General features: G+C 64.0%; 91 protein-coding genes and 1 pseudogene. 38 read left to right on the top strand and 54 right to left on the bottom strand.

Features of this window, described 5'->3' with window-relative positions; all coding sequences use genetic code 11:
- Window positions 1–131 precede the first annotated feature (131 nt).
- Window positions 132–1,742, bottom strand: coding sequence for an acyl-CoA synthetase (locus tag AC5ZG1_RS31020; RefSeq protein ID WP_496135072.1), 1,611 nt, complete (start codon window positions 1,740–1,742; stop codon window positions 132–134).
- Window positions 1,743–2,289: 547 nt separating this feature from the next.
- Between AC5ZG1_RS31020 and AC5ZG1_RS31025 the strand changes: the two genes are divergently transcribed.
- Complete coding sequence (locus tag AC5ZG1_RS31025) at window positions 2,290–2,580, top strand: hypothetical protein (protein ID WP_028163803.1); 291 nt, start codon at window positions 2,290–2,292, stop codon at window positions 2,578–2,580.
- A 65-nt stretch (window positions 2,581–2,645) separates the two neighbouring features.
- Here AC5ZG1_RS31025 and AC5ZG1_RS31030 read toward each other — a convergent pair whose 3' ends face one another.
- Window positions 2,646–3,173 carry a DUF4112 domain-containing protein gene (locus AC5ZG1_RS31030; RefSeq protein WP_496135073.1) on the bottom strand — a complete coding sequence of 176 codons (528 nt, stop codon included), beginning with the start codon at window positions 3,171–3,173 and terminating at the stop codon, window positions 2,646–2,648.
- A gap of 128 nt (window positions 3,174–3,301) precedes the next feature.
- Between AC5ZG1_RS31030 and AC5ZG1_RS31035 the strand changes: the two genes are divergently transcribed.
- The gene (locus tag AC5ZG1_RS31035) at window positions 3,302–3,598 is read left to right on the top strand and encodes a hypothetical protein (RefSeq protein WP_496135074.1); all 297 of its coding nucleotides are present in this window, start codon (window positions 3,302–3,304) and stop codon (window positions 3,596–3,598) included.
- A gap of 346 nt (window positions 3,599–3,944) precedes the next feature.
- Here the strand turns inward: AC5ZG1_RS31035 and AC5ZG1_RS31040 are convergent, their stop codons facing one another.
- A complete protein-coding gene (locus AC5ZG1_RS31040; protein ID WP_496135075.1) occupies window positions 3,945–5,147 on the bottom strand; it encodes a helix-turn-helix domain-containing protein in 1,203 nt (400 codons plus the stop codon).
- A gap of 123 nt (window positions 5,148–5,270) precedes the next feature.
- On the opposite strand from AC5ZG1_RS31040, the gene AC5ZG1_RS31045 reads away from it, so the two are divergent.
- Together AC5ZG1_RS31045 and AC5ZG1_RS31050 are read left to right on the top strand one after the other, a co-directional pair.
- A complete protein-coding gene (locus tag AC5ZG1_RS31045; RefSeq protein ID WP_496135076.1) occupies window positions 5,271–9,113 on the top strand; it encodes an autotransporter outer membrane beta-barrel domain-containing protein in 3,843 nt (1,280 codons plus the stop codon).
- Between the two features lie 144 nt (window positions 9,114–9,257).
- Window positions 9,258–9,530 carry a hypothetical protein gene (locus AC5ZG1_RS31050; protein ID WP_456643864.1) on the top strand — a complete coding sequence of 91 codons (273 nt, stop codon included), beginning with the start codon at window positions 9,258–9,260 and terminating at the stop codon, window positions 9,528–9,530.
- Window positions 9,531–9,813: 283 nt separating this feature from the next.
- Here AC5ZG1_RS31050 and AC5ZG1_RS31055 read toward each other — a convergent pair whose 3' ends face one another.
- The 3 genes from AC5ZG1_RS31055 to AC5ZG1_RS31065 form a co-directional block, all read right to left on the bottom strand.
- Window positions 9,814–10,233, bottom strand: coding sequence for a DUF5413 family protein (locus tag AC5ZG1_RS31055; protein WP_130230904.1), 420 nt, complete (start codon window positions 10,231–10,233; stop codon window positions 9,814–9,816).
- Between the two features lie 325 nt (window positions 10,234–10,558).
- Window positions 10,559–11,056, bottom strand: coding sequence for a lipocalin-like domain-containing protein (locus tag AC5ZG1_RS31060; protein WP_496135077.1), 498 nt, complete (start codon window positions 11,054–11,056; stop codon window positions 10,559–10,561).
- Window positions 11,057–11,153: 97 nt separating this feature from the next.
- Window positions 11,154–11,987: an SDR family oxidoreductase gene (locus tag AC5ZG1_RS31065; protein ID WP_496135078.1), complete on the bottom strand. Its 834-nt coding sequence runs from the start codon at window positions 11,985–11,987 to the stop codon at window positions 11,154–11,156.
- A gap of 97 nt (window positions 11,988–12,084) precedes the next feature.
- Here AC5ZG1_RS31065 and AC5ZG1_RS31070 point away from each other — a divergent pair, with 97 nt between their 5' ends.
- Entirely contained in the window at window positions 12,085–12,978 is an 894-nt protein-coding gene (locus tag AC5ZG1_RS31070; RefSeq protein WP_496135079.1) for a LysR family transcriptional regulator, read from the top strand.
- A gap of 213 nt (window positions 12,979–13,191) precedes the next feature.
- On the opposite strand, the gene AC5ZG1_RS31075 is transcribed toward AC5ZG1_RS31070, so the two are convergent.
- Together AC5ZG1_RS31075 and AC5ZG1_RS31080 are read right to left on the bottom strand one after the other, a co-directional pair.
- Entirely contained in the window at window positions 13,192–14,778 is a 1,587-nt protein-coding gene (locus AC5ZG1_RS31075; RefSeq protein WP_496135080.1) for a hypothetical protein, read from the bottom strand.
- A 36-nt stretch (window positions 14,779–14,814) separates the two neighbouring features.
- Window positions 14,815–16,107 carry an adenylosuccinate synthase gene (locus tag AC5ZG1_RS31080; RefSeq protein ID WP_496135081.1) on the bottom strand — a complete coding sequence of 431 codons (1,293 nt, stop codon included), beginning with the start codon at window positions 16,105–16,107 and terminating at the stop codon, window positions 14,815–14,817.
- Window positions 16,108–16,394: 287 nt separating this feature from the next.
- Between AC5ZG1_RS31080 and ybaK the strand changes: the two genes are divergently transcribed.
- The gene (gene ybaK, locus AC5ZG1_RS31085; protein WP_456643870.1) at window positions 16,395–16,868 is read left to right on the top strand and encodes a Cys-tRNA(Pro) deacylase; all 474 of its coding nucleotides are present in this window, start codon (window positions 16,395–16,397) and stop codon (window positions 16,866–16,868) included.
- Between the two features lie 213 nt (window positions 16,869–17,081).
- Here the strand turns inward: ybaK and AC5ZG1_RS31090 are convergent, their stop codons facing one another.
- The 4 genes from AC5ZG1_RS31090 to AC5ZG1_RS31105 are packed head-to-tail and all read right to left on the bottom strand — an operon-like array spanning window position 17,082 to window position 20,304.
- Window positions 17,082–18,263 carry an MFS transporter gene (locus AC5ZG1_RS31090; protein ID WP_496135082.1) on the bottom strand — a complete coding sequence of 394 codons (1,182 nt, stop codon included), beginning with the start codon at window positions 18,261–18,263 and terminating at the stop codon, window positions 17,082–17,084.
- A 13-nt stretch (window positions 18,264–18,276) separates the two neighbouring features.
- Window positions 18,277–18,471 (bottom strand): hypothetical protein, encoded by a 195-nt coding sequence (locus tag AC5ZG1_RS31095; protein ID WP_496135083.1) that lies wholly within the window; start codon window positions 18,469–18,471, stop codon window positions 18,277–18,279.
- Between the two features lie 16 nt (window positions 18,472–18,487).
- On the bottom strand, window positions 18,488–19,081 hold the full coding sequence (locus AC5ZG1_RS31100) for a cysteine hydrolase family protein (RefSeq protein ID WP_051396697.1): 594 nt from the start codon (window positions 19,079–19,081) through the stop codon (window positions 18,488–18,490).
- Between the two features lie 5 nt (window positions 19,082–19,086).
- Window positions 19,087–20,304, bottom strand: a complete 1,218-nt coding sequence (locus AC5ZG1_RS31105) for a GNAT family N-acetyltransferase (protein ID WP_245287274.1) — start codon at window positions 20,302–20,304, stop codon at window positions 19,087–19,089.
- Between the two features lie 94 nt (window positions 20,305–20,398).
- Here AC5ZG1_RS31105 and AC5ZG1_RS31110 point away from each other — a divergent pair, with 94 nt between their 5' ends.
- The 3 genes from AC5ZG1_RS31110 (at window position 20,399) to AC5ZG1_RS31120 (ending at window position 23,006) form a co-directional block, all read left to right on the top strand.
- Window positions 20,399–21,448: a LysR family transcriptional regulator gene (locus AC5ZG1_RS31110; protein WP_028163817.1), complete on the top strand. Its 1,050-nt coding sequence runs from the start codon at window positions 20,399–20,401 to the stop codon at window positions 21,446–21,448.
- 8 nt (window positions 21,449–21,456) lie between these two features.
- The gene (locus tag AC5ZG1_RS31115; protein WP_130227391.1) at window positions 21,457–21,861 is read left to right on the top strand and encodes a helix-turn-helix domain-containing protein; all 405 of its coding nucleotides are present in this window, start codon (window positions 21,457–21,459) and stop codon (window positions 21,859–21,861) included.
- A 215-nt stretch (window positions 21,862–22,076) separates the two neighbouring features.
- Entirely contained in the window at window positions 22,077–23,006 is a 930-nt protein-coding gene (locus AC5ZG1_RS31120) for a DMT family transporter (RefSeq protein ID WP_496135084.1), read from the top strand.
- Between the two features lie 119 nt (window positions 23,007–23,125).
- Here AC5ZG1_RS31120 and AC5ZG1_RS31125 read toward each other — a convergent pair whose 3' ends face one another.
- The 4 genes from AC5ZG1_RS31125 to AC5ZG1_RS31140 all read right to left on the bottom strand — a co-directional run bounded on the left by AC5ZG1_RS31125 (window position 23,126) and on the right by AC5ZG1_RS31140 (window position 26,982).
- Window positions 23,126–24,214, bottom strand: coding sequence for a TRAP transporter substrate-binding protein (locus tag AC5ZG1_RS31125; protein WP_496135085.1), 1,089 nt, complete (start codon window positions 24,212–24,214; stop codon window positions 23,126–23,128).
- Between the two features lie 172 nt (window positions 24,215–24,386).
- Window positions 24,387–25,256 (bottom strand): GNAT family N-acetyltransferase, encoded by an 870-nt coding sequence (locus tag AC5ZG1_RS31130; protein WP_496135086.1) that lies wholly within the window; start codon window positions 25,254–25,256, stop codon window positions 24,387–24,389.
- A 296-nt stretch (window positions 25,257–25,552) separates the two neighbouring features.
- Window positions 25,553–25,894 carry a hypothetical protein gene (locus tag AC5ZG1_RS31135; protein ID WP_496135087.1) on the bottom strand — a complete coding sequence of 114 codons (342 nt, stop codon included), beginning with the start codon at window positions 25,892–25,894 and terminating at the stop codon, window positions 25,553–25,555.
- An 818-nt stretch (window positions 25,895–26,712) separates the two neighbouring features.
- Entirely contained in the window at window positions 26,713–26,982 is a 270-nt protein-coding gene (locus AC5ZG1_RS31140) for a hypothetical protein (RefSeq protein ID WP_496135088.1), read from the bottom strand.
- Between the two features lie 965 nt (window positions 26,983–27,947).
- Between AC5ZG1_RS31140 and AC5ZG1_RS31145 the strand changes: the two genes are divergently transcribed.
- The 3 genes from AC5ZG1_RS31145 (at window position 27,948) to AC5ZG1_RS31155 (ending at window position 32,711) form a co-directional block, all read left to right on the top strand.
- Complete coding sequence (locus AC5ZG1_RS31145) at window positions 27,948–28,094, top strand: hypothetical protein (RefSeq protein WP_155255165.1); 147 nt, start codon at window positions 27,948–27,950, stop codon at window positions 28,092–28,094.
- A 92-nt stretch (window positions 28,095–28,186) separates the two neighbouring features.
- Window positions 28,187–29,020 carry a DUF2066 domain-containing protein gene (locus AC5ZG1_RS31150; protein ID WP_456643875.1) on the top strand — a complete coding sequence of 278 codons (834 nt, stop codon included), beginning with the start codon at window positions 28,187–28,189 and terminating at the stop codon, window positions 29,018–29,020.
- Window positions 29,021–29,342: 322 nt separating this feature from the next.
- Window positions 29,343–32,711 (top strand): adenylate/guanylate cyclase domain-containing protein, encoded by a 3,369-nt coding sequence (locus AC5ZG1_RS31155; protein WP_496135089.1) that lies wholly within the window; start codon window positions 29,343–29,345, stop codon window positions 32,709–32,711.
- A 64-nt stretch (window positions 32,712–32,775) separates the two neighbouring features.
- On the opposite strand, the gene AC5ZG1_RS31160 is transcribed toward AC5ZG1_RS31155, so the two are convergent.
- On the bottom strand, window positions 32,776–34,137 hold the full coding sequence (locus tag AC5ZG1_RS31160; RefSeq protein WP_456643877.1) for an FAD-dependent monooxygenase: 1,362 nt from the start codon (window positions 34,135–34,137) through the stop codon (window positions 32,776–32,778).
- Window positions 34,138–34,289: 152 nt separating this feature from the next.
- Window positions 34,290–35,954: a GMC family oxidoreductase gene (locus AC5ZG1_RS31165; RefSeq protein ID WP_496135090.1), complete on the bottom strand. Its 1,665-nt coding sequence runs from the start codon at window positions 35,952–35,954 to the stop codon at window positions 34,290–34,292.
- Window positions 35,955–36,144: 190 nt separating this feature from the next.
- Here AC5ZG1_RS31165 and AC5ZG1_RS31170 point away from each other — a divergent pair, with 190 nt between their 5' ends.
- Both AC5ZG1_RS31170 and AC5ZG1_RS31175 read left to right on the top strand, forming a co-directional pair.
- Window positions 36,145–36,954 carry an MlaD family protein gene (locus AC5ZG1_RS31170; RefSeq protein WP_496135091.1) on the top strand — a complete coding sequence of 270 codons (810 nt, stop codon included), beginning with the start codon at window positions 36,145–36,147 and terminating at the stop codon, window positions 36,952–36,954.
- A gap of 99 nt (window positions 36,955–37,053) precedes the next feature.
- Window positions 37,054–38,208 (top strand): alpha-hydroxy acid oxidase, encoded by a 1,155-nt coding sequence (locus AC5ZG1_RS31175; protein ID WP_456643920.1) that lies wholly within the window; start codon window positions 37,054–37,056, stop codon window positions 38,206–38,208.
- Between the two features lie 177 nt (window positions 38,209–38,385).
- Here the strand turns inward: AC5ZG1_RS31175 and AC5ZG1_RS31180 are convergent, their stop codons facing one another.
- Entirely contained in the window at window positions 38,386–38,787 is a 402-nt protein-coding gene (locus tag AC5ZG1_RS31180) for a DUF1330 domain-containing protein (protein WP_456643880.1), read from the bottom strand.
- Between the two features lie 137 nt (window positions 38,788–38,924).
- Between AC5ZG1_RS31180 and AC5ZG1_RS31185 the strand changes: the two genes are divergently transcribed.
- Both AC5ZG1_RS31185 and AC5ZG1_RS31190 read left to right on the top strand, forming a co-directional pair.
- On the top strand, window positions 38,925–39,875 hold the full coding sequence (locus AC5ZG1_RS31185) for a DMT family transporter (protein WP_456643881.1): 951 nt from the start codon (window positions 38,925–38,927) through the stop codon (window positions 39,873–39,875).
- Window positions 39,876–39,966: 91 nt separating this feature from the next.
- Window positions 39,967–40,950, top strand: coding sequence for a Bug family tripartite tricarboxylate transporter substrate binding protein (locus AC5ZG1_RS31190; protein ID WP_130227400.1), 984 nt, complete (start codon window positions 39,967–39,969; stop codon window positions 40,948–40,950).
- Window positions 40,951–41,072: 122 nt separating this feature from the next.
- Here AC5ZG1_RS31190 and AC5ZG1_RS31195 read toward each other — a convergent pair whose 3' ends face one another.
- Window positions 41,073–42,758 carry a methyl-accepting chemotaxis protein gene (locus tag AC5ZG1_RS31195; protein ID WP_456643882.1) on the bottom strand — a complete coding sequence of 562 codons (1,686 nt, stop codon included), beginning with the start codon at window positions 42,756–42,758 and terminating at the stop codon, window positions 41,073–41,075.
- A 239-nt stretch (window positions 42,759–42,997) separates the two neighbouring features.
- Here AC5ZG1_RS31195 and AC5ZG1_RS31200 point away from each other — a divergent pair, with 239 nt between their 5' ends.
- The 4 genes from AC5ZG1_RS31200 (at window position 42,998) to AC5ZG1_RS31215 (ending at window position 47,558) form a co-directional block, all read left to right on the top strand.
- A complete protein-coding gene (locus AC5ZG1_RS31200; protein WP_456643883.1) occupies window positions 42,998–44,041 on the top strand; it encodes a C-terminal binding protein in 1,044 nt (347 codons plus the stop codon).
- 200 nt (window positions 44,042–44,241) lie between these two features.
- Window positions 44,242–45,582 (top strand): ABC transporter substrate-binding protein, encoded by a 1,341-nt coding sequence (locus tag AC5ZG1_RS31205; RefSeq protein WP_456643884.1) that lies wholly within the window; start codon window positions 44,242–44,244, stop codon window positions 45,580–45,582.
- Window positions 45,583–45,712: 130 nt separating this feature from the next.
- Window positions 45,713–46,669 carry a carbohydrate ABC transporter permease gene (locus AC5ZG1_RS31210; RefSeq protein WP_130227404.1) on the top strand — a complete coding sequence of 319 codons (957 nt, stop codon included), beginning with the start codon at window positions 45,713–45,715 and terminating at the stop codon, window positions 46,667–46,669.
- Complete coding sequence (locus tag AC5ZG1_RS31215; protein WP_130227405.1) at window positions 46,662–47,558, top strand: carbohydrate ABC transporter permease; 897 nt, start codon at window positions 46,662–46,664, stop codon at window positions 47,556–47,558. The genes AC5ZG1_RS31210 and AC5ZG1_RS31215 overlap by 8 nt, the downstream gene beginning before the upstream one ends.
- Window positions 47,559–47,561: 3 nt before the next feature.
- Here the strand turns inward: AC5ZG1_RS31215 and AC5ZG1_RS31220 are convergent, their stop codons facing one another.
- From AC5ZG1_RS31220 to AC5ZG1_RS31245, 6 genes and pseudogenes are all read right to left on the bottom strand, one after another.
- Window positions 47,562–48,398, bottom strand: a complete 837-nt coding sequence (locus AC5ZG1_RS31220) for a TonB family protein (RefSeq protein ID WP_496135114.1) — start codon at window positions 48,396–48,398, stop codon at window positions 47,562–47,564.
- A complete protein-coding gene (exbD, locus tag AC5ZG1_RS31225; protein WP_028163837.1) occupies window positions 48,398–48,844 on the bottom strand; it encodes a TonB system transport protein ExbD in 447 nt (148 codons plus the stop codon). The genes AC5ZG1_RS31220 and exbD overlap by 1 nt, the downstream gene beginning before the upstream one ends.
- A 3-nt stretch (window positions 48,845–48,847) precedes the next feature.
- On the bottom strand, window positions 48,848–49,603 hold the full coding sequence (gene exbB / locus AC5ZG1_RS31230) for a tonB-system energizer ExbB (RefSeq protein ID WP_456643922.1): 756 nt from the start codon (window positions 49,601–49,603) through the stop codon (window positions 48,848–48,850).
- A gap of 183 nt (window positions 49,604–49,786) precedes the next feature.
- Window positions 49,787–50,284 (bottom strand): annotated as a pseudogene (hutX, locus tag AC5ZG1_RS31235) (heme utilization cystosolic carrier protein HutX); the annotation flags it as partial.
- A gap of 10 nt (window positions 50,285–50,294) precedes the next feature.
- Window positions 50,295–50,630, bottom strand: coding sequence for a heme-degrading protein HmuQ (gene hmuQ, locus AC5ZG1_RS31240; RefSeq protein ID WP_130227408.1), 336 nt, complete (start codon window positions 50,628–50,630; stop codon window positions 50,295–50,297).
- 168 nt (window positions 50,631–50,798) lie between these two features.
- Window positions 50,799–53,192: a TonB-dependent hemoglobin/transferrin/lactoferrin family receptor gene (locus AC5ZG1_RS31245; protein ID WP_496135092.1), complete on the bottom strand. Its 2,394-nt coding sequence runs from the start codon at window positions 53,190–53,192 to the stop codon at window positions 50,799–50,801.
- A 262-nt stretch (window positions 53,193–53,454) separates the two neighbouring features.
- Here AC5ZG1_RS31245 and hemP point away from each other — a divergent pair, with 262 nt between their 5' ends.
- The 5 genes from hemP (at window position 53,455) to AC5ZG1_RS31270 (ending at window position 57,967) form a co-directional block, all read left to right on the top strand.
- Entirely contained in the window at window positions 53,455–53,661 is a 207-nt protein-coding gene (hemP, locus tag AC5ZG1_RS31250) for a hemin uptake protein HemP (RefSeq protein ID WP_496135115.1), read from the top strand.
- A 7-nt stretch (window positions 53,662–53,668) separates the two neighbouring features.
- Window positions 53,669–54,619 carry a heme/hemin ABC transporter substrate-binding protein gene (locus AC5ZG1_RS31255; protein ID WP_496135093.1) on the top strand — a complete coding sequence of 317 codons (951 nt, stop codon included), beginning with the start codon at window positions 53,669–53,671 and terminating at the stop codon, window positions 54,617–54,619.
- Window positions 54,616–55,713 (top strand): FecCD family ABC transporter permease, encoded by a 1,098-nt coding sequence (locus AC5ZG1_RS31260; protein WP_496135094.1) that lies wholly within the window; start codon window positions 54,616–54,618, stop codon window positions 55,711–55,713. The genes AC5ZG1_RS31255 and AC5ZG1_RS31260 overlap by 4 nt, the downstream gene beginning before the upstream one ends.
- Window positions 55,710–56,504 (top strand): heme ABC transporter ATP-binding protein, encoded by a 795-nt coding sequence (locus tag AC5ZG1_RS31265; RefSeq protein WP_464345605.1) that lies wholly within the window; start codon window positions 55,710–55,712, stop codon window positions 56,502–56,504. The genes AC5ZG1_RS31260 and AC5ZG1_RS31265 overlap by 4 nt, the downstream gene beginning before the upstream one ends.
- 107 nt (window positions 56,505–56,611) lie before the next feature.
- Complete coding sequence (locus AC5ZG1_RS31270; protein WP_496135095.1) at window positions 56,612–57,967, top strand: esterase-like activity of phytase family protein; 1,356 nt, start codon at window positions 56,612–56,614, stop codon at window positions 57,965–57,967.
- Between the two features lie 155 nt (window positions 57,968–58,122).
- Here AC5ZG1_RS31270 and AC5ZG1_RS31275 read toward each other — a convergent pair whose 3' ends face one another.
- From AC5ZG1_RS31275 to AC5ZG1_RS31330, 12 genes are all read right to left on the bottom strand, one after another.
- Window positions 58,123–59,796 (bottom strand): mucoidy inhibitor MuiA family protein, encoded by a 1,674-nt coding sequence (locus AC5ZG1_RS31275; RefSeq protein WP_496135096.1) that lies wholly within the window; start codon window positions 59,794–59,796, stop codon window positions 58,123–58,125.
- A gap of 343 nt (window positions 59,797–60,139) precedes the next feature.
- Window positions 60,140–61,312, bottom strand: coding sequence for a thiolase family protein (locus tag AC5ZG1_RS31280; protein ID WP_496135097.1), 1,173 nt, complete (start codon window positions 61,310–61,312; stop codon window positions 60,140–60,142).
- 336 nt (window positions 61,313–61,648) lie between these two features.
- On the bottom strand, window positions 61,649–63,238 hold the full coding sequence (serA, locus tag AC5ZG1_RS31285) for a phosphoglycerate dehydrogenase (protein ID WP_496135098.1): 1,590 nt from the start codon (window positions 63,236–63,238) through the stop codon (window positions 61,649–61,651).
- A 126-nt stretch (window positions 63,239–63,364) separates the two neighbouring features.
- Entirely contained in the window at window positions 63,365–64,537 is a 1,173-nt protein-coding gene (locus AC5ZG1_RS31290) for a phosphoserine transaminase (RefSeq protein WP_456643894.1), read from the bottom strand.
- A gap of 78 nt (window positions 64,538–64,615) precedes the next feature.
- A complete protein-coding gene (locus AC5ZG1_RS31295; RefSeq protein ID WP_028163851.1) occupies window positions 64,616–64,804 on the bottom strand; it encodes a hypothetical protein in 189 nt (62 codons plus the stop codon).
- Window positions 64,805–65,041: 237 nt separating this feature from the next.
- The gene (locus tag AC5ZG1_RS31300) at window positions 65,042–65,512 is read right to left on the bottom strand and encodes a GNAT family N-acetyltransferase (protein WP_028163852.1); all 471 of its coding nucleotides are present in this window, start codon (window positions 65,510–65,512) and stop codon (window positions 65,042–65,044) included.
- A gap of 17 nt (window positions 65,513–65,529) precedes the next feature.
- Window positions 65,530–66,120 carry a glutathione S-transferase family protein gene (locus AC5ZG1_RS31305; RefSeq protein WP_496135099.1) on the bottom strand — a complete coding sequence of 197 codons (591 nt, stop codon included), beginning with the start codon at window positions 66,118–66,120 and terminating at the stop codon, window positions 65,530–65,532.
- A 78-nt stretch (window positions 66,121–66,198) separates the two neighbouring features.
- Complete coding sequence (locus AC5ZG1_RS31310) at window positions 66,199–67,023, bottom strand: outer membrane protein (RefSeq protein WP_496135100.1); 825 nt, start codon at window positions 67,021–67,023, stop codon at window positions 66,199–66,201.
- Between the two features lie 187 nt (window positions 67,024–67,210).
- Window positions 67,211–68,065: an outer membrane protein gene (locus AC5ZG1_RS31315; protein WP_130227924.1), complete on the bottom strand. Its 855-nt coding sequence runs from the start codon at window positions 68,063–68,065 to the stop codon at window positions 67,211–67,213.
- Between the two features lie 304 nt (window positions 68,066–68,369).
- A complete protein-coding gene (locus AC5ZG1_RS31320; protein WP_496135101.1) occupies window positions 68,370–69,629 on the bottom strand; it encodes an MFS transporter in 1,260 nt (419 codons plus the stop codon).
- Between the two features lie 316 nt (window positions 69,630–69,945).
- Window positions 69,946–71,298 carry a phosphoglucosamine mutase gene (gene glmM, locus AC5ZG1_RS31325; protein WP_028163857.1) on the bottom strand — a complete coding sequence of 451 codons (1,353 nt, stop codon included), beginning with the start codon at window positions 71,296–71,298 and terminating at the stop codon, window positions 69,946–69,948.
- 216 nt (window positions 71,299–71,514) lie between these two features.
- Window positions 71,515–71,679 carry a hypothetical protein gene (locus tag AC5ZG1_RS31330; protein WP_165435371.1) on the bottom strand — a complete coding sequence of 55 codons (165 nt, stop codon included), beginning with the start codon at window positions 71,677–71,679 and terminating at the stop codon, window positions 71,515–71,517.
- 104 nt (window positions 71,680–71,783) lie between these two features.
- Between AC5ZG1_RS31330 and AC5ZG1_RS31335 the strand changes: the two genes are divergently transcribed.
- A complete protein-coding gene (locus AC5ZG1_RS31335; protein WP_028163858.1) occupies window positions 71,784–72,920 on the top strand; it encodes an alpha-hydroxy acid oxidase in 1,137 nt (378 codons plus the stop codon).
- Between the two features lie 192 nt (window positions 72,921–73,112).
- Here the strand turns inward: AC5ZG1_RS31335 and AC5ZG1_RS31340 are convergent, their stop codons facing one another.
- The 7 genes from AC5ZG1_RS31340 to AC5ZG1_RS31370 all read right to left on the bottom strand — a co-directional run bounded on the left by AC5ZG1_RS31340 (window position 73,113) and on the right by AC5ZG1_RS31370 (window position 80,818).
- Window positions 73,113–73,691 carry a hypothetical protein gene (locus AC5ZG1_RS31340; RefSeq protein ID WP_496135116.1) on the bottom strand — a complete coding sequence of 193 codons (579 nt, stop codon included), beginning with the start codon at window positions 73,689–73,691 and terminating at the stop codon, window positions 73,113–73,115.
- A 111-nt stretch (window positions 73,692–73,802) separates the two neighbouring features.
- Window positions 73,803–74,645 carry a shikimate dehydrogenase gene (locus tag AC5ZG1_RS31345; protein WP_496135102.1) on the bottom strand — a complete coding sequence of 281 codons (843 nt, stop codon included), beginning with the start codon at window positions 74,643–74,645 and terminating at the stop codon, window positions 73,803–73,805.
- Between the two features lie 38 nt (window positions 74,646–74,683).
- Window positions 74,684–75,316: a YoaK family protein gene (locus tag AC5ZG1_RS31350; RefSeq protein WP_028163861.1), complete on the bottom strand. Its 633-nt coding sequence runs from the start codon at window positions 75,314–75,316 to the stop codon at window positions 74,684–74,686.
- A gap of 3 nt (window positions 75,317–75,319) precedes the next feature.
- Window positions 75,320–76,108, bottom strand: coding sequence for a GNAT family N-acetyltransferase (locus AC5ZG1_RS31355; protein ID WP_496135103.1), 789 nt, complete (start codon window positions 76,106–76,108; stop codon window positions 75,320–75,322).
- A 51-nt stretch (window positions 76,109–76,159) separates the two neighbouring features.
- The gene (locus AC5ZG1_RS31360) at window positions 76,160–78,208 is read right to left on the bottom strand and encodes an elongation factor G (protein ID WP_496135104.1); all 2,049 of its coding nucleotides are present in this window, start codon (window positions 78,206–78,208) and stop codon (window positions 76,160–76,162) included.
- A gap of 366 nt (window positions 78,209–78,574) precedes the next feature.
- Window positions 78,575–79,057, bottom strand: coding sequence for a DUF992 domain-containing protein (locus AC5ZG1_RS31365; protein ID WP_496135105.1), 483 nt, complete (start codon window positions 79,055–79,057; stop codon window positions 78,575–78,577).
- Window positions 79,058–79,615: 558 nt separating this feature from the next.
- A complete protein-coding gene (locus tag AC5ZG1_RS31370) occupies window positions 79,616–80,818 on the bottom strand; it encodes a pyridoxal phosphate-dependent aminotransferase (protein ID WP_130227929.1) in 1,203 nt (400 codons plus the stop codon).
- Window positions 80,819–81,156: 338 nt separating this feature from the next.
- Between AC5ZG1_RS31370 and AC5ZG1_RS31375 the strand changes: the two genes are divergently transcribed.
- From AC5ZG1_RS31375 to AC5ZG1_RS31385, 3 genes are all read left to right on the top strand, one after another.
- On the top strand, window positions 81,157–81,813 hold the full coding sequence (locus tag AC5ZG1_RS31375) for a glutathione S-transferase family protein (RefSeq protein WP_496135117.1): 657 nt from the start codon (window positions 81,157–81,159) through the stop codon (window positions 81,811–81,813).
- Window positions 81,814–81,977: 164 nt separating this feature from the next.
- Window positions 81,978–82,127: a hypothetical protein gene (locus AC5ZG1_RS31380; RefSeq protein WP_165435373.1), complete on the top strand. Its 150-nt coding sequence runs from the start codon at window positions 81,978–81,980 to the stop codon at window positions 82,125–82,127.
- A 67-nt stretch (window positions 82,128–82,194) separates the two neighbouring features.
- A complete protein-coding gene (locus AC5ZG1_RS31385; protein WP_165435374.1) occupies window positions 82,195–82,335 on the top strand; it encodes a hypothetical protein in 141 nt (46 codons plus the stop codon).
- A gap of 64 nt (window positions 82,336–82,399) precedes the next feature.
- On the opposite strand, the gene AC5ZG1_RS31390 is transcribed toward AC5ZG1_RS31385, so the two are convergent.
- Complete coding sequence (locus tag AC5ZG1_RS31390) at window positions 82,400–82,753, bottom strand: DMT family protein (RefSeq protein WP_028163867.1); 354 nt, start codon at window positions 82,751–82,753, stop codon at window positions 82,400–82,402.
- Between the two features lie 226 nt (window positions 82,754–82,979).
- Between AC5ZG1_RS31390 and AC5ZG1_RS31395 the strand changes: the two genes are divergently transcribed.
- Window positions 82,980–83,792 (top strand): PAS-domain containing protein, encoded by an 813-nt coding sequence (locus AC5ZG1_RS31395; RefSeq protein WP_456643901.1) that lies wholly within the window; start codon window positions 82,980–82,982, stop codon window positions 83,790–83,792.
- Window positions 83,793–84,083: 291 nt separating this feature from the next.
- The gene (locus tag AC5ZG1_RS31400) at window positions 84,084–85,025 is read left to right on the top strand and encodes an aldo/keto reductase (protein WP_456643902.1); all 942 of its coding nucleotides are present in this window, start codon (window positions 84,084–84,086) and stop codon (window positions 85,023–85,025) included.
- Window positions 85,026–85,036: 11 nt separating this feature from the next.
- On the opposite strand, the gene AC5ZG1_RS31405 is transcribed toward AC5ZG1_RS31400, so the two are convergent.
- The 4 genes from AC5ZG1_RS31405 to AC5ZG1_RS31420 all read right to left on the bottom strand — a co-directional run bounded on the left by AC5ZG1_RS31405 (window position 85,037) and on the right by AC5ZG1_RS31420 (window position 88,286).
- Entirely contained in the window at window positions 85,037–85,162 is a 126-nt protein-coding gene (locus tag AC5ZG1_RS31405) for a PDDEXK family nuclease (protein WP_456643925.1), read from the bottom strand.
- Window positions 85,114–85,431: an endonuclease domain-containing protein gene (locus AC5ZG1_RS31410; RefSeq protein WP_456643903.1), complete on the bottom strand. Its 318-nt coding sequence runs from the start codon at window positions 85,429–85,431 to the stop codon at window positions 85,114–85,116. The genes AC5ZG1_RS31405 and AC5ZG1_RS31410 overlap by 49 nt, the downstream gene beginning before the upstream one ends.
- 72 nt (window positions 85,432–85,503) lie before the next feature.
- Window positions 85,504–86,733, bottom strand: a complete 1,230-nt coding sequence (locus AC5ZG1_RS31415; RefSeq protein ID WP_456643904.1) for a DUF1501 domain-containing protein — start codon at window positions 86,731–86,733, stop codon at window positions 85,504–85,506.
- Between the two features lie 2 nt (window positions 86,734–86,735).
- Complete coding sequence (locus AC5ZG1_RS31420) at window positions 86,736–88,286, bottom strand: DUF1800 domain-containing protein (protein WP_496135106.1); 1,551 nt, start codon at window positions 88,284–88,286, stop codon at window positions 86,736–86,738.
- A 360-nt stretch (window positions 88,287–88,646) separates the two neighbouring features.
- Between AC5ZG1_RS31420 and AC5ZG1_RS31425 the strand changes: the two genes are divergently transcribed.
- On the top strand, window positions 88,647–89,321 hold the full coding sequence (locus tag AC5ZG1_RS31425) for an HAD family hydrolase (RefSeq protein WP_496135107.1): 675 nt from the start codon (window positions 88,647–88,649) through the stop codon (window positions 89,319–89,321).
- A 95-nt stretch (window positions 89,322–89,416) separates the two neighbouring features.
- Here the strand turns inward: AC5ZG1_RS31425 and AC5ZG1_RS31430 are convergent, their stop codons facing one another.
- On the bottom strand, window positions 89,417–90,112 hold the full coding sequence (locus tag AC5ZG1_RS31430) for a glutathione S-transferase family protein (RefSeq protein WP_496135108.1): 696 nt from the start codon (window positions 90,110–90,112) through the stop codon (window positions 89,417–89,419).
- 132 nt (window positions 90,113–90,244) lie between these two features.
- Window positions 90,245–90,952, bottom strand: coding sequence for a glutathione binding-like protein (locus AC5ZG1_RS31435; protein ID WP_496135109.1), 708 nt, complete (start codon window positions 90,950–90,952; stop codon window positions 90,245–90,247).
- A 208-nt stretch (window positions 90,953–91,160) separates the two neighbouring features.
- Here AC5ZG1_RS31435 and AC5ZG1_RS31440 point away from each other — a divergent pair, with 208 nt between their 5' ends.
- Together AC5ZG1_RS31440 and AC5ZG1_RS31445 are read left to right on the top strand one after the other, a co-directional pair.
- On the top strand, window positions 91,161–92,276 hold the full coding sequence (locus tag AC5ZG1_RS31440) for an MBL fold metallo-hydrolase (protein WP_496135110.1): 1,116 nt from the start codon (window positions 91,161–91,163) through the stop codon (window positions 92,274–92,276).
- On the top strand, window positions 92,273–92,878 hold the full coding sequence (locus AC5ZG1_RS31445) for an SCO family protein (protein WP_496135111.1): 606 nt from the start codon (window positions 92,273–92,275) through the stop codon (window positions 92,876–92,878). The genes AC5ZG1_RS31440 and AC5ZG1_RS31445 overlap by 4 nt, the downstream gene beginning before the upstream one ends.
- 39 nt (window positions 92,879–92,917) lie before the next feature.
- Here the strand turns inward: AC5ZG1_RS31445 and AC5ZG1_RS31450 are convergent, their stop codons facing one another.
- Window positions 92,918–93,151 carry a hypothetical protein gene (locus AC5ZG1_RS31450; protein WP_028163877.1) on the bottom strand — a complete coding sequence of 78 codons (234 nt, stop codon included), beginning with the start codon at window positions 93,149–93,151 and terminating at the stop codon, window positions 92,918–92,920.
- A gap of 13 nt (window positions 93,152–93,164) precedes the next feature.
- Entirely contained in the window at window positions 93,165–93,890 is a 726-nt protein-coding gene (locus tag AC5ZG1_RS31455) for a TSUP family transporter (protein WP_496135118.1), read from the bottom strand.
- A gap of 342 nt (window positions 93,891–94,232) precedes the next feature.
- On the opposite strand from AC5ZG1_RS31455, the gene AC5ZG1_RS31460 reads away from it, so the two are divergent.
- The 4 genes from AC5ZG1_RS31460 to uvrB all read left to right on the top strand — a co-directional run bounded on the left by AC5ZG1_RS31460 (window position 94,233) and on the right by uvrB (window position 99,256).
- Window positions 94,233–95,162, top strand: a complete 930-nt coding sequence (locus AC5ZG1_RS31460) for a LysR substrate-binding domain-containing protein (protein ID WP_496135112.1) — start codon at window positions 94,233–94,235, stop codon at window positions 95,160–95,162.
- Window positions 95,163–95,559: 397 nt separating this feature from the next.
- Window positions 95,560–95,799: a hypothetical protein gene (locus tag AC5ZG1_RS31465; RefSeq protein WP_035690096.1), complete on the top strand. Its 240-nt coding sequence runs from the start codon at window positions 95,560–95,562 to the stop codon at window positions 95,797–95,799.
- Window positions 95,800–95,810: 11 nt separating this feature from the next.
- Entirely contained in the window at window positions 95,811–96,011 is a 201-nt protein-coding gene (locus AC5ZG1_RS31470; protein WP_456643913.1) for a hypothetical protein, read from the top strand.
- Window positions 96,012–96,331: 320 nt separating this feature from the next.
- Window positions 96,332–99,256, top strand: a complete 2,925-nt coding sequence (gene uvrB, locus AC5ZG1_RS31475; protein WP_496135113.1) for an excinuclease ABC subunit UvrB — start codon at window positions 96,332–96,334, stop codon at window positions 99,254–99,256.
- Window positions 99,257–99,562: the final 306 nt, after the last annotated feature.

Raw genomic sequence — 99,562 nt, forward strand, 5'->3', positions numbered from 1 at the left:
CATCAACCCGCCCTGCCGCCTCAAGCGGCGGGCACCTGTCCCTGATTATCGTGTCTCACGATAAGGGTGCACTTCAGTAGACGCTGGCACAGGTGTCCCGGGTTGCGCTTCGCTCCACCCGGGCTACGACGTCACCCCCTCGCCCTTAACTCACGCCTCAGCACCTTGCCGGTCGCGGTCATCGGCAACGACTCCGCGAACTCGACGAAGCGCGGATATTCGTGGGCGGCGAGTTGTACTTTGACAAAGTCCTGGATCTCGCGGGCGAGCGTGTCGCTCGGGGCATAGCCGGGGCGGAGCACGATCCAGGCCTTGATGGATTCGGTCCTGATCGGATCGGGAATGCCGACCACGGCCGACATCGCCACCGCCGGATGCTTCATCAGCGTATGCTCGATCTCCGACGGGCCGACGCGATAGCCGGCGGTGGTGATGACGTCATCCTCGCGGCTGACGTACCAGAAATAGCCATCCTCATCCTGCACGCCGAGATCGCCGGTAAGTAAGAACTCGCCGGCATATTTTTTCGCGGTCGCTTCCGGATTGCGCCAATATTCGATCATGGTGCAGGGGCACGGCTGCCGCACACCGATGATGCCGCGCGTCCCCCGCGGCAGCTCCTCGCCTCTGTCGTTGACGATGCGCACGTCGAAGCCGGGTGTCGCTTTGCCCATCGAGCCCGGTCGGATCGGAAACAGATTCGAATTGCTGCCGATCACGAGGTTGCACTCGGTCTGGCCGAACACCTCATGGGCGTCGATGCCGAAGGTGTCGCGCACCCAGCCCAATAATTCGCCGCCGAGCGACTCTCCGCCGGTGAAGATGCTGCGCAGCTTCACGCCGGAATTCTTCACGCCCGCCTGCCGCATCAGCTTCAATGCGGTCGGCGGCAGGAACACGTTGCGGATTCCGAGGTCCGCCATCATCTGCATCGCCGCCTGCGGCCCGAACTTGCGCGCGCGATGGCCGACGATGGGAATGCCGTGGTACCAGAACGCGAACAGGCCGTTGATCAGGCCGCCGATCCAGGCCCAATCCGCCGGCGTCCACATCAGGTCGCCGGGCCGCGGCAGGAAGTTGTGGCACATCTCGACATTCGGCAGATGGCCGAGCACGACGCGATGCGCGTGCAGCGCGCCCTTTGGATTTCCTGTGGTGCCCGACGTATAGATGATGAGCGCGGGATCGTCGGCCGAGGTGTCGACGCTGGTAAACTCCGCCGAGGCCGCACGCAGTGAGGGCCAGAACGGCCTGGTGCCTGCGGGCGCTTCGTCACCGACCACATAGATGTCCTTCAACTCAGGCAGGCGGTCGCGGATCTTGGCGAGCTTCTCCCAGCCGGCCGCGTCGGTCACGATCGCCTTCGCCTGCGAATTCGACAGCCTGAATTCCAGCGCATCCTCGCCAAACAGCGCGAACAGCGGGATCGAGATCATCGCGGAGCGGAAGGCGGCAAAATGCGCGATCGGCAATTCCAGCGATTGCGACAGGAACACCGCGACGCGGTCGCCGCGCTCAAGACCGTCGGCCTTCAGCACATTGGCGAAGCGGCGCGACATCTCCGCGACCTCGTCGAAGGTGGTGCGCGTCTGGGCGCCGTCCTCGTCGACATAGACAAGCGCGAGCCGTCCGGAGCCATCGGCATGGCGGTCGCAGCAGGCGGTCGCCATGTTGAAGCGCGCCGGCACGTCCCAGCGGAAGTTGCGGTAGAGCTCGTCGTAGGTTGCGGCTTCCTTGAGCATGATCCTCGGCGTTCCCAGCGTTTCCTCGCGGACCGGCGTCGCGATGACCGGTCGCTCTATTGTTGTCGTCAGTTTTAAAGCGCCGCGCGCCCCGCACAAGCCTTGGTCCCCTGCACGTCGCGCCTTATGCGCTGCCGCTGAGAGCATTGCTGATCGACCCGAGCGGGAAGCGAGGCGGCGCAAGCCGCGTCAACGCGTCGCGATGCGTGCAATCCTTCCGGGTCGTCATTCCGTCGCCGACTTCGCCGCGCCGCGGAATAATGCGCGGACGGGACACCGGGCGATCACCTCGGATTCTCCCCCTTCCGGTGGACGCAGGCGGCCCGGAACTCACGCAACTAATTGATTTAATTTAGCTTATCCTGATTTCCTTACTGTCATGCGCGGATTCATCATGAGGTCTGTCGGCACCGTTCAGGGGTCGCAATTTTGTCAAATAAGCCTATATTAGGGGACGAAATGACATGTGCGGCGCGCCGCCGGTTGTGGCCCGCCGTCCTCAACCCCCAATCGCGCTATCGCTAAGAAGAGTAAGAGGTCGTCGACCATGCGTCCTATGCGTCCGTTCAACTTTAACACCTCCGCCGAGCTGTTTCCTGCCGCCATTCGCAAGAAGAAGCGGGCCGGATTCGCCTATCGGCGCTTTGGCACCGCGGCGGAAGCCGTGCAGTATGCCATGGAAGAGCTGCCGGCGGATTCGCTGAACGGCGCCTACCTGCAGGTCGAGGAAGCCCGTTTCGACCAGAACGGCATCCGTTCGCTCTATGAGAGCGAGGCGTTCCCGCTGCCGCGTCGTCCGCGCCCGGTGCAGGCCAATACCGACGCCGACGCCGCTTAAACCGATCCGTCCCTACCCAAGCGAAAAGCCCTCGGGATGCTCCGGGGGCTTTCTCTTTTTCGGACCTACAACCGTGGCTGCTTGTCCAGCCAGCGCTTGAGCAGGCGCACGTTCCGGACATTGGCGCGGAACATGACGTCGAATGCGTCGCCCGCGAGCGGCACTAGGCCGACCGCGCCGTCGAGCGCGACATTGGCGAGCATCCGCGCGGTGATATGCCAGGGCGCGCCCAGCGCACGCGCTTCGCGCACCAGCCACAGCGAGATCGCAGTCGTGATGATGTCGCCGACCACCGGGATCAGGCCGATCAGGCCGTCGATGCCGTAGCGGATCTTGGTGCCGGGCACGATGAAGGCGACATCAAGCAGCTTTGCGATCGCCTCAAGCCGCGCCAGCCGCTGCTCGCGGGTGAGATTGCCGAACGGATCGGCGGTCTCGAAGTCGAGCCGGAACGCCTCGAACTGCGGATGCAGCGCGGCCTCCGGAATCTCGCGTCCGTCCTGGTCGATGACTTTCCCCCGCGGCCGCGTGTCGCGGAACGGGCCCTGCGAGCGGGCGCGGTTGGGCGTAAAGATGTCGTCGGGCATGAGCATTGAGATGGTAACGCACGCGCGCGGTACAAGTTGCGTCACATTACCGCTCTGTCACCTCGCGGCAGAGCCGCACACTCGCCGTTATTGCGTCGTTAGCAGCGCCTCATTCGCGATACCAGTCAAAAGCATTGCCGCGATTTAACTGGCGGATCTTATCGGCTCAGGCCAACACCGGCCGCTTTAATCCCGCGAAAACTTTCATCAAAGCGATGCCGAATATCGAGATCACCGAGGAGTGCCGCGCCCTGATTGAGAGCGCCGTTGAGCCCCCGACCGGACGGCGCTTGCCAAACGGCAACTGGGTCATCCCGGTCAACGAGGCAACATGGGAGCGGCTGCAGCAACTGCGGCTGCAAGGCGAAACGATCTCGGACTGCATCATTCGCCTCATGATCGTCACCTTGCATAAGTACGGTTTGCAATAAAGCGTTGCAGCCGTCCCGTGGGATGGGTAGAGCGCAGCGAAACCCATCGCGATGGAGCAAGCGGCACCAATGATGGGTTTCGCTTCGCTCTACCCATCCTACCGCCCCCGCGAAAGCAGACCCATAACCACAGGGAAGCGTTTGTGGCGCGAGCAACCGGTTGTAGAGTTGTAGGGTGGGCAAAGGCGCACTTGCGCCGTGCCCACCATCCAGCGCCGTGCTCGTGATGGTGGGCACGCTTCGCTTTGCCTACCCTACAGCATGGCCGCGAGTGCTGATTCAAATGTCAAACAGCGTGAGGGATGCGAGTCCGCATTCTCGCGGCGCTTTGCGTCCGAGCTTTGCGTTACTTTCCACCCTCTTCGATATCAGAGGGCGCAGGAAAAACCTTGGTTACAACGGGCTGCCCAGCTTGTAGAGCCGCTCGCGCCTGGCGAGGCGTCATTCCATAGACACGCTTGAATAAACGGGTGAAGTCGGCGGCCTGCATATCCAATCCGCAGGTCCAGGCAAGGCGGCCGATTCCGGACGCGTCCGTCGTCCTCAAGGCATCGACGAAACGGCGCAGCCGAACGTCGCGCAGATAGCCTGCCACGGTCAGGCTATTCTCCGAGAACAGCTTGTAGAGCTGGGTCCGCGATACGTTGATGCCCCGCCAGATATCGTCCGGCGTTAGCTCGGGGCGATGATAGTTCTCCTCGATGTAGGCAATCGCCCGCATGAATTCCTTGCTTGGTCGTGCCTGAAACTGCTCGCCCCGCGACAATTCGCCCCGCAGCAGATGAATGAGGAGTTCGGCTGTCGCCTCGAGCACGATCTCGAAGTCCTGCGCGTCCATCCTCCCGTAGGACTCGAACAGCAACCGCATCTGGGCGCCGACAAAGGGCGCCAGCGGAGCTGAACTGAGGGAGCGAAGGATGAAGGGCTCGCCGGAGAGGTCAGTCTCGAGTGCAGCAGCGAGGCGTGTTCGCGGCAGGAAAATTGTCGCTATGCGAGCCAGGCGCGACCGCGCCGTCACCTCGACCGTGCTTTGCACCATCCCAAGGTCTCCGGCTCTTAGGCTGACGAAACCGGTTGCGGTCTCCTCGCTGTATTCTCCGGGCAGGACGTAGTCGAATACCACGCCGTCGATCTTGTCGGCTGCCGCATCCGCTTCGGTTCGCTTTGCCTCCACGCAGGAATTGGACGTCAGCTTGTAGAAAGCGACGTTGTTCCCAACGAACCATGCCACGGTGCTGTCGAGCGGCATCCCCTCCGATTCGCCGATGGTTCGGACATAGCTGCGACGAAACAGGTTGGCGTCCGCGAGATAGTCCGCGCTGTTCGCACGGGGATCGAGGCTGCTTCGTTCCCCGTAGAGGAAGCGCGCGGGGCGTTTTGGGGACGACGTTTCGGGAGAGATCCGAGTGGAGTCGCGCGGGTCCGGGCGATCGTCGGAATGATTAACCATAGACCATCCAGCCGCGTAGTGAATCCCATCGCTCCCGATGCGTGCGCTCGGATAGCACCCGTTGCTATCGAAAATTTTGCATTCCGTCCAAAACTTCATGTTTTCCGTACCACGGGGTAGCCGTCACGTTGCCGGTGTGTTTGCTGGACAATTCCACCTGACCGGCAAATCGCTGCATACATGAATCGCGCCTTTCGTCCTGCCCTCAATCGGATCCTTGGCATGGTCCGGGTCTCCGAACAGGTCAGTCTCCTCAACAAGGAAGATCGTCTCCGACACCGCCACCGGGTCGGCTCTGAGTGGAAGTGGAGCGTTTCGGTCGCCGCCCTGCTGCTGAGCATTGCGCCGTCGCTGGCGTGGGCGGATGCGGTCGGCGACGCGTCCAGCGCCCTGCAAGCGGCCATCGTGGCCTACGCTGCCGATCCCAGCACGGCCAACGGCGCTGCGATGCAGGCCGCGCTGACGGCCTACAACCAGGCCGTCGCCAGTAACGCCACCACCACCGTCAGCACGGCCACGTCGGTCTCGGCCTGGCAGACTGTATTTGGCGCGACAGCGATCTATGTAGGCGCCGGGGGCGCGCTGTCATACGCGGTGAGCGGCTCCGGACCGGTTGGCGGCGCGATCAATGTGGATCCTGGTGCCGCTCTCGCTATCGGCAGCGCCAGCGCCAATCTGAGCGATGCCGGAGCCCACTCGTCCGTGACCTTCTCCGGCAATTCGTCCAGCTTCGGCGGCGCGATCTTCAACACCAATACGGTGACGATCGCTGACAGCAGCTTCTCCAATAGCTCCGCCAGCTTCGCCGGCGCGATCTACAATTTTTCCGGCACGGCGACGATCGCAGACAGCAGCTTCTCCAGTAATACCGCCACTCAGGGCGGCGCGATCGCCAATGACGGCATGGCGACGATCGCTGGCAGCAGCTTCTCCGGCAATTCGGCCACCTATGAGGGCGGCGCGATCTACAATACCGGCACGGCGACGATCGCCGACAGCAACTTCTCCAACAATTCGGCCACTTATGGCGGCGGTGCAGTCCACAACTATCACGGCACGGTGACGATCGCCGGCAGCGGTTTCTCTGGCAACACGGCCACTACCACCGACGGCGGCGCGATCTACAATGACGGCACGGCGACGATCGCTGGCAGCAGCTTCTCCGACAATTCCGCCACCTCCTATGGCGGCGCGATCTACAGCGAGGCAGGCAGCACGACGACGATCGTCGCCGGCAGCTTCGCCAGCAATACCGCCGGCAGTCAGGGCGGCGCGATCTACAACACCGGCACGGCAACGATCGCCGACAGCGCCTTCGCCAGCAACGCGAACGGAGCGATCTACAACACTGGCACGGCGTCGATCAGCGGCAGCAGCTTCGCCGACAACTCCTCCACCACCTATGGTGGCGGCGCGATCTTCAACTTCGGCACGGCAACCATCGTCGACAGCCGCTTCTCGGATAATTCCGCCGGCGCCGGTGGCGCGATCTTCAATGAAGCGAACCGCACGGTATCGATCACCGACAGCAGTTTCTCCGGCAACTCGGCCACCTATGGCGGCGCCATGTTCATCAACGGCACCGCGACGATCACCGGCAGCAGCTTCTCCAACAATTTCGCCGCCCATGGTGGCGGCGCCATTTTCGACTCAAGCGGCACGATGACGATCGCCGACAGCAGCTTCTTCGGCAACACGACCGACACGCTGGGCGGTGCGGTCTACACCGACTACGGCACGATCAATCTGACGGTCAGCGGAGGCCAGACCTCCATTTTCTCCGGCAATACGGCCAGCGGACAAGCCTCGTCCATCTACTTGAATGGGCCCGCCACGCTCGATGTGAGCGTGGCGCCCGGAGGCGTGCTGGACATGCGCGATCCCATGGGCGGCAGGACCAACGGTCCCCTCGCTATCACCCAGACCGGCGCCGGCACCTGGAAGCTTGGCGGTAGCAATGTCTTTACCGACGAGGGCAGCCAGACCACCTTCAACGTGGCGGCCGGCACGCTCTATCTCTATGCCGCCGGCGAGGTGAGCAACGCCACCGCGACCAACAGCAGCGCCACAGTGGCCGCCGGCGCGATCCGGCTGGATGGCTCTTCTTCCAGCTTCATCCTGGGCGGCACCGCCACCCTGGTCGCCGCCGGCAGCAACAGCATCACCACCGAAGGCAGCATCGTGCTGCAAAGCGGCGCCACGCTCCGCGGCGGAACCGCAGCGGATAATGCTGATCTCGACGGCGGCGGAGCCCTGGCTGCCACCGGCGGCAACACCTCGCTGACCCTCGCCGCCACCGGCGGTGTCACCCTGCGGGGCAACCTCAACGTAGAAGCGGTCGCCACAGCCGATACCTTCTCCCTGAACGCCGAGCTCGCCGACGCTGCGGGGTCGGCCGGCAGCCTGACCAAGCATGGGGCGGGCACAGTGGTCCTGACCGGCGACAACAGCTACACGGGGACCACGACGGTTGCAGCCGGCACCCTGGCCGTGGATGGCTCCATCGCCTCGAGTGCGCTGACCATCGTCAATGCCGGCGCCACCCTCGCCGGCACCGGCACCGTGGGCACCACGACGATCAACAGCGGTGGCATTCTCGCCCCCGGCAGGGCCGGCACGACCGGCAGCTTGGCTGTCAACGGCAACCTCACCTTCGAGAACGGCGCGATCTATGCGGTGGATATCGCCGGGTCCGGCAGCGACCTGACCACGGTGTCGGGCAGAGCCACCCTTAAAGGCGGCACCGTGGTGGTCTCCACACTTGATCCCTTGGTCAGCTACCAAAAAGGCCAGACCGCCACGATCCTGAGGGCCGGCACTGGCGTGAGCGGCACCTTCGCCGGCTCCACCATCTCCTCCGCCTTCCTCGCGACCAGCCTCAGCTACGATGCCGACAACGCCTATCTCACCGTTGCCCCGATCCCCTCCAACACAGATGGCTCGGGCAACCCGGCCATTTTCGAGACGGTTGCCCACACCGCGAATCAGTACCGCACCGCGGTTGCACTCGACACGCTGGCGCAATCCGGCTCGTCGCTTGCACTCTACAACAAGCTGCTGTTGCTTGACGCCGGCGAAGCCCGCGGCGCCTACAACGTTCTCGATGGCGAGATCCACGCCAGTCTGAAGAGCGGCCTGATCGAGGACAGCCATTTTGCCCGCTACGCCGTCACCGGCCGGCTGCTCGCCGCCTTCGGGGAGCCGGGCGGATCATCCGCCGACAATGTCCGAAAGCTCAGCGACGGCCTTGCCGTCTGGGGTTCCGGCTATGGCAGCTGGGCCCGGCTCGGCGGCGGAGGCCATAACGCCGCAAGCCTCGACCGCACCGCGGGCGGTTTCTTCGTCGGCGCCGACAAGCTCATCGACAACGGCTGGCGGATCGGCGTGATGGGCGGCTATGGCCGCTCATTCTACAGCGTCGATGGCCGCGCCTCGTCGGCCGACGTCGACCAGTCCACGATCGGCGCGTATGCCGGCGCCCGGATCAACGATCTCGGCCTGCATCTCGGCGTGGCCAACACCTGGCATGCGATCGATACCAGCCGCAACGTCGCCTTCCCCGGTTTCGCCGAAATCGACAGGATCTCCTACAATGCCCGCACCACGCAGATCTTTGGCGATGCCGGCTACACCTTCCATGCCGGCGGGGCCGCCCTTGAACCGTTTGCCGGCTTTGCCTGGGTCAATCTGCACACGAACGGCTATGACGAGAACGGCATCGCCGGCCTGCACGGCGGCGATGAGACCCAAAACGTCACCTACTCCACGATCGGCCTGCGTGGCGCATTCCCCGTCAGTCTGGGATCGGTCAGCGGCAATCTCTACGGCACGCTGGGCTGGCAGCATGCGTTCGGCGATGTCACGCCGTGGACCACCCACGCCTTGACCAGCTCCGATGCCTTTACGGTGACAGGCGTGCCGATCGCCCGCGATGCCGCGCTCATCCAGACCGGGCTCGATATCCCCCTCAGCAAGGACGCCACGCTGGGTTTTTCCTATACGGGTCGGCTCGGCGCTCACACCGAGGAAAACGGGCTGTCCGCCCGGTTCCGCTTAGCGTTCTGAACATGAACCGCGCCGGGATCGCCACCATCCTCCCCGAGACGGGGGCGTCCGAAGGACGAGCCCGGAACCCATCCAACAGCAGAGCATGCGGTGAAATGGATTCTCTGATGTGCAGTAGCCGGGGCGCGCGCAGCGCGAGCTATGATGTTGGCTCAGGCCAACACCGGCGGCTTTAATCCCGCGAGGACTCCGATCAAAGCGATGCCGAATATTGAGATCACTGAGGAGTGCCGCGCCTTGATAGAGAGTGCGGCTGGGGCCCCGACCGGACGGCGCCTGCCAAACGGCAATTGGCTCATACCGGTCAACGAGGCGACGTTGGCGGGGCTGCAGCAACTGCGCCTGCGAGGCGAAACGATCTCGGACTGCATCATTCGCCTCTTGCTCGTCGCGTTGCATAAGTACGGCCTGCAATAAAGCATCGCAGCCTTCCCGTAGGATGGGTAGAGCGAAGCGAAACCCATCGCGATGAGCAAGCGGCACCCATGATGGGTTTCGCTTTCGCTCTACCCATCCTACGATTCGGTTGAACCTCGCACCGTTATCGTCGCTGCGAAAAGGGAAAGCCGGGTTTGCCCGTCGGGTTGTTTGTCGCACCCAAACCAACCACATCGTCATTGCGAGCGGAGCGAAGCAATCCATAGCGCCGCTTGTGGAAACATGGATTGGTTCGCTTCGCTCGCAATGACGGCGAAAGCGGTTAAGTCGTCACCGGCTGCGGCTCTTCCGCGTATTTGTGCGCCAGCCAGGACGACAGCGTTGCCGGCACCAGGCCGACGAGCCCATAGAGAATGAACTGCACCGCGCCGGAGTCCGGGCCGCGCGAGCCGTAGAGCAATTCGGCCGCGATGAATCCGATTACGCCAACGATCAGCATGCGCGCGAACGGATTGATCTTCCGCACATGCATAAGAATGTCGTCGATCGCCGCTAGCATCAGCGACGGCACGATGCCGAACAGATACGCGTATTGCAGCGTCTTGACGAACGCCAGGAAGAACTTTCCGACCTCGTGCGCGCCTGTCTCGGTCCAATAGCCGGACTGGTAGGAGGTCGCGAACAGCAGAATGAGACCGCCGATGAACGGGCCGATAGCGGCGAAGATCAGGTAGCGTTTCATTGCGTCCCACTCACTGCACTAGATCATGATCCGATTAGACGGAATCGGATCATAATCTCATCTCTTTGTCTGAGCATGACCTTCCTACGCAAACGCTTCGCATTTGTCGCGAGGGAAAACCGGTTTCCACTTTGCCGCATCATGCTCTAGCTGTGGTCTTTCAGGAGGTTGTCCATCTGGTCCGAACCGAGGAAGCCGAGGTTGCGAAGCTTCAGTGTTCCAGAGAGAGACCGGATGAACAGCCACAAGAATGCGCGTTTGACGCGCAAAGGTCGAGAGGCAATGGTGCGAAGTGGGGGGGAAGGAGGGGCAAGCCAGAAGCTACTTACCTTACCCGCTGCCATTCGATGACGATCCTCGTTCCGTCCGGGCGTTGGAAACGCTCTGTCATCTGATCGCCAGAAACCTTCAGGGTCAGCTCCCTCCGAGTGCGGGTATCCCCAACCCAGTTTGGAAAAGTGGCCCCTTCGACGCGGTTGCCGCTGAACTCACCTGTCTCATCCACAGTGTAAGTCCCGAAAAAACCGATGCTTCGAGACATCGCGGTTCGATTTTCGGCATCCGTGCCCCCACCACGCACATTCGACGCAAAACGTGGCGTATCTGCATCCGTCAAAACTTCGATAAAATGCATATCTGGCGTGAAGACCAGCATGCCGTTTGGCCGCTGACCGTAAGCAGGAAGGTTTCTTCCTTCTGGATCAATCTGCGCCGATACCATACGCCAAGTACCCACCACCTGGTTTGCAGAAGCTGCTTGGGCATGAGAACCGACAACAGAGGCTCCAAGTATGATGGCCAAAAAAATTGAACGAATTGGCATTTTTCCTGCCTATGTTTGTACCTGCCTGCGTCATAAGTAACTAGCGGCCAACCTTGCACTCACGTCGCGGGTGTGAGGGCAACCGCCGCATCAGATGTCAAACGTCTTCGCGATCGGCCGAGAACGCGACCTCGCGCTGCGCTTCGATCCTGACGAGTCGCTGCGTCAAAGCCTTCGAAATCGAATCGTAAGCGGTGCTGCCCAGCGCAAGACGCAGTGGAGGATTAGTGCTGTCGGCGGCGGCGATTATCGCTGCCGCAGTCCGTCCCGCATCACCTTTCAGCGCGAAGCTCCCGCTGTCGATCGCCCGGCGCACGGCGCCGGCGGGAGTGTCCTCGTAGACGTCCATCGGCGCGGGACGCACCAGACCGGCTCCGAAATTCGTGGCCGTCGGGCCGGGTTCGGCGATGATAAAGTCAATGCCGAAGGGCGCGACCTCCTGCGCCACGGCCTCGACGAATCCCTCGATGCCCCACTTGGTCGCGTGATAGAGGCTGAAATTCGGATAGGCGATCTGCCCGCCTTCCGACGAAACCTGGATGATGCGCCCGCCTCCCTGACGACGCAGATGCGGCACTGCCGCGCGGATGAGCTGGATCGAGCCGGTCAAATTGGTAGCGATCTGATGGTTTATCTGCGGGTCGGTAAGTTCCTCGGCCGCTCCAAACAGCCCGTAGCCGGCATTGCTGACGACGACATCGATCCGCCCCATACGCTCGAATGCGTCGTCTATGGCCGCCTGGAGCCCGGCGGTATCCGTCACATCAAGTATCGTCGTACTGAGGTTCTCGCCGTGTGCTTGCTGAAGATCGGCCAGAGCGCTTTCCCGTCGCACCGTCCCGACGACGCGGTCGCCACGGGCAAGAAGGCGTTGCGCCATTTCGCGGCCGAGGCCTGACGACGCGCCGGTGATGAACCAGGTCTTGCTCATGAGATATTCCCTCTGAAATTACTCCGATGATGTAGAGGGGACCAATTGGTGCTATAAGACGTCCATTATTGGATAAGTAAGTGAAACAAATTCACCAGTGCCGCGCCCGAGCCTGAACGATCTGGCGGCTTTCGTCTCAGTCGCCAACCTTCGCAGCTTCCGTAGAGCGGCCGAGACGATAGGCGTATCGCGTTCGGCCCTGAGCCACGCAATGATTGGGCTCGAGAGGAATCTCGGCATCCGCCTGCTCAATCGAACCACCCGAAGTGTTTCGCTCACCGAGGCTGGCGCCCGGCTGCTCGCGCACCTGGGTCCGGTGCTACAAGACCTCGACACGGCTCTCGACTCGCTCGCCGAAGTGCGCGGAACGCCCAGCGGAACTCTGCGGATCAACGCCAACAAGAGCGGAGCTGCAATCTTGCTGCGTGATGTCATTCCGCACTTCCTCGCTCATCATCCGGAGGTCGAGATCGATCTTGTCTCCGAGGGGCGGCTCGTCGACATCGTCGAGCAGGGTTTCGATGCCGGTGTCCGGCTTGCCGAAGCAGTGCCGCAGGACATGGTTGCGGTCCGGTTCGGCGGCGATGCCCGCTTCATTGCAGTCGCCTCGCCAGCCTATCTGGAGGGTCGAGATCCCCCGATCACGCCGGACGATTTGCACGCCCACCGGTGCATCCGCCAGCGCCTGCCAAGCGGAAAGCGCTATCGCTGGGAATTCTCAAGACACGGCGCGGAGGTGGTGGTCGACGTTCCGGGCGTTCTGACCCTGGACGACAATGACCTGATCGTCGAAGCAGCAGCGGATGGGCTCGGCATTGCCTATGTGCCGGAAAGCTTCGCCCGAACGCTTCTGGATTCGGGGCACCTTGTCGCCGTTCTGGAGGATTGGTGCCCTCCGATTCCGGGTCTCGCCCTCTATTACCCCCGCAATCGCCACGTTCCTTCCACGCTACGGGCGTTCATCGATACTCTGAAGGCGGCGGAGGTCTGAAGGTCGACTACCGGACGGTGTGGGACTTCGTCGACGCCGAGAAGCTCAGTTATAAAAAAGACGCTGAGTGCCGCCGAGCAGGACTGTCCAGATGTTGCGCGTCGGCGGCCGCAATAGATCAAATATCGGGAGCGGATCGCTCCGGTCTCGTCTGGTGTTCATCGACGAGACCTGGACGACCGGCGACATTATCCGACGCGAAGAGAACTCCCCTCACTCCCCCCACGCCGCAAACGCGTCGTTGAACGCGCGCTCGCCCGGCGCGCCCTTCTCGATCGCGATGATGGCGCGGCGCTGGTTGGAGTAGACGAGCGGCACGTCGAACCAGGAGCGCTCCTTGAGGAGCTGCAGGTTGCGCGAGCGGTCGGCATCGACGTTGGAGAGGCCGACCAGGAAGAAGCCGTCGGTGACCTTCACCGCCAGGCCTGCGAGCGGGGTGCCGCGGGCCTGCTCGTTGGACTTCATCAGGATGCCCGGCACATTGCCGACGCCGCCGTTCGGGAAATCCTGCGGCAGGATGAAAGTGAGCTCGGCGGTGTGGCTCGCGGGCAAGGACGAGTCGGTGTTGCGGCGGAACGACATCGTCATCTTGAACTTGCGGTCGGGGATCTCGATGTCGGCGCGCACGGCGATGTCGGGTGCCGCGTTGCCCGAAGCCTTGATCGGTTCGGTGCGCCAGATCACCGAGCCCACATATTGCTTGCCCTTGGGATCGCTGGGGTCCTCGTCATAGAGCACGACGCGCTGCGCCACCGGTGCAACCGGCTCGCTGGACGACGGCTGGCCGACGCGGTCCGGAATCTTCGGCTTGGTCGCGGGCGTCGCGACATCCTTCGGCGCCTCCACGGAGGGGGACGACTTGAGCAGGCCGCTCACCACCGTGACCGCCTGCTTGCCCCAGAGGATGCCGGCGCCGACCAGAATCAGAATGATGCCGACCGCAATCGCGCTCTTGAACGGGAATGCCGAGCCGAGCCGCGCGCCCTTCTTGGCGTCGCGATCACCGCCATTGCCGATCCGCGACCGCGGCTGCGATCCCTGCGGCCCGTAGCGCTCGGCCTCCTCGCTCGACTCGTCATAGGAATAGGGCGCGTCCGGATCGGCGCCGCGATTCTCCATGTTCGGCTCGAGCCGGTCGAACTCCGGCGAGGGCGACGGCACGTTGGCGTAGGTCTTGCGCGCATTGCGGTTCGCCTGCGCGGCGGCGCGGCCGAGATCGTCGGCGTCGGCGGCGAGATCGCGGAAACCACGCAGAGCCGGCGGCTGCGGCGCCGGCGGCGCGCCATTGTTCGCGGCACCGTTGTTATCCGGCCCGCGGCGCGCACCGGGGGGTCGCTGCTGCGGATCGGGCGTTGGTGGCGCGGGCGGGCGCGGGGTGACCGGCGGCGCCTCGCCACGGAGATTGCGCGGCGGACGATCCTCGCCACCGGGCGGACGCGGCGGCGGTGGAGTGCGCGGGCGCGGCGGGGTGGTTGCTGCAACCGGAGCGCCTTCCGGCGGGCGGGTCGTGGCGGCGGTGGCAGTGGCGCGGCGGAAGGCATCGCCGCTGCGGGAACCGGTGGCAGGACGGGTGGTCTCGCGGGCGCGCTGGGCGGCCTCCGATTCGACCTTGCGCACGGCCTCTTCGAGCGACAGGCGCTCGCGGGTGATCTCGGACTCGGAAAGCGGCGGCTGCACGCTGCGGAGCTGCTGGATCAGCGCAGCCCGCGCGCGCTCATAAAGCGCGCGGCGGCTCTCACCGGGAGCATTGGGGTCCAATCCGGCGATGGCGCGGGCAATCAGCGGGTAGTAATCAGCCATTTCCAGTCAAATTGGTGGGATATAGGTAATATCCCGTTAAGCTTCGAACGGATTTTGTACCAGAATAGTATCCTCGCGTTCCGGGCTGGTGGAAAGAAGCGCGATCGGGCAGCCGACCAATTCTTCCACCCGGCGGACATATTTGATGGCCTGTGCCGGCAGGTCGGCCCAGGACCGGGCGTTCGCCGTCGGCTGCTTCCAACCCTCGATGGTCTCATAGATCGGCACCACGCGGGCCTGTGCACCCTCGCCCGCCGGCAGATGGTCGATTTCCTTGCCGTCGAGCTTATAGCCGGTGCAGACCTGTATGGTATCGAATCCATCAAGAATATCGAGCTTTGTCAGCGCCAGCCCCGTGATGCCGCAGGTGCGCACCGTCTGCCGCACCAGCACCGCATCGAACCAGCCGGTGCGGCGCTTGCGGCCGGTGTTGACGCCGAATTCCTTGCCGCGGCGGCCGATTTCCTCGCCGATCTCGTTCGTCAGCTCGGTCGGGAACGGACCCTGGCCGACACGGGTGGTGTAGGCCTTGCAGATCCCCAGGACATAACCGACTGCGCCGGGGCCGAGGCCGGCGCCGGTTGCCGCCTGCGCCGCCACCGTGTTGGAGGAGGTGACGTAGGGATAGGTGCCGTGGTCGACGTCCAGCAGCGCACCTTGCGCGCCCTCGAACAGGATGCGCTTGCCCTCGCGGCGCTTGATGTCGAGCAGCCGCCAGACCGTTTCGGCGTAGGGCAGGATTTTCGGCGCCAGCGCCGTCAGCTCGCGCAGGATGCCCTTGCCGTCGACCTCCTCGAGATTGAGGCCGCGGCGCAGCGCATTGTGGTGCGCCAGCAGGCGGTCGATCTTGTGCGGCAAGGTGTCGAGATCGGCGAGGTCCATCAGTCGAATGGCGCGGCGGCCGACCTTGTCCTCATAGGCCGGGCCGATGCCGCGGCGAGTGGTGCCGATCGCGGTCACCGCATTGGATGATTCGCGCAGCGCATCGAGATCGCGGTGCAGCGGCAGGATCAGCGTGACGTTCTCGGCGATGCGCAGATTGTCCGGGCTGACCGCGACGCCCTGCCCCTTCAGCCGCTCGACCTCGTCGAGGAAGGCCTGCGGATCGAACACGACGCCATTGCCGATCACGGCCAGCTTCGACGGCCGCAGCACGCCCGACGGCAGCAGCGCGAGCTTGTAGGTCTCGCCATTGATGACAAGGGTATGACCGGCATTGTGGCCGCCCTGGAAGCGCACGACGATGTCGGCCTGCTCCGACAACCAGTCGACGATCTTGCCCTTCCCTTCGTCACCCCATTGGGCGCCGACCACGACAACATTGGCCATTTCGCAAGCGTTCCCTGCAACACTTCAAGGTTCGATCATGATCGACGCGGAAAAGCGGTGCCGAACTTTCCGGATCATGGTTTAAGCTGCCCAGCCGAAATCACGGCGTTAGCCGTTCGCACGCGGGACGCTAACCCCGATAAAGGAAGCGCTACGCTTAAGCAAGCAAGAAGGGTAGTTTTTGCGCCAATTGGACAATCTCCAAGCCTTTGATATCCCCCGAAAATTTGTGGCCGCCGCAAGGCAGGCCTCGATCATGGACAAGGTTTAAGGGAACAGCCAGCCAGATGTCCAAGAGTACCCGCGCCACCGAGACACTGGCAAAGCTCGGCGTGACATTCACCGTGCACGCTTATGACTATGATCCTAACGCCGACAGCATCGGCCTGCAGGCCGCCGAGGCGCTGGAGGTGGCGCCCAAACGGATGCTGAAGACGCTGATGGCGGAGGTCGACGGCAAGCCGGTCTGCGCCGTGGTGCCGTCGGACTGCGAGGTCAGCATGAAGAAGCTCGCGAGCGCCTTCGGCGGCAAGACCGCGAAGATGATGCGGCCGGCCGATGCCGAGCGGCTGACCGGGTACCATGTCGGCGGTATCAGCCCGTTCGGGCAGAAGAAGCGCGTGCCAATCGCGATCGAGCAGGCGGCGCTCACCGAGGAAAGCGTGTTCGTCAACGGCGGCCAGCGTGGTTTGCAGATCGAGCTGGCGCCCGGTGATGCCGTGAAGGCGACGGCTGCGATCGTGCGGCCACTCGTGGCGTAGGGCTATAGCTTGATGAGATGAGGTCGAATTGTGTCCGCGATGTGCGCCGCGTCTCTTCACCTCTCCCGTAGGGAGAGGTCGGCGTGTAACGCCGGGTGAGGGGATTTGCTGTATCGAGGGACCGCAACCCCTCACCCGCGCCTTCGGCGCGACCTCTCCCTATGGGAGAGGTGAACTTGCGGCGAGGCCGGTTTAACCAAATAGCATCGCGTACTAGGCCGTCGCGGGCTTGAGCGTCAGCACCTCACCGCGCTTCGAGAGCAGCGAGAACAGCAGCGACAGCGGCGCCATCGCGGCCAGCAGCGCGGCGCCCGCGATCAGCGCGGCCGCTGGGTTGCCGAAGGAATCCTGCAGCCGGCCGGCGGCGGAGGGCCCGATCGCCATCAGGAGATAGAAACAGGTGAAGAACAGGCCGAAGCCAAGCGAGCGGTCGCGCGGCTCGAGTACGCGCGTCGGCAGTGACAGGATCGCGCCGGACAATGGACCGATGGCGACGCCGAAGACGAGGCAGGCGATCGCTGGATGGATGTTTGCGACGAACAGCGCCAGCGCCAGGGCCGCTACAAGCCCGCAAGCAATGATCGCTGCGACCGGCCGCCCCGACCGCTCCACCAGATAGCCGCCGACGGGAATGGCCACGATGGTGAACCAGATCGCGAGGCTGACCAGCGAGGCCGCGCCCGTCGGGCTCGATCCCTGCGCCACCATCAATGGCGGCGCATAGCTGAAGAACAGCACGCAGGCGAGATTCATCGCGCCCCAGATGACGCCCGCGACCAGGACCGGGACCAGGATCCTGACCGGCAGGCCGGTGCGCGCGGCCGCCGCAGTCTCGGCCTGAACGGGACTCCGTGGCAGCAATGCGAAGGCGCCGAGCACGATCAGGGCCAACATCGCGCTCGACGCCATCACCGCCGGCCACCCCAGCGATTGTGCCAGATAAGTCTGGGCCGGCAGCGCGACCATCGCACCGAACGGCCAGCTCATCTGCAACAGCGACATCGCCAGCACGATCTCGCGGCCGGCAAACCAGTCGGTTGTCATCTTGGTGGCGACCAGGATCACGATGGTGGCGCCGACGCCACCGATCACGCGCGCGACCAGCGCGGCGGCAAAGCTGTCGCAATGGGACAGAGCGACGCCCGACACCACCATCAGCGCCAGCCCGCCGAGCCCGAGCGTCGTCTCGCGCACCCGCTGGCCGATCAAGCCGGCCGGAAAGGCGACGACTATACCGGGCAACAGATAAGCGCCGAGCAGCATGCCGAGCTGGACGTAGCTGAGCGCCAGATCGTGCATCAGGACGTTGGTCGTGGATCCGACCGACTGGAACTGAAACCCGGTCGCCGCGCGCGCCGCGAACAGCACGGCAAGCACGATCCATCTGCGGGGCATCCCTGCCTCCCGATCAATCCTGGACGTCGCCGCTGGCGAGATTGAGGCTGACCGCGTCTGAGAATTCGGACAGTTCGTCTTCGGAAATCTCATGCAGCGAGAGCTGGAGCTGCATGATCGCGAGATCGACAAGGTGGCCCGCAAAGGACAGCCCGCCGGAAACCAGAATGTTACGCTGTTCGGTCAGTACCGGAATCACGTTACGCAAGCGACGGGCCCTCAATTCATCCATAGCGATGCCCTCTCAGAGGCCGCTGCGCAGTCGCGACCAGCCAGTGGGCGGTGGTGGCGACGTCGGCGAACAATTCGATCGCCTTCGTCGCGACAAGGTGCACTGAACCAGGATCGGCATCGCGCCGCTGCCGGCTCGCGGCGGCATCGGTCAGGAAGGTGACGCGATGGCCGCGATGTGATGCGTCGATGGCGGTGGCAAGGCAGACCTCTTCCGCGGCCAGACCGCCGATCGCAAAGCTGCCGATCCGCGAGACGACGTCCTCGAACAGCGGATTGGCGTAGCAGGAAGGCTGCCTGCGCTCGAACACCATGTCCGCGCGCTTCGGCTCCAGGCCCATGATCCAGGGCGACTGCGCCTTCCTGTCGACGAGATCCAAGCCTTCAGCCCGCCGCGTGAAAGCGATCGGCATCCCGGCATTGCGGGCGTGCTGGATCGCGGCCCTGCAGCTTTCCAGCGAACGCTCGATATCGTCAGCGCAACCCGCCGCCCCGCGGAAATAAGCCTCCTCCTGCAGGTCGACCATGACCAACAGACGGCTGCTGGAAGCGCCAACATAGGGTTTGAGGTCGATCACCGGGGCCATGGCGGTCACATCGTGGCCGGCTGCGCGGCCGCGCCGCGGCCGGCGGACATTTCCAGGATGCCAGGAACGTCCCACTGTCCCTCGGGACGGATCAGGACGTAAGGATCCTCGCCAAGGGTGATGCGCTGCGGATGCCGCTCGGCCTGAAGCTTGACCTCGACATAATCGAAATCGGAGAACACGAATTCGCGCGAGCCAGACATGCGCTCGAAGCCGCGCTGCTCCCAGAAGCCGAGCAATCGCTTCTGCGCATGCGCATAGAGGACGTTGTAACCCTTCTTGCGGCAGAGCTCGATCGCGGCATCGACGATGCGCCCCGCAATGCCGCCGCTGCGGCTTTCGCTGCGCACGGCCAGCCGCTCCAGCTTGGCGAAATCGGCGAAGTAGCGGATCCGCAGGCAGCCGACCGGCTCGCGGCCCTGATGGCAGATCAGATGCGTCGCGGAGAAATCATTGCCGTCGAATTCCTCCTCGAACGGACAATGCTGCTCGCCCATGTAGACGGCGCTGCGGATCGCCATCACGCGCGCCATCTCGTCCATCGAGCGCACCACCCGCACCGAGATCGGATCCGGCGGCACCGGCTTCGGCGGCGGCATCTCGTGCGAGCGATCGAGCATCTGCAGATGCGGCGCGAACAATCCATCATAGCGGGCGCCCGGGGTGAACCCGAGCGGCTCGAGCACGCGCAGCCCTTCCTTGGTGATCGGGCGCGAATAGATGTTGACGCCCTGGTAGAGCGGGCTCGAGAATTTCTGCAGCACCAGCGGGATCGCGGCGACCGTCGGCCCCTTGGCGTGGATGCACCAGACATAGATGCCCGCCGGGCGCTCCGACTGCCGCGTGACGAAGGCGAGATCCGGATTCTTGGTATCGAGCCGTCCGTCGATCAGGCGGCGCGTGCCTTCATGCGTCAATGGCAGCACCGCGAGGAAACCTTCGCCCTTCGGCGCGGCAATGTCGAACTGATCTCGCCGCGCGATCGCCCAGAACGCATCCGGATTATGGTTGGCGACGGTCTGAACGATGCGGTTGGTGGTCAGTCCCGGAATATCTTCCCTCGCCGCATCCATCAGCGCCGCGATCCCGGCGGCATCGACGGTGAAAATCACCGTGCGTTTCGCCAATTGCAGCATGGTCATCTTGTCGAGCGAACGGGCGGGACCCGCCCCCTGGCGCCTGGTGGCGGCTTTGCGAATAAAATCGAGGTCCAGAGCAGTCATCGATCATCTCTCGCGGTTGTGAATTTGCCGCGTTTCTGCCAAGAATAGAGGGTTGTTCCCGTTAAGCTAAAAGGCGACAAACGAGGCGATTTGTATGCACTCACCTGAGCGCAGGGGTGTTCACCACCGTGCACACCCTCCGGGCCGCATCGCCCAGTGGGATTCGGTGCGGATCTTCCTTGAGGTGGCACGGATCGGCAGCTTCCGCGCTGCAGCCCTTGAGCTGAACGCTTCGGCCAACTTCCTGCGGAAGCAGATCCTGCAACTAGAGAGTGCCTATAAAACGACATTGATCACCCGCCATGTCGACGGCGTGCGGCTGACGCCCGAAGGCGAGAAGGTGCTGGAGGCGGCGCGGCGGATGGAGGAGGCCGCTTTCGGCCTCGACCGCGCGCTGAGCCAGACCACGCCAGCGCTCTCGGGCGAGGTGCGCTTTGCCATCACTGAAGGTCTCGGCACTTTCTGGGTCGCGCCGCGGCTGATCGAATTCCAGCGCGTCTATCCGGGGCTGCTCGTCGATCTCAAATGCGAGATGCGCTCCGCCGACGTGCTCCGCCTCGAGGCCGACGTCGCGGTGCAGCTCGAAGAGCCGGACAAGCCCGATCTGAAGCGCGTCAAGATCGGCCGTCTTCACGTCATGCCGTTCGTCAGCCCGTCCTATGTCGAGATCTACGGCATGCCGAAGGACCAGGACGACATAAGGCAGAACCACCGCATCGTGCTGCAAGACGCCGACCAGACCCGCGCGCAGCAGATGTACGAGCAATATGCCGGCCGCGAGCAGGTCGGCTTCGTCGCCATGCGCAACAATGTCAGCAGCGCCCATGTCTGGGCGGTCGCCAAAGGCGCCGGCATCGGCTGGCTGCCGACCTATGTGCCGGCGGTGGCGGGGCCTTTGATCCCGCTCGACATCGGCATCAACTTCTCGCTCGACATCTGGCTTGCCTATCATCCCGACGCCAAGCGGATTCCGCGCGTCAAGCAGTTGATCGACTGGACCATCCAGGCCTTCGACGGCCGGAAGTATCCGTGGTTCCGCGACGAGTTCGTGCATCCCAACGATCTGCAGAAAACCTACAAGGGGGAGCCACTGGTAAATCTGTTCGCAGGCTTCGTGAACGAAACACGCTCCAAGATCGGCTGAGCAACCCAATGAGCAAATCGACCGACGGGTACATCGATCAATTGGTGCAGGCCAAGTGGCGCGAGATCGGACTGTCGCTGTCCGACCTTGCGGAAGTGCTGGGAGCAACGCCCCCGCCCCCACAACGGTCGGAGCGCACAAACGGCCGGGATGCGGTTGATATCGAGCGCCTGCGCCAGGTGGCGAGTGCGCTCGGCGTCTCCGTCGATCTCTTCAACGGCCGCGCCACCAGCGCCGCCGCCCGGGCACGGCGGTTGCCTGCGCCGGGCTCGGCATCGTTGCAGTCGCTGCTCGAGTTGCGCCTGCTCCGGTTGTTTCGCGAATTGCACGACGCCGATACGAAACGGATCCTGATCGACCTCACCGCACAGATCGTCAAGCGCCAGGCCGGTCCTCCCGGCGAGGCCGGCTGACGCTATCCCTCGGCGCGCCGGCGCCCCGCCAAGCAGTCGCCGAGATTGGCCGGCAGGCTTGCCGGTGATAGAGCCCGCGCATGGTCGCGATGCAGCCAGCGCCATTGCCGCCGCCGCAAAATCCGTGTCTGTGGCCTCGGCCGGGTCCTCTCACATTCCGGCCCGGCGCGTGAACCAGCCGGGCGGGCCGCGGCGCCATGAACCGGGCCCGACGCATGTCTGCTTCCGAGACCACCTCCCCTGCCGGCTCCGGCAACTGGCTGGCCAACCAGCCCTACCTCCTGCTCAGCTTGACCGCGCTGTTCTGGGCCGGCAACGCCATCGTCGGCCGGCTCGCCGCCGGCCATATTGCGCCGGTGACGCTCTCCTTCCTGCGCTGGTCGCTGGCGTTCCTGTTGATCCTCCCCTGGGCCTGGCCGCACCTGAAGCGGGACTGGCCCGCGATCCGCGGCCGTCTCGGCCTGATGGTATTGCTCTCGCTGACGGGAATCGGCGTCTTCAACACCATGCAGTACTGGGCGCTCGAATATACCCAGGCGCTGAACACGCTGCTGTTGCAATCGGCGGCGCCGCTGATCATCGCGGTGTGGTCGCTGGTCCTGCTCGGCGTGCGGCTGACGGTGGCGCAGGCCTTCGGCGTCCTGCTGTCCCTTGCGGGCGTGCTGGTGATCATCCTGCACGGCGACCTCACCGCGCTGTCGAAGGTCGAGTTCAACAAGGGCGACCTGATCTTCCTCGCCGGTCTCACGATGTTCGGGATCTATTCGGTGCTGTCGCTGAAGCGGCCGGAGATCCATGGCCTGTCATTCGTCGCCTTCACCTTCGGCTGCGGCGCGGCATGCCTGATACCGCTCCTGATCTGGGAATTGCTGGCGCGACCGGTGATGCAGCTTAACGTCGGCAATGTGCTCTCACTGATCTATGTCGCGGTGTTTCCCTCGACGCTGGCCTATCTCTGCTTCAACCGCGGCGTCCAGTTGATCGGCGCCAACCGCACGGCGCCGTTCTTCCATGTGGTGCCGGTGTTCGGCACTATGCTCTCGATCATCTTCCTTGGCGAGCATCCGCAACTGTTCCACTTCATCGGCTTTGCGCTGGTGCTGTCAGGCGTGTTCGTCGCCTCGCGCAAGCCGAAGCCGGCCTAGAGCGTTTTCGAGCGAAGTGGACACCGGTTCGCGTGAAGAAAACGCGTCAAAACAAGAATCTAGAGCTTCGGTTCTGACTGAATCAGAACCGAAGCTGTTCTTGGCGCGATCGAGCGAAATCAGCCCTTGCGCATTTTGCTCAGCAGATAGTTGTCGTAGTAGTTTTCCGCGATCTGCGTGTAGAAGAGCACGTCCTTCATATACGCGTCGTGGCTCTCTTTTGTTTTCTTGAAGAGCGGGCTCTTCTCGGCAAGCTCGTTCAGATGATCCTGGGTGGCTTTGTAGCTCGCCTCCATGACCGGTTGCGGGAACGCGCGCAGCTCCGCCCCACCAGCGACAAGCCGTTTGAGGGCCGCAGGGTTCACGCTGTCGTATTTCTCGAGCATCCAGGCGCCTGCCGCCGAGCCGGCCTGGGTGAGGATCGACTGGTATTGCTTGGGAAGCGCATTCCACTTCTCGTCGTTGACGATCATGTGCAGCATGGCTCCGCCTTCCCACCAGCCGGGGAAGTAATAGTACTTCGCCACCTTGTAGAAGCCGAGCTTCTCATCATCATAGGGTCCGACGAACTCCGCGGCGTCGATCGATCCCTTTTCGAGCGCTGAATACACATCGCCCCCCGCCAGTTGCTGCGGCACGACGCCGAGCCTTGCGAGCACATGACCGCCCATGCCCGCGATCCGGAACTTGAGGCTGTTGAGATCATCGACCGTCTTGATCTCCTTGCGAAACCAGCCGCCCATTTGCGTGCCGGAGTTGCCGCACAGAATGGCATGCACCTTGAAAGGCCTCAGCGCTTCGTCGCAGAGTTCGGCACCTCCGCCGAACGTCCACCAGGAATGTTGATGGCGATGGTTCATGCCAAAAGGCGCGCCCGTCGCGTAAGCAAGCGCCGGCTCCTTGCCGATGTAGAAATAGAGCGGCGTCTGCGCGATCTCGACGGACGCGACGCTCACGGCATCAAGCGCCTGCAGGCCGGGCACGATCTCGCCTGCCGCAAACGTCTGGATCTGAAACTTGTTGTCGGTGGCCTCCGCGACATATTTCGCAAAGGTCTGCGCCGTGCCGTAGATGGTATCAAGCGACTTCGGAAAGCTCGACGTCAAACGCCACTTGATCTCGGGCATCGACTGCGCGATCGCCGGTGCCGCAACCAGCGTCGCCGCGCCGGTCACGGCGCCGCCTTTGAGAAACGTACGGCGTTTCATGATGTCATCACTCCTTCGGATTGCAACTCGATTGGGCACCGCTTCCGCGTCCGGCCCGACGACATAAGGACCTATCGCAAACGCCCGGCCGATGCCAGAGCAGCCTACGACTGACCACGCCCAAAGCCTTGAGCCTTGTCCATCGCGCCTATGTGAGGCAGCGGGGTTTGCGCTATCCCAGCTCAAAGGTGGTGACGCCGAATACGCGCTCCAATCGCAACGGCGGCACTGCGCCGGTATACATGCGCGCGGTCTCGAACACCGGCGCAAGACCCAGATCTTGCGCCAACGCGACCGCGTCGCGGTTGATGCTGGGAACGTCGAGAAATATCTCGCCGCCACCCACGCGAGCCAGCAACGCCGACAGAACCGCCTCGGCACTGGCGCGGTCGTCGGCCACCAACGGGCCAATCTTGCAGCCCCTCCGGCACGGACGGATCACGCCCCAGCCGGCGAGCCCACCGTCGCGGACCAGCGCGCAGCCGACATGCCCGGGCGAGTTGATCCAGGCGCGCAGGAACGCCGTGCGCGGGGCCGGAAACACCGTCGCGTCATACGCCTCTACGGCCGCCAATGGGACGTCGGCGAGCGTGACGACATTAGCCTGCAGCGCATCCGGAGCCGCGACGGTGCCGCCATAACGGACGTTGGCGTACGCGAATTCGAACCCGGACTTCCTGTAGTTCTCCTGCTGCGCCACTACGCCGTCGAGCCCGATCACACGTCGGCCGGCGTGCGCGATGGCCGCGTTCCATATGCGCAGACCATAGCCACGGCCGCGGAGATCCTTCCGCACGATATAGAAGCCGAGGAAGGCAAAACTCTCGTCGTAATTGACGCAGGAGATCGTCGCGATCGGAGCGCCGTCGAGCTCGCCGATGAAGAAGCCTTCCGGATCGGCCGCGGCGAAGCAGGTGGCGTCGGCGAGGCCCGGATTCCAGCCTTCGGCCGCCGCCCAGTCCACGGCGATGGAGATTTCGTCCGGCCGCATCGTCCGGATGCACAGGCCGTTGGTGGCGGGCGGTCGTACAGATGGGCTCATGAACCGATATCACCACGAGTGAGCTGCGACCGGCAACCGAAGAAACGCCCTCGCGACGGCGCCCGAGGCTCCCTGGAAAACACCCGCCGTGCCGCACGATCGAGTCACGGCCGGTGATGGCGGCGAGCATGACAACGCGGGAATGCGTCGGGCGCAAAATCACGAGAACCCTAGAGCGCGATGACTTTTCTTCGAATCGTCATCCCGCTCTAGCTCTTTGTTTGAGCATGATCTCCGCGCAAACGCTTCGCGTTTGTCGCGAGGGAAAACCGGCCTCCACTTTTCCGGATCGTGCTCTAGCGGCGGCCGCAATAAGAGATGCCGCCGCCAGCCGACGCACACGCGCCCTTCAACGCGGGCCAGCCGGGAGACATCCTGGCGGCAGGAGTTGGCGCCCCTCCATTCAGAACGTCCAGGTTGGGATAATAGAACGAGAATGATCCCGGCTCCTGGATGGCTGCCCTCATGGTCCCGTCCGGATTGAAGTCGTTCCTCGGATTATACCCGGAGTCGCGCCGATTTTTCATATACAGGGCACTGCTGCTCGCAGCGCCCTGCGCGGGAGCTTGCGCGAATGCCGACGTCGCTGCGGTGGCGGACAGCAGCGCGGCCGCTGCAAGAGCTTTGAATGAAATCATTTTCGTTTCTCCTGCATGGATCGATTGTAGTCCGGCGAGGGACGAGACGAATTGATCCCGCTTCGTGAGGTGAACGTGCTGTCTGGATCGCGAGCTATCTTGAACGGAAGCATGTGCGTTTCTGAAAGGGAGACCGAGATCGGAGCCTCGATATTTCCCGATCGCGCAAACGTTTGGCGGTTTGCCATCTGCCTCAATGAGGCAGACATCGCATGGGTTCACGGCAAGGCTGGGCCACTTCAGTAACAGCGAGACGGCGACCGATAGCAGTGATGCGATCGCAGTCTGCCAGCGCCGATGCTCAGCCTCGATGCGGCAGCGTCAAGTGTGCTCGGCGCGCCGCGCAGCGTGCGCAGAAGGTCACGCTTCGTTGAGGGCGCGTGATGAAATATTTCCGAAGGCCGGCCGCTCTTCACAATAAGGAGCCGAGCGCTTCCTTGGCTTCTGTCATCATATGGAGAAACCAATGACAAAAATGACCTTCGTGTCGGCCACGCTCATCGCAGCCGCCGTATTCACAACGCAGGCCATGGCTGCACGCAACGATGTCGCGGCGCGGCACGCCACGACCAAGGCCCATAGGGGCGCTATGGACTGTGTGCGGGCTCCAGACGTCGGCGCATTTGCCTCGGATCCCTATATTGTACCCCCCTGCATGCCCAATACCGCTACTGGCACGTTCCAATAACGACAATGAGTCGGGCTGGCAGACCTCGCCAGCCCGACTGCGTAGGGAGTCTACGCCTGTCGACACTCAAACTTTTCGGCGGCGCCGCGGCGCTGCTTGCCGCTCTCGCGCGGTTTCGGCAACAGCGCGATCATTCTTTCGGTGCGGGATGCCGCTTGCGAACTTTTTCACTACTCGCCAGGAGTTGATCATACAATCGGTCGATCTCGCGCGCCTGGTTGGGCGTGACATCCTCCTGATGCAAGGCTCTCAGCTCACGCTCGGTTGGCTGGTAATTGCGCCCATTGCGAATCGGCCACGGCTCCTTGTGAACGGGCGGGGCGCCCTCTGCAGATCCGATGTTTGCCAGCGCTAACGACGCTACAGCCAATGCGACCCCAAGGAGAATGTTTCTTGACATGGCTCGCTCTCAATCAGCTATCGAGGCTCAGACAGAAGCGCCGTTCATCAGAATGGGAAAACGTTACCAAGCGTGTGAATCAGCCTGCTCGGTAAATTGTTGAGCATGTTGTGACGACCAAGCTCGACGGGCTTGTCATCCCAACAACATGGATGCGAATGGATCATGGGCATCCTTGGCAGGTTGAGCGGCTCGCGGGGCAGAGGTGCAATCCACGTGGCGCACGGGCGCGCTCGAACGAACCAAATATTTGGTAGGGACATCCACTGCGTTAGCTGCAAGCGCAGTGGGAGTGCCAAGCGCGATGGTCCTCACGGCCAACATTGCGTAAGCGAGAACGGCACGTCGTGATTTGTCGGCCATCATTGCGATTCTCCGTGCAGAGGTTTACCCGGAACGAGTGAGCGGACCCCAACAGGTTCGCTCATCTTTCCAGATCGATTTCGTCGCAGCCTTAGTCCAACAAGAGTTTGTGATGGATTTGATCGCCGCTGGGGTCGCTTGCGAAACGCCTCACTCACACGCCTCGAGCGCCGCCTTGCCCCACAGCGGACTTGTGTTGATCTTGATCAACGTTGCTGCCCGGCACCGGTTTTGATTTCACCCAACCCACGCATCAGAACGACCTTTGCCGTCGCTGGACGCTGAGGCTCGCATGAAGGGCTGCAGCACGCAGCTGCGCCTTTACGGGCCGGTCGAACCTTGGCTCGACAAGAGTTGGCGTCCCGGAGAGATCGAGCCGATGTGAGTGAGCTTCCAAGGCTGCATCATCGAACCTCGGCTATCTGCCCCTCGGAAGTGGCCGCTCGGAGCGCCGGGAATTTTGGGTCATGTCCCGCCTTCCAGCCTCCGGTCGACCAGGCTCGGTCGGTCGTGTGGCGTATTGACGGCCGCGCCCGGCGTGTTCATCATCCGTGGCAGCGGTCACCTAATGCGTAGTCTGCCAACCCCGTGGAGTGACAGCCATGATGCAGAACCTCGTGGCCGGAGGTGTCTTGGTGGCTTTGATTATCATGGGCTTGCTTGCCTTCGCCCAGAAACACGAAGGGTGCTTGCACGGGCGCTCGATCCAGACCTTCAAGCCCTGCGGATCGATCAGCACTACAATGTAGTGCTGGCTGGAGTCTTGCCGCCGCGTGGCCACCAAGCGGCTCGGCATCGTCAACCCTCCTTCTCTTACTCTTGGCGCTGTTAAGAGATGATCGTGCGATGTCCAGGTGTGATCGCCCTCATCATCAAGACATCGCTGATGGCTGTCTTGGCGAACTGGGCCGGCACATCTGCAGTCGCGGCGGAGAATCTCTATCGCGCGCAGACAATCGTCACCGGACAGGGCGAAGCCAATCGCATCATCGGCTTTGCCGCTTGTCTCGAGGACGTTCTCGTCAAGGTTTCCGGAGCCCTCAAACTCGAGAGCGATCCTCGGCTAGATGCGTACAAATCGCGCGCGGCTGATTTCGTCGGCGCCTATAACTACCACGATCAGATGTCCGGCAAGCCGAAGCGCGACGAGCAGGGCACCCGCGACCGGCCGTACGATTTGATCGTCGATTTCGATGACAAGAAGATCAACGATGTTCTCAACTCGCTCGGCGTCAGGCCCTGGCTTTCGCGCCGCCCGATCCTTGGCGTTTTTGTCGAGATGGAGCAGGGCTCAAAACAATATTTCGCCACATCGGATGCAAGGCAGTCCGACCTGCAACGTGACTCGCTTCTCGCCGCCGCCCTGAAGCGGGGCATGATGATCGTGCTGCCCGATGTCGCGGCATTGGCGAAAGCCAATATCAATGCCGCTGAGCTCTTGACGACGGCATCCTCGACATTGGCATCTGTGGCAGCCGAACGGGGTGGCGAAGTCGTTCTAGTCGGACGGCTAAAGTGGGACGATTCGGAGCTCGGATGGGCGACGGAGTGGCGGATGGACTGGAATGGCCGGACGCACCGATGGCAGCTTCGCGGCGTCACATTTGATGAAGCCTTCCGCCGCGGCATCGGCGGCGCGGCCCAGATCCTCTCGGGAAACGGTGATTCGGGATAGGCGGAAGCGACCGGCCACTGCTCAAGACGCCGCTTTTTGACCGCCAGCGGAACAATCGGCGCAATGACGTTGGCCGTCTGATCTGTGCGGCATTTCACTCTCAATCGATGTAATCTGCGGTAATCCAACCTGGGGCCCTGACGAGCCCGGATACAAAGTTCATTTTCCTTTCGGAGGCGCGGCGAATGGGCCGGCTGCCTCGCAAGTGCGGCGTTCCGGTCGATAGTGGCATGGCGAGCGCACACCTTTTGTCCCGTTGCCGCGCGGGAACACAGGTCGGCCGGCAAGGCCATGATTGACAGCAGCTTAGCCTGGAGGCGACGTGCAGGAGATTGCCCAGTGGCTTGATCGACTTGGTCTCGGGCAATACGCGCAGCGTTTTGCCGACCATGCGATTGACGTGTCCGTTCTGCCCCACCTGACGGACGACGACCTGAAGGACATCGCAATTCCGCTCGGGCACCGGCGGAAAATCCTTGCAGCCATCAGCGAGCCGCCAGCCCCCACGCAGGCTGCACCCGAGCGCGCCGTAGCCTCGGTGGAACCGAAGGCGCCCGACACGGCGGAGCGCCGTCAGGTCACCGTGATGTTCGTCGACCTCGTGGGCTCGACGGAACTTTCGACGCGCATGGATCCGGAGGATTTGCGAGACATCATTTCAACCTACCAGAAATGTGTCACGAAGACCGTGCGACGCTTCGACGGCTTCGTGGCGAAATATATGGGCGACGGCGCTCTCATCTATTTCGGCTATCCGGAGGCGCACGAGGATGATCCGGAGCGTGCGGTACGGGCCGGGCTGGAGCTGATCTCGGCGATTTCCGCCCTCAAGGCTCCGGTCGTTCTGCAAATCCGCATCGGGATTGCGACCGGGGTGGTGATCGTGGGAGATCTCAGCGGGTCGGGCAACGCTCAGGAGCGCGGCATTGTCGGTGAAACTCCAAACCTGGCCGCGCGGCTGCAACAGGCCGCGTCACCCAACATGGTGGTCATTGCTGACGGCACCCGGAGGCTGCTTGGAAATCTGTTCGAGCTGCAGGATCTCGGGACAAGAGACCTCAAGGGTATCCAGGGCGATGTGCGCGTTTGGGCGGCACTGCGATCCAGCTCGGTGGCGAGCCGCTTTGAGGCACTGCACGCGGGTGCCCTGACGCCGCTGGTGGGGCGGGAAGAAGAACTCGAGTTGCTGCTTCGGCGCTGGTCAAGAGCCAAGGCCGGCGAAGGTCAGGTGGTGCTGATTTCCGGCGAAGCGGGGATCGGCAAATCACGGCTCACCTTCGGACTGTTGCAGCAACTTGCGCTCGAGCCGCACATACGCCTGCGTTACGTCTGTTCGCCGCAACACACCGACAGCGCGCTTCATCCGATCATCAGCCAGTTGATGCGCGTCGCCGCATTGGAAGACGATGACGGCCCGCAATCGAAACTGGACAAGCTCGACGCGCTGCTGGCGCAGAGCTCGACGCCGCCTGAGGATGCATCCCTGATCGCCGAATTGCTGTCGTTGCCCAACGATGGGCGCTACCCTCCGGTCGAAGTCGAGCCGCAGCTCCGTCGTGAGAAAACGCTGGCAGCTCTCTGTTCGCAGCTCGAGGCGCTGGCGCGGATCAGTCCGGTGCTGATGATTGTCGAAGATGCGCATTGGACCGATCCAACCAGCCTCGAATTGTTTGCCCGGGTGGTGGATCTGGTCGCCAGACACCGGCTCTTGATGCTCGTCACTTTCAGGCCGGAATTCAGCCCGCCCTGGATCGGACGGTCGCATGTGGCTGCGCTGACGCTCAATCGGCTGACGCGGCGCGACATCGATTCCCTCATCAAGGAAGTCGTCGGCATCTGGTCGCTGCCGACAGGCATCCGCCAGGACATCATCGAGCGCAGCGACGGCGTTCCGCTGTTCGCGGAGGAAATGACCAAGGCGGTGCTGGATGCGGAGGGCGAGAACGAAGCGCAGCCGGCCGCCGCAGCAAAGCCAAAGTCGGTGGTGCCGGTCCCGGCCAGCCTGCAGGCCTCGTTGATGTCGCGGCTCGACCGGCTCGGCTCGGCGAAAGATATAGCGCAGGTTGGCGCGGCAATCGGCCGGGAATTCCCCCACATGTTGCTGGCCGCGGTGGTGCGAAAGCCGCCGGCGGAATTGGCCGGCGCGCTCGACCGGCTGGTAGGCGCGGGTTTGCTGTTTCGGCAGGGCATTCCTCCGCATGCGAGCTATCTGTTCAAGCATGCGCTGGTGCAGGACGCAGCCTACAGCACGCTATTGCGCGAGCCACGGCGCGTGCTGCATGCGCGCATCGCCGAAGTCCTCGAGAGAGAGTTTCCCGAAATCGCCGAAAGCCAGCCCGAGTTGCTGGCGCGTCATTACATGAATGCCGACCTGATCGAAAAGTCCGCGTTCCTGTGGGGCAAGGCGGGACAACGCTCACAGGAGCGCTCGGCACTGGCCGAAGCCGCAGAACAACTTACCCACGCCCTGGCGCAGATCGCGACCTTGCCCAGCACGCCCGATCTGCGGCGCGAGCAGATCATTTGGCAAACCGCGCTCGTGAACACGCTCATGCATGTCAAGGGATATAGCGCGCCCGAAACCAAAGCTGCCGTGGCTCAGGTGAGAGCGCTGATCGAGCAGGCGGAACAGCTCGGAGAATCTCCCGACGACGCCTCATTGCTGCTTTCGGCGCTGTTCGGGCAATGGCTCGTCAATTTCATCAGCTTTGACGGCGAGGCTGCGCGGGAGCTCGCCGCGCGGTTTCTTGCTCTCGGTGAGAAGGACGGGACGACGGTACCGCTCATGGTCGGACACCGCACCATGGGGAGTACGCTCGCGTTCATGGGGGACCAGGTCAAGGCTCTGGCGCACTACAACGAGGCGCTGGCGCTTTACCGTCCGGCCGAGCACCGGCGATTGATGACGCGCTTCGGCCAGGACCTCCGGATGACGTGCCTGGGCTTTCGTTCAATGGCGTTGTGGCAGCTCGGCTATCCCGATGCTGCGCTCAGGGATGCAGACTGCGCGCTGATGGAAGCGCGCCAGATTGAACATGCCGCTACTTTGATGTTCACGCTGAACTTCCCGATTCTTGTCAACACCTATTGCGGAAATTATGACGCGGCAAACGAGTATCTCAAGGAACTTGCCATCCTGGCGGAGGAGAAGCGCGCGCCATTCCGAAAGGCAGAAGGGGTGTTGCGGCGAGGCTATGTCCTCACCCTCATGGGACGAGCCACGGAGGCAGTCGAGACGGTCACGTTGGGCATCGATTTATGGCGATCGGCCGGATCGACCATATTCACGCCGGAGCACCAGTTCATGCTGGCAATCGCGCATGCGGATTCGGGCCAATTCGACGATGCCTGGCGCTGCATCGACAAGGCAATGGCGGCGATGCAAGCCACCAAGGAAAAGTGGTGCGAGGCTGAGGCGCATCGCGTTGCCGGCGAAATCGCGCTCAAATCGCTGCAGCCCGACGTGGCGAAAGCGAAAGCATATTTCGAGCGATCCCTCACTCTTGCGCGCGCACAGCAGGCCAAGTCGTGGGAATTGCGCGCAGCCATGAGCCTGGCACGGCTTTTGGCTGAGCAGGGCAAGAGAGAAACGGCCCACGACCTTCTCGCCCCGGTCTACGATTGGTTCACCGAAGGTTTTGACACACGCGACTTGCGCAACGCCAGAGCCTTGCTTGGCGAGCTTCATTGACAGCCTTCATTGACAGCCCTGCCGCAACGAAGCTTCGCCCTTTTCAACCTCGCGGAGGGCTGAGCTATTCGGCAGCCATTTGGGACAGTTCAAGCTGAACGAGCCGCTCGACGGCCGGCTCCTGGAGAGCGCTTGGCGGCTTGAGCAATTGCTGAACCTCTGCGAGCAGCCGGTGAACGGCGGGATCGCGCATCGCGGCCCGAAGCAGGGCTCCGTTGTATTGGAGCCGGCTCTCGAAATCCGCCGGGCGTTCGCCACGTGTCTCGGGATAGACCAGATCCGGGATCGCCGACATGTTCCAGGGACCCTCGACCAACGGCAGGCTTTCGGAAAAGAACGCCAGCGCCAATCCGGCAAGCGGATCGGCCTTGGTCGCGCGCCCCTGCAGAAGCTGCTTCAGAAGCCGAGCTTCCTGCGCTGCCGCGCTCATGCCCTGGCCATAGACGGGATTGAAGCGGCAGATCGAATCACCGATCGGCAGCAGGCCGCGCGGGAATGCGCTCAGCCGGTCGAAACGACGCCATACGCTGGCTGGAAAGGCATAGCGCTCAAATCCGCCCTGCCGCTCGGCGTGCGCAATGGCGTTGTAGACCGTCTGCGTCTCTAGTCGCCTGGCATAATCCATGAAGCCGTCCGGCTCAGCCGGCGGCTGTTCGCCGAGCTGTCCCGAGAGCGTCACGACCCAGCGGTTGCCTTCGATCGGCATCAGATAGCCGCCGCGGCTGCGTTCCGGCGCGTGGGGATGAGTGGCGACGCCTCCCCAATCGGTGGATGCATCCTGGGGAATGGCGAAGGTGGTCGTCGTATAATGGAGATCGACACCAATGACGATTTCATCCGGCGCCGGCTGGCCGGTCGAACGGAGCAGCGCCAAGGTTGGCGCAGCGCGTCCGGAAGCGTCGACAACGAGATCGGCTGCGAGGGTTTCCTGCCGCCCATCAGCATCTTCACATATGACGCCTGTGACCATGGTGCCATCTGATGTAGCGGTGATCTCGAGCACCCGGCATCTCGGCCGGATCGTCAGATTAGTCAGCCTCTCGGCCTGTCGGCGCGTGATCAGCTCTATCAGCGGACGGGATGCGCAATAGAGGAACCAACCGAAATCACGCGACGGGAGTGGACCGAGACGCGGGATCTCCATACGCACGTCGCGTGACATTCGAAGCGGCACCGCGCCCGCATTTGCCAGATCCCGCTCGAAATGCGGAAACAGATCGGTCAGCGCCCGCTGGCCGCCTGGCAGCAGAACGTGCAGATGCCGGGATTGCGGCGTGCCCGCTCGCGGCACTGCCTGTTCAGGCAGGCGGTCGCGCTCAAGCACGATCACCCGTTCGAAGTGGTCGGCCAGCGCACGCGCTGCGGCCAAACCAGCCATGCTCGCACCGATCACTACGGCCTGTTTACCGATCGCTCTGCCTACCATCGCAGTCTCTCCTCATTCGCGCAGCGGTGTCGCATCATGAGGGGACGAACGGGTTACAGCGTGATTTCAGCGCGGAAGAAGCGCGTTACGATCGTAGTGCCGCGAGGCGACGACCGCCTGATCCGTGCACAAAGTGTTCATCCGAGACAGCTCTACCCGGCGAGCACCAGATCGCTGGCCTTCTCGGCGACGGCGATTGCGGCGGCATTGGTCATCGCCTGCGGGATCCCGGGGAACACCGAAGCATCGATGACGCGCAGGCTCGCCACGCCTTTCACGCGCAAAGCCTCGTCGACGACGGCCCCGATGCGGCACGTGCCGACAGGGTGATGAAATGAATCTGTCGCGCCGAGAATGAACTTGCGGATGTCGTCGCTCGTCTTTGCCTCGGGTCCCGGATAGACTTCGCGGGCGCGCCAGTCGGCAAAGGCTGCACCGGCACCGATCTCGCGGGCGAGAGAAACGCCCTCGACAAGAAGGTCGATGTCGGCGGCCTCGGAGAGATAATTCGGATCAATCAGAGCCGAGGCCCGCGGATCGCCGGAGGCGAGTTTCACGCTGCCGCGGCTGCGGGGCCGCATCAGGCAGGAAACGAGCACGTAAGCCGGTGGAGGCAATGGGCCGACGCTCGGCAGGACGAACGGCAAGGACAGGCACATCACAAGGTGCTCCGGGCTCTCACCCGGGTCGGTGCGCGGCACGTAGAGGACAGCGTCGGCATGGTTGTAGTGCGAGCGTGGCACCTCGCGCCGTGCGGCGTACGCTACGCCCGCGACCAATGGATGGTCCTCAAGATGGCGGCCGACATCCGGCAGGTCCACGACAACGGGAATGCCGAACGATCGGAGCTGATCGGCCGGGCCGATTCCCGACAGCATCAAAAGGCGTGGCGAATCGATCGCACCGGCACAAAGCAGCACCTCGCTCGCGGCCCGCAAGATGCGTTCGGCGAGCCGCACGCCGATGCACCGTCCGCCTTCGATCGCGAGGCCCAGCACGTCCGTGTCGACCAGCAGATCGACGCTCACGTCTTCGAGACTTCCGAGATACGCCGTCGCCGCATCGTGGCGGGCGCCGTCCTTGATACTGAGTTGATTCCAGCCGACGCCGGTCGTGACCTCCCCTCCGATATCCGGTGACATCGGGTATCCGAGGTCTTGTGACGCCGTGACGAAGGCGGATGCCACCGGATTGCGATCCCCGACATCAGCGAGGGACAGGACGTGGAGAGGACCACTGCCTCCCCGCCATGCACTGGCACCGCCGGAAAAAGTCTCGGCGCGCTTGAAGTATGGCAAAAGGTCCGCCGCGCGCCACCCGGCGGGCCAGCGGTCATAGGCAGCCGCGTGGCCGCGCTGATAGGCCAGAGCATTGATCGTACTGGAGCCGCCCACGACCCTGCCGCGTGGACAGCGGATGATGCGGCCTCCCAACCCCGGTTGTGGGGTCGTCAAATAACGCCAGTCAAGCTCGCTGCCCTGCAGCTTGGGCCACTCCTGCGGATCCCTGACCGCTGCCAGCTTCGTTTCTCCGCCGGCCTCGACGAGGAGCACCCGTCGTCCAGCGACGGCGAGTCGATGCGCCATGACGCAACCGGACGAGCCTGCACCGACAATGATGTGGTCGTAGGACGAAGCGAGCTGCTCAGGCGAATGCAATACGCGGACGCCGGATGCGGGCCCTGCCCCGGCGCCTGCGGAACGAGCCAGGCTCGACAGCGCGAGGCCGCCGCCGACCGCTGCCGCCAGGGCGTCGCGGCGATTGAGTTGCCGGCTCGTGACGCCGCCGCCGCGATCTCCTGAGATCATGCTGGACATTGGTCTCCCCCGCCTGCTGCCCGCCGGCCTGCACAGCTCGCTTCCTTGCACCAACCTTTTTACGCTTTTCTTGCCTCTCGGTACAAAGTGGTTACGGAACATCACGACGATCGTGCCGAATTGTTCGCTCGCCGCGGTGACTGGCCGCCGCAAATCCGCTATTTTTGCAGCCCATTTCGAAGGTCGAAACATGGTGCGCGCCAGCAATGTAATGATCGGGACGTTGGCGCTGGCGTTGATCGCCGGCGCGCTGAGCGGTTGGCTCGGTTACCGCAAATATGCCGGAATCCAGCGGCAGGTGCCGCTCCGGGTGATCTTTGAGGGTTCGGCCTCGGGTCTGCGCCGCGGCGGCAGCGTGAATTTCGCCGGCGTGCGCATCGGCGAGGTGGAGTGGATCAGGCTCGACCGTCACCGCGTGATCGCGATGACACGGATCGACAAAACGGCGCCGATCAAGAAGGACACCCAGGTCGGCCTCGAATTCCAGGGCCTGACCGGCATTGCCGCAATCTCCTTCACCGGCGGCACCGACGAGGCGCCGCTTCCCCCGACCGGCGCCGACGGCATTCCGGAATTGACCGCCGATCCCCTGGGGACGATGGGCATCCAGGAAAAGATCCGTGCCGTATTGCGCAATGTCGACACGGTCATCGACGACAATGAGGATGCGATCAAGGACACGTTGCGGGGGTTCGAGACCTTCACCGCCTCGCTGTCGAGCAATGGCGAGAAGATCAGCAGCGTCATCAGCACCGCCGAGGCGGGCGTCAGTGCCGTCGACGACGGCATGAGCCGCACCGAAGCATTCCTGAAGAGCCTCGGCAGCGACAAATATGGCGGCGAATTGCTGCCGACCGTGATCTCGCTGCGCGAACTGATCGAGAGCTTCGACAAGAAGTCCGGTGCGATGATGGCCGACACGAGGAAGATGCTCGGCGATATCAGCCAGTCCGTGAACCAGGCGAACCGGAAATTTGGCGGAACCGGCGGCGGGCGCTAACGTAGCGCGACCATAACAAATACGGAAACGCCCGCTGTGCACGACAAGACGATCAGCCCGCCCGCGCCGCCGCCCACGGTAACCCGCGCCCAGAGCGCCGTGCCGCGGCATCTGCGGCGCTATCTCACGCTTGACGATTTCGAGCCAGCCGCACGCCGGCTGCTGCCGAAATTCCTGTTCGGCTATATCGACGGCGGCGCCGAGACCGATGCGGCCAAGCGCGACAACCGCAGGGCTTTCGAGGAATACGGCTTCGTGCCGCGCGTGCTCAAGGACGTCTCCGGCCGCGACCAGACCACGACCTTGTTCGGCAAGACCTACGCTGCGCCTTTCGGGATTCCGCCGATGGGCTCCTCCGCGCTCTGCGCCTATCGCGGCGACATCGTGCTGGCGCGGGCGGCTGCCGCGACGAACGTGCCGATGATCCTGTCCGCCTCCTCGCTGATCACGCTGGAGGACGTCCGCCGCGCGAACGAGGCCGCATGGTATCAGGCCTATCTCGCCGGGGTCGACGCGCGCATCGAGCCTCTGGTCGACCGCGTGGCTGCGGCCGGCTACGACACCTTCGTCGTCACCGCCGACGTGCCGGTGGCGCCCAACCGCGAGAACAACATCCGCAACGGCTTCCAGGTGCCGCTTGCGATCACGCCGCGGGTGTTCTGGGACACGATCACGCATCCGGATTGGCTGCTCAACACCTGGGCGCGCACGGTTCTCAATCACGGCATGCCGCATTTCGAGAACATGGACGCGCAGCGCGGCCCGCCGGTGCTCTCAAAGAACCTGATCCGCAATATCGGCGCGCGCGACCAGCTCGCCTGGAAGCATGTCGAGCTGATCCGCAAGCGCTGGAACGGCAAGCTGGTGGTCAAGGGCCTGGTGTCGCCGGAGGATGCGCGGATCGCGCGCGAAAGCGGCGTCGACGGAGTGATGCTGTCCAACCACGGCGGCCGCCAACTCGACTACACGGTCTCCGCACTGCGCACGCTGCCGGAGATCGCCGCGAAGGCAAACGGCATGACCGTGATGGTCGACGGCGGCATCCGCCGCGGCACCGACATCATCAAGGCCCTGGCGCTGGGCGCCGACTTCGTATGGGTCGGGCGACCGTTCCTGTATGCCGCGGTCGCCGCCGGCGAAGCGGGCGTCACGCGCGCGATCACGCTGCTCCGTGACGAGATCGACCGCGACCTGGCGCTGCTCGGCATCCGCTCAATCGGCGAGATCACGCCGGACCTGGTGCGGAAGTTTTGAGATCGCTTCTCCCTCTCCCCGTTCTTACGGGGAGAGGGTTGGGGTGAGGGGCTCTCTCCGCAAGCACGGAAATAGACGAACCCGCGGAGGCTCCCCCTCACCCGGAATTCAAGCTGCGCTTGAATTCCGGCCTCTCCCCGCACGCGGGGCGAGGCAATCCGAGCTCGCCGCTCGGCCCTACCCCATCCTGAACTTGCTGTAGGCCTCGCTGGTCGCGACGATCACGTGCTCGGCGCAGGCGTTGCGGCGGTGAGGGTCGCAGAGGGTTTCGTACTCGGCCGAGGTCATCATGTCGATGAAGGCCGAGACTGCGGGGTAATAGACCAGCGCCAGATAGTCCCACCGGTTGCCGCCTGGCCGGCCGAGCGCGACCGCCTTGGCGTTGCCGGTCCAGAGCAGCGTGCCGCCGCGCGCCTTGATCATCGGCACCGTGAGCGCGCTGTAGCGCAGATAGGCGTCCCAGCCCGAGCCGTCGCCATCGAGCGAGCGCTCGCGGAAGCGCATCAGGTTCATCATCACGACCGGCTCCTGCGGCTGCATCGCCTTGAGGCCTTCGACGTTCAAGAGGTCCACGCCCATCCGTCTCTCCGATGATTCCTTGTGCAGTTCAGCATCGCATATGTCGCCTCCATGACGCGCCAGCGGCAGCGCGCATGGCTGCTCTCTTCCGGAGCGTCTTGTCGCACGCGGAGAATCCGGCAAAAAGGTCCCGCAGCATGACCGATCTCCGCGCCTTGCCGTCCGCACCCGCTCCCGTACGCCGCTCCGCGATCGGCTGGCTCAACAACCAGCCCTATCTGCTGCTCAGCCTGACCTCGCTGTTCTGGGCCGGCAATATCGTGATCGCGCGCTATGTCGGCAATCACGTGCCGCCGCTGACGCTGTCCTGCCTGCGCTGGCTCGGCACCAGCCTGATCCTGCTGCCCTTTGCCTGGCCGCATCTGCGGCGTGACTGGCCGGCGCTGCGTGCCCGCCTGCCGCTATTGCTGCTGCTCTCATTGACCGGCTTCGCCTTCAACAATGCGATCTCCTATTGGGGGCTGCAATACACCGAGGCCCTCAACGCGCTGTTGATCCAGTCGGCGGGGCCGCTGTTCGTTGCGCTGTGGGCGCTGGTGCTGTTCGGCGTGCGGCTGACCGGCGCGCAGCTCGCCGGCATCACCCTCTCGCTGGCCGGTGTGCTCACCATCATTCTGCGCGGCGACCTCGGCGCGCTCGCCTCCATCAGCTTCAATCGCGGCGATGTGATGCTCGCCTCCGCGCTATTGTCGTTCGGACTTTACTCCGCGCTGATGATGCGGCGCCCGGTGACGCATCAGCTCTCGCTGATCACGTTCACCACCGGCTGCGGCGCCTTGATGCTGGTGCCCGGCTCGATCTGGGAATATCTGACCGGCGCCACGCTCAAGTTCGACGCGCTGACGCTGGGAACGCTGGCCTATGTCCTGATCTTCCCGTCGGCAATGGCCTATCTGTTCTTCAACCGCGGCATCGCGCTGATCGGACCGAACCGGGCCGCGCCGTTCTTCCATTTGGTGCCGGTATTCGGCTCGGCGATGGCGATCTTCCTGCTCGGCGAGGCGCTGCAGCCGTTTCACCTGATCGGCTACGCGCTGGTGCTGGCCGGCGTCGTGATCGCCTCACGACGAGGCTCGGCCAAACGGTGAATGCGGCGCGGCAACGCCTTCCGCTTTCAGCCGCGACCGAGTAGTTTCCCCGGCAACCAACTGCCATAAACCCAGCGGAGGAAAGCACGATATGATCTCGGGACTGAAACACCATTGGCGCATCGCGGCAGCAGCATCCGTGGGGCTCGCGCTGCTATCCGGCGCGGCGACGGCGCAGGCGCCGGGCTACCCGAACCGCAACATCACGCTGGTGCTACCGTTTGCGGCCGGTAGCGGCACCGACACCACGACGCGCCTGATCTCGAAGGAGGTCGGCACTGCGCTCGGCGTCACCATGGTGGTCGACAACAAGGCGGGCGCCAACGGCTCGATCGCGGCAAGTTACGTCGCCCGCTCCGCGCCTGACGGCTACACCCTGTTCGTGACGACCAACACGACGCATTCGGCCAATCCTTTCCTGCTCAAGACCATGAGCTACGACCCGGTCAAGGACTTCACGCCGATCGCGCGCACCGGCGACTTGCCATTCATGCTGGTGATCAATCCGGACATCCCGGCAAATTCGGTGGCCGAATTGATCGCGCTCGCCAAGAAGGAGCCCGGCAAATACTCCTACGCCAGCGGCAGCTCATCGGCGATCGTGTCGGGCGCGACCTTTGCCCGCCTCGCCGGCATCGATCTCTTGCACGTCCCCTACAAGAGCTCGCCGCCCGCGCTCACCGACGTCATCGCCGGCCGCGTCTCCATGATGTTCGTCGACGTCCCGACCGGGCTGCCGCATGTCAACGCCAAGGCGCTGAAGGCGCTGGCCGTCACCACCAAGCGGCGCTCGGCGCTGTTGCCGGAGCTGCCGACCATGGATGACACGGTGAAGGGCTTCGACATCACCTCATGGCAGGGCTATCTCGGCCCGGCCAACATGCCCAAGGACATCGTGGTCAAGCTGAACGCCGAGATCCGCAAGGTCGTCGAGCGTCCGGACATCAAGAGCCAGCTCGCCGAACGCGGCATGGAAGCATTTTCGGGCACGCCCGAGGAATTCGACGCATTCCTGAAAGAACAGCTCGTGCTCTGGGAGCGGCTGATCACAGACGCCGGGATCGAGAAGCAGTGAGCTGTAAGCCGCGCTCCTGATGTTCTGCGTCATGGCCGGGCTTGTCCCGGCCATCCACGCACTTGCGGAGGCAGTCAAAGACGTGGATGCCCGGGACGAGCCCGGGCATGACGGTGAGTGCGCTACGCCGCCCGCACCTTGGCCAGGAACTGGTCGACCGCGTTGCGGAGCATTCCGGACTGGGTGTCGAGCTCGCGGGCGTTCGACAGCACGTCGGAAGCCGCGGTGCCGGTGGCGGCGGCGGCCGTGGTGACGCCGCCGATATGGGTGGAGATCTCGCTGGAGCCTGCCGCGACCTGCTGGATATTGCGCGCGATCTCACGCGTCGCATCGCCCTGCTGGTCGACCGAGGTCGAAATGCTGGCGGTGATCTCGCTCATCTGGGCGATCGTCTCGCTGATGCCGCCGATCGAGGCGACCGCCTCCGTGGTCGAGGCCTGCATTGCGGCGACCTGGGCGGAGATCTCCTCGGTCGCTTTCGCGGTCTGGTTGGCGAGCGCCTTCACTTCGGAGGCGACCACCGCAAAGCCGCGGCCGGACTCGCCGGCGCGCGCGGCTTCGATGGTGGCGTTGAGCGCGAGCAGGTTGGTCTGCGCGGCGATCGAGTGGATCAGCTTCACCACCTCGCCGATCTTTTCCGCGCCGGTGGAGAGCGCCTGCACGGTGGCGTTGGTGCGCTCGGCATCGCCCACCGCCTTGCTCGCGATCTCGCTGGACCGCGCGACCTGGCGCGAGATCTCGGTCACCGAGCTCGACAGTTCCTCGGCCGCGGCAGCCACGGTGCCGACATTGTTCGAGGCGCTTTCGGACGCCGCGCTGACGGTCGCAGCCCGCGCGCTGGCGTCGCTCGCGGTCGCCGTCATCGATTGCGCCGTGGTCTGCATGCCGGCCGCGGCGGTCGCGACCGAACGGACCACGCCGGTGATGCTGCGTTCGAAATCGTTGGCGATATTCTCCATCGCGGCACGGCGTTCGGCCGTAGCGCGGGCCTGCGTCTCCGCCTCTGCTTGCTCGAGGCCGCGGATGCGAACCGCATTGTCCTTGAAGATCTGCACGGTCGCCGCCATGGCGCCGACCTCGTCGCCCCGGCCGACGCCGGGAATATCACCATCGAGCTTGCCGTCGGCGAGTTCCCGCATCCTTGTGCCGAGCTGGCCGAGCGGCCTGGTGATGCTGCGGCCGATCAGCCAGGCGATCGAGCCGGAGATGATGGCGATGCCGAGGATCGAGAGGCCGAGCAGCCACGCGATCGGCGCCAGCTTGGCATCGATATCGTCGATATAGGCCCCGGTGCCGAGATACATGTCGAAGCCGGGAACGGCGACGGCATAGCCGATCTTGCGGATCGGCTTCTGCTCGCCGGGCCGCACATATTCGTAGGTGAGGAGGATTTCGCCCTTCGCCTTCACGCCATCCATCAATTCGCGGGACAGCCTGCGGCCGTTGGTGACCACGTCCATACGGTTGGTGCCGATCTGCTTGGGATCGGGCGCAAGGACGGTGATGCCGTCATAGGAGGTGCCGAACAAATAGCCGGAGCCGTTGTCATAGGTCATGGAATTGCCGCGCTTGCCGAGCTCGGCGAGCGCCGCCTCCTTGGTCATCCGCCCGGCATCGACCTCTTTCTTGAAGCCGGCCGCCATGTTCACGGCCATCTCGACCATCGCCTTGGTCTGATCGATGCGCGCCTTCATCATTTCGCGCTGCATCAGATGGCCCGCAAGGACGCCGGCGGCGCAGAGGCCAAGGATGGTCACCCCCACCAAAATGCCGAGTTTGGGCGTGATCTTGAGGTTGGTCAGCTTCACAGGGCGTCTCCGGGAATGGCGCGCTTGCATGTTTGGCGGATTGATTCGGCCTACCCTAATGTGAGAGCCTTTAGCGTCCGGTTACGAAACCTCTCCGTAAAAGCCCGGGAACGCCGCGCTCAAGGCAACCTGGAACGGGGCGGGGCGCTTCGCCCCGCGAAGGCGCGGCAGCGACGACTTGTCGCGGCCGGATGACGGCAGAACGACCAACAACCAAAGAAGAAAATCGGGAGCAGGAGATGTCGAAGTTCAGGGTGGTGACGCCGAAGGGCGCAAGCTTCACGGTGGCCGGCGGCGGCTACGACTATGAGAAGGAAGCGCTCGATCCGATCGGCGCCGAGATCATCGAGGCTCCCGCCAACGAGGCGGAATTCATCGCAGCCGCAAAGACCGCCGACGCGATCTACGCCAAGGGCATGCCGATCACCAAGGCGGTCATCGATGCGCTCGAGAACTGCAAGGTGATCACGCTCGGCAGCGTCGGCGTCGACAGCGTCGACGTCAAGGCGGCAACAGCCCGCGGCATCCCCGTCACCAACATTCCCGACACCTTCATCGAGGAAGTCGCCGATCACGCCATGATGCTCTTGCTTGCCGGCTTCCGCCGCCTGGTCGAGCAGGACAAGATGGTGCGCGAAGGACGCTGGACCGAAGGACGCCCGGCGCTCCTGAAAATTCCGCGCCTGATGGGACAGACGCTCGGCTTCATCTCGTTCGGACGCGTGGCACGCGCGGTGGCGAAGCGCGCCGCGCCTTTCGGCCTGCGGATGATCGCCTACGATCCGTTCATCCAGGAGACGCTGATGTCGGAACACAACGTGCTGCCGGCGACGCTGTCGGAGGTGCTGTCGCAATCCGACTTCGTCTCGATGCACGCGCCGGCGCGGCCCGAGGTGCATCACATGCTCACCGAGAAGCATTTCCGGCAGATGAAGAAGAGCGCGATCTTCATCAACACCGGACGCGGCGCCACGGTGGACGAGGAAGGGCTGATCAAGGCGCTGCAGGAAGGCTGGATCGCGCATGCTGCGCTCGACGTGCTGGAGAAGGAGCCGCCGTCGCACAACAATCCCCTGCTCCGCATGGACAACGTCACGCTGACCGCCCATGTCGCCTCCGCATCTGCACGTTTCGATGAAGCGCGCAAGCGGCGCGTGGGCTACGAATTGTCACTGGTACTTTCCGGGCTGTGGCCGGTAAGCTGCGTCAATCCGTCGGTGCTGCAGAACACCTCGCTCCGGCGCTGGCAGCCTGTCAGCATGGATCGCGGCCCGAACAGCTAGCCGGCGGGGAACGCACGTTTCCCGCGAAAACGGAAATTGTGCGGGGCAAAAGTCTCTAGAGCATGATCCGGAAAAGTGTGAAGCGGTTTTTCGAAAAGATCATGCTCAAACAATATTAGGCGATCGCTTCGGCCCCATGAGGGCTGAAGCTCACGTTCACCGGCGAGTAACGCCGGGAACGATAAAACAGGGAGGAGACTATGGGGAACGACCTCACCCGTCGTGACGCGTTGGCGCTTGGCCTCTCGGCCGCGGCGCTGGCGGCAACCGGCGCTTCGGCACAATCAACGGAATCGCTGGTCAAGGCGGCCGACGTGGCGGCACCGTCGCTACCGATCGAGAAGGGCGCAAGCCTGCGGATGCTGCGCCCGGTTCGCTTCGTCAAGGCTGACGAGGACGTGTTCCGCGCCAACGCGGCCAAGTTCACCGAGAAGATGGGCGTCGAGGTCAAGGTCGATTTCGTCGGCTGGGAGGACATCAACCAGCAGACCGCGGTGACCTCGAACTCTGGCGCTGGTCCCGACATCATCATCGGCTTCTCGGACGCGCCGCATATCTACGCCGACAAGCTGATCGAACTCACCGATGTCGCCGAATATCTCGGCAAGCGCTATGGCGGCTGGCAGACGCTGGCCCAGAAATACGGCAAGCGCGCCAAGGGCAACGCCTGGATCGGATTGCCGTTCGGCGCCAGCGGCGGCCCGCTGGTGTACCGCAAGTCGGTGCTGCAATCGATCGGCTACGACAAGATACCGGAGGATCATGCGGGCGTGCTGGACGTCTGCCGCAAGCTGCAGAAGGCCGGCAAGCCCGCAGGCTACGCACTCGGCAACGCCGTCGGCGACGGCAACGGCTTTGCCAACTGGATCCTGTGGTCGCACAATGCATCCCTGCTCGATGAAGAGGGCAAGGTCACCATCAACAGCAAGGAGACGGTGGCCGCGCTGAAATATCTGAAGGAGCTGTATCCGACCTTCATCGCCGGCACGCCGTCCTGGAATGACGTCTCCAACAACCGCGCCTACTCCTCGCAGGAAATCGCGCTGACGGCCAACGGCGTCTCGCTCTATTTCGCGCTGAAGAACGATCCGGCGACCGCTGCGATCGCCGAGGACACCGAGCATCAGTTCCTGCCGAAGGGCCTGGCAGCCTCCACGCCGATGTCGGGGCTGACGCTGAACGCGATGGTGTTCAAGCACAGCCCCTATCCGAATGCGGCGAAAGCCTTCCTGCAGTTCATGCTGGAGAAGGAGCAGTACGAGCCGTGGCTCAACGCCAACAGCGGGTACTGGTCGCAGCCGCTCGCGGCCTACGCGGATGCTGCCGTGTGGTCCGGCGATCCCAAGGTCAAGATATTCAAGGACACCATGAAAAGCCAGTACTACGCCGGCTACAAGGGCCCGATCTCGACCGCGACCGGCGCCGTCAATGCCGACTACGTGCTGGTGCAGATGTGTGCGTCTGTCGCGACCGATGCCGCAACGCCGGAGGCTGCAGCCGCCGAAGCCGAGCGGCGCTGCAAGCGCTATTTCCGGCGCTAAATCGACAAACACCGTCATTGCGAGGAGCAACGCGACGAAGCAATTCATGTCTCCACAAGCGGTGAGATGGATTGCTTCGCTCCGCTCGCAATGACGGCGTAGGGCTCTGATCAGCACAGGACACGCATTCATGTCCGTGACCACACTCTCTCCCCGAGGCCTGGCGCTCCGCCAGCCGAACTGGTTCGCGCGCCTGCTCGACTACAAGCCGTTCCTGATCGTCGTCTGCCTTGCGCCGGCGATCGGGCTGCTCGCCGTGTTCCTCACCTATCCGCTTGGGCTCGGCGTCTGGCTCGCCTTCACCGACACCACGATCGGGCGACGCGGCATCTATGTCGGACTGGAGAATTTCCAGTACCTCCTCAGCGATCCCCTGTGGTGGGGCGCGGTGTTCTACAGCGTGTTCTACACGGCGGTCGCGACCTTCGGAAAATTCGCGCTCGGCTTCTGGCTGGCGCTGCTGCTCAACAACCACTTCCCGTTCAAGAGCATCCTGCGCGCCATCGTGCTGCTGCCCTGGATCGTGCCGACCGTGCTGTCGGCGCTGGCGTTCTGGTGGATCTACGATCCGCAATTCTCGATCATTTCCTATCTACTGGTCGACGTGCTGCACTGGCGCTCCACCAATATCGACTTCCTCGGCTCGGCCTGGCCGGCGCGGTTCTCGCTGATCGCGGCCAATATCTGGCGCGGCATCCCGTTCGTGGCGATCTCGCTGCTGGCGGGCCTGCAGACCATCTCGCCGTCGCTGTACGAGGCGGCGATGCTGGACGGTGCCTCATCCTGGCAGCGCTTCCGCTACATCACCTTCCCGATGATGATGCCGATCCTGGCGATCGTGATGACATTCTCGATCATCTTCACCTTCACCGATTTCCAGCTCGTCTATGCCATCACCCGCGGCGGGCCGGTGAACTCGACGCACCTGCTCGCGACGCTAGCGTTCCAGCGCGGCATTGCCGGCGGCGAGCTTGGCGAGGGCGCGGCGATCGCCGTATCGATGGTGCCGTTCCTGGTGTTCGCGACGCTGTTCAGCTATTTCGGCCTCGCCCGGCGCAAATGGCAGCAGGGAGAGAGCGATGACTGACGCGGTCGCGCAACCAACCAACGTCGCCAGCGCCGCTCCCGATACCATGGCGTGGGACTCCCGCGCGCGGCGGATGGTCATGATCTATCTGCCGCTCGCCTGCTTCGTCATCATCCTGCTGTTCCCGTTCTACTGGATGGCGGTGACCGCGTTCAAACCGAACGCGGAGCTGTTGAACTACAAGGAGCACAACCCGTTCTGGATCTCCTCGCCGACGCTGGCGCATATCCAGCACCTCCTGTTCAACACCGCCTATCCGCGCTGGCTGAAGACGACGATGCTGGTGGCGATCGGCTCCACCTTCCTGTCGCTGCTCGCGAGCACGCTTGCAGCTTACGCGATCGAGCGGCTGCGCTTCCGCGGCAGTCCCTATGTGGGCCTCGGCATCTACCTCGCCTATCTGGTGCCGCCATCGATCCTGTTCATTCCGCTCGCAACTGTCGTGGTGCAGTTCGGCCTGTTCGACAGCCCGCTGGCGCTGATCCTGGTCTATCCGACCTTCCTGGTGCCATTCTGCACCTGGCTCCTGATCGGCTATTTCAAGTCGATCCCCTATGAGCTCGAGGAATGCGCGCTGGTCGACGGCGCGACAAGGTTGCAGATCCTGCGGCGGATCACACTGCCGCTCGCCGTGCCCGGCCTGATCTCGGCCGGCATCTTCTCCTTCACGCTGTCATGGAATGAGTTCATCTACGCGCTCGCCTTCATCCAGAGCAGCGCCAACAAGACCGTGCCGGTCGCGATCCTGACCGAGCTCGTCTCCGGCGACGTCTATCAATGGGGCGCGCTGATGGCGGGCTCGCTGCTCGGCTCGTTGCCGGTTGCGATCTTCTACTCGCTGTTCGTGGACTACTACGTGTCCTCGCTCACCGGCGCGGTGAAGGAGTAGCGGTTATCGCAGCGAGAACGAGATCGGGACGTTGAACCCCATGGCGGGGTGCTTCATGTCTGATGGAAACGGCGGAAATGGCTGGGCGCGGCGAACCATGGCCACCACCTCCGCATCCAGCGCGGGATTGCCCGAGGAACGGCCGAGCCGGCTCGACGTCACCTGTCCGCCGCGACTGAGCGTGAAAACCACGCTGGCGATGCCCTGCTGTCCGGCGGACTTGGCGCCCGGCGGATATTGCTTGAAGCGCAAGAGATGGGCGCGGACGATCTGATTGTAGGAGGCAACCGCGGCAGCAGATGCACCGCTGCTGACGGCGGACATGGTCGGTCCCTGGCGCTCGACGCGTGGTGACGCGGTGGTGCGCGGCGCCGGCGGTGCCTCCGTCGGCTTCTTGGCGTCGGGGCGAACCACTTTCGGCTTGGCCGGCGTGGGCTTGCGGTCGGGAACGGGCTTTGCCGGTTCGGGCGCCGGTGGTGCCGGCTGCAGCTTTTGCTCCGGTGGCGCCACGACCTCGGGCTTCTCCTGCGGCGGGGTCGGCGGGATCAGCTCTTCCACCGCCTGCTGCGGCACCGGCTCGGGCGGCGAAGCGTCAGCGGCCTGCATCTCGGGGCCCGGCGCGAGATCCAGCGGCGTCGATTGCGGCGCTGAGGCCGCCGGCGCCATGTCGACCATGATCGCAGGCAGGGAGACACCGGGCAGCGGCTGCTCGCGATACCATTTCATACCGGCCGCGATTAGCGCTGCATGCGTGGCGAGGATCACGAGCGCCGAGATGCCCCAGCGCCGCAACGCGGCCTGATCGGTAACGTCATGCAGCGCAAACGCGTTCATGGCGATCAGCTTCGGCCGTCGAGGCCGACCAGCGCGATCTTGAGATAGCCCGCGTTGCGCAGCAGGTTCATCACCTCCATCAATTCGCCATAGCTCACCGCCTTGTCGGCGCGCACGAAGATGCGCTCGTCCTTGCGGCCCTTGGTGGCGCCGTCCAGCGTCGTGGCAAGCGCGTCACGCGCGACGATGTCCTCGCCGACAGCGACCGAGAGGTCGGGCTTCACCGTGACAAACACCGGCTTGTCGGGACGCGGCTGCGGCTCGGCGGTGCTCGCGGGCAGATCGACGCCGAGATCGACCGTGGCGAGCGGTGCCGCAACCATGAAGATGATGAGCAGCACCAGCATGACATCGATGAAGGGAGTGACGTTGATCTCATGCGCCTCGACGAGATCATCCTCGGCGCGAAACCGTCCGCCCCCTGCACTGCCCGCCCCGAGCCTGACGCCCATCATTCACTCCGCGGCGCGGGCGAGGCGAAACAGGCCGCGATCGCCCTCGCGGCTGACCAGGAGCAGCACCATCGCGCAGGCGTCTCCAAGCAGCGCGCGATGTGCCGCGATCGACCGTGTCAGGTGATTGTAGATCACAACCGCAGGGATCGCCGCGACCAGCCCCAGCGCGGTCGCAAGCAACGCTTCGGCAATGCCGGGCGCGACTACGGCGAGGTTGGTCGTATGCGCCTCGGAGATGCCGATGAAGGAATTCATGATGCCCCACACCGTGCCGAACAGGCCGACAAAGGGCGCAGTGGCGCCGATGGTCGCGAGCACACCGGTGCCGCGCGCGATCTGCCGCGCCATCGCGGCCTCGACTCGCTCCAACCTGAGCGCGGTGCGCTCCTTGAAGCCGTCATCGAACACGCCGCCGGAGAGGCTCGCCTCGCGCGCCGCGGACTGGATGATCTGCGCCACCGCGTCGTCGTCGCCGCGGCTCGCCTGCTCCGCCTCGGCCAGCACCGTATCCTTCTCGAGCAGCCGCAGCCGCTGTTTCGCCAGCGCCGTCTTGCGCCGGATCTCGATGGTCTTTGCCAGCCAGATCGTCCACGTCGCCAGCGAGGCGAAAGCGAGCCCGATCATGACCGCCTTCACCACGATGTCGGCGCTCTGGAACATGCCCCAGGGCGAGAGGTTGCGCGGCAATAGCGCGTTGTCGTCGGCGGCGAAGCAGGTGGCCGGCCACAGCATTGCGTTGGAAGCGATCAGCGCCATGACGATCAGGCGCCGGCAAAATCCATCGAACCATGCTTGCATGATCGCCTCCCGACCTTGCTTCCTCAGGCCGCGCTCCTAGAGCTTCGGTTCTGATTGAATCAGAACCGAAGCTCTAGATTCTTGTTTTGACGCGTTTTCTTCACGCGAACCGGTGTCCACTTCGCTCGAAAACGCGCTGGGCGCGATCCGGTCCGCGAGTGCACGGAAGCGCTGGAGCTGGTCGCCACGCAGCGCGCGGGTCTCGTCGCGACCGACGAACACCTTGAACATGATGCCGCCGTCGACATTGATGAAGGCGATGAAGGCTGACGACTTGCCCATGAAGGGGCGCTCGACAAAGGCGATCGCCGCGCAACGCTCGTGGCGGAGATGGCCGTGCAGGCCCTTCGGCTGCATCAGGTTGAAATAGCCGCGGCCGATCTCGCCCGCTGGTATCGCGCCGGTGAACTCGAAAATCGCATCGTCGGTGTGGACGATCAGCGTCACCTCGCCCCAACCGGCGATGTCCTGCATGGCGGCGGCGAATTCGCCGCCCGCACCGATCCGCGCCATCTCGCCCGGCAACGCCTCGATCACCGCGCGCGGCGAAATCTTTCGCTCGCGCGCGACGTCCTCGATCACGGCGCCGGGATTGTCGGCCATGTAGGCCCTGAGATCGGCGAGCTCCGTACTCGACATAACGGTCTCCTTACGCCGCGGCGCTCGCCTTGCGTTCGCTCTGGATCACCTCAAAGCCTTCGAACTTGGGATGACCGAGATAAAGGCTCTCGCCGGTCTTGTTGTCGGCACGGGCATGCGCGCGGCGGAATTCTTCCGAGCGCGTCCAGGCCTCGAACGCCGCCTTGTCGACCCAGGTGGTGTGTGACGAATAGAGCGTGTGGTCCTCGGCCTCCGGCCCCTTGAGCAGATGGAATTCGACGAAGCCCGGCAGGTTGCCGAGATAGGACTCCCGGGTGGCCCAGACGGTCTCGAACGCCTGCTCCGAGCCTTTCTTCACCTGGAAGCGGTTCATGGCGATAAACATTGTCGAATTCTCCTTCCTACGTTCGCGGCGCTGGCCGCTTGTCGGGTTTTCGGCGCTGCGCCGCTTGCGCAGCCTGCCGGTTAAGTTGGTTGAAAACAAGAACGTGCCAGGCCGCGCTGGACCCTCAGCGCGGCCGCGGCACGGATGAAAGAGCTCCCGGTTCCTCGATCAGGTCCCTCCAAAGTGATATCTGAGGCCGCCCTTGAAGACGATCCCCGGCCCCGCGCTGGCCCATTTGACGTCGTTCTGGGTGTCGCCGGTGGAGCCGACCGGAATGGCGTAGGGACGGTAATATTGATCCAGGAGGTTCTCGACCGAGAAGTTGAGCACCAGATCGCGCGTCGGCGTATAGGCCACGTAGAGGTTCACGAGATCGTAGGACGTCGCCGGCGTGAAGGTCGGCGGGATATTGTTGTTGGCCAGCGCCGACGTCCACATCGCGGAGATCACCAGCGTGTTGTCGAGCAGGCGCACGCCGGCCGTCGTCGTGATCTTCTGCGGCGGAATGCTGTAGAGCCCGAGGCCGGTCTGGAGGTTCTTGCCCTGCATGTAGCTCCCGGCAATGCCGACGAACCAGGTTCTGGCATCATACATCGTCTCGGCTTCGAAACCCTCGATTCGGGCCTCGGCGATGTTCTGGTACTGCACGAAGGGCAATACGGTGATGCGCGGTGCGGGCGGCGGACCGGTCGGAACCACGAGCGGAGGTCCGTACGACACCAGATCGATGTAGTTCTCGATGTCGTTGCGGAAGAAGTTGAACTTGCCGCGGATGCTGTCGCCGGGCACGAACAGGTCGTTCTTCTTCAGGTTGAAGCCGATTTCCTTGTTCTTGCCGATCTCGGGCTTCAGGTTCGGGTTGGGGACGAAGCAGAATGTCGAGTCGGCGCCGGGCCCCGGCGTGCCCGACGGACAGCGGAAGAACGAATCGTTGATGGTGGCGCCGGAATGCGGGCCGTTGACGAGCGTCTCGGTGATCGACGGCGCGCGGTAGCCTTCGGCATAGCTGACATAGGGCGTCAGCATCGCGGCAGGCATCAGTCCGACCGTGATCTTCGGCGACAGGCGGTCGCCGCTGGAGGACGTCGTCCCCGATTCTAATTGGTAATTGTCGTAACGCAGCGCCGAGATGGTTTCGACCAGATTCTGGTAATTGGCCTTCCACTGCACGAAGCCGCCCGACACCGTGCGCCGGCCACCTGGCGTCGTCACCTCGGACGTGCCGCTCCTGTCGTTCGTGCTCACCTCGTCCTGGAATGCGTCGAGACCGTAGGTGATGGCATTGTGCCAATCCAACAAATCGAAACGTGAGGTGTTGTGGATGTCGACGCCGTACGTATCCAGGAGATAGCCGCGATTGCTGCCGATACAGCCGGAGACCGCGTTGCCGGGCACGCCGCCGCAGAAGGCCGACGGTGTAGCGCTGGTGTGCCCGGTCTTGATCTGGTCGTTCTCGGTGCGATTCCAGTAAACCTTCGCATCCCAGTCGAACAACCGGTCATCGGGCTGCGAATAGGTCCAGCCGAGCGTCGTCGTGTAGTTCTTCACGTTGCTGGCGTAGATCGACGTGCCGGAGAGATTGTTGGTGCCGTTCGCATTGGTCGAGTTGGGCTCGCCCGCACGCCGCGCCGGCTGACCGACGCTGTAGATGTCTTCCTGGAAGATGGTGCCGAGCTTGACCTCGTGTCCGTCGGCCGGGCGCACCGTCAGCTTGGCGATGCCGCTGGAGAGCCGGTTGCCGGTATTGGCGACCTCAAACCCGGTGCCGTCCTTATAGTTCTCCTGCGTGCTGTAGGTGCCGCCGGCGAACACGTCGACATTGGGATTGACACGAACGCCGCCGAAAACCGAGGTGAGCCAGCGCCCCTCATTGCTGCCGAACACATTCTTGTAGTCGACGCCCCAGCGCTCGCCGGGGCGCACCACATCCTCGATGTCCTTGGTGCGAAACGAGGCCACGCCGCCGATCGCGCCGGAGCCGTAGATGTTCGCCGTCGGACCGCGCACGATGTCGATGCTGCTGATCAATTCCGGATTGAGGAAGAAGGAGCCGTTCGCGAAGTGGCCGGTGCGCTGGTAGTTCTGCCGGGCGCCATCGACCACCACCGCAACGCGACCGAAGTCCTGCAGGCCGCGGATGTTGATCGACGTCGACGGCTCGTCGCCGCGATCCTGCACCCAGACGCCGGGCAGATTATAGAGGAGATCGCCGATCGTGCTGGGCTGGCGGCCCTGGATCTGCTCGAGCGTAACGACGCTGACGGGCGCTAGCGCGTCGATTGCGCGCTCCTCGATCTTCGATGCGGCAATGGTGATGGTGTCGAGCGATTGCACCGTCACGGCACCGATCTGCGCGCGCGCATTCATCACGGGCGCCGCCGCCTGCTGTTCGACTTTCGGCTTCGCCGGCTTGCGCTTGGCCTGCTTGGCGCGCTCCGACGCGCGACCGGCCGGCTGCGCGTCCGCAGTCTGGGCGAACCCGGACTCCGAAAGCAACAACCCGATTGAAACCACTGATGCGCCCAAAATAAAGGCGCGCAAAATCCTAGCCCCGTCAGCCATATTGCCCCAATCCAAAGATCTGCTTTTTGGGTCTGGCTGGCGTGCGCGCGCGAAATGATGCGAGCGGCTTGCTGGCTACCAAAATACACAGTGCGGGTCACACGCCCGCGCTACGTTCACATTCGTTACGTCGCGGTAACAAAGTGGTCAACAACGGCACGGCGCAGTTTATATCGATTGTAAACTGCAGTGATTGGATTGCGGTGCGGGCGACCTGTACAAACAGCCATCCAGAGAACGTTCGGGGCGCAGCAAAGAGGATATGGCGGCAACTTCCGGAGACAATAGCGAAGGCGCCGGGGGGCGCGCAGCAAATGCCTCACCTGCCGTGAGAAACCTCTCGATGACCGGCAACCGGATCGACAGCCGCGAGCTGTTTCAGACCGAACGGGAGATCATGATCGCGCATGGCAACGAGATTTACCGGTTGCGTCTGACGTCGCAGAACAAGCTGATCCTGACCAAGTGATCCCTCAATGGCAATTTGTCGCACGCTCGCAATCCTGCTGATCGCCAGCCTCTTGCCCGTTGAGACGGCACCGGCCGCAAACACCACCGTGCATGATGCGCGCGACCGCGACGTCATCATCGACAACCCCTCGCGAATCGTCTCGATCGGGGGGGCGATCACCGAAATCCTTTATGCGCTCGGCTTCGAGGACCGTGTCGCCGGCGTCGATGCGACCAGCCTCTATCCGGCCGCCGCGCTGCGCGACAAACCCAATGTCGGCTATATGCGCCAGCTCTCGCCCGAGGGCGTGCTCGGGCTCAACCCGTCGCTGGTGCTGGCGGTGCAGGGTTCGGGACCGAAGGAAACCATGGACGTGCTGGAAGCGGCCAAGGTGCCGCTGGTGCTGGTGCCCGAAACCTTCTCCGAGCAGGGATTGCTCGACAAGATCAAACTGGTCGGCCACGCCATGGATGCCGATCCGCGCGCCGAATGCCTGACCACCGCCGTCGCGCATGATCTCGCGCAATTGCGCGAGCTGCGCGCCAAGGTCACGAAGCCGGTGCGGGTGATGTTCGTGATGTCGCTGCTCAACGGCCGCGCCATGGCGGCAGGCCGGAAAACGGCGGCGAACGAGATCATCCAGCTCGCCGGCGGCGTCAATGCGGTCGAGGGCTATGACGGCTACAAGATCGTCAGCGACGAGGCGATCGTCGCCGCCAAGCCCGACGTCGTGCTGTCGATCCAGCGCGGCAAGGATTCGCTGGAAGCCGAGGCGATCTATGCGCATCCGGCCTTCGCGCTGACGCCGGTCGCGGCGAACAAGAGCTTCATCTCGATGGAAGGACTCTATCTGCTCGGCTTCGGACCGCGCACGGCGGCTGCAGCGCGCGACCTTTCCACGAAGCTATACCCGGCGCTGGCGCCTCAGGCAGAGAAGTTCGTGCCCGCGGCGCTCGCGGCGAATTGTCGGCAATGAGCGCCTTGGCGGACGCGCGTGGCAATACTGCCGATCCTCGTACCAAGCGCTCGCGGCCGCCGGCAACGCTGACGCTGCTTTGCCTTTGCGCCGCGCTCGTCGGCACTGCGCTCATTGCGGTGACCCTGGGTGCCGCCGGAATCCCCCTCGCCCGCCTTCCCGCCGCGCTCGGCCTGTGGGGCGACGGCGCGGCCAATCCGCTGGTTGCGCGCGACCAGCTCGTGCTGTGGTCGATCCGGATTCCGCGGATCGTCGCCGCGGCGATGGTTGGCAGCCTCCTGGCGGCATCCGGCGCGATCATGCAGGGGTTGTTCCGCAATCCCCTCGCCGATCCCGCGCTTGTCGGCGTCTCCAGCGGCGGTGCCTTTGCTGCGGCCGCCGCGATCGTCTTCACCGACAGCCACATCGGCGAGAGCGTCCGCTTTATGCAGCACCAATTGCTGCCGCTGTCGGCGTTCGTCGGCTCGCTGGTGACGACCATCCTCCTCTACAGCATCGCAAGCCGCGCCGGTCGGACGTCGATCGCGATCTTCCTGCTGGCGGGAATTGCGATCGCCGCGATCGCCAATGCGGGCATCGGGCTTCTGGTCTTCGTCGCCGACGACCGCCAACTCCGCGACATCACCTTCTGGATGCTGGGCTCGATGAGCGGCGCGACCTGGGGCAAGATCGCGACACTGGCGCCGGTGCTCACCGTTGCGCTGCTCGCGTGCCTGTCGATCGCGCGCGGGCTCGATGTGCTCGTGCTCGGCGAGGCCGAGGCTTTTCACAGCGGCGTCGACGTCGAGCGATTGAAACGGATTTCCATCATCCTGGTTTCAGCCATGACGGGGGTCGCGGTCTCCGTGTGCGGCGTCGTCGGCTTTGTCGGCATCGTGGTGCCGCATCTGCTCCGGCTCGCGATCGGACCGGCGCACCGGCTGCTGCTGCCGGCCTCGGTGCTGCTGGGCGCCGTGCTTTTGGTCGGCGCCGACACGATGGCCCGCACTATCGTGGCGCCGGCGGAAATGCCGATCGGCATCCTGACGGCGGCGGTCGGCGCGCCGTTCTTCCTCACCATCCTGTTGCGGCAGCGCAGCCTGGTTTCGCTATGATTCCGATGCTGCAGGCAAGCTCGGTCTCGGTCGTGGTCAGTGGCGCCACGCTGGTCGATGCCGTCGATCTGCGTGTCAATCCGGGCGAGATGATCGCGATCGTCGGGCCGAACGGCGCCGGGAAGTCGACGCTGCTGCGCATGCTGTCCGGCGACATCACACCGACGCGCGGCACGGTCGAATTGAAGCAGCGCACGCTCCGCGCCTATCCGCCGCGCGAATTGGCGCGGCATCGCGCCATGCTGTCGCAGCATGTCAACGTCACCTTCCCGTTCACGGTAGAGGAAATCGTCTACATGGGCGCGGGCGACAATTCGCGCGCGACGGCCGCGCCGCTGGTCGAGTCCGCACTGGATGAGGTCGGGCTGAGCGGCTTCCGCCATCGCCAATTGCCGACGCTGTCGGGCGGCGAGCAGCAGCGCGCGCATTTCGCCCGCGTGCTGGTGCAGCTCGCCTGCGGCGAAGCGCAGAACGGTGCGGGCCTGTTGCTGCTGGACGAGCCGACCTCGAGCCTCGATCTCAGGCACCAGATCGACCTGGTCGAGACCGCGCGCCGCCGCGCGCAGAACGGCACCGCTGTGATCGCGATCCTGCACGACCTCAACCTCGCGATGCGCTTTGCCGACCGTCTCGTTCTCCTGCATCGCGGCCGGCTTGCGGTCGACGGCGGCCGCAGCGAGGCGATGACCGCGGAGACGATCCGCACCATCTTCGAGATCGACGCCACGATCGACCATACTGAGAGCGGCATCCCCTTCCTGCTGCCGCAAACGATGCGACCGGTGACGTAACGCCGCAGGCATATCCAGCGGCAATTGCCGGCCGTCACGAAATTGTCAGCCGCTTGTAACACGCGCCTCCCAGAACTCCGCCGCGTTCATCTTCAGGGGAGATCAACATGCGCAAATCACTGCTTTGCTCCGTCGCGTCCATCGTGCTGCTGTCGGGAGCCGCCTTCGCGCAAGGCGAAGGCGAATATCCGGCGACCCTCAAGGGCCACGCCGTGCTTCCGGCGGAAAGCTTCATCGACGCGCCGGCCGATGCACCAAACGATCTCAAGACCTCGGGCAAATACACCACCGGCCGCCGCGTCGACGCCATCGGCACCGTGATGGGCAAGTCCTACGAGCGGCCCACCGGCGTCTCGCTGCCGTTCAAGGGCCAGCCGCTGCAGGGCCATTCCGGCATCAAGGTGATGGCGGACGGCACTTTCTGGGTGCTCACCGACAATGGCATGGGCTCGCGCTACAATTCAGCCGATTCGATGCTGTACCTGAACCGGCACAAGATCGACTGGGCAAGCGGGAAGATCGAGCGTCAGGAAACCGTGTTCCTGCACGACCCCGACAAGAAGGTGCCGTTCCGCATCGTGCATGAGGATACCGCCAAGCGCTATCTCACCGGCGCCGATTTCGACACCGAAGGCTTCCAGATCATCGGCGACACGTTCTGGATCGGCGACGAGTTCGGGCCCTACGTGATCAAGGCTGACAAGGCCGGCAAGGTGCTGGCCGTGTTCGACAGCATCGCCGACGGCAAGCCGGTGCGCTCGCCCGATCACTGGTCGGTACAGTCACCGGGCGCTCCGGGCGCCAGCTACACCACCGTCAACCTGCGCCGCTCCAAGGGCTACGAAGGCTTTGCCTCCTCGAAGGACGGCAAGTTCCTGTACGGCCTGCTCGAGGGCCCGCTGTGGGATGCCGAGAAGAAGGACTGGGAGAAGGTCGACGGCAAGGAAGCCTCTCGCATCCTCGAGTTCGACGTCGCGAACGAGAAATTCACCGGCCGCTACTGGCAATATGTGTTCGAGCAGAACGGCAATGCCATCGGCGACTTCAACATGATCGACCCGATCCAAGGCCTGATCATCGAGCGCGACAATGGCGAAGGCACCGCGGACAAGGCGTGCCCGCAGGGACAGCGCGGCGAGAACTGCTTCCCGGATCTCGCCAAGTTCAAGCGCGTCTACAAGGTCGAGCTCTCGGATGCCAATGTCGGCAAACCCGTGCGCAAGGTCGCCTATATCGACCTGATGAAGATCCGCGATCCCGACAAGAAGGCGAAGAAGCCGCTCAATGACGGCGTGCTGACCTTCCCGTTCTTCACCATCGAGAACGTCGACAAGGTCGACGACACCCACATCATCGTCGGCAACGACAACAACCTGCCGTTCTCCTCGAGCCGCGATCCCAACAAGGCCGACGACAACGAGTTCGTGCTGCTGGAAGTGGGTGAGTTCCTGAAGGCGAAGTGAGTGACTCCCTCTCCCCGTTCTTCACGGGGAGAGGGTTGGGGTGAGGGGCTCTCTCCACGATTACGGTGGCAGATGTATTCGCGGAGAGAGCCCCTCACCCGGATTGCTTCGCAATCCGACCTCTCCCCGCAAGAGCGGGGCGAGGTAAGAACCACCTACCCCGCCGGCGTCATCACGACGCCCTTGTCCTTGGGCCAGCGGATGCGCCAGGCGAAGTTGATCTCCTTCAGCTCGCTTGGTTTCGCATCGAACGTCCATTGCAGCACGCCGCGCCTGTCGCGCAGATTGGTCGCGGTCGGCGGCGTGGTCTGCGGCAGCATCTCGACCACGATCTCCTCGCTCTCGCTGACCGGGAGCTGATCCTCGATCGCGACGCGGATCGGGAAATCATGGCCGTTGCGGATGCTGGTCTTGAACGCGCGTTCGTCGGTCTTCGATGTCGTCACGATCAGACCCGCCGAGCCCTCGTTGCGCTTGACCACCGAGCGCTCGACCTTGACCTTGTCGTCGGCGCCGAAGCCGAGCCGCACCGTTTCGCCCTTGCCGGCGGACGCGATTTTGCTGCGCCCGACGAAGACGCCATCACGATAGATCGCGACGCGGCCGGGCAACAGCGGCGCGTCCTCGGCCTGCTTGAAGCTCGCCTCCAGGAACGCCGTCGGATCGAGCACCGGCACGGCGCGGATCGTCAGCTCGGGCGCGATCACGTGGCTTCCGATGCGCAGGCTCTTGGCTCCCTCGCTGGCACCGAGGCTGACGCGGCCGGGGATTTTGAAGGTGGCCTGGAAGTCGCCGATCTCGGCCACCGCCTGCTGCTCGTCGGCGCGCTCGCGCGCATCGAACGCCTCGGCGGCCTTTGCGGCTGGCGCCGAGCGCAGTGCGGTCGCCGGCCGCGCCAGCTCCGGCACGGCGCTTGACAGCGGCACCGGGCGCGGAGGCTGAGGATACTGCACGAGCAGCGAATTCAATTCGGGCGCGCTGCCGCCACGGGCAATGCGCACGGTGGAGACGCCGAGCGCGACGTTCGACCAGTCCTCGCCGGTCGACTGCGTGATCTCGGCGCGGCGCACCAGCTCCAGCGAGGGCTTTCGGTCTTTCGCGCCGGTATCGAGACGCGCGTCGTAGATCGGCGCCCAGCGCGCATTGCGCACCGAATAGGTGACGCGCAGGGTGGCTTTCGCAGCAGTCGCGGCGGCGAGGTCGATACGGACCTCGAGCTTGCTCGGCGGCTTGGCGGCGCGGTCGGATTCCAGCCGCGCGATCTCGCGGTCGAGATCGCGCTGCTTGCGCTCGGCTTCGCGGATCGCGGTATCGGCGATCGCGATCTCCTCGGAGACGGCGGCAAAAGCGGCGCGCCATTCGGACAGCGGCCGCGCCTCGCCCTTCTCGCCGATGCCAACCGGGGCGGCTTCGGCAAAACGCGCGGCGAACTGGCGGCGGGCCCTGGCGGCGTCGATCGCGCCTTGCAGATTGGCGTGCTCGTCCTTCAGCGCCTCGATCCGCTTGTCGAGCTCGGGCAGGTTGACCGGCGGCGCCGCGCGCGGCTGGCGCGTGTCGATCGAGCCGATCGTCAGCTTGCCGTCGGCGTCGCCTTCAACGCGCAGCGAGGATGGATCGAGCGACAGCGGAAAATCCCTGGCGATCAGCGTGCTGTCGCCGGACGGCAGATCGAGCGTGATGACGCGGGTGACACTCGCACCATCGGGATAGACGGTCACCGCATCCACCGTCGAAGATGCATCGATGTCAGCCGCGCGCGCCGGCAAAGCGGCAAGCGCGGTGACCAGCACCAGACTGGTGGTGACAAGACAATTGGCAATCAAACGCATTGGATTCCTTTCCTGCATAGCGCGCAGACTTCAGCCTGTCGGCACTGCCGGACAGTGGCTGATGTCACACCCCCATCGGTGGTGAGACGCAGCGAGAAAGAAACCGGTTCGATTGCGGTGCCACAAAGATGGAGACCACAAACCTGCGGTATCCAGTTGCGCGCTAATCCCTCCCCCGTCATTGCGAGCGCAGCGAAGCAATCCATCCGTCCGCGTTCGAGGCTGGCAATGGATTGCTTCGCTGCGCTCGCAATGACGGGAGGGGAGAGCGCGGCCCACAAAAAAAGCACGGCGCTTGGGGGCGCCGTGCTTTGGTTCATCTCGCGTTCAGCCGAAGCCGTTCTCAGCTATAGATTTCAAACAGCCCGGCGCCGCCCTGACCGCCGCCGATGCACATGGTGACGACGCCCCACTTGGCCTTGCGGCGGCGGCCTTCCTGCAGCAGGTGGCCGGTGAGGCGCGCGCCGGTCATGCCGAAGGGGTGGCCGATCGCGATCGAGCCGCCATTGACATTGTACTTCTCGGGATCGATGCCGAGCTGGTCGCGGCAGTAGAGGCACTGGCTGGCGAAGGCTTCGTTGAGCTCCCAGAGATCGATGTCGTCGATCTTCAGGCCGTGGCGCTTCAACAGCTTCGGCACCGCGAACACCGGGCCGATGCCCATCTCATCCGGCTCGCAGCCGGCGGTCGCCCAGGCGACGAAGCGGCCCAGCGGCTCCAGGCCGCGCTTCTCGGCGTCCTTGGCTTCCATCAGCACCACGGCGGCGGCGCCGTCGGAAAGCTGGCTGGCATTGCCGGCGGTGATGTACTTGCCGGCGCCCCTCACCGGCTCGAGCTTCGCGAGACCCTCGATCGTGGTGTCGGGACGGTTGCACTCGTCGCGGTCGACGACATAGTCCTTGATGCTCTCTTCCTTCGTCACCTTGTCGACCACCTTCATCTGGGTCTTCATCGGGACGATCTCGTCCTTGAACTTGTTCGCCTGCTGTGCGGCCGCCATGCGGCGCTGCGACTCTAGCGAAAACTCGTCCTGATATTCGCGGCTCAGCTTGTAGCGCTCGGCGACGATGTCGGCGGTGTCGATCATCGCCATGAAGATGTCGGGCGCGGTCTTGAGCAGCTCAGGATCGACCGACTCCTTCGGCGTGCCGCCGCCCGGAATCGAGATGCTCTCGACGCCGCCGGCGACGATGCATTCGGCGCCATCGGAACGGATCGAGTTGGCGGCCATCGCGATGGTCTGCAGCCCCGAGGAGCAGAAGCGGTTCACCGAGACACCCGCGGTCGACTTCGGCAGGCCGGCGAGCAGCGCGGCCTGACGGCCGATATTGGGCGCGCCGTGGGCGCAATTGCCGAGATAGCAATCCTCGACATATTCCTTGTCGACGCCGGCGCGCTCGACGGCATGCTTGATGGCGTGCGCCGCCAGCGACATCGGCGGGGTGATGTTGAACCCACCGCGGGCAGACTTCGCCAGGCCCGTGCGTGCATAGGAAACGATAACGGCTTCACGCATTGTGTTTTCTCCCTTGTTCGGACGGCCTGATATGACCGGTCTTGGCCCATTCGTACACGGATTTTGTTGGGTGCCAAACGACAAACGCCGCCTCCGATGCCGGAGACGGCGTTGTTGTTCCGCAGGTCGGAATATCTGGATCTAGCGGCGGGACTGCCTTCCCTCCTCCCCTTGTGGGAGAAGGTGTCGCGCATGCAATGCGCGACGGATGAGGGGTTGTCTCCACGGGCGACGGCGCTCGTGGAGACAACCCCTCACCCGAATGAGTCTGGTGCTGACGGCGGAGCTGCCCTCTCCCACAAGGGGCGAGGGCGCGGCAATTGGCACCTCGTGCGTTCAGAACGCGAGCGCCTTGACCTGCTTGACCTGCGGCAGCGCCTGCACCTTGGCGAGCACGTCCGCCGGAACCGGGCCGTCGACCTCGACCAGCGCGATCGCGTCGCCGCCTTGCGCGACGCGGCCGAGATGGAAGGTCGCGATGTTGATCTTGGCGTCGCCGAGCAGGCTTGCGAACTTGCCGATGAAGCCCGGCTTATCCTCGTTGGTCACATAGATCATCGACTTGCCGAACTCGGCGTCGACGCGGATGCCCTTGATGTCGACCAGCCGCGGCTTGCCGTCGTGATAGACGGTGCCGGACACCGAGCGTTCCTGCCGCTCCGTCGTCACGGTCACGGTGATCAGGCTCTCATAGTCGCTCTGCGCGGCGCGCGTCACCTCGTCGACCACCATGCCGCGCTCCTTGGCAACGACAGGCGCGGAGACGACGTTGACGTCGCCCAGCATCGGCCGCAGCAGGCCCGACAGCACCGCCGAGGTCAGCGCCTTGATCTTCATCTCGGCGACATGGCCCTCATAGGTGATCTGGGTCTTGACGATGCCGCTCTCGGTGAGCTGGCCGGCGAACGAGCCGAGCTTCTCGGCGAGCTCGATGAACGGCTTCAGCTTCGGCGCCTCTTCGGCCGTGATCGAGGGGAAGTTGATGGCGTTGGAGATCGCACCGGTGAGCAGATAATCCGACATCTGCTCGGCGACCTGCAGCGCGACATTCTCCTGCGCTTCCGTGGTGGACGCGCCGAGATGCGGGGTGCAGATCACGTTGGGATGGCCGAACAGGATGTTCGAGGTCGCCGGCTCCTCGGAGAACACGTCGAAGGCGGCGCCCGCGACATGCTTGGAATTGAGCGCGTCGACCAGTGCCTGCTCGTCGACGAGGCCGCCGCGGGCGCAATTGACGATGCGGACGCCCTGCTTCATCTTCGCAAGCGCTGCGGCATCGATGATGTTGCGGGTCTTGTCGGTGAGCGGCGTGTGCAGGGTGATGAAATCGGCGCGCTTGAAGAGATCGTCGAGCTCGACCTTCTCGACCCCGATATCCTTGGCGCGTTCCGGCGACAGGAACGGATCGAAGGCGATCACCTTCATGCGCAGGCCGAGCGCGCGGTCGCAGACGATCGAGCCGATATTGCCGCAGCCCACTACGCCCAGCGTCTTGTTGGTGATCTCCACCCCCATGAAGCGGTTCTTCTCCCACTTGCCGGCCTGCGTCGAGGTGTCGGCCTGCGGGATCTCGCGGGCCAGCGCCAGCATCAGCGTGATCGCGTGCTCGGCGGTCGTGATCGAATTGCCGAACGGCGTGTTCATCACGATGATGCCCTTGGCCGTCGCCGCCGGGATCTCGACATTGTCGACGCCGATGCCGGCGCGGCCGATCACCTTCAGCCTGGTGGCCTTCTCGATGATCTTGGCGGTCGCCTTGGTCGCCGAGCGGATCGCGAGGCCGTCATAGTTGCCGATGATCTCGGCGAGCTTTTCCTTGTCCTTGCCGAGATTGGGCTGGAAGTCGACCTCGACGCCGCGATCCTTGAAGATCTGCACGGCCGCGGGCGACAGGGCGTCGGAAATGAGAACTTTGGGTTTGCTCATGGGAGTGGTCCCTCGATGGACGATGCACTGATGGCGTCACCCGCGAACCTGCCTCGCGAGTCCATCTTCTTTTCGTGATGGATGGCCGGGTCAAGCCCGGCCATGACGATGAAGAGGTGACGTTACTTACGCGGCCTTCGGCAGCGAGGCCTTGGTCTCAGCGAAGGCCCAGTCGATCCACTGCGTGAGCAGCTCGACGTCCTTGGCTTCCACGGTGGCGCCGCACCAGATGCGCAGGCCTGCCGGCGCATCGCGATAGTGCGCGAAGTCGAAGCCCGCATTCTCCTTCTCAACCAGGGCAACCAGCTTCTTGCAGAAGTCGGCCTGCAGGTCCGGCGCGAGCGAGGTGATCGCGGGATCCGTGATCCTCAGGCACACCGAGGTGTTGGAACGGATCGCGGGATCCTTGGCCAGGAAATCGATCCACGGCGTCCGCGCCTTCCAGTCGGCGAGCACCTTGGTGCTGGCGTCGGCGCGCGCGATCAGGGCCTTCAGGCCGCCGATCGATTTCGCCCAGGCGAGCGCGTCGAGATAGTCCTCCACGCACAGCATTGAAGGCGTGTTGATGGTCTCGCCTTCGAAGATGCCCTGGTTGAGTTTGCCGCCCTTGGTCATGCGGAAGATCTTCGGCAGCGGCCAGGCCGGCTTGTAGGTCTCGAGCCGCTCCACCGCGCGCGGCGAGAGGATCAGCATGCCATGCGCGGCCTCGCCGCCCAGCGCCTTCTGCCAGGAGAAGGTGATGACGTCGAGCTTCGGCCAGTCGAGCGGCTGCGCGAATGCCGCCGAGGTCGCGTCGCAGATGGTGAGGCCTTCGCGGGTCGCGCTGATCCAGTCGGCGTTCGGCACGCGGACACCAGAGGTGGTGCCGTTCCAGGTGAAGACGACGTCACTTGCCGGATCGACCTTGGAGAGATCCGGGATCTCGCCATAGCCGGCGTTGAGCTTGGTAACGTCCTTGAGCTTCAGTTCCTTGACGATGTCGCTGACCCAGCCCTCGCCGAACGATTCCCAGGCCAGCGTCGTGACGGGCCGCGCACCGAGCAGCGACCACAGCGCCATCTCGACAGCGCCGGTGTCGGAGGCTGGCACGATGCCGATCTTGTAGTCGGCCGGCACCTCCAGCACTTCGCGCGTCAGCTCAATGGCTTGCTTGAGCTTGGCCTTGCCGATCTTCGCGCGATGCGAGCGGCCGAGCGCGGCGTCCTTGAGATTTTGGGGAGTCCAGCCGGGGCGCTTGGCGCAGGGGCCGGAGGAGAAATGCGGCACGTTCGGCCGCGAAGCGGGCTTCGCTGCAGTCATGATCTACCCTTCCAGATAGCTGCCTCTCGGTGGGGAGAGGTTTCCCGCCGTCGGAGATAGTGGAAGGGTAAAGACTCGTCAAGGAACTTCCTGATGATCACAGGCGATTGATGGCGCCTCGTCGGGCGATGGCGCCTGATCAAGCAGTCCGGCCGCATCGTTCACCAGCTTGACGGCCTTCCGCCGGCTGGAGACTCTCATGATGCTCTTTTCATCGGCCTGCACGATGTATTCGTTGCCCGCCCTGACGATTGAATATCGCTTCATCTGAAATATCCCCAAGCTGTCCCAGAACGCGAAGACTTTGGACCGGCATCGCGTTCGATCTTTGCTTGATCATGATCTCTTGCGGATCATGTTCTGCCGCTGGGAGACGCGTAACTAGCAGCAGCGTTCCCGGCCGTAAAATTACGGAGGCCGGCGTAGTTTATCGCTTGTTAACCGGAACGCAGAGCGACGACTACCACTGCGATCAGCGATCTTGCCCGCGCAACTTGGCGCAAGTCAGAAGCGCATCGTCATGCCGATATGACTGCGTTGAAATCCAAGCCGTTCATAGAAGCGCTGCGCGTCGGTGCGGGTGTGATGCGTCAGCAGTTCGACGAGGATGCAACCGCTCGCGCGCGCTTCAGTGATCGCCCATTGCACCATCTGCTCGCCGATGCCGCGGCTGCGGCAGTGGGTTGCAACGCGCACATCCTCGATCAGGCCGCGCGAGGCGCCTTGCGAACTTATGCCCGGCAGGATGCATAGTTGCAGGCAGCCGACCACTGCGCCGTCAGCGTCCTCGGCGACCACGAGCTTGAAATTCGGATCGCGATCGACCTTCTCGAAGGCGGCGAAATAGGATTGAGGCAAGGGATCCTCGATCCGCTCGCGCGCGCTGCCAAGCCGATCGTCCGCAAGCATGCCGACGATGACGGGAACATCGTCGCGACGGGCGCGGCGGATCGTGATCGAGGACGCAGTTGCCATGATGTGTTCCGAAAAAATTAGCGTGCTGGCACAAGCCCGAGTGAGTTCTCGGCCTCATTGATCCAGCGGCCAAGCGCGGGATAGCCGCCGAGATCGAAGCCGCCCTCATGCGCGAGCCGCGTGTAGGCGAGCAACGCCACATCGGCGAGCGAGAGCGACTCGCCGGCCAGAAAGGGCGTCAACGCAAGCTGCTGCTCCATCCGCGCCAGCGCCGCATGGCCGCGCTTGACCTTCTCAGGATCGAGCTCGGAAGCGGATTTGCCGAGATAGCGCATCTGGAACCGGCACACGGCGATATAGGGCTCGTGGCTGTATTGCTCCCAGAACAGCCACTCATCCATCTTCGCGGCGGCGAAATCATCTGACGGGATGAGGTCGCTGCCACGGGCGAGATAGCGGATGATGGCGTTGGACTGCGCCAAAGCGCGGCCGTCGTCGAGCACGATCGTCGGCACCTGTCCGGCGCTGTTCATGCTCAGGAAGTCCGCACTGCGCGTTTCCTGCCTGAGGATGTCGACGTCGATCCATGTGTAGGGCAGCGCGAGGTAATCGCACACCCATTTCACCTTCAGGCAATTGCCCGAGTTGTCGTCACCGTAGATTTTCATGGCTGGCTGCTGTCCTGCTCCCGAATGACAGAGCACCAGTGGAAACAGAAGCTGTCAACACATGGGGCACAAATGCGCCTAGAATTTGTAGCCGAGACCGGCGCGCACTGTGTTGATGTTGGCATCGACCGTTGTGGTGAAGCGGATGTATTCCCATTCCGCGCGCATGAAGAGGCCCCCGACCAGATTGATGTCGATGCCAAGGCCGGCGGTGTAGCCGTAGATCAGGTGATTGTGCACGGCATCAGTCGCGCGCAATGGCATCAACGGCCTGAAAGGTCCAAACGGATCGGCACTCACCGCGTCCGTAACGAGTGCACTATGCGAAATGTCGGCCTTGCCTAGCGCGAAGCCGCCGAACGCATAAGGTAGGAAGCATCCGAACGCATAGGCTGCGCGCCCCCGGAACGTCGCGATGTCCGAGATCGAGATCGAGGACGCCGAGGTGACTCCGACGTCATGGTAGCGGGTGTCGGTGAGAGGGGCGCCGCTCACAAGCTCCTTGCTGGCGCTGGCCGCGCCGCCGAAGCTGCCGTGCACGTAGCTCGCCTCCAGGCCGAGCACGACGTCACTCCATTGCCAGTTGTATCCGACAAAGGCTCCGTATGCGGACGAACGCGCCGTCTGCTTTCCGAGACCGAGATTCCATTGCGCAACGCCCATCTGCTGGACAATGTTGTCGGAAATCAGCGAGGAGATCAAAGATGACGGCTTGCTGTCGAAATTGGCATCGGATGATCCGTAGCCGGCTTGGCCACCAATGTAGAGACCTTCCCAGTAAGCTCTGGAGGTTGTCAGCCCATCGGTGAAGCTGCCGCGAAGCACCGGGAGATCGGGAAGATCGGCGGCCTGCGCGCTCGTCACCGCGCCACACATTGCCGCCGCCAGCAGAAACCTACGCATCGCCCACGCCCCCAAATCGACTTAACCAAACCCGGAGACGATCATCGCTCGTTAACCTTAACCAATGGTTGTCACGCGCCGCGTTTGCCACAATCTTCCGCGTGATGGACGCTGCGCTTTCCACAAAACGAAAACGGCGCGGGAGCATCCCGCGCCGTTTGCAATCGTTAACCGATGAAGGTTCGTATTAACCTTTGCGCACCAGCGGCGGCGGTGCGTAGACCGGCTGCGGGCTGTCCAGATTCCAGCGCACGCCGAGCTTGAGATCGTGCGAGGTGATATCCCTGAAGTTCATCGGATTGTTGGTCGTGAAGCCCTGGAACGTCGTCACGGGTCCGGTCAGTCCCGAACCGAGGTCGACGTAGCTATAGGCGACTTCGAGCGTCAGGTTTGGACTGACCTTGTAGGCAAGACCTGCATGCGCCGCCCATGCGAAATTCCACTTGGAAGCCGAAGCGGCGGTCGCAAAGCCCGGCGCAATCACGCCGGGAGAGAAATCGGCAAGACCTTGATCAGTGAAATTGGAGACGGTCACGCGCGCTGCGCCAACACCGGCGCCGATGAACGGCGTCACGCACCACCAGGTGCCGAGATCGACATAGGCGTTGGCAAGGACAAGCCATTCCGACTTGCTTGCGTTGTAGTTGTCGGACCCTGCGCCAATAACTCCGCCGCCAAGCGGATAGGTCACGAGATCCTGTCCGTGAAAATTCGTCCTTCCACGATACTGACCGGTGATGTCGGCGCGGAACCAGTTGTTGAACTGATAACCGACACCAAGACCGAAGATGCCGCCGGTATCGAACCCGGTCTGCTGGTTCAAGGAGAGCAGCGGCGCGTACAAGGCGTTGTTGCCGTTGCGCACTTCCTTTACGCTCTGATTGCTGAAGCCGATATCGCCGCGCAGATACCAGCCGCCGAAATCTTCTACCGGCGGCGGTCCATAGGCCGGAGGCGGCGCGATCGGCATATCGGCGGCGAATGCCACCGAGGAAATCAAGGAGACCGCACCAGCGGCAAAGAGAGATTTAACGCAACGCATTGGCTTCGTCCTTTTGGCCAGTGAGGCGAGCAGGGAAGCCTCACGTCTGAAAACCCACGGCCGGACGATGGCACTAAATGCTTAAGCGGCGCTTAACCCTAATTATTAAGGTTGACAACCTCTGACGATTTTCCCGAAAGCTCGCGGTATTGCGCTATTCCCGCTGTCGAACGGAAAGCGGTCGCGCCACAAATGCTAACGATGCGTTGACGAAATCTTGGCTCTTGTCTTGACGCGATTTCTTCACGCGAACCGGAATCCACTCTCGGATCAAGTCCGAGGGCGTGCTTCGCTCGAAAACGCTTTAATGCGCGTGGTTCGGCATTTTCGGCAGGAACACCGCAAGCAACCCGATCGCCGGCAGGAACGCGCAGAGCTGATAGATGAAGGCGATGTCGGTGTGATCGGCAAGCTTGCCGAGCACCGCCGCGCCCAAACCGCCGATGCCGAAGGCAAAGCCGAAGAACAGGCCGGAAATCATGCCGAAGCGATGCGGCATCAGTTCCTGCGCGAACACGATGATGGAGGGCGTCGCCGACGAGATGATCAGGCCGATGAACACGCTGAGCACGGCGCTGGTGACGAGGCCGGCATAGGGCAGTGCCAGCGTGAACGGCAGCGCGCCGAGGATCGAAAACCAGATCACGTATTTGCGGCCGAAACGGTCGCCGAGCGGTCCGCCCACGAAGGCGCCAGCTGCGTTCGCTGCAAGGAAGATGAAGAGATAGAACTGCGCCGCTTGCGTCGAGACGTCGAACCTCTCGATCAGATAGAAGATGTAATAGCTCGAGAGGCTCGAGACATAGAGCTGCTTCGAGAACAACAGCGCGACCAGCACGGCGAGCGCGATCGTCACCCGCCGCCCGGTGGGCGCGTCCGGGTGCCGCTCGACGACCGCCGCCTTCTTGGTCACGATCTGCGGCTTGTACCAGGCACCGATGCGCCACAGGATCAGGATCGCAAGACCCGCAATCGAGGAGAACCACGCGATCGAGGGCTGCCCGAACGGCACCACGATCAGCGCCGCGAGCACCGGACCCATCGAGGTGCCGAAGCTGCCGCCAAGCTGGAACACCGATTGCGCAAAGCCGTAACGGCCGCCCGAAGCGAGCCGCGCGATCCGCGCCGATTCCGGATGGAACACCGCCGAACCGAGCCCGACCAGCGACGCCGCGATCAGGATGATGCCGTAGTGATGCGCGCCAGCGAGCAGCAGCAGGCCGAAGAAGGTGAAGCCCATGCCCATCGCAAGCGAGAACGGCTGCGCCTTCTTGTCGGTGAAATGCCCGACCAGCGGCTGCAGCAGCGACGCCGTGAACTGGAACGCCAGCGTGATCATGCCGATCTGCGTGTAGTCCAGCGCGTAGGCGTCCTTCAGTATCGGATAGACGGAGGCGATCAACGACTGCATGGTGTCGTTGAGGAAGTGCGAGAAGCTGATGCCCGCCAGTACGATGTAAGCCGGCCCCCCCGCGGTCGCGCGGGCTGCCACGCGCGGCGTCACGTCTGATACCAGCACCGGTTCAGCCAGCGCTTCTTCTGAGACGGCAACGGGCTTGTTCAACGGAAATTCCTGGCAGGGAGCGGCGAAGCGGCAATCGGTGCTGCTTACGCCGCAGCAAACGCTGCGACCACCGACAATAGATGATGGCTGCGATGCTACCGGCGCGCGCTGGATCAAGAGCATTTAGAGAAGCGATGGCGGTGCTTCTCCCTCTCCCCGCCCTTCGCGGGGAGAGGGTTGGGGTGAGGGGCTCTCTCCGCGAACACGGTGACCGACGAATTCGCGGAGGCTCCCCCTCACCCGGATCGCATCTGCGATGCGATCCGACCTCTCCCCGCAAGCGGGGCGAGGTGGGCGCGTCCGCTTCTCTACTGTGTTACGCAGCAGCAGCCGCGGCATGGCCGAGTGCGGAGACGATGTGATCGACGACTTCCTCGACCAGGAGGCGGTCGTCGCCCTCGCCCATCACACGGATCACCGGCTCGGTGCCGGAGGAGCGGACCAGGAGGCGACCGTGGCCGTTGAGCCGCTTCTCGGCGTCGACGATGGCGGACTTGACCTCGGCATCGTCGAGCGGCCTGCCGCTGCGATAACGCACATTCTTCAGGATCTGCGGCAGCGGATCGAAGCGGTGGCAGACTTCCGACACCGGGCGGCGGAGCTTTTGCACCACGGCAAGCACCTGCAGCGCGGCGACGAAGCCGTCGCCCGTGGTGGCGTAATCGGAAAGGATGATGTGGCCCGACGGCTCGCCGCCGAGATTGTAGCCATCACTCAGCATCCGCTCGAGCACATAGCGGTCGCCGACCGGCGTGCGCACCATGTCGAGGCCAATGCCCTGCAGGAAACGCTCGAGCCCGAGATTGGACATCACGGTGGTGACGATGCCGGGCTTGGCGAGCCGGCCCTCGTCCTTCCAGCTCTGCGCGATCACTGCGAGCAACTGATCGCCGTCGACCACATGACCGCGCTCGTCGACCAGGATCACGCGATCGGCGTCGCCATCGAGCGCAATGCCGATATCGGCGCGCATCTCGCGCACCTTCTTGGCCAGCGTTTCCGGCGCGGTGGAGCCGCATTCCTTGTTGATGTTGAAGCCGTCGGGCTCGACCCCGATCTGCACGACGTCGGCGCCGAGCTCCCACAGCGCTTCCGGCACCACCTTGTATGCGGCGCCATTGGCGCAATCGATCACGACGCGGAGGCCATCGAGGCTCAATTCGCGCGGCAACGTGCGCTTGGCGAATTCAATGTAGCGGTCATGGACGCCGTCGATGCGGCGGGCGCGGCCAAGGCTCGCGCTCTGAGCGAGCCGGCGCTCGATCGGCTCGTCGAGCAGTTGTTCGATCTGCTTCTCGACGTCGTCGGAGAGCTTGAAGCCTTGCGGCCCAAACAGCTTGATGCCGTTGTCCTCGAACAGATTGTGGGAGGCTGAGATCATCACGCCGAGATCGGCGCGCATCGACTTGGTGAGCATCGCGACCGCCGGCGTCGGCATCGGGCCGAGCAGCAGCACGTCCATGCCGACCGAGGTGAAGCCCGCGACCATGGCATATTCGATCATGTAGCCGGACAGCCGCGTGTCCTTGCCGATCACCACGCGATGGCGATGGTCGCCGCGCTGAAATACCAGGCCGGCGGCCTGCCCCACCTTGAGGGCGAGCTCCGGCGTAATCAGACCATTGGCACGGCCACGAATCCCGTCGGTCCCGAAATATTTACGGCTCATATCACCCCCAAGTAAGGCCTGGGCTTCTCCAGCCACCTCAGCGAGAAGCCCGAAACATCATCAGGCAGGCGTTATAGTGCGTCGGCCGCCAAGACGGCTTCAAAATATATGATGAATCATTACCGTCGCCTGAAGGCAAGAGTTTAGGTTAATATATTGTAAAATAATGTATATTTCGGAGGCCGGAGTTCCTACGGACAGCGGCCGGCAGCCACTCTAGCGCTTGCGGAGGATGTGATGGTCGTCCTTGGACGGCGCCGGCTGGGTCACATTGACCGGGTCGGAGGCCGGAAAAGTCTCCTCCAACCCCTCCTCCAGGGACTCCTCGAGCGCCCGCTTTTCGCTCTCGGCATCTTTCGGCTTGGGGGTCGATCCGGTCATGGTGGCCTCCTACTAGGTCGGATTTCGCGGGGCGATTTGGCAGATGATCCAACCATGCTAGATGACGGCGCATTCGCGAAATACAAGACGGGCCGGGAGCGTCCATGAAGCACATCACCTGCATCGAAGATCTGCGCCAGCTACACAAGCGCCGCGTGCCGAAGGCATTTTTCGACTATGCCGACCGCGGCTCCTATACCGAGGACACGCTGCGCGCCAACAGCGAGGATCTTCAGCAGATCAAATTCCGCCAGCGCATCCTGGTCGACGTCTCCAAGCGTGACCTCAGGACCACGATCCTGGGCGAGCCGGCCGCGATGCCGCTGATCCTCGCCCCTGTCGGCCTGCTCGGCATGCAGCATGGCGATGGCGAGATCTATGCCTGCCGCGCCGCACAGGCCGCAGGGATTCCGTTCACGCAGAGCACGATGTCGATCTGCTCGATCGAGGACATTGCGGCCGCCGTCGACAAGCCGTTCTGGTTCCAGCTCTACGTCATGAAGGACCGCGGCTTCATCAAGGCGCTGATCGAGCGCGCCATCGCCGCCAGGTGCAGCGCGCTGGTCCTCACCGTCGACCTGCAGGTGATCGGCCAGCGGCACCAGGACATCAAGAACGGCATGACCGTGCCGCCGGAATGGTCGCTGTCGAAACTGATCGATTTCGCCACCAAGCCTGCCTGGGTCTCGGGCGTGCTGCGCGGCAAGCGCCGCACCTTCGGCAATCTGGCGGGCCACCTCAAGATCGACCAGGACATCACGTCGCTGTCGACCTGGATCAATTCGCAGTTCGACACTTCGCTGAACTGGAAAGACATCGACTGGATCCGCAGCATCTGGCCGGGCAAGCTGATCCTCAAGGGCATCCTCGACGTCGAGGACGCGGAGATCGCGGCCAAGACCGGGGCGCAGGCGATCGTGGTCTCCAACCATGGCGGCCGCCAGCTCGACGGCGCCCCCTCCTCGATCGAGGTGCTGCCCGAGATCGTGGACGCCGTCGGCTCGCAGGTCGAAGTCATGTTTGACGGCGGCATCCGCACCGGCATGGACGTGATGCGCGCGCTCGCGCTCGGCGCGAAGTCCTGCATGATCGGCCGCGCCTATGCCTACGGTCTCGGCGCCGGCGGACAGGCGGGCGTCACCGAGGCGATCAACGTGCTGGCGAAGGAACTGCTGACGACCATGGGCCTGTGCGGCGTCAACACCATCGCCGAGATCGACGACAAGGTGCTGGCGGTTTAAGTCAACACGCGCGCGATGCCGATTGATGTGCCCTCGCCCCCTGTGGGAGAGGGCAGCTCCGGCATCGGCAACGAGCGCGTTCGGGGTAAGGGGTTCTCTCCGCGAGTGCCGCCGCCCGCAGAGAGAACCCCTCATCCATCGCGCATTTCATGCGCGCCACCTTCTCCCAGAAGGGGAGACAGCAACCCGCACTTACATCGGCGGTGTGATGCCGTCGCGGCCGACGCTGATGCGGTTGGTCTCGAGCGAGCCGTCCGGCGACTTTTTGGTGAATGCGATGATCTTGGCGCCAGCCTTGAGCTCGGACTTGTCGCCGGGGACGTAGGTCACGACAGGCGTATCGGGCGAGACCAGCATCTTCTTCTCGCCGTCCTTGTATTTGACGAGCAGCGTTTGGCCGTCATTGCTGACCACGGATTCGGCGACCGTCGCATTGGTCATGCTGCTGTTGGGGCGCGTGTCCCAGGGCCGCGAGCCCTCGCCGGTGCCGCGCATGTCCTCCGGGAAGACGTGAACCTCCACCGCTTTCGGCGTGCCGTCGGAACCCGGCACGGTCGTAGCGCCGATGAAGGAACCGACCTTGATGTCGGATAGTGCGATCTTGGCGATGCCGGCAACGCGCGCGTCGCTGGTCAAATGCAGCTTGACGTCTTCACCGCTGCGCGACTTGACCGTGACTGTGTCGCCGTCGACGCTTTCGATGGTGCCGCGCAGGCGCGACGACACCGGCGGCTGCTGCGCGATCGCATAAAGGGTTGATGCCGCAACCATGGCGACGGCAAACAGCGGGCGGGTGAGCGTGGAACGGTAGGGAGGCATAGCGAGAGCTCCGGGTGGATCATCTCTACAGAGACCCCGCTTTCGCGGCGATATTTCCTGCCCTCAAGCCTTTGTGAGATCGTCCTCGACCAGCGCACGCAGTTCCGGCGTCACTTGCGGGCGCTGGCCGAACCACAGTTCGAAGCCGCGCACCGCCTGGTGCAGGAGCATGCCCAGCCCGTCGGCCGTCTTCAATCCGCGCCCCTCGGCGGCTGCAAGCAGCGGCGTCTTCAGTGGAACATAGACGAGGTCGGCAACAACAGCATTTGACGGCAGCAAGCCGACGTCGAGCGCGAGCGCCGGCTGGCCGTGCATGCCGAGTGAGGTGGTGTTCACGAGCAGCCCTGCGCGCGGCAACAGATCGGCAAGCGCATCCCAGCTAGCCGGCTCGACGCGAGAACCGAACTGATCGGCAAGCGCGCGGGCGCGCTCGATGCTGCGATTGACGAGATGAATGCGCTGCATGCCGCGATCAAGCAATCCGAACACCACGGCGCGCGCCGCGCCGCCGGCGCCGAGCACCAGCGCCTCCGTCGCCTGATCCCAGCCGGGCGCCGAGGCGTCGAGATTGTTGATGAAGCCTTCGACGTCGGTGTTGGTCGAGCGCAGCTCGCCGGCTTCGTACCACAGCGTGTTGGCGGCGCCGACCGCGCGGGCGCGCTCGTCAGGCAGCGACAGCGCCAGCGCGCGCTCCTTGTGCGGGATCGTGACATTGGCGCCGACGAAGCCGTGGAACGCGAGATGCAACACGAACTCGGCAAAGCCTTCCGGCGGGATCGCTTCGATGTTGTAGCCGCCCTCGATGCCGAGCTTCCTCAGCCAGTAGTGATGGATCAGCGGCGAGCGCGAATGCGCGGCCGGCCATCCGATCAGGCATGCGGCGCGGGCTTTGGTCGGTGCGGTCATTGCAGTCCAATCGGACAAGCAATGCGGACTGTCAACATTCACTTATCCCGCACCGCGACGAACGCCGTAAGCACGACGGCGGCGCCAGCGGCGAACCAGACCGCGGACAGATTGAGGTGGAGATAAGCGAGCGCGCCGACGGTCGACCCCAGCACCAGTGCCGCCCATAGCAGGAGGTTCGGCAGCCAGGCCCAGCGCGGGCCGCCGGTCAGCGCCGCCCCAAGGAGTTGGCCAGCCTTGACCAGCGCGCCGGTGACATAGGTGAGGCCGAGGCCGGCGCCGCCGCGGATCTGAAACATCGCATTCTCCAGCCCCATCGCGAACACGATGCCGCCGACCGCGGCCGTCGGCCAGCCGAATGTGTAGGCGAGCGCGGCGCCGACGAGCAGCAGCGCTTCCGTCAGCAACAGCCAGGTCTGGCGACGGCCGCCGCGCGCAAGCACGATCAGGCTGCCCGCCGCCGCGCCGAACACGAAGGTCACGATGATGCCGATGGTTTGCGCCGCCGCGAACCAGTTCGCCTCGGTCAGGTTGACGCCGAGACGCGTCGAATTGCCGCTCATGAAGGAGACGAACAGGCCCCCGAGATGCAGATAACCGATGCCGTCAAGATAACCGGCGAGCGCGCTCAGCGCACAGGCCAGCGTCATGTTACGGCGCGAGTCAAGCATGCGTCACGCCGTCCACTCGTAGACCTCTTTCTCGTAGGCTTCGGTGAAGCCGGCGCGCAGCAGATTACGGTACGAATGTTCCAGCATGTACATGGTCTCGGAGACCTGCACTCTGCAGCCCATCTGCTCGGCGCGTTCGACCCGCTTCGCTATCAGCGCCTGCTGCGCGCCGCGCTTGCGATGGCTTTCGGCTGTGGTCGCGGCCAGGAGATAGCCGATGTCCTCGAACAGGCAGAGCGCGGCGATCGCCACCGGCTGATCGCCGTCGAAGGCCATGTAGTGAACGAAGCCCCTGCGGCCGGCCGAGCGCGCATATTCCGGCCACAGCGTGTCGCCGAGCTGATCGCGCGCGGCGTCGATCTCGTCGGTGGTCACTTCGCGGATGCCAAGATCGGTCGTGAAATGAAGCGGCGAACAGGCCGTGCGCCACAAGGTCGGATATCCGGTGCGACGCGCGCGCGACAGGCCGCCCGCCTCGAGCCGCGCCCGCATCACGTCCATATCGGGACCCGGGCTCAACCAGACGAAGAAGCGCTTCACACCCTCAGCCGTGAATAGATCGATGAAGCGCGGGACCGCATCATCCGCCATCGCGGGATCAGCGCCGCAGAGATAGACGCGGTTGAGATTGGCGGATGGAAAGGGCGCCTGACGTTCGGGATCGATGGTCACGTAGCAGTGACCGAACGGCGGACCGTCGAACTGCCGGCGCACGAGGCGGTAGGGCTGACAACGGCCGTCCAGCCATTGCGTCAGCCGCCGCATTTTCAAGGAGAGATCGACAACGTCCATGGCGATGCGGGGATCATGACCCTCGATCCGGGGCCATGATCCTAGCAACACTTATGCCGCCACGCGATGCGCCGCAATAATTTGATCGGCGGTCCGGCCGGTCACTTCAGCCATGTGATCGAACTGCCGGGTGAAGCTGCCGGCGCCGGCGGTGGCCGAGCGGAGTTCCACGATCAGGTCGCCGATTTCGGCTTCCGGCATGGTGGCGCGGACGCAGTCCCAGCCCGCCCAGCCCTCGCGGGTGTCGAAACCGAGGATCTGGCCCCGCCGCGCCGACAGGATCGCGTTGATCTTGGCGGTGGCGTCGGTCGGGCAGACGATTTCGACCATGTGGATCGGTTCCAACAGCACCGGATGACAGTTCGGCAGCGCCTCGCTGACACCGATCCGCGCTGCGGTGCGGAACGCGAGATCGGAGGAGTCGACGCTGTGGTAGGAACCGTCAGTCAGGCACACATGGACGTCGACCACGGGAAAGCCGAGCGGCCCCTTCTGCAGGCCGTCGACCACGCCTTCTTCGACCGCGCCGATATAGTTCCGCGGCACTGCACCGCCGACCACGGTCTCCTCGAAGCTGAAGCCGGAACCGCGCGGCAAGGGCTTTACCTCGAGCACCACGTCGCCGAACTGACCGTGGCCGCCGGACTGCTTCTTGTGCCGGCCGCGCTGGGTGATCGGTTTCCGGATGGTCTCCTGATACCCGATCGCAGGTGGGTGCGATTTGACGTTGACGCCGAAGCGGTCACGCAACCGTTCCACCGCGACGCGCAGATGCATCTCGCCCTGCCCCCACAGCACGGTATCGTGCGTGCGTGCGTTCTGGATCTGGGTCAGCGACGGATCCTCCTCGTTCAGCCGCAGCAGCGCCTGCCCGAGCTTGACGTCGTCCTTGCGGTCGGTTGCCGCGACCGACATCGCGAGCACCGGCGAGGTCGGCTCGACCTTCACCAGCGAGGGCGGCGCGGTCTTGCCGCTCGCCACGGTGTCGCCGGTCTTGATCGCGTCGATCTTGCCGAGCGCAACCGTATCGCCGGCTTCCGCGGAGGCGCGCTTGGTGTCAAACGCGCCGCCAGCGGCGAGGATACCGGAAACGCGGCCAGTCTCGCCGGACGAGGACGTCAGCGTCGCGCCGTCGTCGAGACGGCCGGCGAGCAGCCGCGCCAGCGACAGTTTGCCACCGTGCTGCAAATGCACCGTCTTGAACACGTAGGCGAGCGCATCCTTGGTTTCGGGGGCGCCAAGGCGCTTGGCGGTGTCGGCGATACCGGGCGATTCATGGCGCAGCGCCTTCAGCAGGCGCAGCACGCCATTCTCGCGCAGCGCCGAGCCGAGCAGCACCGGGCAGATCACGCCTTCGCGCAGTTCGCGGGCGAGATCGTCGAACACGGCATCGCGCGGCGGCTGGATGTCCTCGAGCAACTGCTCCATCAGCGCGTCGTCATGGTCGGCGAGCTTCTCCAGCATCGAGAAGCGCGCTTCCTTCTCGCGATCGAGATTGCCGCCTTCCAGCGCGACCACCTCCGACGGCTTGTGCTCGCGATAGACGAAGGCGCGTTCCAGCGCCAGATCGACGAAACCCTCGATCAGATCGCCGTTCCATATCGGAATTTGCCTGAGCACCAGCGGCACGCGCGAGGCCGGCTGCAGCGTCGCGAGCGTCTCGCGGACGCGATTGTTGGCGCGATCGATCTTGTTCAGGAACAGGAAACGGGGAATGGCGAGCTCTTCCAATTCGCGCAGGATGAGCTGCAATTGCGGCAGCTTCTTCTCGTCGGCCTCGCAGACCACGACCGCGGCATCGACCGCGGGAAGCGCCATGCGCATGTCGTGCGCGAATTCGACCGAGCCGGGACAATCGAGGAAGGTGTAACTGTCGCCCATGAAGGCCGTCGTGGCGGCGGTAAGACCGACGCTCATCTTGTGATTGCGCGCTTCCGCACTGGCATCGCCAACGGAAGTTCCGGCATCGACACTGCCGGCTGTCCGGATCGCACCGGTTCGCGCCAAGATCGCTTCGAGTAGTGTGGTCTTACCGCTTTGGAAAGGGCCCACCAGTGCGATGCACCGTGGACCTCGGGGACTTCTGACGTCTTGTCCCATATTGCCGTCTCCTCGTCTGGAGCTCGGCCCTTGATTGGGTCGGCAATCAACAATGCTCCGCCCGTCGCGGGCGTTTGGCAAGCGGGAACACGCGCCAAAACGTCGCTGCGTTGCGATGTAATGCAATGAAGCGTGCACGACTCCTTCCCTTCTCCCCTTGTGGGAGAAGGTGTCGCGCATGCAATGCGCGACGGATGAGGGGTTGTCTCCGCGGGCGACAGTGCTCGTGGAGAGGACCCCTCACCCAAACGTGTTGGTGGCCCGCGCCTGAGCTGCCCTCTCCCACAACAAGGGGAGAGGGCGCGTCAACTGGCACTGCTCACGCATGGGTTGGATGGTGGTCGCTACGCTTTGCCCACGCTTGTATTAGCGTCCCGGCCGGAGTTCCAGGCTCGCTAGGCCGGCGGCGACGTTGAGGCCGACCTGGCCCTGCAGGCTCAGCGGCTGCAGCGCGATCGAATTGTTGGAGCCGCCGACCAGCACGTTGCCGCCGACACCGACGCCGAGCGTCGCGCTGCCCTGCGCACCCGCATAATTGCCGGAGAGGTCACCGGGCCCGATGCGCGAGACTGGCGCGTAGACGCCCCAGGCCAGCGCCGTCTCCTCGGTGATGCCGATATCGAGGCCCACCTTCTGGATCGTCGCGATATAGCGGTCCTCCGGTACGCCCTCGGCGCGCAGCACGCAGCCGAGATGAGTGACCGACCCCACGATGAAGCCGACGCTGGCGCCGCCGCGGCATTCCAGAACGCCAACCCGCACGCGCTCTGGCTGCTGCGCGCTGGCGCCGGCGATGAGGGATGCGAGCATGACGATGGCCGTGCCCGCGCGAAAGACGCAGCGACGCATGAAGATATCTCCGGCTGAAAAAATCTGACGTGAGGTGAGACGATGGACCGCGCCCGCCCGCGGCGCGTGTCCGTCTATGCCACAAGCCTCAAGGCAGTACCAGATTGGCGACACAACCAAGTTGCGGCGACCGGTCATCTTCAGGACGCACGATACGAAGTCAGATCAGCCCGCCGTCATTGCGAGTTTCGGACCGGCCTGCGAAGCCGACCCGGATCGATGAAAGCAGCGGAGCGTTACTGATGCGCAGAGACGCGCCCATCACCGCTGTCATTCCGGGGCGTCCGAAGGACGAGCCCGGAATCCATCGGGCGCCGTAGTCTGCGGTGAGATGGATTCCGGGCTCACGCTACGCGTGCCCCGGAATGACGGCGCGGACCATGGCCAGCGGCTTGGAACTCACTTTCTTCTCAGCGCAGCCGAGCAATCCATGCCTCCACAAATGGCGATATGGATTGCTTCGTCGCTACGCTCCTCGCAATGACGGCGGAGAGAGAGCGTGCGAACACGAAAAAGGCCCGCTTGCGCGGGCCTCTCATTCTCGCTCGACCGATCGAACTATCGCAGATTGCCGCAGAAGCGCTGGATGCGCTTGCAGGCATCTTCGAGATCGGAGGTCTTGGTGGCATAGGAGATGCGGAATGCCGGGCCGAGGCCGAAGGCCGAACCATGCACGACCGCGACGCCCTCGCTCTCCAGGAGCTCGGTGACGAAGTCCTCGTCGTTCTCGATCACCTTGCCGCCAGGCGATGTCTTGCCGATCGTGCCGGCGCAGGACGGATAGACGTAGAACGCGCCTTCCGGCCGCGGGCAGTCGATGCCGGCCGCCTGGTTCAGCATCGAAACCACGAGGTCGCGCCGTTCCTTGAACACCTTGTTGTTCACGGGAATGAACTCCTGCGGGCCGTTGAGCGCTTCGACGGCGGCCCACTGCGAGATCGACGACGGGTTCGAGGTCGACTGCGACTGGATCGTCGCCATCGCCTTGATGAGCTGCGCAGGCCCGCCGGCATAGCCGATGCGCCAGCCGGTCATGCAATAGGCCTTGGAGACGCCGTTCACCGTCAGCGTGCGGTCGTAGAGTTTCGGCTCGATCTGCGCTGGCGTAGTGAAGACGAAGTCGTCATAGACTAGGTGCTCGTACATGTCGTCGGTCATCACCCAGACATGCGGATGCTTCACCAGCACGTCGGTGATCGCCTTCAGCTCGGCGCGCGTATAGGCGGCGCCGGTCGGGTTCGACGGCGAGTTGAGGATGATCCATTTGGTCTTCGGCGTGATCGCCTTTTCAAGATCCTCCGCGCTGAGCTTGAAGCCGCGCTCGGCCGTGCACACCACCGGCACCGATTCACCGCCCGCGAGCGCAACCATTTCCGGATAGCTCACCCAATAGGGCGCGGGAATGATGACCTCGTCGCCCGGATTGATGGTCGCCATCAGCGCGTTGTAGAGCACCTGCTTGCCGCCGGTGCCGACGATCACCTGGTTCGGCTTGTAGGTGAGGCCGTTCTCCCGCTCGAACTTGGCGATGATCGCCTCCTTCAGCTCGGGAATGCCGCCGACATCGGTGTACTTGGTCTTGCCGGCCTCGATCGCATGGATGGCCGCCAGCTTGATGTTGGCCGGCGTATCGAAATCCGGCTCACCGGCGCCCAGCCCGATGACATTGCGGCCCGCCGCTTTCAGCGCGCGTGCTTTATCCGTGACCGCAATCGTCGCGGACGGCTTCACACGGTCAAGCGCAGCGGACAGGAAGGACATCATCGTCTCCGGATTATGTTGGGAAAAGCGCAACAACAGCGCGACCTCGTTTCTAGGACTGTTGCGGTGCAGCGGCAAGCGAAAAGCGGGGTTTCCTCGGCACTTTTGCCGCAGCCTCACGTGGCGGACCCTCGATCAGACCCGCTGCCATCACCTGATAGCAGAGGCGTGATCATTGCTGCGCCAATGGAATCATTCTGCACGCGTGCGTTGCGGGAGCGGTTTTCGACTTTTTCCATCCCGCAGCTCTTGCGACGCACCCCCATCGGCATCATTGTGGGGTTGCGTTTGCGGCGCCAACTGCCGCTCACGCGCTTCGATTGGTGAACTCGGGCAAGATGTACAAGCTCTATTCGATGCAGCGCTCCGGCAACAGCTACAAGGTTCGCCTTGCGCTGGCGCTGCTCAATACGCCCTATGAGGCCATCGAGGTCGACATCCTGCGCGGCGAGAGCCGCACGCCGGAGTTTCTGGCGAAGAACCCGAGCGGCCAGGTGCCGCTGCTCGAAGTCGAGAACGGCCGCTATCTCGCCGAATCCAACGCCATCCTCTGGTATGTCGCCGGCGGCACGCCGCTCGCGCCGGAGTCGAAGATCGAGCGGGCCGAGGCGCTGCAATGGATGTTCTTCGAACAGCATGCGCTGGAGCCCAATATCGGCGCGGCCTATTTCTGGCTATCGCTCGTGAAAGGCGGCCGCGACCTCCAGACCCATGCGCTGGAGGATTGGATGGAGCGGGGCTATGCCGCGCTGCAGGTGATGGAGAACCATCTCAAGATCGCGCGCTTCTTCGCCGCCGACCAGCTCACGGTCGCTGACATCGCACTCTACGGCTACACCCACCTCGCTGACCGCTGCGATTTCGACCTCGCCACCTTTCCGGCGATCCGTGCCTGGCTCAGGCGGGTCGAGCAGGTCCCCGGCTTCGTCGCGATGGACTGGCGGCCGGAGGCCGAATTCGACGACGCCACCGGCATCGCGGCAGGGGCTGAATAGCGGGAATTGCGGGCATAGCCCGTAGAATTACGGGTAAAACCTCGCGCTATGCCGTGGTTCTGCCATTTTTCTCACGGTCACCGCCGCAATATTGCCGGCGACGATTGCGAATCCTCGGGCCAGACAACGCGGGTGATTCGCCCGCGCATGCGAGGATTTTGACCATGACATGGTCGCCCGGCACGGCCGGCTCCAAGAGCCGCCCCGCGCCAGCAGTCCCGTCCCGACTGGCGAGCGCAATCGCCATTTCGGTCACGATCGGCGCGTTGTCACTGTGTGTCGAGGTCACGATGGCGATGCCGCTTTCGACCTGATCCGGTGGTTTCCTCTTCTACAATCGTCACCAACGCAAGGCGCGATGACTGAGATCGCGACCAGAGCATGTTGAAGACACCTGTTGGACTGGTAACAGTTGGACTGACCGTCGCGATCCTGCTCGCGGCCTCGCTGTTGATCGTCACCAGCACCCGTGGCGAGGATGGTGCGCCGGTGGTGCGGGTCCTGCCTCGCGCCGCGAAGTAGCGCGAGATGGTTCCGCTTGGAGCGGCAGGGATTCCCTCTCCACTCAAAACAGTGCCGCAACCCATCACGTGAACCTATGGAAGATCAGGAACGCGCCGGCGGCGATCAGCGCAAAGCCGAGTGCGTGGTTCCAGCCGAGCGGCTCCTTGAGATAGAGCACCGAAAAGCCCGCGAACACGACCAGCGTGATCACCTCCTGCATGGTCTTGAGCTGCGCCGCCGAATAGACCGCGCTGCCCCAGCGGTTGGCTGGCACGGCGAGCCAATACTCAAAGAAGGCGATGCCCCAGCTCACCATGATCACCACCGGCAGCGGGCTCGCCTTGAACTTCAAATGCCCGTACCACGCAAAAGTCATAAAGACGTTGGAGGCAAACAGCATCAGGATCGGCAGGATGGTCGGCGAAATCGTGGGCATCGATATCCTCTTGCAATGGTCCGCCACAGCATGACCGAGCAGATCTTCTTGAGCGCTCCATGCCACGGAACTGGTTTGACGCAATTCGCATAGCATTTGACTCCAACAATGCGAAAGCTTGGCGCGCGCCATCAAACCGCTCTTAAGCGTGACGCGCAAAATCCCGCCGCAAGCGAAATCCGTCGTCAAACTGCGCGCCTATCGTCGGTTGTAACGAGGCGCAAACATGCAGTTGAACTGGCGCACGATCCTGGGCCCTGCCCTGACGATGGCGACAGCGCTATCCGCCTTCGCCGTCGACAGACATTTCGCCGCCGTGCCGAATCCGGCGCCCTTGTTCGTTTGCATCGTCGCGCTGGCAAGTTCCATCGGCGGCATCGCGTCGGGACTCGTGAGTGCGGCCATCGCGGTGGCGGGCTCGGCGATCTTCTTCCTCAACCATCGCGCCACGCCAGGCTACGACCTGTCGGACCTGGCGCGGATGGCGATGCTGGCGGCGACCGCCATTGTCACAGCCGTCATCACCGGTCTGCTCAGGCGAAAATGGATCGATGCCTTCGCCTGGGAGCAGAAGCATCATGCCACTGCCGAGCGCCTGAAGGCCGCGCTCGACCGGGTCGACATCGGCATCGTGCTGTTGGATTCGGACACGCGGGCGGAGTTCATCAATCGCGCTTTCCGCGACTATTTCGCGCTTGCCGACGAGCAAGCCGAAAGCAAACCGCCGTTCATCGCGCTGATGTATCATGGCCGCGACACCGGCGCCTACGAATTGCCGAAGCACGAATTGAACGACTTCATCGCGCGACGCATCGAGATGATGCGGATCGGCGATTCCACCCCGATCAACATCAACCTCGCCGATGGCCAGGTGCTGCGCTTCAGTTGCACGGCGCTGCCCGACGGCGGCCGCATGCTGAGCTACACGCCGGTGACCGATCTGGTGCGCAGCACCGACGATCCGGCCAAGGCCGACTACTATCGCTCCCTCCGCGGCATCGGTCGCGCCCTTGGCCCGGCTTTGCGCGCCGCCGAATAGCATGAATTAAGCGAGCCACGCCGCCGGCTGTGGATAACTTGCCTGTCACCCGCGCGTAACAAAGCACGGCTAGGCTTTCTTACGCGTTTGATCAGGCCCCCCGTCTCGGATCACACGCCCCCCGAGCGGTCCCCGTCAGTCGCCGCGTCTGACCGGGGCCGCTTTTTTTGCGCGACATCCGCTCATGGCTGCACTGCAGCCGACGATGATGTGCGAGCCCGCCGCCGCCTTGCGAGGAACTGGCGTGCGGGCCACAATACATTCTCTTTCCTCCAATTTTCGGATCGCTCCATGCAAATTCGCAATCTCGGCGGCTCGGGCTTACGCGTTTCCGCCGTCGGCCTCGGCTGCAACAATTTCGGCCAGCGCACCGATCTCGAAACCTCGCGTCAGGTGATCCACCGCGCGCTCGACCTCGGCATCACCCTGTTCGACACCGCCGACATCTATGCCGGCATGGGCGGCTCGGAGACGGTGCTCGGCACCGTGCTCGGCGATCGCCGCAAGGACATCGTGCTGGCGACAAAATATTCCAAGCCGATGGCGACCGACGGCACCAAGCAGGGTGCCTCGCGGCGCTACATCATGTCGGCGGTCGAAGCGAGCTTGAAGCGTTTGAAGACCGACTACATCGATCTCTACCAGCAGCATGATTACGACCCGCTGACCCCGATCGATGAATCCCTGCGCGCGCTCGACGATCTCGTACGGCAGGGCAAGGTGCGTTACATCGGCAATTCGAACTTCCCGTCCTGGCGCATCGCCGAAGCCGAATATGTCGCGCGTGCGATGAACGTGAACCGCTTCGTCTCCTGCCAGGACGAATACAGCCTTTTGGTGCGCGATATCGAAAAGGACCTGCTGCCAGCGGCGCAGGAATACAATCTGGGCCTGTTGCCGTTCTTCCCGCTCGCGAGCGGCCTGCTGACCGGCAAGTATCAGCGCGGCGCAGTGGCGCCAGCGGACACGCGCTTTGGCAAGGTGCCGATGCTGCGCGACCGCTATGTCACGCCGCGCAACGAGGACATCGTCGACAAGCTCCAGGCCTTCGCCAGGGAGCGCGGCCACACGTTGCTGGAGCTCGCCTTCTCGTGGCTCGCCGCCCGCCCGCAAGTCTCGAGCGTGATCGCCGGCGCCACCCGCGTCGAGCAGGTCGAGCAGAACGTCAAGGCGATCGACTGGAATTTGAGCGTGGAAGAGCTCGCGCAGATCGACGAGATTACGAAGGGGTAAGCGGGACTCTCTCACTCCCTCTCCCCGTCCCTCACGGGGAGAGGGTGGGGTGAGGGGCTCTCTCCGCGAAGTTCGGCCTGAATTGTGATCAAGACGCCCTCGATATTGCTGAGCACGTCATTGTTCCAAAATCGCAGTACCTTGTATCCATCGGCGACGAGCCGACGGTTGCGGATTTCGTCCGCCGCGGACTCGTTGTGTGCTGACCTCCGTCGACTTCAATAACGACCTGCTTCTCACGACAAACGAAGTCGCAGACATAGCCTCCGATCGGAACCTGTCTGGCAAACTTATGGCCGTCCAGTTGACGATTGCGAAGCCGATTCCAGAGCACTGTTTCCGCATCCATTTGATCGGCGCGTAAGCACCTCGCGATTCGGATCATTTTTTCATTGCGGCCACGCATCGCCCTGCCCCTCACCCGGAGTCGGTGCTGCGCGCCGCCTCCGACCTCTCCCCGCAAAAGGCGGGGAGAGGTTTATACCACCGCCACCAACCCCTGCATTGGCTTGGCGGCGCGGCTGTCGGGAAACACGCTCTCCGCCAGCACGCGCTCGGCGAGGCCGAACTGGTCGTGCAGTACGCCTTTCATGACGGCGCGCAAATCGGTGGTCGGCGCGAGGTCGCGGCCTTGATAGAGATCGGCGGGTTTCAGGCCGGGCCAATCCGAGATCACGCGTCCGCCCTTCACCGCGCCGCCGGCGAGCAGCGCAATGGTGCCTGTGCCGTGGTCGGTGCCTTCGGTGCCGTTGATGCGCGCAGTGCGGCCGAATTCGGTGGCAACCACGATCACGGTATCGCGCCAGCGGTCGCCAAGCCCGCCTTCGAATTCCGCCAGCGCGCCATCGAGGCCGCCAAGCAGTTGCGCGAGACGGCCGACCGGCCCGCCCTCCTTGGCGTGGGTATCCCAGCCATCGAAGGCGAGCGCGCCGATCCGCGGCCCGTCATCGGCCGCCATCAGTTTCGCCGCGCCGCGCGCCACCAGCCGCATCGCACCGATGCCATTGGTGCCGGGCTTCGGCTTCATCTCGTCGCCTTTCGCGACTTTCTCGAGCTGCAAGCCCTGCGTGAGCGCCAAGGCGAGCGCGGGATCGCGATGCTGATACAGCTCGAGCAGGCGCATCGCGGTGTCGTCATCGGCCTGCGGCAGCGCGACTGGCGCCCAGCCGACGGTCGGCGCCGCGCCGCGCAGCACCAGCGGCGTCGTCGGGCCGACCGCGAGCGCGCGCGTCACGCGCTCGCCTTTCGGCAGCGCTTCGAGCGCGCGATTGAGCCAGCCGGATTGCACTCTGCCCGGACCGGCAAAGCCGCTCTCGAGCACGTCCTGGCCATCGAAATGCGAACGCTCGCGGTAGGAGGTCGCGACCGCATGGATCACTGCAGCCTGTTTGGCGCGATACATCCGCGCGAATTCCGGCATCGCCGGATGCAGGCCGAAAAAGGTGTCGAGCATGACGGCTGCGTTCGGGCCGTCCGGCCGGAGCGCGATCGAGCCATGCAGGCCGGCGTATTCAGGGTCGCCGATCGGCGCCACTGTCGCAAGGCCATCCAGCGCACCGCGCAGGATCACCACGACCAGCCGCGGATCGCCTCCGTCAGCCGCGCGCGCAAATTTCGGCAAGTACGCCCAGGCGGCGAACGCAGCGCCGCCAAGCAGCAGAGAGCGGCGCGAGGTGGCCTGTGATCGCAGCCCTTCACAGCATTGCATCGTCACCTCCTCTGGAATTCCGGCGACATCAACAGCAGCGCCAGCGCCTGCTGCCGCGATTCCGCGCGCTCGACGGTGCGCCGCGTGTCCGGCGAGGCGGCATCCGCGGCGACGAGATCGAGCAGCTCGCGCGGGTCGATGCCGTCGCCAAGGCGCGAGGCGATCTGCGCCGAGATATCGAGCCGCAGCTTCATGCCTTCAGGCGCGGCCCATGCCGCGCTGGTATCGGGAAAACCGTTCGGCCCGGCGGGCGACCACATTGGCTGACCAAGGACGTTGAGGCCGCCCAGATAGCGGGAGGGATCTTCGGGATTGCGCCCGAGCAGCCGGCCGGAGGCGATCAGGAATTCGTAAGGCGAGCGCATCTTGGTCAGCGGCGCGTCCCACGCCTCACTGGAATCCACCAGCGCGGTCGCGAGCGCCTTCAGATCGCCGTCGGTCCTTCCGAAGACATCCTGCAGTCGCGCCACCAGGGCCGGCGGCGGATCGTCGGCCACGAAGTGGCGCGCGAATTTGGTGGTGATGAATTTTGCCGTCGAAGGATGGCGGGCGATATCGGCGAGCACGGCCTCGCCCTGCGCCACGCCACTCTGCTCGTAGACCTTGCCCATTACGCGCTGCGCGCCGGGCTGATGCGCATTGGCGTTGAACACAAAGGTACCGGGCGGACCGAGCTGGCCCTGCCGGCCGGCAAAGGTCCAGCCCGTGATGACGCGCGCGAGCGCGGTGACGTCGTCCTGGGTATAGCCGCCGCCGACGCCGAGTGTGTGCAACTCCATGATCTCGCGCGCGAGGTTTTCGTTGAGGCCGCGGTTGCGGTTGATGCCGGCGCGCGAGTCCGGACCCAAGGATTGCTGGTTGTCGAGGAAGAACAGCATCGCCGGATGCTGCTCGACCGCCATCAGCATGTCGGCGAAGCGGCCGAGCACATGCGGCCGGATCGCCTCGCGCTCGAACGAGCCAGCCCAGATCCGCGCCAGACCGCCCTTATTGGCGGAGATGCAGAAATGGTTCGACCAGAACACGACCAGGCGCTCGACGAATCCGCAATCGGCGAAGCTCGCGCGCTGGATGCGCGCCAGCGCTTCAGTGCGAAACGTCTTCTGAATGACATTGGGCGGTTGCGGCGGAGGCTTCGGCGGATTGGGCTGCATCGCATCCGGCCGCGCCATCGCGGCATTCACGTTATTGCCGTCGGCGGATGATGCCATCGACTCCTTGGCCGTCATGTCCGTGGCGATCGAGGATATCGACGGATTGCGGCGCTGCGCTTTGGGTTCCGTTGGCGGCGCTTCCGTTGCTGCTCCCGATTTTGCGACGGCGTCGCGCGCCTGCTGAATCTCGAACTGATAGTCGAACAGGGCCTTGCCGAGCGCCGGCGTCGAGGAAAGCCCGGGCATCTCCAGGAGCGCGGCATTGGCGCGATTGAGTTCTGATTTGACAAAGCCGCGCGGATCGGATGCCGCGTTGACGAAATCGCCGGAAGCGCCGCCGCGGGCGCCGAAGCCGAAGCGATTGAGCGCAACAAGGGCTGCTTGCGAATCGCGGGCCATCGGATTTCCCTTCGGGCGTCCTCGGTCTATGATTTGCATGATCCGGAAAAGTGGGAACCGGTTTTCCGAAAAGATCATGCTCAAACAAAGAAGCGCAACATCATAGCGCGCATGCGGATGAACCACGGATTAATTCCGCAATAGGAGAGCGGCCGGTTACATGACAAATCGGAAAGAAAGCATCCCGCGTCAGCTTTCCTGCAGACGCTGCGGCAGCGCCTTCACCTGCAGCCTGTCGGGCGAATGCTGGTGCGGGGCGGAACCCTACCGTTTGCCGATGCCGCCCCATGATGGCGGCGACTGCCTGTGCCCGGATTGCCTGCGCGCGCTCGCGAGGCGGCAAACCGATGCGGCCGCAACGTGACGAGCCGCTGGGACATCAGCGCTGTCCTGCTCGACATGGACGGAACGCTGCTCGATACCGAGAAGGTCTATTTCGACAGCCTGGTCGCGGCGCTGAACGTGCGTGGCTATACCGACGATGTCGTCACCCTCTGTCATGCCATGATCGGCCTCCCCGGACCGGAATGCGAGCTGATGCTGGTGAGGCGCTACGGCGATGATTTCCCGCTCGCCGAGATCAACAAGGCTTTCGCCGCCAACCGTGACGAAATGCTTCGCGCAGGGTTGCCGCTGAAGGCCGGCGCCGTCGAGCTGCTCGACGCGCTTCGGTCCGCGCAATGTCCGATGGCGATCGTGACCTCCTCCTCGCGCCGCTCTGCCGACCAGCACCTCACGCTCGCAGGAATCCGCGCGCGCTTTGACACTATCCTGACGCGGGACGACGTCACGCACTGCAAGCCGAGCCCGGATCTGTATCTCTTGGCTGCGCAACGGCTCCGCGTAAAGCCACAAGCCTGCGTCGCGATCGAGGATTCCAACCATGGCGTGACCGCGGCCCACGCCGCCGGTGCGATCACGCTGATGGTGCCGGACATGATCCCCCCAACCGAGGAAACGCGCGCCAAATGCGCCGCGGTGCTGCCAGACCTCAACGCGGCGCTGGCGATGCTGCGCGAACGCGGCGCGCTGTAGCACTCGTCATTGCGAGCGCAGCGAAGCAATCCATCTCTCCGCGCGTGAAGACATGGATTGCTTCGTCGCTTCGCTCCTCGCAATGACGGTGAACTCTACACCTCGTATCCCGGCGACTTCCGCGCCATGCCGTCGAAGGCGTCGAGCAGGCGCTCGCGCCAGGCGTAGACCGGATCGTTCTCGACCAGCAGCTTGAAAGGGCTCACCACGCGTGCCCACTGGAAGCCGCCGAACACGATGTAGTCGGCATAGTTCGGCCTGTCGCCGCCGAGATAGGCCTGGGTCCGCAGCGTCAGCCGCAGCGGATCGAGACTCCTACGGAAGCCTTCGACCGCGTGGTCGCGGGTCGCAGCGGCCTCTTCCAGCGACTTGCCGAGCCGCGCCTCGCGCGTCCTACGGAAATAGGCGACGTCGTCAGGCGCAAGATGCGCGGGGATATCGGCGACGATCAGCGGGAAGATGCCGCCGACCACAGTGACATCGCCCCACCAGTTCAGCATCCGCCCCATGGCGCGCCCGCCCTCGCCGCCGAACAGCGAGGGACGGTCGGCATAGGTGTCCTCGAGATAATTGGCGATCGCCCAGGAATCGGTCACCGTGGTGTCACCGTCGAGCAGCACCGGCACCTTGTCGGACTTGTGCGGCGCGATCGCTTCTTTGTGCGTGAAGCACCAGGGGATCGACTCGGCGCCAAGCCCCTTGTGCGCCAGCGCCATCCGTATGCGCCAGCAATACGGGCTGAACGGACGGGACGTGTCCGTGCCGACGAGTTCGAACAGTTTCATGGCCATGGATCAATCCCGCTGATGTCGGCCGTCAGACTAGCCGTCATTGCGAGGAGCGCAAGCGACGAAGCAATCCACGCTTCCGCACGCGGCGACATGGATTGCTTCGCTGCGCTCGCAATGACGGCAACAACAGCGCTACCGCACCACCGCCGCGGTCTGGCCGAACAGGATCTTGCGCTCCTCCTCGGTGCGGATCGCGGGCTGGCCGAAATTCGGATTGACCTCTTTCGCCTTGGCATAGGCGCGCACCGTGGCGGGCCGCTCCCGGATCGTTTCCAGCCAGCGCTTCAGATGCGGGAAATCGTCGATGTTCTGGCCCTGGTTCTGGTAGCCGACGACCCAGGGATAGCTCGCCATGTCGGCGATCGAATAGTCGCCGGCGACGAATTCGCGGTCCGCGAGGCGCTTGTTGAGCACGCCATAGAGCCGGTTGGTCTCGTTCACATAGCGGTCGATGGCATATTGCAGCTTCTCTTGCGCATAGTTGCGGAAGTGATGGTTCTGCCCCGCCATCGGCCCGAGGCCGGCCATCTGCCAGAACGTCCATTGGATCGCATCATAGCGGCCATAGAGATCGGCGGGCAGGAACTTGCCGGTCTTCTCGGCGAGATAGAGCAGGATCGCGCCGGACTCGAACAGCGAGATCGGGTTGCTGCCGCCCTTCGGCGCATGGTCGACGATCGCAGGAATCCGGTTGTTGGGCGCGATCTCCAGGAATTCCGACGTGAACTGCTCGCCCTTGCCGATGTTGACCGGGATGATCTTGTAGTCGAGCCCAGTCTCCTCGAGGAACATCGTGATCTTGTGGCCGTTCGGCGTGGTCCAGTAATGGAGGTCGATCATGGGCATGATCCTGCGGCTTGGATGGAACGCGCATCCGAGAAAGATGCGAATGCATGAATCTCGCAGAACCGGTGCCAAGTCAATCCGCTTCTTGACGCCATGCGCGCGAATTTGATCGGCGGGTGCACCGCCGCGCGATTGAGGCGGGCTCGCCTCGGTCCTACGCTTGAGCGCTCTTTGCAGCCAGAATGTCGTCTGGGAGGATTCAATGACGAGAGATTTGCCACGACGTGATTTTCTGAAAGGTTCAGCCGCGCTCGCCGGCATCGCGGCTGCCGGCGGATTTTCCTGCGTCGAGATCGCGAGTGCAGCGCCGATCGAGGTGCCGACCGTCGACAGACTGTCGATCCGCGTACTGGTCGACAGCAGCTACGACATGTTCTTCCGCCCGAAACAGGCAAACGGCGTATCGATCGCGCCGCCGGCACGAAGCGCCGACTTCCGCAAGTCGCTGCACAATGAATGGGGCCTGTCGCTGTGGCTGGAATCTCAGGCCGCAGACACCCAGCGCACGCTGATGCTGGACTACGGCTACACGCCCGACGTGCTCATCAACAATATGGAGCTGGTGGGCGTCGAGCCGGCGAAGCTCGACGCGCTGATCGTCAGCCACGGGCACTACGATCATTTCGGCGGCCTGATCGGCTTTCTGGATAAATATCGCGGCAAGCTTCCGGCGGACGTGAAGCTCTACGCCGGCGGCGAGGACAATTTCTGCCATCGCGTCAACGCGACGCCGACCAAGGGCCAGTTCGCCGATTTCGGCACGCTCGACCGCCGCGAGCTTGCGGCGCATAACGTCACGACCGTTCTCTGCGAAACGCCGACCGTGATCGCCGGCCATGCGTTCACGACGGGCAAGATCACGCGACGCAGCATCGAGCGTATCCTGCCGCAGACCTGGGTCGAGTTCGGCATGAAGGATGGGCTCGGCTGCAACGCCGGCCACTATTTGCCGGCCGAGATGGACGGCAAGATCGTCCCGGACGAGCACATCCACGAGCATGCGACCTGCTTCAACGTGAAAGACAAGGGGCTGGTGGTGATCAGCTCCTGCGGCCATGTCGGCATCGTCAATTCGGTGAAGCAGGCGCAGGAGGTCTCAGGGATCCAGAAGGTGCACGCCGTCGTCGGCGGCTTCCATCTCGGACCGGCGCCGAAGGACTACCTCACCGAGGTCGTGGCCGAGATGAAGAAACTCGAGCCTGATGTCGTAGTGCCCATGCATTGCAGCGGGCTGAACTTCGTCCAGGAGGCAAGCGCGCAGATGGGCGACAAGGTGCTGGTCACCACGACGGGCAGCCGCCTCTCCTTCGGGGCATGATCCTGCGCGTCATCAGCAGCGTCGGCATCGGCCTGTGGCTGATGCTGGCGCCTGCCTGCGCGGGCGATGCGCCGGCGCGATCGGCGGCTGAGATCATGGACATCCTGATGTGGAACCGGGAGCCGGTCGGCGGTCCGTTCGAGCTTGTCGACCACACCGGCCATATCCGCACCGAGCGCGATTTCCGCGGGAAGCTGATGCTGGTCTATTTCGGCTTTACTTATTGCCCCGATGTCTGCCCCACCGATCTGCAGGCGATCGGGCTTGCTATGGACCGGCTCGGCAATGATGCCGACAAGGTGCAACCCCTGTTCATCACCGTCGATCCCGAACGCGACACGCCGCAGCATCTGGCGGAATACGTGCCGCTGTTTCATCCGCGCCTGATCGGATTGACCGGAAGCCTTGATGCGATCCGCAAGACAGCGGACGCCTACAAGGTCTACAGCGCCAAGGTGCCGCTTGGGAAAGACAACTACACTGTCGACCACACCGCGTTCATCTATCTGATGGATCGCGATGGCGGCTATCTCGGCTTCTTCCCGCCGGGCACCTCGGCCGACCGCATGATCGAGATCATCCGCCCGCACCTCGCCAGGTAGAGCGTTTGCCACTGCGCTGTTGTGCGGCACCAAGCCAGCTCAGCCAGCGCGGCCGTGCTCGCGCAGGAATCGTTCGCCAGTTTCGGTGACCACCACCCGCAAACCCTCGACTGTCGGGCGGCGCATGACATAGCCGCGGTCGACGGCGTCTTCCCAGATCGTCAGCCGTGGGCACGAGGTGCGCCAGGTCTCGATCACCTCGGCATAAGGCCGCGGCTCGCGCGCGATCCATTCGACGAGATCGAGCACCAACGCATCCGTCGCCTCCGCCATCGGACTTCCTCCGTCAATGCGCCATCGCGCTGTTACGCGCGACGAGCAGCCAGCCGCCATAGAGGATGTAGTAGCTTGCAACCGTCGTGATCAGCCGGTTCGCCCAGGTGCGAAATTGCGTGTCGCTCATCGCTTCCAGGATTCGCCGCGCCAGCGTGGTGCCGAGCATCGAGGCCGCGACAGCCACGCCCGCCAACACCGGATCGAGCGTCGCGGCCTGGTCGATGATGCCGCCGAAATAGATCAGCTTGGTGAAATGGCTCGCCACCTGGCAGGTCGCCTTGGTCGCGACCACTTCGCGGCGGCCGAAATTGCCGCCGAGAAAGAAGGTGTCCATCAGCGGGCCGGAGACGCCGGTCATCAGCATCAGCCCCATGCAGACCGAGCCGTAGAAGCTGCCTTGCCAGATGCTGTCGGGGTTCGGCTTTATTCCCTTCGGCATCAGCCGTGCCATGAAGGGCGTGACGCCAAGCAGGAGCAGCGCGATCGGCTTGTCCGGCACGTAGCGCGCCGCCGACCAGATCGCCAGCGCCACGCCGCAGCCGATCAGGTAGACCGCGACCGGCCGCCAGCGGATATGCGCCCGCCACAGCAAGGCGCGCCAGCCGTTACTGGCCATCTGCGTGATCGCATGCAGCACCATCGCCGAGGGCAGCGGCAGGATGGTGAGCAGCACGCCGATCAGGATCAGCCCGCCGGCCATGCCAAACAGCCCCGACAGGAATGCCGTCGCGACCATCAGCACGCCAAGGGCTGCAGTCACAAGCGGGCTCACGAAAATCTCCACTGAGGCGAACTCGGATCGATACGCGGCAAACTGTTTCCTCTCCCTCTCCCCGTTCTTACGGGGAGAGGGTTGGGGTGAGGGGCTCTCTCCGCGAAGACGGTGACAGACGGATGCGCGGAGACTCCCCCTCACCCGGATCGCATCTGCGATCCGACCTCTCCCCGCAAGCGGGGCGAGGTGAAGCGAGCCGCCGATTCAACCTGAAGCGTAACGATCATTGTTGTGCCCCGCTTGGACACGGCGCGCAAACTGAGTTATCTCCTCCTGGCATCAGTTTTCCTGAGGGTAACAGGCTTGCGGCGGCTGCTCTTTCTCAACGGCATCAAGGCATTCGAGGCGGCGGCGCGCACCGGCAGCTTTGCCGCCGCGGGCGCCGAGCTCAACGTCACGGCGGCCGCGATCAGCCGCATGGTGCATCTGTTGGAGGAACGGCTCGGGGTGGCGCTGTTCGAGCGCAAGGCCAATCGCCTCGTCACCACGACGGCCGGCCGCTTCTACCAGAGCGGATTGACGCCGATCTTCGATGCGCTGGCGAGCCTGACGGCACAGGTGACCTCGCCCGCGAGCGTCCGTGTCCTGACTATCGGCGTCGGGCCGACGTTTGCGATGAAATGGCTGATCCCGCGGCTTGCCGATTTCCAGAAGCAAGAGCCCGAGATCGAGGTCCGCATCACCACCGGGGGCGCCGCGGCGCCGGAGCCGTTCAGCGACGACTGGAGCTGCGGCATCAAGCTCGGGGACGGCGACTGGCCTGGGCTGGTGGCCGAGCCGCTGTTCGCCGCCGATCTCCTCCCGGTGTGCGCGCCGCGGCTGGCGAGCCAGCTCAAGCGCGCGAGCGACCTGAAGGGGAGAAGCCTGCTCCGCGTCGCGCACTCGCCCGACGATTGGCCGAAATGGCTGAAGGCCGCGAGCATTGCCAGGGTCACGGCGCGCGGGCCTGAGTTCGAATTTTACGGTCAGGCGCTGCAGGCGGCCGTCGACGGCCTTGGCGTCGCGATGGGAATCCGTCCCTATATCGACGACGACCTCGCCGCGGGGCGGCTGGTCGCGCCGTTCGAGCTGAGCGTGCCGAAGGGCATGCGCTGGTATCTCGTCTATCACGGCTTCCGCACCGGTCAGCGCGACTTTGCCGCCTTCCGCCGCTGGATCATCCGCGCCGCGGCTGAGCCCGCCACGCGGGCCAAGGGGCAGCGATCCCTCGTGAGGGACGAGACGAGCAGGTAATGATCACATTGTCGCAGCCCTGACGGCTGGACAGCGCGACCAAGACTGGCAATAATAAACAATTATTGGTTGCATTTATATTTGACGACCCCCTGGTCGCGTTGATGGAAAACGCCATGTCCAAGGTCAGAGTTCTCCTGGTCGCTCTCACACCGAAGATGATTGCGAACGAGTTGTTGCATGGCATTCACCAACCGCGCCGAGCTTTTCCCGAGTCTGCACATCAACGGAGCGATACATTTGCGCGCCTTACCGGAGGGAGTGAGCTCGTCACGCCACTTCCGCACCGGTCCGCGCGCCTGTAACGAAAGATTCTTGCGCAGTGTGATCCAGTTCACAAAGTTCGCCGCCCAGGGCGTGCTTTGGTCCCCCGCGGGAAAAACCTGGGATCGCAGGCATGATTTACGGCGCCTTTGAGATCAACTCATTTGAGGCAGGGAAGGGGCTATGGCACGCCAGGATTCAACGAGCCGATCGCGAGCCGGTCGTCATCGATGGCATCTCGTTTCCGACACTCGAGCTCGGCTTTGCGTGGTCCGATCGGGATGCGGCGATCGCCCACGCGAAAGCGCAGATCGATCGCTACGGCCGGCGCTATGGGGTGATCTCAACCGAACCGTCGCCGACTTCGCGATAATCGGCACCGCCGTGGTCGCGCCGCGCTGCGAAGCCGAGCCGGCGCCGTCACCTCCGCCCGCGCGGCCGTTCCTGAACAATTGCCCGGAATGCAAGGCCGAGCTCGCCCTGCTCCGCGTCATTCCCGGTAGGGCCGAATACTGGGCGATGCGCTGCACAGGCTGCGGCGCGATTCATCTCAACATCGTCGAGAAGACCTCGCCCGCCTGCTGACGGCTCGCTTCACCTCGCCCCGCCCTTCGCGAGGAGAGGTCGGCGCGCAGCGCCGGGTGAGGGGCGCCTCCGCGAATGCGGTGACCGACACCGCACGCTGACGCGGTCACACAGCATTGGACTTAACAAGCGGAAACAGCCCTCACCCGGATTGGTCGCTACGCTCCCAATCCGGCCTCTCCCGCAAGCGGGAGAGGCGAAGAGGCAACCGCCGCGTCGAAAATCTCCGCCATTTCGCCCCTGCTGACACCTGCTGACAGAGCGACCGCGCACCCGCATTCGCCCTTTCATGGCGGCGGTTTCAGTCCCATATTCGCCCCATGGCGAAGAAACCTGATACCCCCAAAAAGCCCGGCAAATCCCCCAAGTCAAAAGCGCATCGGCCCGACGTTCTCCCGATCGCGCCGGCGCTCGCCGAACTCTTGAACCCCGCCATCAACCGCGGCGAAAGCGGCATCGGCTCGTCCACGGGCCTGCAGCCGCCACCGGACAATTCACGCGACCGCCGCGCCGGCGGCGAGGCCGCAGCGCACCGCGCGCGCGCCTCGACGCCGAAGGAATTTCCGAGCGATCGCCTGGCTCCGGCGGACCAGCATGGAGGCGGCGGCTTCGACGAGGCGCCCCAGGCCAACTACGGCACCGCGGCGACGGTGCCCACGCTCGATCCAGAGCTGGCGCGACAGCTCGGCCTGCCCACCGCTGAGGACGATGAGGAGGCGCTTGCCCGCCCGCCGCGCAACAAGATGGAGGCACTCGGGGTCAAGGCGACCGCCGAGGCGCTCGAGAACCTGATCCGCGACGGCCGTCCCGAGTTCCGGAAAGACGACGGCTCGATGCGGGTGTGGACCCCGCACCGTCCGCCGCGCCCGGAAAAGTCCGAGGGCGGCGTCCGCTTCGAGATCAAGTCCGACTATCAGCCGAAGGGCGACCAGCCGACCGCCATCGCGGAACTGGTCGAAGGCATCGGCCGCAACGACCGTACCCAGGTGCTGCTCGGCGTCACCGGCTCGGGCAAGACTTACACCATGGCCAAGGTGATCGAGGCGACGCAGCGCCCTGCCCTGATCCTGGCGCCGAACAAGACGCTCGCCGCGCAGCTCTATGGCGAGTTCAAGAACTTCTTCCCGGACAACGCGGTCGAATACTTCGTCTCCTACTACGACTACTACCAGCCCGAGGCCTATGTGCCGCGGACCGACACCTATATCGAGAAGGATTCCTCGATCAACGAGCAGATCGACCGCATGCGCCACGCCGCGACGCGCGCGCTGCTCGAGCGCGACGACGTCATCATCGTCGCCTCGGTCTCCTGCATCTACGGTATCGGCTCGGTCGAAACCTATACCGCGATGACGTTCGCGCTGAAGAAGGGCGAGCGCATCGACCAGCGGCAATTGATCGCCGACCTCGTCGCGCTGCAGTACAAGCGCACCTCGGCCGATTTCACCCGCGGCACCTTCCGCGTCCGCGGCGACGTCATCGACATCTTCCCGGCGCACTATGAGGACCGCGCCTGGCGCGTGAACCTGTTCGGCGACGTCGTCGAGAATATCGAGGAGTTCGATCCGCTCACCGGCCACAAGCAGGACGAGCTCGAATTCATCAAGATCTACGCCAACTCGCACTATGTGACGCCGCGGCCGACGCTGGTGCAGGCGATCAAGTCGATCAAGATGGAGCTGAAGCAGCGGCTCGACCAGCTCAACGACCAGGGCAGGCTGCTGGAAGCGCAGCGGCTTGAGCAGCGCACCACCTTCGATCTCGAGATGATGGAAGCGACCGGGAGCTGCGCCGGCATCGAGAACTATTCGCGCTATCTCACCGGACGCCGTCCCGGCGAGCCGCCGCCGACGCTGTTCGAATATGTGCCCGACAACGCGCTTGTGTTCGCCGACGAGAGCCACGTCTCGATCCCGCAGATCGGCGCCATGTTCCGCGGCGACTTCCGCCGCAAGGCAACGCTGGCCGAATACGGCTTCCGCCTGCCCTCCTGCATGGACAACCGACCCTTGCGGTTTGAGGAGTGGGACATGATGCGGCCGCAGACGGTCGCGGTGTCGGCCACGCCCAGCGGCTGGGAGCTCAACGAGAGCGGCGGCGTGTTCGTCGAGCAGGTGATCCGCCCCACGGGCCTGATCGATCCGCCAGTCGACATCCGTCCCGCACGCACGCAAGTCGACGACCTCGTCGGCGAGGTTCGCGCAACGGCAGCGGCGGGCTATCGCTCGCTGATCACCGTGCTGACCAAACGCATGGCGGAGGACCTCACCGAATATCTGCATGAGCAGGGCATCCGCGTGCGCTACATGCACAGTGACATCGACACCATCGAGCGCATCGAGATCATCCGCGACCTCCGCCTCGGCGCGTTCGACGCGCTTGTTGGCATCAACCTGCTCCGCGAGGGTCTCGACATTCCCGAATGCGCGCTGGTCGCGATCCTCGACGCCGACAAGGAAGGGTTCCTGCGCAGCGAGACCTCGCTGATCCAGACCATCGGCCGCGCCGCGCGCAACGTCGACGGCAAGGTGATTCTCTATGCCGACAGCATGACCGGCTCGATGGAGCGCGCAATTGCGGAGACCAACCGCCGCCGCGAAAAGCAGATGGAATACAACGCCGCCAACGGCATTACGCCGGCGAGCGTGAAGAAGTCGATCGGCGACATCCTCAACTCCGTCTACGAGCGCGACCATGTGCTGGTCGATATCCGCGACGGCAGCGTCACCGAGGACGTGATCTCGATTGGCCACAATTTCGAGGCGGTGCTCGCCGACCTCGAGACAAGGATGCGCGAAGCCGCCGCCGACCTGAACTTCGAGGAAGCCGCGCGCCTGCGCGACGAGGTCAAGCGTCTGCGCGCCACCGAAATGGCCGTCGTCGACGATCCCACCGTCAAGCAGCGCACCGTGCAAGGCAAGGCCGGCGCCTACGCCGGCACCAGGAAATACGGCGACGCCGCCAATTTGCCGGTGAGCGCAATGAAGAAGAAAAGCGTGTCGTCGGCGATCAAGGCCGGCGGCAGCTCCGGATCAAAAGTCCACAAGCCCCATCTCGACGAAATGCACGGCCCGGAGTCCCTACCCTTCCGCCCGAATCCTGGTGCGAAGCCAGCAAAGCCGTTCGGCAGTACCAGCCGGATCATCCAGCCAACCGACTCGCGGCAGTCCGGCCCGGAGTTCGGCCCGTCGCCACGATCGAGCGGCGGCGCGCCGGGGAAAAGAGGCGGGTGGAAGAAGCGATGACAATACCCGTCATTGCGAGCGCAGCGAAGCATCCATGCCTCCGCGTGTGGCGCTATGGATTGCTTCGCTGCGCTCGCAATGACGAAGTGGAAGCAGTAGGTGCGACAAATCAACACGACGGGCAAATCAGCCAAAGCCTGTCCAGCCCTTGCGGAAAAAACATTCTGCTTCCGTCGTCGGGCAAATCAGTGATTTAACTCCGCGCGTCTCACGGCGAATGAGGGGCGGATCGCGATCGTCACGAACGTTGCGGTGAGATGCGGTGGACGTGATGGGTGTGACTGACGAGCACGCGCATCACGGACG

This window comes from Bradyrhizobium sp. Leo78 (assembly GCF_059512425.1).

Bases quoted from the DNA above. Each gene is read 5' to 3' on its own strand.
- AC5ZG1_RS31020 (WP_496135072.1), bottom strand. From the start codon at position 1,742: ATGCTCAAGGAAGCCGCAACCTACGACGAGCTCTACCGCAACTTCCGC.
- AC5ZG1_RS31025 (WP_028163803.1), top strand. From the start codon at position 2,290: ATGCGTCCTATGCGTCCGTTCAACTTTAACACCTCCGCCGAGCTGTTT.
- AC5ZG1_RS31030 (WP_496135073.1), bottom strand. From the start codon at position 3,173: ATGCTCATGCCCGACGACATCTTTACGCCCAACCGCGCCCGCTCGCAG.
- AC5ZG1_RS31040 (WP_496135075.1), bottom strand. From the start codon at position 5,147: ATGAAGTTTTGGACGGAATGCAAAATTTTCGATAGCAACGGGTGCTAT.
- AC5ZG1_RS31045 (WP_496135076.1), top strand. From the start codon at position 5,271: ATGGTCCGGGTCTCCGAACAGGTCAGTCTCCTCAACAAGGAAGATCGT.
- AC5ZG1_RS31050 (WP_456643864.1), top strand. From the start codon at position 9,258: ATGTTGGCTCAGGCCAACACCGGCGGCTTTAATCCCGCGAGGACTCCG.
- AC5ZG1_RS31055 (WP_130230904.1), bottom strand. From the start codon at position 10,233: ATGAAACGCTACCTGATCTTCGCCGCTATCGGCCCGTTCATCGGCGGT.
- AC5ZG1_RS31060 (WP_496135077.1), bottom strand. From the start codon at position 11,056: ATGCCAATTCGTTCAATTTTTTTGGCCATCATACTTGGAGCCTCTGTT.
- AC5ZG1_RS31065 (WP_496135078.1), bottom strand. From the start codon at position 11,987: ATGAGCAAGACCTGGTTCATCACCGGCGCGTCGTCAGGCCTCGGCCGC.
- AC5ZG1_RS31075 (WP_496135080.1), bottom strand. From the start codon at position 14,778: ATGGCTGATTACTACCCGCTGATTGCCCGCGCCATCGCCGGATTGGAC.
- AC5ZG1_RS31080 (WP_496135081.1), bottom strand. From the start codon at position 16,107: ATGGCCAATGTTGTCGTGGTCGGCGCCCAATGGGGTGACGAAGGGAAG.
- ybaK (WP_456643870.1), top strand. From the start codon at position 16,395: ATGTCCAAGAGTACCCGCGCCACCGAGACACTGGCAAAGCTCGGCGTG.
- AC5ZG1_RS31090 (WP_496135082.1), bottom strand. From the start codon at position 18,263: ATGCCCCGCAGATGGATCGTGCTTGCCGTGCTGTTCGCGGCGCGCGCG.
- AC5ZG1_RS31100 (WP_051396697.1), bottom strand. From the start codon at position 19,081: ATGGCCCCGGTGATCGACCTCAAACCCTATGTTGGCGCTTCCAGCAGC.
- AC5ZG1_RS31105 (WP_245287274.1), bottom strand. From the start codon at position 20,304: ATGACTGCTCTGGACCTCGATTTTATTCGCAAAGCCGCCACCAGGCGC.
- AC5ZG1_RS31110 (WP_028163817.1), top strand. From the start codon at position 20,399: ATGCACTCACCTGAGCGCAGGGGTGTTCACCACCGTGCACACCCTCCG.
- AC5ZG1_RS31115 (WP_130227391.1), top strand. From the start codon at position 21,457: ATGAGCAAATCGACCGACGGGTACATCGATCAATTGGTGCAGGCCAAG.
- AC5ZG1_RS31120 (WP_496135084.1), top strand. From the start codon at position 22,077: ATGTCTGCTTCCGAGACCACCTCCCCTGCCGGCTCCGGCAACTGGCTG.
- AC5ZG1_RS31125 (WP_496135085.1), bottom strand. From the start codon at position 24,214: ATGAAACGCCGTACGTTTCTCAAAGGCGGCGCCGTGACCGGCGCGGCG.
- AC5ZG1_RS31130 (WP_496135086.1), bottom strand. From the start codon at position 25,256: ATGAGCCCATCTGTACGACCGCCCGCCACCAACGGCCTGTGCATCCGG.
- AC5ZG1_RS31135 (WP_496135087.1), bottom strand. From the start codon at position 25,894: ATGATTTCATTCAAAGCTCTTGCAGCGGCCGCGCTGCTGTCCGCCACC.
- AC5ZG1_RS31140 (WP_496135088.1), bottom strand. From the start codon at position 26,982: ATGTCAAGAAACATTCTCCTTGGGGTCGCATTGGCTGTAGCGTCGTTA.
- AC5ZG1_RS31145 (WP_155255165.1), top strand. From the start codon at position 27,948: ATGATGCAGAACCTCGTGGCCGGAGGTGTCTTGGTGGCTTTGATTATC.
- AC5ZG1_RS31160 (WP_456643877.1), bottom strand. From the start codon at position 34,137: ATGGTAGGCAGAGCGATCGGTAAACAGGCCGTAGTGATCGGTGCGAGC.
- AC5ZG1_RS31165 (WP_496135090.1), bottom strand. From the start codon at position 35,954: ATGTCCAGCATGATCTCAGGAGATCGCGGCGGCGGCGTCACGAGCCGG.
- AC5ZG1_RS31170 (WP_496135091.1), top strand. From the start codon at position 36,145: ATGGTGCGCGCCAGCAATGTAATGATCGGGACGTTGGCGCTGGCGTTG.
- AC5ZG1_RS31180 (WP_456643880.1), bottom strand. From the start codon at position 38,787: ATGGGCGTGGACCTCTTGAACGTCGAAGGCCTCAAGGCGATGCAGCCG.
- AC5ZG1_RS31185 (WP_456643881.1), top strand. From the start codon at position 38,925: ATGACCGATCTCCGCGCCTTGCCGTCCGCACCCGCTCCCGTACGCCGC.
- AC5ZG1_RS31190 (WP_130227400.1), top strand. From the start codon at position 39,967: ATGATCTCGGGACTGAAACACCATTGGCGCATCGCGGCAGCAGCATCC.
- AC5ZG1_RS31200 (WP_456643883.1), top strand. From the start codon at position 42,998: ATGTCGAAGTTCAGGGTGGTGACGCCGAAGGGCGCAAGCTTCACGGTG.
- AC5ZG1_RS31205 (WP_456643884.1), top strand. From the start codon at position 44,242: ATGGGGAACGACCTCACCCGTCGTGACGCGTTGGCGCTTGGCCTCTCG.
- AC5ZG1_RS31210 (WP_130227404.1), top strand. From the start codon at position 45,713: ATGTCCGTGACCACACTCTCTCCCCGAGGCCTGGCGCTCCGCCAGCCG.
- AC5ZG1_RS31215 (WP_130227405.1), top strand. From the start codon at position 46,662: ATGACTGACGCGGTCGCGCAACCAACCAACGTCGCCAGCGCCGCTCCC.
- exbD (WP_028163837.1), bottom strand. From the start codon at position 48,844: ATGGGCGTCAGGCTCGGGGCGGGCAGTGCAGGGGGCGGACGGTTTCGC.
- exbB (WP_456643922.1), bottom strand. From the start codon at position 49,603: ATGGCGCTGATCGCTTCCAACGCAATGCTGTGGCCGGCCACCTGCTTC.
- hmuQ (WP_130227408.1), bottom strand. From the start codon at position 50,630: ATGTTTATCGCCATGAACCGCTTCCAGGTGAAGAAAGGCTCGGAGCAG.
- AC5ZG1_RS31245 (WP_496135092.1), bottom strand. From the start codon at position 53,192: ATGGCTGACGGGGCTAGGATTTTGCGCGCCTTTATTTTGGGCGCATCA.
- hemP (WP_496135115.1), top strand. From the start codon at position 53,455: ATGGCGGCAACTTCCGGAGACAATAGCGAAGGCGCCGGGGGGCGCGCA.
- AC5ZG1_RS31255 (WP_496135093.1), top strand. From the start codon at position 53,669: ATGGCAATTTGTCGCACGCTCGCAATCCTGCTGATCGCCAGCCTCTTG.
- AC5ZG1_RS31260 (WP_496135094.1), top strand. From the start codon at position 54,616: ATGAGCGCCTTGGCGGACGCGCGTGGCAATACTGCCGATCCTCGTACC.
- AC5ZG1_RS31265 (WP_464345605.1), top strand. From the start codon at position 55,710: ATGATTCCGATGCTGCAGGCAAGCTCGGTCTCGGTCGTGGTCAGTGGC.
- AC5ZG1_RS31270 (WP_496135095.1), top strand. From the start codon at position 56,612: ATGCGCAAATCACTGCTTTGCTCCGTCGCGTCCATCGTGCTGCTGTCG.
- AC5ZG1_RS31275 (WP_496135096.1), bottom strand. From the start codon at position 59,796: ATGCGTTTGATTGCCAATTGTCTTGTCACCACCAGTCTGGTGCTGGTC.
- AC5ZG1_RS31280 (WP_496135097.1), bottom strand. From the start codon at position 61,312: ATGCGTGAAGCCGTTATCGTTTCCTATGCACGCACGGGCCTGGCGAAG.
- serA (WP_496135098.1), bottom strand. From the start codon at position 63,238: ATGAGCAAACCCAAAGTTCTCATTTCCGACGCCCTGTCGCCCGCGGCC.
- AC5ZG1_RS31290 (WP_456643894.1), bottom strand. From the start codon at position 64,537: ATGACTGCAGCGAAGCCCGCTTCGCGGCCGAACGTGCCGCATTTCTCC.
- AC5ZG1_RS31295 (WP_028163851.1), bottom strand. From the start codon at position 64,804: ATGAAGCGATATTCAATCGTCAGGGCGGGCAACGAATACATCGTGCAG.
- AC5ZG1_RS31300 (WP_028163852.1), bottom strand. From the start codon at position 65,512: ATGGCAACTGCGTCCTCGATCACGATCCGCCGCGCCCGTCGCGACGAT.
- AC5ZG1_RS31305 (WP_496135099.1), bottom strand. From the start codon at position 66,120: ATGAAAATCTACGGTGACGACAACTCGGGCAATTGCCTGAAGGTGAAA.
- AC5ZG1_RS31310 (WP_496135100.1), bottom strand. From the start codon at position 67,023: ATGCGTAGGTTTCTGCTGGCGGCGGCAATGTGTGGCGCGGTGACGAGC.
- AC5ZG1_RS31315 (WP_130227924.1), bottom strand. From the start codon at position 68,065: ATGCGTTGCGTTAAATCTCTCTTTGCCGCTGGTGCGGTCTCCTTGATT.
- glmM (WP_028163857.1), bottom strand. From the start codon at position 71,298: ATGAGCCGTAAATATTTCGGGACCGACGGGATTCGTGGCCGTGCCAAT.
- AC5ZG1_RS31330 (WP_165435371.1), bottom strand. From the start codon at position 71,679: ATGACCGGATCGACCCCCAAGCCGAAAGATGCCGAGAGCGAAAAGCGG.
- AC5ZG1_RS31335 (WP_028163858.1), top strand. From the start codon at position 71,784: ATGAAGCACATCACCTGCATCGAAGATCTGCGCCAGCTACACAAGCGC.
- AC5ZG1_RS31340 (WP_496135116.1), bottom strand. From the start codon at position 73,691: ATGGTTGCGGCATCAACCCTTTATGCGATCGCGCAGCAGCCGCCGGTG.
- AC5ZG1_RS31345 (WP_496135102.1), bottom strand. From the start codon at position 74,645: ATGACCGCACCGACCAAAGCCCGCGCCGCATGCCTGATCGGATGGCCG.
- AC5ZG1_RS31350 (WP_028163861.1), bottom strand. From the start codon at position 75,316: ATGCTTGACTCGCGCCGTAACATGACGCTGGCCTGTGCGCTGAGCGCG.
- AC5ZG1_RS31355 (WP_496135103.1), bottom strand. From the start codon at position 76,108: ATGGACGTTGTCGATCTCTCCTTGAAAATGCGGCGGCTGACGCAATGG.
- AC5ZG1_RS31360 (WP_496135104.1), bottom strand. From the start codon at position 78,208: ATGGGACAAGACGTCAGAAGTCCCCGAGGTCCACGGTGCATCGCACTG.
- AC5ZG1_RS31365 (WP_496135105.1), bottom strand. From the start codon at position 79,057: ATGCGTCGCTGCGTCTTTCGCGCGGGCACGGCCATCGTCATGCTCGCA.
- AC5ZG1_RS31370 (WP_130227929.1), bottom strand. From the start codon at position 80,818: ATGTCCTTCCTGTCCGCTGCGCTTGACCGTGTGAAGCCGTCCGCGACG.
- AC5ZG1_RS31375 (WP_496135117.1), top strand. From the start codon at position 81,157: ATGTACAAGCTCTATTCGATGCAGCGCTCCGGCAACAGCTACAAGGTT.
- AC5ZG1_RS31380 (WP_165435373.1), top strand. From the start codon at position 81,978: ATGACATGGTCGCCCGGCACGGCCGGCTCCAAGAGCCGCCCCGCGCCA.
- AC5ZG1_RS31385 (WP_165435374.1), top strand. From the start codon at position 82,195: ATGTTGAAGACACCTGTTGGACTGGTAACAGTTGGACTGACCGTCGCG.
- AC5ZG1_RS31390 (WP_028163867.1), bottom strand. From the start codon at position 82,753: ATGCCCACGATTTCGCCGACCATCCTGCCGATCCTGATGCTGTTTGCC.
- AC5ZG1_RS31395 (WP_456643901.1), top strand. From the start codon at position 82,980: ATGCAGTTGAACTGGCGCACGATCCTGGGCCCTGCCCTGACGATGGCG.
- AC5ZG1_RS31400 (WP_456643902.1), top strand. From the start codon at position 84,084: ATGCAAATTCGCAATCTCGGCGGCTCGGGCTTACGCGTTTCCGCCGTC.
- AC5ZG1_RS31410 (WP_456643903.1), bottom strand. From the start codon at position 85,431: ATGCGTGGCCGCAATGAAAAAATGATCCGAATCGCGAGGTGCTTACGC.
- AC5ZG1_RS31415 (WP_456643904.1), bottom strand. From the start codon at position 86,733: ATGCAATGCTGTGAAGGGCTGCGATCACAGGCCACCTCGCGCCGCTCT.
- AC5ZG1_RS31420 (WP_496135106.1), bottom strand. From the start codon at position 88,286: ATGGCCCGCGATTCGCAAGCAGCCCTTGTTGCGCTCAATCGCTTCGGC.
- AC5ZG1_RS31430 (WP_496135108.1), bottom strand. From the start codon at position 90,112: ATGGCCATGAAACTGTTCGAACTCGTCGGCACGGACACGTCCCGTCCG.
- AC5ZG1_RS31435 (WP_496135109.1), bottom strand. From the start codon at position 90,952: ATGATCGACCTCCATTACTGGACCACGCCGAACGGCCACAAGATCACG.
- AC5ZG1_RS31440 (WP_496135110.1), top strand. From the start codon at position 91,161: ATGACGAGAGATTTGCCACGACGTGATTTTCTGAAAGGTTCAGCCGCG.
- AC5ZG1_RS31445 (WP_496135111.1), top strand. From the start codon at position 92,273: ATGATCCTGCGCGTCATCAGCAGCGTCGGCATCGGCCTGTGGCTGATG.
- AC5ZG1_RS31450 (WP_028163877.1), bottom strand. From the start codon at position 93,151: ATGGCGGAGGCGACGGATGCGTTGGTGCTCGATCTCGTCGAATGGATC.
- AC5ZG1_RS31455 (WP_496135118.1), bottom strand. From the start codon at position 93,890: ATGGTCGCGACGGCATTCCTGTCGGGGCTGTTTGGCATGGCCGGCGGG.
- AC5ZG1_RS31465 (WP_035690096.1), top strand. From the start codon at position 95,560: ATGATTTACGGCGCCTTTGAGATCAACTCATTTGAGGCAGGGAAGGGG.
- uvrB (WP_496135113.1), top strand. From the start codon at position 96,332: ATGGCGAAGAAACCTGATACCCCCAAAAAGCCCGGCAAATCCCCCAAG.